The organism is Pseudanabaena minima str. Chao 2107, assembly GCF_051131155.1.
Taxonomy (GTDB): Bacteria; Cyanobacteriota; Cyanobacteriia; order Pseudanabaenales; family Pseudanabaenaceae; genus Pseudanabaena; species Pseudanabaena minima.
The window spans coordinates 4613529-4728871 of sequence record NZ_CP159508.1; the positions used below are offsets into that span (position 1 = coordinate 4613529).

Below are 115343 nucleotides of genomic sequence, written 5' to 3' on the forward strand. Positions count from 1 at the left end.
TGGGGAGTTCCCAGACAAACGAGTTTGGCAACCTTAGAACGCGCATTCCAGACCTTGTCGTAATAGGGGCGATCGCCTAGATAAATCCGTGAGAGCCAGCCCCCTGCGGAATGAGCAATGATATTTACTTTCGATGCACCTGATTTTTCTAATTCTTGATTTACGGTTTGGTCAAGTTTTTTTAAAATTGGCGCGATCGATCTCCCGCCCACCGTTGGAACCCAGTCCCACCATTTCAAAGGGACGACTGTTGCCGATAAGTTTTTACTTTGTAATTTTTGGGCGATCGGAATGTAATCGGTAGCTCCCGCAAGATATCCCGCCAGAATAATATTGGGATTGCTTACAGCTTGAGTTACAGTTGGCATAGATACCTATTAGGTTGGATATACAATTAACTTCTCACAATATGATTTAAGGTACATTATGATCGCTACAGTGCCTATCTCTTCTCGATCAGATATCTCTCATAGTCCTTGGAATATTAGTTGGGAACTACTGCCAGATGATTATGTCTTACCTGATGACCCTGTGGAAAATTTAATTCAACCCGCTTTGGCTGCTTTTTTAAATGAAATTTTAGGGTTGCATGGTTTTATTACTGCCGATGCGATCGCGACTACGGATTTTGGTATTTGTGCAAATGTCAATGGGAAGACGGTAGTCAAAGCTCCCGATTGGGTTTGGATTCCCCATGTTGAGCCACTAGCAGATAAACATATTCGCCGCAGTTATACGCCCTACAAAGAGGGAGATTTACCTGCGATCGTGATGGAATTTTTATCAGCTAGCGATTGTGGCGAATATTCCATGAATCCCAATTATCCCTATGGGAAATGGTGGTTCTATGAGCGAATTTTGCAGATACCTATATACGTTATCTTTCATCCTGAATCGGGAGATCTAGAGGTTTATTTCCTCAAAGATGGACGCTATGAGCGATCAGCAGTTCCTGAAAATGGTTTGTATTGGCTAGATGCTCTTGGCTTACATCTCAGTGTTTGGGAAGGTTCAAGGTTTAATAGTCATGCTTTTTGGTTACGTTGGTGGAATCGTGAAGGTGAGTTATTACCCTGTGGTAATGAGTTGGTTGAGCAGGAACGTCAGCGCGTTGAGCAGGAGCGTCAGCGTAATGAACGTTTAATTGTTCAATTGCGATCGCTAGGTGTTGAACCTGATCCTTAAAGTTGCAGTGCTTTGCACTCAGTTCAAATATTCAACCAGTAACATTAAAACCCAAGAATTAGTGGCGCAACGCTAAGCACTGCTAATTTTGGGGTGGGAAGGCAGACTATGGCAATTCATCATCAGGGCGTTGACTAAGGCAACTACCACCGCGTGCAGCATTACGAAAAGTTTGCACAGCTTCTACGGTATTAATGTGACCGCAATAGGGGCAGTAAACCTGCTCACCAATTTGTGGCTCAATGTCCGCGCGGCTCCACCATTTACGACAGCGATCGCAATGAAAATGGTAGAGAAATTCTAAGGAAACTTTCATAGACTTTGCCGAAAAGCCTGTCTAAAAGTTTTTAGGGCTTCAAGTGGTGATGTAAATAAAATACAACGTTGCAATGTTGCCATGTCGAGGTTTGGTAAAAATTTGCTAGTAGATGATTTGCAATATTGGCGATCGCTTTGAGTATCTAGGTGATAAATATCAAGTACTCCATCCTCCCATAACCAAACTTCAGGGACTCCAAGCAAATAATATTTCTTTAATTTCTCAGTATTGCCGCTAGTCAAAATTACTTCAATGGCGAGATCGGGAATCTTTTTGGGGCTACCAAAGCTATAGGATTCATCGGGTTGTAAAGAGACTTGTTCTACTTTTTCTTGGGTAGCTTGCCCCATTGGGAAAAACTCAATTTCCATTTCTAAAAAGTACATTTCCAACAATGCGCCAATAATCGTTTTAATTAGCTCATGATCGACTGACGTAGACACAATCTCTAAAATCCCATCGTAATAAGCCAAGCGAATACCCCGTGCATCCGCAAAGCCACGCTGAATTAGCTTGAACTGTTCCCACGTGATTAAGGGCTGCTCAATTCTAATTTCAGGTTGGGGTTTAGGTTTGGTTTGTAGCATTTTGATATCTCAGCTAGTTAATTAAAAAAGATACAAAGTATCTTTTTTAATTAATGGATTCGCGATAAGCGGCGTATACGCCCTTGACGTTGTACCAATTTAAGAAAATTCTAGCGATTTCTAGGGCTAATTGGGGTTTACCTTGATCAATTAGCCATTTTAAAAGCGGACGTAGCGATCGCTCGTTTAGCAAGCCACCCAAAGACAATGTTCCCCACAAAAGTACATGCAGCCATGTCATCTGGATCATCAATTTGACTTCCCATGTCGGATGCTTTTGATAAAAGACAACACCCATGCGTCCACGTTGAGCTTCAACATCAACAAGGCGTGGTAATTGCTCAATCGTAAAGGCAGGATGCCAATGATAACCAACGGCTTCAGGACATTTGATCAGTTTTAATCCTAAATTTTTGAGGCGCACACCTAGCTCTAGATCTTCCCAGCCATACTGACGGAAACTCGTATCAAACTTCCCTGCCTCAATTAACCAATGCTTAGCGATCGCCACATTACCCGTTGCAAAAAAAGCAGTGGAAATATCTTGAATTTTAATTTTTTCAGAGGTTGGATCGTCAAAGTTACTGGTATTAATTACTAGCCCGTAAGTAAAGGCACGATCGCCATTTTTAGAAGCTTTTGCCAGAGCTTTAGCATGGGCTGACAAAAATATTGGTGTAACTACGAGATCGCTATCAATAAATACAATGGTTTCGCCCTGCGCTACATCTATTCCTGTATTTCTCGCGATCGCCGCCCCTTCATGATTTTGGAGAACCAACCGAACATGAGGAAATTCATGGGCATGGCTTTGCAAAAATTCTACTGTGCCATCGGTGGAGCCATCATCAACCACCACAATCTCATAGGGTTGGGGAAAATTTTGTGCCTCCATAGCTTGCAAACATTTTTGCAAGATCGGTAAGCGGTTATAAGTTGGGATAACAATTGACCACATAGTGACCATTATAAAAGTAGAGGACGCTAAGCGTCCTCTACTTTTTAATTACTAGCCAATTTTATTGTTTCCAGAGCCTTCGGCTCTGGAAACAATAAAATTGTTTTTTGTATAGCTGTATTGTGTTATGACACCAAAAAGAGAATGGCGACGCAAAGCGCCGCCATTCTCTTTGTCCTAATAAACTTGGCAACAAGCTATAAAAATAAAAGGGTGCAAAAGCACCCTTTTATTTTAGTGACGGGATTGTTGCCAAGATTGCCAGAGGGTAAGACCACCGACATAGCCATAGCTCACGGCATACAAAACCATGAATGGCAAAGTGATATATAAGCCTTTGCTAAGTGCCAAGATTGCGGCGATCGCACTATAAACACATAAGCCAATCTCGATCGCAGCGGTAGCATCTAGGGGAATCTTATAAGCCTTATTGTCCCAGCGATCGCTCTTATGTTTGATATCAAACTTGGGTGTACGGCGAAAATTTGCCCCTGTATTGGATAAGCCAGCAAATACAGCACGGCTATTGCTCCAAGAAATACCCGTACCGAGAACGGCTAATAGGAAAATACGACCAAAGCGGCGATGCCAAGATTTAGGATACAACTCACGCTGGGCATGGAAATACAAAAATGGGGGACCAAAGGTGGCAGGTAGCATGAAAACTGACCAAATGCTCTCAAAGGAAATCCGCATGGCGACCGCCTGCTCAGGCATAAGCAACATTAAGGGAATCGAGAGCAAAACCAAAATTAGCATCAAAGGATGTGCCGAATAGCCTGTCAAATGCATGGTTGCTTGAAATTTCACAGGCAGAGTCAGATCGGCTTGCCAAATTTGACCAATTAATTTCTTGGCACATTGAATGCTGCCCTTAGCCCAGCGAAATTGTTGCAATTTAAAAGCAAGCATGGCAACAGGCAACTCCGCAGGCGCGACAATATTATTGTCATAAACAACCTGCCAGCCCTTGAGTTGAGCGCGATAACTTAAATCCATATCTTCGGCTAAAGTATCAGCGTGCCAACCACCAGCGTCAATAATCGCCTGACGATTCCAAATACCAGCAGTCCCATTGAAATTTAGAAAATAGCCATTATTGGAGCGAGCCTGCTGCTCGATCGCGAAATGTCCATCAATTCCTGTTGATTGCAACTTGGTTAGTAGCGAATATTCAGAATTGATATGTCCCCAACGGGTTTGGACAACGGCAACATTAGCATCAGGATTCTCTACATAATGTCGAATAGTATCCTTGAGCCAGTTTGCTGAAGGAATGAAATCAGCATCAAAAATAGCAATGTAATTGCCCTGTACTAACGGCATCGCATCTTGCAAAGCGCCTGCTTTGAAGCCAGTCCGATTGATGCGATGAACATATTCAATCCAAAAGCCCTGATTTTGGTACTCTTGGACAGTTTCGCTGAGAATAGCTTGCGTGTCGTCAATGGAGTCATCAAGTACCTGAATCTGCATTCGATCGCGTGGATAGTCCATCTGACAAACTGCATCTACCAATCGGCGCGAAACATAACGCTCATTAAAAATTGGTAACTGGATGGTGACAACTGGCAAATCTTCTAAAGCGATCGGATGATGCTCAAGTGGTTCAACTGCCAAAACATAACTAGAGAAGCTATTAGTAAGTGTCTTGTCGAGGCGAAAATTCTCAAAGTTATCGAAATTATTGACAGCGATCATACCTGAACTAGGTGACGGGGACGTTGCGGCTTGGGCAACTTGGTATTCTCGCGCAGGATTAAGTTGCGGAAAAACAAGTTTTTTCCGTAAAGAAAGCTTAGGCTTATGGACAGCAGTGAGCCAATAAGCATTTAGCCCATAAAGTAATAGCCACATTGCTGCCACAGCATTTAGGGCGGCTAGGATCGATATTAGTATCAGAATGACTCTTGACTCCTTCTTACCACACGAAGCACTAATCTTGAAAATTGATCAGACGAGCGAAATTAGCACACTAAGAAATATTACGACGCTTGTCCTGTATTTGTAGAAAAATTTACGATTTGACGCTAAGTATTTATACACCTATCCGTAAATCTTAATAAATATCGAAAGAGGGAAATTCAAGAAATTAAAAAGAATGGGGTGACAAGGGACGTACAGTAACCTAAAGAAGCGATTTTTTGTGGTGCGGCTTTGCTGCACCACAAAAAATCGCTTCTTTATTAAGTCACAAGCCAAAAGAAGGCAGCGCGAAGCGCTGCTTTCTTTTGGCTAAAGTTGAGACATTTCTTTAAGGGCGATCGCCGCCGCCTCCTGTTGAGCTGCTTTAATGCTTTTGCCTTGCCCTTTGCCCCAGCAGCGATCGTCAAACCATACTTCTACGGAAAATAGGTTGCTTGGATTGTTGGCGGTTGTGTCAACATTGCGATATTCAGGCAAACGTTTCCAGCGTCCTTGAGTTAATTCTTGCAGCGCCACCTTGTAATTACCCAATGCAGGAATCGCCAACAAAGCCTCAGCAAAACGCTGCATATGTGGATCAAGCCATTTACGGATAAAAGCTAAATCTTGAGTATTAACATATAGGGCTGCCATTAATGCTTCGAGGGCATCGGCTAAAAGCGATCGCAGGGCTTGCGAGTCATTACGAGCCGCATTGGAAACCACAACATATTTTTGGAGATCGTAAATTCCTGCGATTTCGGCAAGGGTTTTGTCACTGACTAGATGCGATCGTAAAGCGGCTAAGTCACCCACCTTGCGATCGCCATATCTTTCTTGCAAGAACAAACTTACTGACAAGCGCAGCACACTATCGCCCACAAACTCCAACTGATCATTGTTATAGGTGTTGGAAAAACTGGGATGTACCAATGACTGATCGATCAATAGCCAATCAAAACCTTGAGGATTAATCCTCTCCAGTTTCGCTTGTTCTAGTCCCATCTGTTCTAACAAACGGGCTAACTCTCTTTGACGACGTGGATCAATGGTAGATGACATGAGACTTTTTACTGAGATTTAGTAACAAGGGGCTTAAGCCCCTTGTCTGTCTTAAAATTACAGTTACGGATACAATTACAGCAACTTTGTAAATATGATCGTAGTCCATCGTAACCATGACTAAAAGGTTTTTCTCTACACTCTGCCTAGCTTTACTGGCAACAGTGACAACGATTTGGATTGTGGCTTGTCAGCCTAGTACTACAGTTACAGACTCTAAACCCACCGCTAATACCACAGCGCCCGTAGCAGTTTCAGGCTCTGGCGGCGTTAAAGATACCCTCCGTTTAGGCGCAGTTCTCCCTGCTACAGGTGACCTATCGTCGATTGGAGCGCCGATGATCAAATCCATTGATTTTCTGGTGGAAACAGTTAATAAGTGTGGCGGTGTATTAGGCAAACCGATCGCTTTCTTTAAGGAAGATGATCGCACCGATCCACCCGCAGGTGCAGAAGCCATGACTAAACTGGTGAAAGTTGATAACGTCGGCGGTGTGGTTGGGGCATTTGCTAGCAGTGTTTCTACGGCGGCTCTAGCGATCGCTGTTCCTAATAAAGTCGTGATGATTTCCCCTGGTAGCACTAGCCCCGTCTTTACCGAACGTGCCAAAAAAGGTGAATTTAATGGCTACTGGTATCGCACTGCTCCTCCTGATACCTATCAAGCTTTAGCTCTAGCAAATCTTGCCTATAAAAAAGGCGCAAGAAAAGTTGCCACCCTCGTCATTAACAATGACTATGGCGTAGGTTTTGAGAAAGCCTTTGTGGAGGCCTTTGAAAAACTCGGCGGTACAATTGTCAACAAAAGTAAACCAACTCGCTACGATCCTAAGGCAACCACCTTTGAAGCTGAGGCTAAGGGCGCATTTGGTAGTAAACCCGATGCAGTTGCTGCAATTCTCTATCCTGATTCTGGCGGCGCAGTGATCAAGGCAGCTTTTGAACAAGGCTTAACCAAAGATGTGAAGATTTTGCTCACCGATGGTGTGAAGACCGAAGACTTTCCTAAGTTAATTGGCAATACCCCCGAAGGTAAATTGATCTTGGCAGGTGCGATCGGTACAGTTCCTGGTGCTGATGGCAAATCTCTTGACACATTTACCAAAAGCTTTAAAGAAAAGACTGGTCAAGAGTTGGGCGCATTTGTGCCTCATTCCTATGACGCAGCCGCTCTAATAGCGATCGCTGCTGAAGCAGCCAAGGATGGCACTGGTGATGGTATCAAGAGTAAAATCCGTGAAGTAGCCAACGCCCCTGGACAAGAAGTTAGCGATGTTTGTGAAGCAATCAAGCTAGTCAAAGCTGGCACAGACATTGACTATCAAGGTGCAAGTGGCAACGTTGATCTAGATGAATATGGCGATGTTAAAGGCAGCTATGACGTTTGGGAAGTCCAACCCGACGGCAAAATCACTGTAATTGATCGCGTTTCTCCTTAATACCAATTCATATTTAAAGTGTGACAACACTTTTGTGAATTAAAATCCAAACCCAGAAAGAGTTTTAAAAACACAAAATGGCTATGCCATTTTGTGTTTTGGTATAACTATCAACTAAATTAGAGAGGACGCTTTGCGCCCTCTCTAATTTAAGACAAAAAATCTGCTAATCTTTCTGTAAAAATCTCCGCCTTTACCTAAATATAGAGACGCAATATCTATGGCGATCGAACTTAAAGCTGCTGCTCCACAAGAAGTTTCCATCTACATGCCCTATTATCGAGAGCCAAACAAGCGTCAAGCTCTCCCCTATGCTATTTCTCTTTACAAACAAGGCGAAATCACGGGTGAACGTCATATCGAAGGAAGTCCAGCCGTTTCTTTTATGGCTGTATGGCGCGTAGCAAATTTACCATCGGATCTAGCTTTATGTCGCTTGACCTTTGAGGGTGATGCTGACATGAGCTATGAAATGACATTAGAAAATTCAGAATTTGTTGGCTATTTAATCGATGTCGTCTCAAATATTCGGGACAAGGGCTATGTCGATTTCCCCCAAATCTTTTACAGCAAGTTGTTTCGGATCAAATTAGCTAGTGCTGATGGCAATTAAATCTTTTACAAATTTTTGCTCAGATCGCAACCCAAAAAATATCAACTCATGTATAATCCTAAGCTCAAATCTTGCTAAAAAAAACAAAGTCAGCTAAAGTCCTGATGCAGCTTTTTATAAGGCAAAAGAATAGTCAAATTTAAGGGGTTTACATTGTGTCATATGCCGCCCAACGCCTCGAATATCCAGAGAGACAGTCAGAACCTGTAGTCAAAAAAGTCGATCCCATGATTATCAGAGCTGCGAAGCAGATTTATCGCTACTATGCTGATTCCTACGCAGCACAACTACCACGTCCGATGGGAATAGCGATCAATCGCATAGATATGACTGGCAAACTTATTTACTCCCAATTGATTTTGCTACCACAAGAGAGCTTTGTGCCAATGGAATTAATAGAGCTATCTGATTATCATTAAACTTGTTTGATGCCTGTTTAATGCATATTAAATTCAAGTGGCTTAAGTTACTTTGGCTCAAATTAATTTATAAGATATTTATGAAAATTGATTTATAAAATACTTTATTGTGAATAAAGTCTATTGTTAAGAGATTAAGATTTTAACTAGCTATTTGCCTTGGCTCAGAAATTATTCAAATTCTTATTAGGTATCAGTTATGACGTATGCAAGTTCTTCGGTATCAGTCACAGCTACAGCGTCAGTACGTTTTCAAAGTAAGCTCAAAGAAACCAAGAATTTCGGTGATGCTCTGGTTGAAATATTTTCTGACCTTGTACAGTTAGAAATTGTGACTTGGGTCGCGCATGAAGGTGATACTACCCATAGAGCAGGTAATCGCTTAAGAACCACGATTAATCTGATTGATGGGGATATTGAAAATGAGTTAGGCGCAGACTTTTTGCAGGGTTCTCCCTATGCAGAGCTACGTGGCTTTCATGAGATTCAAGTGGAGAAAGGTGCAGAGACGATCGCCAATAATCTCAAAACTCTAGTCGATATTGGACAAAAGGTAACAGGTTTGTTAAATGGTGAAAGTGAGCCAGAGACAGAAGAAGATGCGGTTGATTTTAGTAGCAGTGATCGCTTTCTTAGTCGAGTCTAGTCCTGTCTAATTTATTCGACCTGTCGTGAAGGGAATCTGTATGCAAGATCAGGCTACAAACACCAAAGTTAATGCCGAAAATGCGCCGACTCGGATTAAGTCGGATCGCGTAAACCTTGCTAACAATACTCAACCTTCAACACCAATCAAAAAAGATGGTGCTAGTGAGAGTACAACCCTTAATAAATTTCGAGAAACGATCAAAGATGTTTTAGAAGAAATCACGGTGCTGGAAGTCAACACCATGATTGTCAGCCACATTCCAATTAACAGATTTGATGCAAGACAGTTTTACTCTGATCTACTCGAAAACATCATGTACAAAACAGAGGAGGGGCTGCAAGACATCAGAAGATCTCTCCTTGACCGTAGTAAGGAACTGCAAAAGCAAGGATCGGCAGCTTCACAGACTGAACTTGATCGATATAACCGTGATTTAGAAATTTATAAACGAGCAGAGCGAGCTTTTAACAATCGTCAAAATTTGACTGATCCTCAACAAAAGGAGCAGTTTGAGATTGAACAAGCTTGTTATGAGGAACTAGCGGACAAGGTATTGCAATTAGATATTGCTAAGGATGCCGAAGGAAGAATAATTCCTGATGCGCCAATGATTCGTTATTTCCGCAAGTTATGGGAGCTTGAACAATCAATTTTAAATGGTGAACGTGTCTATGCTCAGACTAGGTTTCAACTCGATGGTGATTTGACCAATCGCTTTTTGGATGATTTGTTTGTACCAGCTAGAAGCAAGATTGATCCCAAGATGGCAAAGTTAGTTTTTGATTTGCATCATCAAGCGGTCGAAAATGCTGAGAAACAATGGTCAGGATTGATCCTCACTTGCGTAAATCTAGTCAAAGACTTGATGCAGTTCCGACCAAAATAACTATGAACGTAATTAATTGCGAACCTAAATTGGTAAAGTTGCGCCCTTGTGGAGCGCAACTTTACCAATTTAGGTTCGCAAGGTTACGTCTCGTAAAAATGAAAATTTACAATTTTGGGTTTCCAAGGTTGCGCCCCTTCGGGGCAAAACCTTGCAAATTTGGGTAACTTATAATTATGGTGGCTATGCCTGATTGGTTGGCTGTTATTGATGACGAAATTAGTTTGTGGCTCAATCCCACTGTTATTGACCAGATTTATCTGGATACAAAGGGTTTAGCTAATGCTAATGAGATTATTTATAGAGTTAATAGTCGGGATTTACTAAAAGTATTAGCCTCTAGTGTGGGCATGGCGGCAAAACGACAAGGGGCAATCGCCATTTGGACTTATTACACTGATAAAACTGGGGCGGAGCAAGATTTAACGAAACCAGATCTACCCATATTGCGGACTTTGATGAATATAGATGGAGATCTGAGTCAAAAAGTTTGTGAGGATATCTTGTATCATCCTCGCGCCGATCGCATTTTAACGACCCATAGTTTTGTGGTTAGTCAAATTTCGCGGCAATTTTTAACTGCGATCACTGATTATGTTGAGCAAAAATTACGCCCATTTGCGATCGCCACTGTATCTTTTACAACAACAATCACATGGTGTGATCCGTTGCAAAATCTGGGGAAAAGATTTAGTTTCTCAGCCGATTTAACTGCTTATTTATCTAATCAATGTTGGGCGATGGCGAGTGCTGCTCCAATTGTGGTCTTAATGATTTGGTGGATTTATTCCAAACTTAATCTGACCTTGCCATCGCTACCAAAATCTAGCCAGAAATTTTTCACAAATTTACTCGGTCTTCTAGAAAGTCAATTTTTTCGGCTGGTGGCGATCGCGGTAGTTATCATTTTAATTTTTTGTTGGATTACGATCAGAGTTGCCATACCTATCGAAGCAAGGGCAAATAGCTTCATCGTTACCCTTGAGTCCTTGGTGGAGCCATATTTGCCTGTAGCGATCATTAGTTTACGCCAATGGATTGTCAATGGATTAGGCAAAATCTTTTTCCGTTATCCTTTCTTCGTTAAATTGATTTTTGGGCGTTTCATAAGATGATGGTGTTACGCAAAGTGGAAATTACCCGATCAAGGCAATGAAACAAGTTGAGATTTGGCGATCGCAAGCAGCCGCAACCCTTGCTTTTCTAGTTCCCAAAATTGTCGGCAATACGATCAATGAAAAAGATGGACTGGTGGATGATCTCGTGCGCGTGTTAAATAACTTACCCGCACGTCCAGAGACTCGACAGCCCTATGCAGGTATTTTTCCTGCGGCCGATTTACCAACATGGCGTAGTCGGGCTGCATTAACTCTTCAATCTTCCGTGCCAAAGATTCCCGATGTTGAAGGGAGCATTTTTGATGGGGCGATCGATGACTTGATTCGTTTTTTACGTAATTTACCCGCACGTCCAACAGGGCGTTCGCCCTATGCAGGACTTTTTCCTGCGGCAGATTTGGCAACATGGCGCAAACAAGCGGCACAGACATTAGTAGCAGCGATCGGTCAGATCACCGATCCAAAACATAATAGTGCTGATGGTCGCATTGATGACTTAATCAGGGTGATGAGTGGCTTAACTTTGCGCCCCATCCTACGAAAACCCTATGAAGGACTTTACCAAGCACCGAATCTGACTGAGCATCGCAAATTAGCAGCGCGGCGCTTAGATCAATTGATTACTGGGCTTAAAGATGATTTCAACCCCAAGGATGTACTAGTTGATAGCACGATTCGGGTTCTCAATAATTTACCTCCCCGTCGTCTCGATCAAGAGCCATATGAGGGCTTATATCCCCGAACTACTGAAACCAATCTAACTACAACTTCTGGGTTGATTACTCAAGAACAACTGAGTGCGATCGCCCCCTATTCCCGACGCGATCGCCTTGAAAAACTGCTGCCCCACTTGAATAACACAATGCAGCGTTACGCAATCACGACACCTCTGCGTAAAGCGCATTTCCTCGCTCAATTGGGACATGAAAGCGATGGATTTAACACTAACGAGGAATATGCTTCTGGTGCAGACTATGAAGGAAGAAGGGATCTTGGTAATACTCAGGCTGGCGATGGTGTGAGGTTTAAAGGGCGGGGGTTGATCCAAGTTACAGGTAGAGCCAACTATATTGATTGTGGTCGTGCATTGGGTGTGGACTTGATTAGTAATCCTCAACGTTTAGCAGATTTTGATCTAGCCTGTCTCAGTGCTGGTTGGTATTGGGATACTCGCAAACTTAATAACCATGCTGATCGCGATGATGTCCTTACTATTACCCGTATCATCAACGGTGGCACAAATGGCTTAGCTGATCGTCAGTCCTATTTAGCCAGAGCTAAGCGGGTATTGGGTGCTTAATGCTAAATATGAAAGGCGACAAAACATCGTCTTTCATGTTTAGCGATTATGTTTTAATGGATAAATCATGCACAGGTTTCGGTGAGGGTAAATCCATGACTCTGCAACCTCTAACAACTGAAGAAGCGATTCCAGAGATCGATTATCCTGACAGTGACGGCAATCCTATGGCTGACAATACCGAACAATATCGCTGGATTGTAATCATCAAAGAAAATCTAGAGATCATGTATGCCGATGATCCTAATGTATTTGTAGCTGGGGATTTGCTTTGGTATCCAGTGCGTCGCACTCAAAAACGAGTTGCCCCTGATGTGATGGTGGCTCTCGGTCGTCCCAAAGGTCGCAGGGGATCGTATAAACAATGGTTAGAGGATAATATTGCGCCACAGGTCGTTTTTGAGATCCTGTCACCCAGTAATAAAGATCGGCGTGGACAAGATTCCCTTGAAGATAAGTTTGACTTTTATCAAACCTACGGGGTTCAGGAATATTACATTTACGATCCCGATGATTTGATCTTAGAAGGCTGGCAGCGAGTTGGCGATCGCCTCGTCCAAATTCCATCAATGCTGAATTGGGTTAGTCCATTGTTAGGGATCAGATTTGATTGGGCAATGGGACAGGATTTAATTATTTCGCGTCCTGATGGACAGAGATTTTTGTCACCTGTAGAACTGAGCCAGCGTTTACAGCAATCAGAAATCCAAGTTTGGCAAGAACAGCAACGCACCGCCCAAGAGCGTAGACGTGCTGAGACACAACAACAACGTGCTGAGCAAGAAAGCCGACGCGCTGAGCAAGAAAGCCGACGTGCTGAGCAGGAAAGCCTACGTGCTAATCGTCTTGCTGAGCGTTTACGAGCTTTAGGTATCGATCCAGACGATGTTTAAACTTGAAGGCAATCTGGGACTCTGTGGCGCACATCGTACTGGCAAAACAACACTAGCGATCGCTATCTCTTCACAGCTAAATATTCCCTTTGTTCGCACCACGACCAGTCAAGTTTTTGCCCAACTTGGTTTAGACCCTGCGGAACCAATGGACTTTAAGACAAGGCTATTTGTGCAGAATCATGTTTTAGATGCTGCCGAGCGAATTTGGCAAGAATCTGTTAGCCCTTTTATAAGCGATCGCACTCCAATTGACATGATTGCTTACACCCTTGGCGATATTCAAGGCAAAACTGAGGTGGATTTCGACCTGCTAAGTCAATACATAGATCGTTGTTTTGCTAGTACCAATCAATTTTTTCAAAATCTTGCCATCATTCAGCCAGGTATCCCGCTTGTTTATGAGGAGGGGAAGGCGGCTCTGAATGCTGCATATATTGAACATATTAATGTTTTAGTGATTGGGGTATGTAACGATCATCGTCTTAAGGCTAATATGTTTTGTAATGCACGCGATGTGATTAATCTAAAAACGAGAATCTTTAATATTTTGGAATATTTTGGAGAGGTTTAAATCTCGCAAAAATGGGTAACTTGATCTATAGGACAAGGGGTAAAAGTTATCTGTAGGTGCGGGAAAGTGAACTTTAATAATTTGGAATTGGAATATATCATCAGCTTATGGCTACGCGATCGCCATTTTAGTACCGTAAACCAGAAAGAACAAGGTTTTACACTCATTGAGTTATTGGTGGTAATCATTATTATTGGTTTGCTTGCCGCGATCGCGCTCCCCTCATTTTTAAGTCAAGCTGACAAAGCAAGATTTGCCGAAGCAAAGGCATATATTGGTACTATGAGCCGCTTGCAGCAAGCATACTACCTAGAAAGAAGGACATTTACTAGTAATATTGGTGACTTAGGACTTGGGGTAGATACTGCTTCCTCTTCCTATACTTACAGTGCTTTGGCAGGTAGTGTGGATGGAAACTTTACGCCTCAGCAACCCAAGCAGCTAATTACAAACGTGGCTGTGCCTAACTCTCCTTACCTCAGGTCACTTGTTGGTGTGGTAGGTATTCCGGGAATAGTGCGGATTGACACTATTTTTTGCCTTGGGAATACACCAAATATTAGTCCTATACCTCCTGGGGCGTTGAATCCCATAGCTCAGACAATGGTTTGTCCTACGGGTTTTTCGTTGCAGTAATAGCGAGTTTGCTTCAACAGATGTTACGCAGCCAAAAATATTTTTAGCCAGAGTGATAGCATCCTGTTTTTTTATGGGTAAGTTACTTTCACAACAACCCAACAAGTTAACTTTCTTGACATACACGGGAATAAAGAATTATGAAATCTGAATTCAAGACCAAGCTCATCCAACACATGCTCAACAAGAAGGATGGCGAAAAGGGCTTCACCCTGATCGAACTTCTCGTTGTTATCATCATCATCGGTATTCTTGCTGCGATCGCACTTCCTTCTTTCCTTAACCAAGCTGCAAAAGCTCGTCAGTCTGAAGCTAAAACCTACGTTGGTTCTGCTAACCGCGCTCAACAAGCTTACTATCTAGAAAAGCAACGCTTTGCTGATAGCTTAACCAACTTGTCAATCGGTGTTGCCGCAACAACTGAAAACTACGACTATACAACAACAGGTGCTTCCAGAGGAACAACTGGTACAAACGCTAATTCTTACAGTGGTGCTGTTCCCCGCGAACCTAGCATCAAGGCTTATGTAGGTGCTGTTAATTTGGCAACTCCTGCTGGATCTGGCGAAGCAACGACCTTGGCTGCTCTTTGTGAAGCAAAACTTCCTCCAGTTAATAACGGCGCTTCTAGCATCGCTGGCGCTGCTGCGGCTGCCAACGTAACCTACGGCTTTGTACTGAATACAAGCTTGGCTCCAGTATGTGCAAACCAAGCTGCCAATAGTGGCTTTGTTCCTGTTAACTAGTTTTTAGACTGGTCTACACTAAATATATTGAGATGGGTAGTTGATTTATATCTTCTACCCATCTTTATTCTATGTATATGTATATAGAGTTTTACAAGCAAGCGAGGTACAAAGGTTTGTTTCCCCGCCGAAGGCGGGGAAACAAACCCGTACTTCACTAGACTGATAAACGCTATATAACAATTTTCAAGTAAGCGCGGTAAGCGACAAGTTATGAACTCTAAATTAAATAAACAACTGCAAGACTTAGCATATTCACACATTGAAAAACAGGAATATGAGGATGCACAAATAATTTTTCAGGAAATTATTAATTCAGGTAATGGGAATACTTCTGATTATTGCTATTTAGGCTTATGTTTGTTTCTGGCAGGAGAAATTGCAGAAGCAGAAATAAATTGGCTCAAAGCATTAGGCAAAAGTGATATCGATAGTCTTGAGAGTGGCGATCAACAATTTATCAACTTTTTAGATGCAGAAGCCGAAAAACAAAAAGAACTGAAAAAATATGATCTTGCTCTTCCAATTCGTAATGTTTTGCGTGAACTCAATCCCCATGATTTTTATAACTTAATTTCCATTGTCAATCTGTTCATTAAAAAAGAAGCATATATTTCTAGTTGTCTAGTTGATTTAAATGTTGTTAATCTTTTGGAAAATGCAGAATTTTCTCCACTTGAAGAAAGTTTTTTCGTTGATTTTTTGGAAAGAATCTTAATCTTTACAGACTGCGACGAAGCCACCTTAAATTTTGTAGAAAAGTTGTGTAGCTTCCATAGTCAATATCTGAAAATAATTATAGAAAAGCTACCTATAATTAGTATTTATCTAAACAATCAAGATAAAAAAGATCGGGCTGTGCGGATTATTGAAATGGGGTTAAGACTAGAACCACGCAATAAATCTTTTTTAAGGAATCTGATCGATTTTTGTTTAACTACAGACAATCCTAAAGCTATTCAAACTGCCAAGAGACTGTATGAAATATCTAAAGATAGTCATGTGATCGATAGGGTCATTTCTTGTGAATCTATGACTAGAACTCTGATTGTTAATTGCTTATATTGGGAAGATTCAAAGCAATTTTATCAGGAATATATAATAAGTTTAAAGGAGATGTTAAATTGTGATTATTCAAATTTAATCAAATATGATGAGGTCAGCTATCTAATTACGACAGGATTTTACTATCCTTACTTTACCGATCAACCGCGTGAAAGACATCTTTTGATGAAAGAGGTTCGCAAAATAGCGAATCAGAAAATTTATCAGGATTATCAAGATAAAAGCCTAGAGTACAAAAAAAGACTGACCTTGAGAAAGACTCTCGGCAAACTTGATCGTCCTCTCAGAATTGGATATCTATCTAGCTGCATGAGAAGACATTCAGTTGGATACCTAGCGAGATGGCTGGTGCAAAATCATAATCATGATGATTATGAAATCTATGGATATGTGGGAGATGCAAAGGAAGATCCTCTAAGGAAATGGTATATAAGTCAATTTCATAAATCCTACACAGACCCAATACCTAATCACCCATCTTTTGCTAATCAAATTCAAAAAGATGGAATTGATATTTTGATAGATTTGGATAGCGTCACCTATGGATGTGCTGCTATTATTTCTGTTCTTAAGCCTGCTCCCGTTCAGGTGACATGGTTAGGTTGGGATTCCTTGAGTCAAAATGCTATTGATTATTTTATTGCCGATCCCTACGTCTTGCCTGAAGATGCAGACGAATATTATCCAGAAAAAATTTGGCGATTACCCCAGACCTATATTGCTGTTGATGGGTTTGAGTCGGCTACTCCCACGGTGCGTCGAGATACTTTGGATATTCCCGATGATGCTGTCATCTATTTCAGCGCTCAAGCTAGCATGAAGCGTCATCCCGATACAATTCGGTTGCAAATGCAAGTGATTAAGTCAGTTCCTAATGCTTATTTAGTGCTTAAAAGCTATGGCGATCAGGATTCTCTTAAGGAATTCTTTTATAAAATTGCAGAAGCAGAAGGGGTTAATACAGATCGTTTACGCTTTCTGCCAATTACAAATAGCGAAGCCGAACATAGGGCGAATTTAATTATTGCCGATGTGATCCTCGATACCTATCCCTATAATGGTGCAACCCATACCCTCGAAACACTGTGGATGGGTATACCAATGGTGACGCGAGTTGGAGAGCAATTTTCGGCGCGAAATAGCTATACGATGATGATCAATGCGGGAATTACTGAAGGTATCGCATGGACAGATGCAGAATATGTGGAATGGGGAATTAGGCTCGGAACTGACCATGATTTGCGTAATCAAGTAATTCTCAAATTGCGGCAGGGTAGGCAAACTGCTCCACTTTGGAACTCGCGCCAATTTACACGTGATATGGAAGCTGCTTATGAGCAGATGTGGCAAATTTGGCTAGATACTGAAGAGCCTGAAATTGAGATTGATCCTGTTGCCGATCGTGAGTTGTTCATTGCAGAAGCAGAGTTACGCAACCAAGATGCGATTCGTTTAGCGCAAAAGGGTAAACTGGAATCCGCGATCGCCTGTTGGCAAGCATCTATTTCCTTGCATCCTGAATACATTGATGCCTATTACAATATGGGGATCTCTCAAGTGGAAGCGGGAAATCTCGAAGATGCGATCGCTTCTTTCCAAACCACGATTGAACTAGATCCAAGTCATGCTAATGCTCTGTATAATTTGGGCTTAGCGCTCTCTAGGCAAGATAAACTAGATGAAGCGATTGCTGCCTATGATAGAGCTTTTGAGCTTAATTCTGAAGACATTGATATTCCCTTAGCTTTGGGAAGTGCTTTCTTTAAACAAGGCGAATGGGAATGGGCTATTAATGCCTATCAATCTGCTCTCGAGATTAATCCTGAGTCTGCACTTGCTTTAGGTGGGTTAGGTGTGACATTAACAGAATTTGGAGAAATAGAAGAAGCGATCGCCTGTTTACAATCCGCAATAGCTATTGCCCCTAATGATGCTCATTTTTACGGTGATTTAGCTCATGCTTTTGCTAGAGCAAAACAAACAGAAGATGCTTCTTTCTGCTATCAAAGAGCAATCAAGCTAGATCCTGCTTTTGGTCAAGCCTACTGGAACTATAACAACGATATCTTAGCTAATATCGAAAATTCTGTAAATCGCAACTATAAATTTAGGATGCAAATAGCCGATCAATTTCTTGAATATTGCTATCAAACAGACAAAATCCTTTCATTAGTTAATTTCTTAACTAACTATGCTAATTCAGGACATGGAGATATTGCAAAAGAGAGAATTCTAGAAGTTGAGAATTTAGTTCTAGAAAATCATACAATATTCTCTAAAACAGAAATTCAAGTTCTATATAATCACCTCCTATTTATCCTTCCCAACTTACGAGATCATCGTCAGAATATTAGTGTTTATAAGCTGATTGGGGAAATGTACCGACAAAGAATAATTCAGCCTAAGATTAGTTCGGAAGTTTTATCTTGTTTGCGAGCTCCCAAAGAAAATCTCAAAATTGGATTTATATCTCCGCACTTTGCCCGTCATCCTGTTGGTTGGTGTAGTCTTGATGTAATTCGAGAATTATCAAACATCACACCACACATATATCTGTATGCAACAAGTGAGATCAAAGTAGATGAACGAACTAGAGAATTTGCCCAATTAGCCGAGAAATCTTACTGGTATGATGGTGATGAATTTGAAGGTAAAGTTAATAGCTTTGATAGTCGTCTAAATCAGGTAATCGCAGATATTACTCAAGATCAGCTTGATGTCATTATCGATTTAGATTCGGTCACGATTCCGATCAATACGCATATTCTGTGTCGCAATCTTGCACCTGTATGTCTATCTTGGCTTGGGTTTGATGCTCCCTTTGTGTCATCAGAAAACTATTGGCTTGGCGATCGCTTTACCCATCCTGAAAGTGTTGATAAATATTATTTAGAAAAGATATTGCGTCTGCCAGATGCTCACATGGCAGTTTCAGGGTTTGATGCTATCTCCATTGATCGCGATGCCTATAGACAAAATTTGGGCATCAATGAAGATCAGGTAGCTTATCTCTATGCAGCTCCAGCACGTAAATTCAATCGCGATAGTGCAAGAGCCTGTATTAACATTTTGCAGCAAGTTCCTAATTCGGTATTGTTACATAAAGGCAATGGCGATCGCGAAGTGATTAGGAATATCTATAACGAAATCTGTGACGAGATTGGTGTAACTGATGAACGAGTTATCTTTTTGCCCAGTTACAAGACCGAAGAAGAACATCGGGGTATCTATGCGATCGCGGATGTTTTCCTAGATTCCTACCCCTACAATGGAGGCAGTCACAATCTCGAAGTCCTGTGGTTCAATTTGCCAGTAGTAACACTGGTGGGCGAACAATCCTTTGCTAGGATGGGCTATTCGTTCTTGCAAGCATTAAGTATTGATGCAGGGATTGCTCATAATTGGGAAGAATATATCGCATGGGGGGTTAGGTATGGTTTAGAGTCAGAGTTCAGAAATTCGATTAAGCAAAAACTGATTGACTCTAAAAATCCTACTAATCTTGCGCCGTTGTGGAATCCTCAAAAACTGGCTATGGATATGTATGTTATTTTACAAACCTTACTGAACAAATGAGAAGAAAGATTCAGGAAAAACTTTCTTGAATCTTTCTTTGATAGCAAATGGAACTAGAAACCAAAATCTTTTGTGGCAAATTGTCTAACACTTTGAACAATTGGTAGTGAAGATAGACCACGTTCTACTAAATCAGGAAAGTTTGTAAGACATTCAATAATGCTATCGGCACAATTATAATTAGGATTAGTTCCGTATTGTAAGGTTAGGTACTCCAAAACTTCGAGACTATAGTCTGGGAAGCCTAGAATATCAGCAATACAGGCTAGCTTGAGTAAGTTGTCAGGTGATTTGTACTGTTCGCTGATATCATCACGAATGAGATCACGCAAATAAAATGCTTCTCCCCAAAGTAATTGCCCCCTTCTTGCTTCTGAACAAATTGGAGATCGAACCCTAGGACGATAAGATGGAATTACATCAAACAGAGTAAAATCACTTTTTCTTAGAAAACTATCAACATCAGCAAACAGTGGTTGTCCAATGTATAAGTGCGAAAATTCAACTTCGATTTGTATCCCTAACACACTGCGATTAAGAATGTTCGTAGCTCCCCTTAGCACATCAAGATCGGCTCCTTGTACATCAATTTGTAAGTAATCAATCTCATTTATATCCTCTTCTTGACAGAATTGATCTAAAGTAATTGTATCAATTTCAAAGCTAAAGTCTAAACTAACTACCTCTTTAAGCCCTGCAATACGAGACAGGTAAGGCTCATTAGGAGGATAAAGAGAGCTACACATAGAGGCTTTAGTAACATAAAGAGTCCTCTCTTCAGCAGCCTTACCTAATGCAATCGGAAAATGTCTCTCAGTCCACTCAATTTGTCTTTTTTCAAGATCAGCATTTGCTACATCACAAGCATCGGCATCAGCATCAAATCCATAGATGGTCATATTGGGCGAAAACAACTCCCAACCTCGAGTTGAATAATCATCATTTTGATCTATTTTACGAGAGCCGATAATACCAACTGTGACATGAATATGCTCTAGCAAACCATTCTTCTTTAAAATTGGCATAAGTAATAGCATATTTGACTCTCACAAAACTAATTAATAGAACTATTCATCGATTAATGAGGAACAGCGATAATATTTAAACTACCCTGAAAATCATGACCAATTTCAATTGGTACTAAATTCTTCAAGTATGGCTGATAGCGAAATAATTTATAGTTATGCTCTCTAAGATAATCCGCTACAGGTAAGTTACTTCCCTGTGCGCCAGCAATATTTTCATACAAGATGATTGGAGCGAATTCTTGTAACAGGCGATCACTACCCTTCAAGACCTGTAACTCATGACCTTCTGCATCAATTTTGAGCATATCAACCCGCTTCACATCATACTTGTCCAGCAGACTGTCTAATGTGAAGCAATCTACCTCCTCAAAACTACCTGATGCTAGACTGTCATCAGCGACAACTTCATTTAACTCACTAGCCGAACCCACTGATAATTTGGCTTTGCCAATGCGATCGCTAGCAGCTCCTGCACAAACATTAACCCAGTCAAACTGATTAACTCGACAGGTTTCATTTAAATAATTTACACATGCCGAAAAAGGTTCTATTGCTAAGACTCTGCCAGTCGCACCAACCCTCTTAGCTGCACTAAATGCATATACTCCAGCATTAGCTCCCACATCAATAATGGTCATTCCTTCCTGAATATTGTCTCGCCAAAACTCAATCTCTCGTTCAAACCAATCTCCTTGAGCAATCAAGACGCTAGTGACAATACTCTTAAAATTCGGCTCAACCGCCATGACCACATCTTCATCAAAACTAACATAAGTCATAGCCTCATCCACTAACAGACTAGTCCATTGCCAGCTTGCATTTTCACGACCTAACTTTAGACGCAAGTCATTTGCTTGATCCATCCAATATTTAGCTTTACCTAGATCGCCAAAACCACGATAAGCCAAATATAACCCTTGTAAAATTGCTGGATTTTCGGGTGTAAGCTTGCGTCCATGCTGCAAATAAGCAACTCCTTCAGCTTGATTTGCCATTAGATGGGTCACTCCTAACATTAAGCAAATAGCAGAACTATCGTGGAAAATCTGATTTGCTAATTTTAGAAACCTTGTGCCAAAAGAATTATAAAAAATAAATTGCGATCGCCTAATTACTTCTGCTAAGAACATATTTGCTTGCTGATAGCCACTTTCAGCTTTTAACATTAGTTCAAGTTCTTGAGTCCCCCTAGACAATGCAGGTAAATAGATTAGACTAACAACTGTATTTTTCTCGTATTCGGCAGTCTGCGGCATATTAACCACTGTATGCAATGCAAGACTATTCGCGCCTGCATCTTCCCCTAAGATGCTTTGAATCAAAATATAATGAGCAGCGCAATGTAAGTTTTGATCAAGCGCAAATCCCCTCTCTAACTTTGCCTTAGCTTCTGCAACTATGCTCGTTTTTATCTGTAAATCTTCTTCTTGAGATGCTTTAATTAAGTCGCTTACAGCCAAGTTATTCCAGTCAAGGGAACTAATAGGGTTATCCCAATTAGTATTCTCAATTACTTCTTCTAATCTAGATAAAATACTCGCATCAGTATCAGGATAATTATCAAATAGATATTCTAGATAGCGATCTCCGAATTGATAATTAGTAGACATAGTATTAACTTACTGGGGACTTTAGGCTTTATCTATCATCAAGTAACCGAGGCTTTCTAAATCGCAAATAGTATTTTGCACCAACGGTAATACCTCGGCTACACCTTGCGATCGCAAAGTGAGCGGATTAACTGGTCTGATCTTTGCATAATATTCGCTCAAAGTGGCAATAGTTTGCGGAGAATCGAGTAAAGGCAATAGACAAGCCGCCATAGAGCTATCAACAGTTACAACTGACTTAACCAAAGATAAATGTTGACTCAAATTCACTGTACGACATTGCATCACACAATTTTGCAAATCTACGCTAAATCGCTGAGTCTGTAACTGTGGATGTAGATATACTTTTGCGGAATACCAGTCATATTCATTCCAAAAGGATGTCATTTGAGGTGGTTGGCTGAAATGACCACACCAAAAATCTAATAGACGATGGACTGGATTAATTAGCTCATACATCCGTAACTGATCTTCAATACTTGCATCTGGCAAACTCATTTCCCAAACCAACGGCAAGTTATCCGACTCTTTAAAAAGCTCTCTGAGATTCCAGTCTCGCCAGTTAACCATACTCACAAACTCTAGTTCAGCCGTTCTCAGTGCTGAGAACATATCTGCGATCTCAAAGCCCTTATCGCCTTGTAATAACTGATTCGTTAAGATCTTCTCTTTACCAGATTCTCCTAAAAAACTAGCATCCCAAGTCTGTACTTTAAGATTGACGTTATCTTTCAGGGCTTGCATTGTTTCAATTACTGTCTCTATTTCAAGATCTCCAATGTCCCGATCCATCACCCCCATCAATGTAAACATTTGCTGCGCTCGGAAGAAACTCAATCTCTGTAAAGCACTATGTAAATTTGCGCGAATAATGCCATCAGGTTTTAGAACAGATTTCATTGCTGCTAGGGCGATCGTAGGATCAGGCATCAGATACAAAGTCTCATCGCAGTTGATGTAGTCAAACTGATAGCCCAGATCACGCAGATCCTCAATTGATAAGCAGTGAAACTCAGCATTATCAAAACCATGATATTTCAGCCTCTGTTCGGCTAGTTTCACTGACTCTGACGATATATCCACACCAATAATTTTTGCATTGGGATTAGCTTCAGCCAAAATCAAAGACTTATATCCAGAGCCGCATCCCGCATCTAAGATCAATCTATCTGTTGTGTCAATGACTTGGAGATCGCGTCGATAAAAAGCTGTAACTAAATTATGGATATATAGCTGATAAGCGTTATCCTTGGGCGACTGTTCCAAAGGGATACGAGGATAGGGGCTACTATCAAACTGTTGCCGAATTTTTTCTAGTATTGGCGATTGATCAGGATTCACTCAAATTCTGCCTAAATTGAAGTTTGTCTATTGTAGACCTAATCAAATTCTAAAAACTATCACCTGACCGACAATTTAACAAGAAATACAGAGGTTTATTTCCCCGCCGAAGGCGGGGAAATAAACCTCTGTATTTAGCTTGGTTGAAAGTTGCTGCTTTGACTTCTCACGATCTATAAAGAGAAGAGGCATAAAGTGCCTCTTCTCTTTATAGGTTTATTGTTGCGATTGTAGTTTGCAATAAAGCGATCGCTTGGGCTCCCGAAATGTGAGCAATTGGCAAACTATCAACCCCCATCGCCACACAAAGTAAACCCAGATAGAGAATCGAATATTTGAAAACAGAACGGGCGACAGTGCGATCGCTCGGTTCCTTTAATAACTGAGTTGCCTTATAAATAAACGCACCACCTAGTCCAACGGCTGACACGGCGTAGACTACTCCCATGACATTACAAGGATAAACCAACAATAACGACACGGGAATTATTAATAGGGTATAGAGCAAGATCTGATGCGCCGTTACCTCTGCACCCTTGACAACAGGTAGCATTGGCACGCCCACTTTGGCATATTCATCGCGAATCATTAATGCTAAAGCCCAAAAGTGCGGAGGAGTCCACACAAAAATAATTGCAAATAAAACCCATGCCGCCCAGCTTAATTCTCCAGTTACAGATGCCCAACCAACCAAAGGCGGGATCGCTCCTGCTGCACCACCAATGACAATATTTTGAGTGCTAGAACGCTTCAGCCAAATCGTATAAACCCCGACGTAGGTGGCAATCCCCGACATAGCCAGACAGGCGGCTAGGAGATTGGCATAAACAGCCAACAGCGTGAAGGAAATGACTGCTAAGGCGATCGCAAAGATTAGGGCATGAAGAGGCTGAATTCGCCCCGATGGAATTGGTCGCCAACTGGTCCGTTCCATTTTGGCATCAATATCGCGATCGTATAAACAGTTAATCGCATTTGCCGAAGCTGCGGCGATCGCCCCTCCTAAAACTGTAATGAACATCAAAAATCCATCTACTTGTCCTTCCGAAGCAATCCACATTGCTCCTGCGGTGGTAATTAGTAACAGGACGATAATGCGTGGCTTGGTTAATTCTGTATAATCCTGAATCACATCGCGCCAGTTGCGAGTTACTTGAGTTGTCTGATTTGCTTCAACAAATATACTTTCTGGGATCGCTGTTTCTTGCATTACGCTTAACTCCTAAAATATTTCGCAGTTATTACAATTAGCGAATCGCAGGTTGCACTTGATTCTGTTCTTGAGTTAAAGATTGGTCTTGCCTAGTGGCTCTAAATGCTAACACAGCGAAGCAAACAAGGATTCCGAGCAATGCTGAACCTGTAGCTTGGTGAGCAATGGTGAGAGGTTCGACCTGTAGGTGCAATTTATAAGTGGCATAGCCGATCGCCACTTGAGCAATTACTAATAAACCTGCGATCATTGCCACAAGTTTTAATACAGAGGCAATCGCTTTTGATAGCCAGACCGTAACCACTAAAACGATGGTAGCAAGGGTAGCTGGGATCACTCCAAGCAGGTGTGCATTCAAAACAATACACATATCCTGTGTGGCAAAGCACTGATGTAACGCCCATTGAGAAGCAACTAATGCACCGAGAATACTTTGTAAATAAACTAAAACTGCTGCCGATAAACCAAACCAAGCAAGCTTTTTTGATGGGCTTCGCATGTTAGCAAAACTGGCTTGATTAGTTAAAGCTGTCGCGATCGCTAGCAAGCTAGAGAAAAATAATAATCCAGTGCCTAAATGGGCAGTGACAATATCAAATCGCAGTAATTGTGTTACCGTCAGCCCACCCAAAATCCCCTGAAAAACTACTAGAGATAATGATCCTGAAGTCGCCCAAGGCAACCATGTTGGCAAAGATTTACGGAAATACCAGCTTGCCCCAAATAAAACAATTGTGGCAAAACCCACAGAGGAAGCAACAAGGCGATGAAACCATTCTAAAAATACTTGAAGGTTCATCTGCTGAGCAGGTAATACCGATCCATAGCACAGAGGCCAGTCGGGACAAGCCAAGCCTGCATTCATCACACGAGTAGCACTACCGATCGCCATCACCATCCAAGTTGCGATCGCTATTCCAAAGGCGATGCGACGAATTAAAACAATTGGCTCTATCAATCGGTTTGTGACTTCAGACTTACTATTGGTAGAGTTTTCAGCCATTGGCAGTGATTGGGTTTCTGGTTTGTAAGAAGATAAAGAGTCAGTCATGCAAGTTTATGAGGTTCAGGCTTTCTTTGTGAATCTTTATAAAACTCAACAGAAGTATTAGTAACAGTTAGAAATTATCTTAAGAGCAGTTCTAGATTTGGTAAGGGGATTTAACAATTTCTTCGCGTTAGGTATTTACACTGACATCCCAAAAGCATAGCTTTGCAATACTTTTTGGATGTCAGTGTTATGGGAGTTATGCCAAAAACTGTGTCGCACGCGCATCGTGCGCCACAGTTTTTGGGATTTTGTAATTAATTGCACTCAGCGACTTAAGTAGCTAGGTGCAATTAATTACAGAGTAAAGCCTGTAAAGTCGCGCCCCTTTTGGGCGCAACTTTACGGGTTTGGGTAATTTATAGGGTTGACCGTTCATCTGTATCATCAAATCGCTTTTGTATGCGGCTTTTGAATTGATCGCGCATACCTTCTTTCATACGGGCTGGGCGATTTTTTTGTAAGATGTCGTGGAGCTGCGATCGCTGCTGTGGTGTCAAGATTTCACGCATAGCTAACATTCGCTCAAAATGTTGCTTTTGTAATTCTTGTTGAAGATTTAGTACTTGATCATGTTTAGAACGAATCGTATCGCTACTGGCTGTACCAGCTAGTAAATCTCGTAACTCTTTATTAGCCTGACGTGATTGCTGTGCTAGCTCTCGGATACGCACAAGATCCCGCTCGCGAATGGTCTTAAGTTTTTGTAACTGCTCAGTCGATAAATTTAATTGCTTTAGCATCCTACCTGAAGGCATATTCACATTTTCATCACGATCTGGACGATTTGGAGCTTGGGCTAATATGTCAGGTTCTAATTCTGGTTTGTTTTCAGAGCTAGGCTGAGAATTTATCTGTGACTGAGTTTGAGATTGGGCTGGAGATTGTGACTTTAAATTAGCGTTACTAGCCCAGATTGCACCACTAGTAGCAATTACGGCTACAGAGATCGCACTATATTGAAAGACTTTTGACTTAAACATAATATTTATCGATATTTAACTGACAAACTAGGAATTTAGGGGGAAGGTTATTCATACTCAAGGGGAGACAACTCCATCAAAAGCTGTGTGTCCGATGTCGTTGTTGATGTATTTGCAGCTTGTAGCCCTGTAATATCAGTAGCATTCCAACTATTGATCAATGACTGCTCGATCGCCACTTGATCATCCTCACTAATTAATTTTCCTTGGCTGATATTGGGGATATTTGCAACTTGATACTGTGAACGGTTAGTTGCCCAATTAAATGTTATCCCTGTGGCGATCGCTGCGGGAATTAACAAAGTCCAAGGTAACCAACGGCGTAAAGGGGCTTTAGAGGATTTTGCTGATCGTTGCGGATGTTTATGGATTTCAGCAAATAGCTGCCGCTCAAAATTTGGCGCAGGTGGTGGGGCGATGGGCTTGTTTTGCTTGAGAAAAGACACTAAGGAGTCATGCGAACCATCGCTAGAGTCTTCCCCAAAATTTTCTGGAAATCCTTGAGAATATTTGTTTTTCATAACTCGACTCCTTGCGCTTCTAAAAACTTTTTGATGGCACTACGGGCATGAAACAATCGTGATTTCACCGTGCCAACAGGAATAGATAAAATTTCGGCGATGTCTTTTTGAGGCAACTCCTCAAGATCATGCAGAACTAGGACAGCACGATGCTCTTCGCTTAGTTTTGCCAAACCACGTTGCATGAGGTCTTGATAATGCATGTGGGTTAGACTCGGTTGTCCATCACTTTCACGGATGATCGCATCATCAGCAAGATTTTCCAGTTGGTCATCTTCGACAGAGATATTACGCGATCGCATTTTAGCTAGAGCTTTGCGGCGATCGCTTGCCACGTTGAAAGCAATACGATAGAGCCATGTCGAAAACTGTGCGGACTGTCGAAATTTGGCTAGTCCTTTCCATGCTCGCAAAAACACATCTTGCACCAAATCATCAAGACCATCGGAACCACATAGCTGATAGAGCGTTGAGCGCACCTTGTGATGATGACGTTGATACAGTTTTTTAAAACCATGGGGATCACCCTGCAAGCAAGCTTGCACAATCGCGAGATCGGGATCGTTATGAGGTGATTCTCTGATATCTATATTTACCGCTCTGAACATCTATAGCGAACATCCATATGAGCATCTATACTTATTTAGGCAATATTGGCAGGTTTAACTTATTTCTAAGCTATTAGTTTTGACTGCCAAAACCTTAAATAGGTTCAACTCATGTCTGTGGTTAGTTCTGTATTAATTCCTATTATTAAACTATGGTTGCGATCGCAGGTCGAGCATATCGAAGCGCTCGAAATTGCGATCGCTGGCAAAAGTCGTCAGATCTTAAGCGGTGATATTCCTAAAGCCACAGTCATTGGTGTGGGGGCAAAATATCAGGGCTTAGCGATTACTAATATCGATTTGTGCGCTGAAGCTATTCACCTAAATATTTCTCAAATCCTTAAAGGCGAAGCATTACGATTACTTGATCCTATCCGCGTGACCATGGATGTCGAGCTTTCAGCCGCAGATTTGCAAAGTTGCCTCAAGTCTCCAATTTTCTTAGAGGCGATCGCTTCTGATACGGCTCCTCTAGTAAATACGGATGGTGAGATTCGAGATTTACTAGAAACACTAGTGCATAAACTAGGTGATGAATTTACCCTCCATGAACTAGCGATCGCAGATGGTGGCGCAAAGTGTCGTGGTGAATTTGCGATCGCTGCTACCTAAAAAACGTCAGTTCAACAAAAGCTGAAAATGGTAAGAATCGCGAAGTGATTCTTACCATTTTCCGTCATTTGAGGCGTGCAAAGCACATTACAAATAGCTATATCAAACTCAAATTAAAAAATCTCATTCAGATTATTGCAAATCAAATTGGTATATTTGACCTGACCCAATTTCTGATCTTTGGTTGAACTTTAATATCCATAAGATAAGATAGGGAAAAAGTAAGTACTATCCATACGATCAAACGTAGTAAATAACTCCATACATTGCCTGAAAATGGGAAATAATATCCAACAATACCTATTATTGGTCCATGAAAGATATAAATTCCATAAGAAATACTACCAAAAAAAGCTAAATATTTGAGGATAGAAGGACTTAATTTAATTCCATAAAATGCTATTGCTAAAAATATCTCAACTGCCGCAATAGTGTAGTTATCAGATCCAAATCCTCCTTTTTTTAAAAAGCTGTAAACAATAATAGATAAAGGCATTATTAGAGAGATTGTATATAAACTTCTATATACATTACTAGCCTTATTTAAAATTATCCTATTTGAAACTATAGCTATAAGTAAAATAGAAATTGGGAGTATTGTAATATCCCCAAAAGTAACTATTTCTCCAGGATTATTGAAGTGTAATATATCAAGAATATTAGCACCTAAACGTAGTTCTTTATTTGCATAAAATAATAAAAAAATACTTATAAGTGGAACTTTAATATTTTGTACTCTAGATGGAACTCTCCATGCAAGAAATAGCCCAAGTAGCCAAAAAATCCACCCAGCTAGATATCCTGACAAAATATTGGGCAAAGGATTAAAAATCCATACTAAGATAATTATTGTAGCTAAGCCAATGAACAGTGGTAATAGCTTCGGTCTAAATTTCCAAATAAGTAAAAAGACTAGATAATAAACAACTTCATAGTTTAATGACCATAAAGCCCCATTTGAAGAAGTAACAGGAACAAATAAGTTTTGTAAAAAAAAGATATTGCCAAGGATAATTTGCCAATTATCTATCGATTTATGTCCAATAAAGTAATCAATACCATACGAAATAACGATTGCTATTAAATACATTGGATATAGACGAACTATCCGTTTTAACAAATAAGAATAAGCATTATTCTTTGAAAATTTATTTATGCAGGTAAGTCCTATAACATATCCTGATAAAACAAAGAAAATCAGTACAGCTTCTCTACCAACGGTAAAATGGTGAAATATACTAGGAGGCTGAAATTTTGGGTCAAAATTACCTCCAAGAGTATGGTGAAAAGCAACCCATAAAGCAGCTATACCTCTTAGTCCTTCAAGTGCATTGTCAAAATTTGACTTTTGACGATTTTCACTGATTGGTTCAAATCGAGTGTTAAAGTCAAGCTTAGATAACAGCATTTAATATTAGAGTAGTTTCTCTAAGTTTATAAATTTACCTTAAATGTCATTCGCCTATTTTTTTGTTAATAGAGCACAGCAATTGATTTTGATCTTCATGATTAATATATGTTGTTTTGCGATCGCTACTCAACCTGTATGGGCTGCATCATTTGCAGTTAGAGTTTTTGATGGCGATAACATAACTCTGGTAGATCGCGGCATCAAAACTAAAGTCCATCTCGCCTGTATTGATGCACCTGAGTTACTCCAAGATGAAGGAGGACATGCGCGACAAGTTCTGCAAAATATTCTTGACGATGAAGAAATTTTTGTCAGAGTTTTTAAAAAAGATAAATTTGGGCGTTACAACGGTGAAGTTTTAGCAGGTGGACAAAATGCTAATAAAGTAATGGTTTCACTAGGACTGGCGCATTATGATCGCCTGCAAGAAAAAGATTGCCAAGGATATGAAGAAATTGAGTTAAAAGCACAAAACGATCGCCTAGGGGTCTGGGCAAATGGTACTGATGTGATGCTACCTAGTCAATTTCGGCGCGAAAATAAATTATTAGGTGTTGGCTATTAACCCAAAAAAGAGGAGCGCATTGCGCTCCTCTTTTTTATTTTTATTAACTATCGCGACGGCGAAAACGACCTCTACGCTTAGCATTTTCAGCCTTACGCTTACGTTTTTCGCCTGCGGTCTCGTGATACTGACAGCGACGAATATCTGCTAGTAAGCCAGCTTTCTGGATTTTTTTCTTAAATCGACGTAGAGCCGATTCAATCCCTTCATTTTCACCAACGATTATTTGAGTCATGCTTATTTTGGTAGCAAAGTATTGTTCTTTATTATGCTGTAGTTTGGCGCATTTTAATTTAGGCGACGGGTATCTAGTTTAGCAAATTTAATCCAAATTTGTAAAGTCTATTTTTTTAAAGTGCTTTGCGCTCAAACCTAGATCAAAGAAATTGTTAAAAGCATTGCGCAGCAATGCTTTTAACAATTTCTTTGATCTAGTGGGAATCCACAAAAATAGCTTTTAACATCCCTTGCTCAGCATCTTGGTGTAATTGAAAGCCTAGTTTGCGACAGAGGCTTTGCATTTTGTCATTGCTATTGAGGATGTAACCAATGATCGCCTCAAGTTTTTCTTCCTTACCAACCTCCAACAGTTGGCGTAATAACTCCGTACCTAACCCTTGATGCTGATAGCGATCGCTAACGATGAGTGCAAATTCCGCTTCGTTTGTACCATGTAACTTACTGAGCCTTGCTACTCCCAAAATCTCATGCTCTGATGTTTGGGGATTTTTATAATCAGCAGCTAAGACGATTTCGCGATCGTAATCAATGAAGCAAATCCGAGTGAGTCGCTCATGGGCAATCCGTTGCTTAAGTTTGACCATGTGGGCATAGCGCAAATAGACGCTCTCTTCTGAGAGACTTTGGTGAAACTGCACCATGAGTGGCTCATCTTCAGGACGGATCGGGCGAATTTTAAGGAGATCTCCTTTTCTTGATTCCCATAGCTGCACATACTTAGTGGGATAGGGGCGAATCGCAGGAACGGGGCGATTGTCAATATCAGCGGTTGTATGAAGAACTACTCGCGCATCTAGAGCAATCATGCCCTCAGGAGAAACCGTCAGAGGATTAATATCAATTTCCCGAATTTGAGGCTGCTCAACGATTAACTGGCTAAAGTTAACCAATAACTGTTCAAGTTTGGCAAGATCGATCGCCTTTCTTCCTCTGACTCCCTGCAAAGCTTGATAGATGCGTGTTTGCTCCATCATTCGTCGCGCAAGGGTAGTATTTAATGGCGGTAGCCCTAAAGCACGATCTTGAAAGATTTCTACTAATTGTCCTCCCATCCCAAAAAGCATTACCGAACCAAACTGAGGATCGAGACTACTTCCTAAAATCAGTTCGTAGCCTTCCATCTTTACCATAGGCTGTACAGTTACGCCCAAGAAAGCTTGAGGATCAATAGCACGCACTTTAGAAGCGATCGCCATAAAAGCACGAGTAACGGCTGCGGCATCAGATAGATTTAAGCGCACACCACCCACATCAGTTTTGTGCGTAATCGTTTCAGAATGGAGCTTCAGAACGACAGGATAACCAAAGCGATCGGCGATTTCGACAGCTTCAATATCGCTAGTAGCAATTTCAGTCGGTACGGTGGGGATACCATAGGCAGCAAGTAATTTCTTAGACTCATATTCAGTTAATAGATTGCGATCGCTGCCGAGGGCTGGCGCTAAGATTTTTTCAGCAAGCAGGCGATCAGGCGCATGTTGATCCGAGTCCGCAGGTAAGGAAGGTGTTTCATAGATCCCTCGTAAATTGTAGGTATACCGCCACATATAGTTAAACAATCTAACGGCAGTATCGGGATAGGGATAGGTGGGAATATTCGCTTGATTGAGGATTTGGGTTGCTGCGGCAATTTCTGCGCCGCCCATCCAACTTGTGAGGACGGGCTTGCCTAATTGACTATAAGCCTTGAGTTTTTCCGCCGTCTGTGTAGGATTGGTCATCGCTTGGGGAGTCAAGATTACGAGTAATCCATCACTATTGGGGTCATTCGCCACAACTTCTAAAGTCTTGGCATAGCGATCGCTACTGGCATCCCCCAAAATATCAACGGGATTGTGATGGCTCCATTGAGGCGGTAAAAATTGGTCGAGTTGTTGCAATGTTTCAGGGGCTAGTTCTGACAATGCACCACCACCACTGATCAGAGCATCGGTAGCGATCGCGCCAGGACCTCCCGCATTGGTGACAATCGAGAGGCGATTTCCCTTGGGTCTAGGTTGTTTGGCGAGAATTTCTGCCATATCAAATAGGTCAGAAATCGTATGTACCCGCAAAACCCCACAACGGCGGAATGCGGCATTCAGCACTTCATCACTGCCTGTCAACGCACCTGTATGCGAAGCTGCTGCTTTTGCGGCTGCTTCTGTATGACCAACTTTCAGAACAATAATCGGTTTGTCCATGGCAACTTCACGGGCTGCTGATAGAAAAGCATGGGCATCTCCAATTGATTCCATATACAACACAATGCTGTGAGTATGGGGATCATCACCCAGATATTCAATCAAATCCCCCCAACCAACATCCAACATCGAGCCAATAGAGACGAAGGCACTAAACCCCACATTTTCGCCGAGGCTCCAGTCTAAAATCGAAGTACAGAGCGCTCCACTTTGACTAATGAAAGCAACATTGCCTGCACGAGCGATCGTTCCTGCAAAAGTGGCATTTAAACCTGCAAGAGGATTCATCAACCCTAAACAATTTGGTCCAATAATTCGCATCCCACCCCGTCTTGCTTCGGCGAGAACTTGTTGTTCTAAAGCTTCTCCTGCTTCACCAATCTCTTTAAACCCTGCCGAAACAATAATTGCACCCTTCACCCCCACTGCTACACATTCCCGAATCACCTGTGGCACTGTTGCCGCAGGTGTGGCAATTACAGCTAAATCAACTACTTCAGGGACACTCGCGATATCAGGATAGGACTTAATTCCTAATACACTATGACGCTGAGGATTAACGGGAAAAACAGTTCCTCCAAAAGGACTACGAATTAAGTTCCATAATAATGTCCTTCCAACACTTCCTTCTCTTTCACTTGCACCAATCACAGCAACAGAGCGAGGATGAAAAATACAATCAAGGGGATGACGTTGTCCTTTCCAAATATCATGGGCAGGATCACCTAAACATATCTGATTTACTAAAACTTTTTCCATGCCATTATCCTAAGCGTAGATATCAAGGTGAGAAACTCACCAATTAGAAAATAACAAAGTCTCTCTTCTATCTTTCCAACTATAGAGAATTGCAAATGAGTAAGTACTTGTACAAAATAAATTACTAAACCCCGTAAATTTGTGACCTGCAGGTCGCGAATTTACGGGGTTATATCTGTAATCAATTATGTCCATGTTCATCTAATTACATCTCATTGGAAATCCCCAAAACATACTCCAGTTGCTTTTGATTTTACAGAATGCTATTGACAAACTAAAAGTCACTATGAGAGAGGGAGTAGGGTAGGGAATAGTGTGAAGCATCTAAGGGATGTAAGAATTAACTTACAAGTAGAGCGATGAAGATTGCTATTGCTGTGACTAAGACGGCAAACATAATTTTATACTTCGAGTGAATTCGCTCTTTATCAGTTAGAAGAGCAGGATCTTCGACATACATTGGAGTCAGAATTGCATAGTTATTGAGCAGTCCTCGATCATCTACGGTATAACCACTTGAGATGGACATACTTGACTCAGGACTGGTTTCAAAAGTGGTTTCTTTAACTGCTTCTGGAACTTCTACAGAGGGTAGCTCATTGCTATCACTACGACTATCTGCTACCTTCATTTCATTGCGATCGATGGTATACATATCGGTGATTCCTCAATGAATAGTTTTATCTCTTCATTACTACAATTATACCATTTTCTATGGTAGCAGGATCAAAAATCAGCGATCGCTAGTTTCACATAAACACCAAAACCAACCTTCAAGAAGGTCATCATGCTGTATCGCTCAATCCTATCCACTTTGTTGATTTTGAATGCTTCGACTTTTTTAGCAAATTCAGCAAATGCCGAAATGCTTTCGCAGCCTTTAACTTCTCAACATAAACTGGCTCAAAGTCAACTACCCAAACCTGAACAAAACAATCTAGAGCGAGGTTTTCAGTTAGTGATTGATGGTCGCGCTCGGTTGCGGCGTGGTGAGTCTCAAGAAGCAATTCAACTATTTCAGCAGGCGATCGCCATTTTCCAAAAAGAAGGGGATCGCTTTTCGGAAGCAAGAACTCAGAATTTTATTGGTAATGTTTATCTGAATTTACAGCAACTAGATCAAGCGATCGCCTCCTATCAGGGAGCATTGAAGATTATTAGTGGCATTCAGTTACAAGATGTTAAGGAAAATTTGCAGGTCAGATTAGATGAAGTCCAAATTTTACAAAATCTAGGCTTTACTCTAAATCGAGCTAATAATTGGCGACGAGCGATCGCCTCCTACGAACAAGCCCTAGAGAAAGCGCGAGCCATTAAAGCCCAAGATCAAGAATTAACAATTCTCAATAATATTGGCAATATCTATGTGGAGATTGGTCAATTTAGTCAGGGACTAGAACGATTGCAGCAAGCTCTGGCTATTTATGAATCCACGAATAATCAAAAAAGTTCGGCAGGAATCTTACTAAATATTGGTTTTGCCTATCGCCGACTAGGACAATTTGAGAAAGCTTTAGACTTCTATCAACAATCCTTAAAGTTAGTGCGTGTCACAGGTGAACGCAAAATCGAAACTAGCATTCTCAATAACATGGCAGGGGTATACCGCAGTCAAGGAAAATATTTACAAGCTTTAGAAGCATACAAAGCTTCACTGGAAGTATCTCAACAGCTTGATTTAACCAATCAGGCAGCAACTACTCTCAGCAATATTGGAGTTGTCTATAAGGAATTAGGACAACTAGATAATGCTTTGCGGTTTCAAGAATTAGCATTACAAAAAATTCAAAAACTGGGTGATCGTCAAGCAGAAAGTATCTTTTTAAGTAATATTGGTTCTATTTACGATGACCAAGGGAATCTCAAACAAGCATTAAGTTATTATGAAAAAGCCCTCGCTATCCATAAAGAACTGAATGATATTCCTGCACAGGGCATCACATACAACAATATTGGTGAAATATATCGACTTTCAAAGCAGAATGACCTAGCAATTAGTAATTATCAGAAGTCCTTGGGGATTTTGCGGGAGATCGGCGATCGCTCTGCGGAAGCAACATCTTTAAGTAATTTGGGACTAGTATATGCTGATCTCAAACGCTATCCCGAAGCTCTGGATGTTTATCAACAGGCTGCCGCGATCCATCGCCAGCTAGGAGAGCGCCGAGGTGAAAGCATAGATCTTAGTAATTTAGGAAATTTATTTGCTAATTGGCAGCAACCAGATTTAGCAATTCTCTTTTACAAACAATCGGTCAATATTCGCGAATCCATTCGCAAAGAACTGCGATCGCTATCTATTGCAGAGCAGAAAACCTTTACTGGGACGGTCGAAAAAACCTATCGTGATCTGGCAAACTTACTTCTTAAGCAAAATCGTATTTTAGAAGCTCAACAGGTTCTTGATCTATTGAAGGTACAAGAACTAGACGACTATCTTAAAGATGTGCGCGGTACTTTAGAAACAGCCAAGGGGATCGAACTTCTAGCACCTGAACAGAGATTTTTAACTGATTACAGTGCGATTCAAAATCGCGCTATTCAAGCGGGGAAGGAGCAACTAGATATTTTAAAAGTTACTCAAGCAAATCGATCGCCCCAGCAAATTCAGCGACTACGAGAGTTGCTCGATGTCCAAGCACAATCATCCCAACAACTCAATACCTACGTGCAGAGTCCTGCTGTGGCAACAATTTTAAACCAAATCAGTCAAGGCGGCGATCGATCAAATGCGGTAAATCTTGAGCAATTCACGGCTTTACAAAAGACTCTCCAGCAACTATCACAAAAAACTGCCATTTTCTATCCTCTTATATTAGAAGACCGATTAGAACTAATTCTTGTGACGGCTAATGGTGATCCGATTCGGCGCACTGTGGCGATCAAACGAGAGGATCTCAATAGTGCGATCGTGGATTTCCGTTCTGATGTTCGTGATCCAAGTTCCCTTGATATCTTGGATTCATCGCAACGGTTATATACTTGGCTGATCGCACCGATCGCGGCTGACTTACAAAAAGCTGGTATACAAACGATCATCTATGCCCCTGACGGACAGTTACGCTATCTGCCGATCGCTGCACTCTATGATGGCAAGCAATGGTTAGTGGAACGCTATGCGATTAATACGATTACTGCTGCTAGCCTCACGAATTTAAGCGATCGCCGCCGCAATAGTCAGCCCCTTGTGCTTGCAGGTGCTTTTACATCTGGCAAATATATCTTTGATGTGAATGGGCAAACTTTTAACTTTTCGGGATTACCTTTTGCGGGTAAAGAAGTTAATAACCTGATTGCTAAACTGCCTAATTCCGCTAAATTTATTGATCGGGATTTTAGCGTTAAGTCTACTGTTGCTAAATTTAATCAATACAACATTATCCATCTGGCAACCCATGCTGCTTTTGTGATTGGGAAACCCGAAGATTCCTTCGTGCTATTTGGTGATGGCAGTCGGGCAACCTTACGGGATGTATCTACATGGTCGTTAAAAAATGTTGATCTTGTCATTCTCAGTGCTTGTGAGACAGGGCTAGGTGGCACACTTGGTAATGGTACAGAAATAATGGGCTTTGGCTATCAAATGGAATATGCAGGAGCAAAGGCAGCGATCGCATCTCTTTGGCAAGTTTCCGATGGTGGTACACAAGCTTTAATGGATGCTTTTTATGGCATACTCCAAGATACAAAGCTAACCAAAGCTGAAGTATTAGCCAAATCCCAACGAGTGCTGATTAATACTGGTAAAGATAGTAACTTTAGTCATCCTTACTACTGGTCACCATTTATCATTATTGGTAATGGCTTATAAGGGACTTGACGAGAAAAAATATACCACCGAGTTTGTATGGCTTCGACTTCGCTCAGCCAACGTTGGCTGAGCGAAGTCGAAGCCGTAGGTACTTTAATTAATCGCAAGTCCCTAAGCATTTTTGTCCGCCTCTAAAGCTTGTCCTATGCCCATAATTAGTGATATCTCTCCGATCGCCACCCTCACGCTCCAGATTAGTGCTGTGGCTATTTGGCTTGGGCTTGTATTTTTAGCTTCTGCAATCCTACGTCGCTTCAAACATGATCCAGAACTTGTGCGGAAGGTTGTACATATTGGCACTGGCAATGTCTTATTGATTGCATGGTGGTTGCAGATCCCGACATGGCTATGTGTGACCGCAGGCGTGACCTTTACGGCGATCGCTTTAGCCTCACACTATACGAATATTTTGCCGATGATCCATGATGTGGGACGCAAAACCTACGGAGTGTTTTACTATGCGCTCAGCATCACGATTTTAGTAGCTCTTTTTTGGGAGCAGCATCCCCAATATGCGGTTATTGGTGTGATGGTGATGTCTTGGGGCGATGGCATGGCGGCGCTAATTGGCAAACGCTTTGGTCAGCATACCTTTGTACATCTAGGCAATAAGCGAAGTTTTGAAGGTTCTTTTGCCATGTTTGCTACCAGCTTGATCGTAATGCTTGGTATTTTTGGAATTACTCACGGTATTCAGCCCCGTGACCTTGGAGTTGCAATACCTGTTGCCGCGATCGCCGCCCTACTTGAAGCCTATTCCCCTGGGGGAACCGATAATCTCTCGGTTCCCCTATCTAGTGCGGCTTTAAGCTATGTACTCCAATCATTTCTGTGACACAGTGACAAAGATCGCATCTTCGAGCCAATAGTCTTTCATCTCATCAAATCTTTTCTCTTGGATTCCAGATAAAGGATTTGCTACAGTTATTTTTTCCTTTACAGGACGTGATGTGCAACTAAGAAAGTGCAAAAAAACTCACAGCCGAAAGTGTTAGAAAATAGGACTAACCCCATTAGCGGTGAGCATCATGTTTTCTATAGAATATTTTATCATTGCCGTCTTTTGCAAAATTGATGAGTTACTCAAAGAAATAACGGTAGAGCATGGAGTCAGAGCAAAAGGATTTGCCCCAGCCCTAAGTGACAGCGAAGTGATGACGATGGAAATCGTTGCTGAGTATCGAGGAATAGAGACCGATATAGGAATCTGGCAATATTTTCGCGAGCATTGGCAAGCATGGTTTCCCGCCTTAAAAAGTCGCACCACCTTTGTCCGACAGGCAGCTAATCTGTGGCAGTACAAAGCGATACTCCAACAAAAACTAGCTGAACAGTTAGGTGCTTTAGATGATGATGTACATCTGATTGATGGAGTACCCATACCTCTGTGTTACCTCTGTCGTTCATCCCGTTGTCGTAGCTTTGAAGATATTGCTGACTATGGTTACTGTGCAGCTAAAGACATGCATTACTATGGCTTTCATGGGCATGTTCTCATTAGTGGTAGTGGTGTAATTACGCAGTTTGCACTTACTCCTGCTAATGGCAATGAACGAGAAACTCTCTGGGATTTAGTCTCCAACATTCATGGTTTCCTGATTGGGGACAAAGGATATCTTATACCAAAACACAAAGAAGAGGCAACAGATGATATAAGAGAAAAAGGAGAAAGAGGATAACAAAATGGCAGGGGTATATAGATTAGAAATAAGTGAAAGCGAAGAAGAGCTAAAAGAGATGCTAGGGCGGCAGAAAACAGGCTCAGATAAAGAACGAGTGCAAGTATTGTACTTACTGAAAAGCAAGCAAGCTGGCACAGTGCAAGCCGCCGCTCAACTAATCGGGAGAAACCGTAGCACAGTGCAAGAGTGGATCAGAGGATATCGAGAGGGAGGAATAGCAGGAATACTAAGCCATAAACCAAGAGTAGGCAGAATACCCAAAATCCCAGATTGGGCGCAAAAAGCACTGGACAAACAACTGCAACAGGAAAAAGGATTTAATAGCTACGGAGAGATACGACAATGGCTACAGGAAAAACTAGGAATCGAAAGTACCTATAAAAATGTGCATGACTTGGTGCATTACCGAATGAAGGCAAAACCAAAGGTAGCCCGTCCCTATAGCGCCAGTCAAAACCAAGGGCAACGCGAGGAATATAAAAAAAACTCTCGGATAACCTAGCCATGGTGGCATGGTATGCCGTGACCGTGTTGGGATTAACGGGAAAAGTCCGATTCTTTTGTCAAGACGAAACAAGGATTGGTTTGAAAACCATCAGTGGTCGTAAAATAACGGCTCGTGGGGTCAAACCCAAGGCAAAAGTCCAGTGGCAGTTTCAGGCTACATGGTTATACGGCATCGTCGAACCTGCGACGGGGAGAAAGCTTTTTCTATGAATTTAGTCATCTCAACACTGACTGTTTTCAAATATTTCTAGACCTTGTATCAGAGAAATTTGCAGACAGCATAATTATCTTGCAAGTTGATCAGGCTGGTTGTCATCGGGCTAAGCGTTTACGATTACCTCACAATATCATTTTGATATTTCAGCCTGCTCATTCTCCAGAATTAAACCCAATTGAGCGGGTTTGGCTACATTTGAAGCAAGGGTTGAGATTTTCTTTACCCAAAAATATGGATGAGTTGCGGCTTTTGGTCAAGAATCGTCTCTCCGAAATGACTAAATCTGTAATTGCTTCTCTTGTCGGTAGAGATTCCATACTGGATGCTCTATCTGTTGCCTCTCTTTTGTGATTTGGTATTAGTCAACCACTCAAGCAGGATTTACAGACATTTGCCGTTGATTTACAAACGTCTCTGCGCTCGAATATGCATGATTCCCGTCCTCGTTGGTGGGTAAGATTGATTGTCAAGGTACGGCGTTTGATTGAGACGGTTATTGCTCAATTGGTTGCTCGTTTTCATCTTGATAAGGTTTGGGCTAGGGACATCTGGCATCTTTCTAGTCGCCTTAATCGTAAAATCCTTGCTCATACTCTTTGTTTTTGGCTCAACCGTCACTCCCTTCATCCTTTACAGTTTGAATCCTTGGTTGTTTCTTAATTCTTAGTTGCACATCGCGTTTTACAGGATCGATGGCTAATAAAGCGATCGCATGTTGAATTCTTGTGCCTGATACTGGCTCCATCACGTGCAAAACTGCCATTTGTCTGCGCTTCACCAAATCTGAGATCGTGAGATTTCGTTCATACTGAGGAGCAAGTCCTAATTGCTCCATTGCTTGTATTTCTGAGAGAATACTTGTCCCTTGCCGACTCGTGCCTGCGAGCTTAACGACATCTAACTCTGTAGTCTGTGCTGCTGGATTGACCCGACGTGAGAGTGTAGCAATTGTGGCGGCGGCACAACTGTAGGGAGTTGTCTGTAAGACGATTCCTTTGAGGATTCGATGAGATTCAAGTAAATCTGTTATTGGCAAATTTTGATAAACCAACAAAAACACTGATGAAATGCTGATGAGTAGGAAAAGAATTAGTTGCTGTAGGCGTTGCCAATCTTTCCAAGCTGATATTTCTAATAAAAGCATTAGTCCTATACAAAAGCTACAAATGAGCAAAATACCTTGCCATGCGTAAGCTCCTACATAAAGTAAAATCCAATCAGGAACCCAAGGACTATTTTTGCCATAACTCATCAGGATAATGATTAATACAATGATTCCGAATGTAATGGAACCAATCAAGTAAACTTGCTTTTGATAATGGCGTAATGCATTGTCAGCAGTTAGCCCCTTTTGAGCGAAATATCTGCCAAAATATGAACCGATCAAGAAAAATATACAAATTGCGATCGCTAAAAACATCAGTTCATTGGTTTTATGATTTCCAAAATGTTTTATCTATAAGGCGCTTTGCGCTGGTTTAAAAACCAGAAAGATTTTTGAAAGCGCCGCTTTCAAAAATCTTTCTCTACTACTCAAAGCCTTAATAGGCTATGGGAGCTATCCTACTCCCTTCCCACCCAATAATTAGACATTGCGGCGCTTCGCGCCGCAATGTCTAATTATTGGGTTTAATGTATATTATTTGAGTGGGAAGGGAGTAAATATAAATTTTGAATAACTTACCAACGGAGCAAGTTAAATTGCTCCATGTCCACTGTGTCACGACTGCGATAAATCGATAGCACGATCGCTAAACCAACGGCGGCTTCAGCAGCAGCGATCGAAATGACAAAAATGGTAAATACTTGACCACGAATGCTCGCTGAATCCAAGAAGTTAGAAAAAGCCATCAGATTCAAATTAACGGCGTTTAACATTAGCTCCACCGACATTAATACGCGCACAGCATTACGACTGGTAATTAATCCATAGATGCCAATACAAAAAAGTGCAGCCGCAATAATCAAAAAAGGTTCTAAAGACATATCTGTTTACTATTAATTGCAATGTATTAATAGATAATTACCGCCTTCGGCGGTAATTATCTATTTAGAAGCAACAAGTTGCTCTTTGGGCTTTTCTAATAACTCCAGTGAGTCTTCATCAACTTGACCGACTTTCACAGCATCAGGCACAAGCTCACGACGAGCCAACACGATCGCCCCAATGAGAGCGACCAACAGCAAAACTGATGCCAATTCAAAGGGCAGTAAGTAATCACTAAAGAAGTGCTGACCAATCACCACCATCGTTGAAGGCAACTTTGCGATCGTTGGAGTAACAGCCCAGTCTGTCGAAATAACTGTGGCTCCTAGCAACCCAAATAGACCTAAACAAACAACACCCGTAACAACACTGCGTAAAGCTCCATATTTGACATCTTGGTAGTCTTGGCGCTTGTTGACCAACATGATCGCAAATAGGATCAAAATATTGACAGCCCCAACATAAATTAGGACTTGAGCTGCCGCCACAAAATCAGCATTGAGCAACAGATATAGTCCTGCAACACTGATAAAAGTTGCGCCGAGCAGAAAAGCTGCATAGACGACATTTTGTAACAGCACCACACCCATTGCCGAAGCCGTTAGCATTGCAGCTAAAACAACCAAAGATACGGTTTGTGAACCATCACCTAGACCGATATTACTCATTAAAATCTCCTTCAGTAATCTTGTCTGTTATACCAATTTCCGAAATTGTGGCTACACTTTTGGAAATTAAAAGCCAAACCCAGCAAGGGTTTTAAAAACACAAAATGGCTTAGCCATTTTGTGTTTTGGTATTATTTCTCGGAAGTAGCTTCGGCAATTTCTTCAGGACGTAGCCCCGCACGCTTAGCAGTATGAGGTGTTTCATGCCCCTCAATTACACCCTTCGGCAAATAAGCAAGCTCACGAATTGGCGTAACAAATGGATCTTCAGTAACCTTGGTGGGCATCCGTCCGAGGGCAACGCTATCAAAGTTCAACTCATGGCGATCGAAGGTTGAGAGATCGTATTCCTCAGTCATAGACAAGGCATTAGTGGGGCAGTATTCTACACAGTTACCACAAAAAATACATACCCCAAAGTCAATGCTATAACTCTTGAGTTCCTTTTTCTTCATTTCTGTGTTGAATTTCCAATCCACTACAGGCAAGTTAATTGGACATACCCGCACACAGACTTCACAGGAAATACACTTATCGAACTCAAAGTGAATGCGTCCACGAAAACGCTCAGAAGGGATCAGCTTTTCGTAAGGGTACTGCACCGTAATCGGACGACGACGCATATGGTCAAAGGTTACCGACATGCCTTGTCCGATATACTTAGCTGCTTGGACAGCGTCTTTGGTGTATTCACCAACTTTATTAAGAAATTTCAGCATGGTGTTTTGATTGTTGTAGAAAATTTTGAATTAGGGCAATTAGCTTTTAGCTATTAGCTATTGGCTTTTAGCTTTTGGGATTAGGTTTAGAGCAGTCAACAACCTAAATCTACAAAGTCAACTGGTCGCGAAAGCTAAACGCTAAGCGCTAATAGCTAGCCGCCAAAGGCAAATGGGAAAGCTAGTTTCAAAGCTGCGGTAATCAGCAGATTGGCAAGTCCAATTGGTAATAGAAATTTCCAGCCAAGGTCAAGTAATTGATCAATACGAACGCGGGGAACTGTCCAACGTAAGAGGATCGCAAAGAAAATAAAGGCATAGGTTTTGACTAGGGTTGCCGTTAGCCCAATGAAAGCAGCAATAACTTGCCACCAAGCTGTATTCGCTTCAATACCAATAGCTTCGCTAACTTTGTCGATGGGGAATGGTAACTCCCAACCGCCGAGATACAAAATGGAGGCTAGTAGACCAGCTAGCAAAAGGTTGGCGTAAGAACCACCATAGAAGAAGGCAAACCTAATCCCTGAATATTCAGTTTGATAACCAGCAACCAGTTCTTCTTCTGCTTCTGGCAAGTCAAAGGGTAAGCGCTCGCATTCGGCAAGGGCCGCGATGATGAAAATGACAAAGCCAATCGGTTGCCGCCAAACATTCCATGACAGAATCCCATATTCAGCTTGCTGATTGACAATATCAATGGTGCTAAGTCCATTGGTCATTAAAGCGATCGCTAATACAGCCAGTGCTAGAGGAATTTCATAACTGATCGACTGCGCGGCAGCCCGTAAACCACCAAGCAGCGAGTATTTGTTATTTGAAGAGTAACCTGCCATCAGTAAACCAATGGGGGCAACGCTGGAAATGGCAATGATGAAGAATACGCCTGTGCCAATGTCAGAAATAATTAAGTTCTGACCAAAGGGGATGACTAAATAACATAAAAAGACGGAGGTAAATACCAACGCAGGTCCGATCGTGTAGAGCAAAGGATCGGCTTTTGCAGGAATTGTACCTTGTTTGATTAAGAGTTTGCCTACATCCGCAAGGGGAATCAGTAAACCAAAGGGACCTGCATATTCAGGTCCAATCCGTTGTTGAGCCGCAGCAGAAATTTTCCGCTCTAACCATGTGCAGACCAGTGCGCCCACGGTTACGCCTAAAACCATTACTGCCATGGGCAGTAACATCCAAATTACTTTGGCGACATCGGCGGGTAAGCCCAGCCCTGTCAGGATTTCAATTAAAGATCTTTGTAAATCAATTCCACCGTACATTAGCGATCGACCTCACCCATAATAATGTCCACACTTCCTAAAATTGCCATGATGTCAGCAAGCTTCATGCCGCGTACTAGATCTGGCAAGATCTGTAAATTAATAAATCCTGGTGGACGAATCTTGAAACGCCAAGGGAAGACACTATCTTCACCAATGATATAGACACCCAGTTCACCCTTTGGTGCTTCGACACGGACATAATGTTCGCCTGAAGCAACTTTGAATGTGGGTGATGGTTTTTTGCTAATAAACTGATAGTCCATCGAGTTCCATTCGCTCTTAGGACCAGCGAGGACTCTCTGGGCTTCGAGGTTCTCGTAGGAGCCTCCAGGAATTTGCTTGAGGGCTTGCAGGATCATTTTGGTGGATTCGCGCATTTCACGGACGCGCACCAAGTAACGGGCTAAACAGTCGCCGCCATTGTCCCACTGTACATCCCAGTCAAGTTCGTCGTAGAGTTCATAGTGATCGACTTTACGCAGATCGAGTTTTACTCCTGAACCACGCAACATTGGACCTGATAAACCCCAGTTAATTGCCTCATCGCGGGTAATTGTGCCAAGTCCTTCAATCCGCTTACGGAAGATTGGGTTATTGGTGATTAATTTTTCGTATTCGTCAATGACGGGAGTGAAGTAGTTGCAAAAGTCTTCACATTTCTCGATCCAGCCATAGGGTAGGTCGGCGGCAACTCCCCCGATCCGAAAATAGTTATGCATCATCCGCATCCCTGTAGCTGCCTCGAACAGGTCATAGATCATTTCCCGTTCGCGGAAGACATAGAAAAATGGGGTTTGTGCGCCGATGTCTGCGACGAATGTGCCGAGCCACAGTAGGTGAGAGGCGATGCGGCTGAGTTCTAGCATGATCATCCGAATGTAACTGGCGCGACGAGGCACTGGTACATTAGCTAGTTTTTCGGGTGCATTGACGGTGATTGCCTCGGTGAACATGGTTGCGAGGTAATCCCATCGGGTCACGTAGGGCAAATATTGGATAATCGTGCGATTTTCGGCGATTTTTTCCATGGAGCGATGTAAATAGCCCAAAACAGGCTCACAATCAACTACATTTTCGCCGTCTAGCGTGACGATAAGTCTAAGAACGCCGTGCATGGATGGGTGGTGAGGTCCCATATTTATGACCATGCGTTCGGCTTTGGTTTCAATCATCACCATGATTTGCGATCGCCTCTTTACTCTGTAAACTGTTGCTCTGGTTAAGTAGTGCTAGTTTTTGCTAGTGATCTAGGATATGCAGCACATCCTAAACGTTTGTTATTTTAAGTCACGGCTTGGGCTATTGCTTTAGCAATTGACTCTATTAGTTATGTTATTTAAGTAGATATACCTTGATGGTTATCAGTATATCGTCATGTTGGAGCGGGAATATGAGTTAAAAAGTAGCTGAATGATGATTTATGCCATAATTTATCCTGTTAATTCGATAGATAAAAATCTATGCTTTAATAAAAAATTATTACTTAATGATTATATAAAATCCATATAAAACTTGAGACTTTTATTGAGGGATAAATTGCCTTGAAGATGATTATGAACGTGTCAAGGGTAAGTTTTTGGCTGAAGAAATTATGTGAGGCTAGGCGATCGCCTAGCTGTTGATTTTTTATAAAGCTTATTTTCTGAAAATAGATCTAGGTTATAAAAAAACAAAATGGCTACGCCATTTTGTTTTTTTATAAGTAGCTAAGAAAACCCGTAAAGTTTTGCCCCGCGGGGCAAAACTTTACGGGTTTTGCTTTGTAATTAATTATGTATAAGTACTTCCCTATAGTGAAATTAGGGCGACTGTGACAGATCAGTATTAAGACAATTGCTCTATTTTTTTTTGGTCTTGATATTGGTATAAATGACTTTGATTAAGTAGATATCCATAAAATATTGAACCCCCAATCCTTGAAAACACGAACAAAATGCATCCAAGAATTGGTTTTTGATGTTATCTATATCGAGCTACTTAAGATTCAGAATCGCTACCATTATTTAAATCATGGGCAAAGCAAGAAAACATGAATCAGCCCAAGCAGACTAAGCTTCAGTTTATTCGCTTTGATCGAGGTATTAGTCAGTACAATCATGACTACTACGCTGCTTTGGGTTTACCAATCATTAGCAATTCTACTTACATTCGCAATGTATATTTGCGGATTGCCCGCATCTTGCATCCTGATGTATATGGCTTTTCGGCAGAAGAAAAAGAAATTGCCACCCAATATCTCGCAAAACTGGTCAACCCAGCCTATAACGGGCTAATGAGAGAACAGGATCGCATAGCCTATCAAGGGATATTTAAGTTGCTTTCCAAACGTTTAATGCAAAGATCTCGGAATATCCAGATTCATTCGGAGAGTGCCTGTGAGTTAGTAATGAATCCTAGTGATGAGGTTTACGAGCGCTTAGTTACAGAAATCGCCAAAGTACAATACCAATCACTCACCCAAATTCTGGAGCATACGGCAGAAATCAGTGAGTTAAATCTGGTTTACATCCTTTATAAAGAGGGTTATCGGCATGGGGCAGTTAATATGCCACCAGTACTTGCGCCAAAGTTGACACCCAAAAGTACTAAATCGCTTACCACAAACTTTCTTCCACCACCCTCCAAACCTAGCTATACCTACAACCTCCAGTATGCTACTGATCAACAGGCTAGTAATCTGCCAGCCAACCCCGATGAGACGATCATTCAGCCTAGAGTAACAGACTACTACGATATCCAGAATGCTAGTCATCTACGAGCTAAATCTGATGAGACAATCCTTCAGACTAACTTTGCGAGCAATGACATGCAGATGATTAACAATCGCATCAAGGTTTGTGAAATCTATATATTGCAGAATAATTGGAAAGCGGCTCTCCAAGACCTGCGAGACATCTTGAGAACTGATGAAAACAATAGCAAATGTCTTGCTTTGTTAGGTGTGGTTTACACCAATATGAATCAACCCCAAATGGCAAAAGCGAGCTTCAAGCGATCGCTTTATCTTAATCCTCAAGAAGCTTTAGCTCTCAAGCATCTTCTAGAATTAACTGATTCTTCTAATGTGGATCAAAAAAGCGCGAACAATGCAAACAGTAGTAAAGGCGATCGCCCACTAAAGTCCTCAACTATTAAGAAACCAACTCAACCACAAAAGCATAGTTGGCTATCCCACCTGCTCCAATGGGCTTTTTCCCGACGCTCCTAAAACAACGTGAGACTTTACCTATTTTTTCCTTTGCTATACATAGAGGATTTTCTGGGGTGACTTGGAGAGAAAAAGCAGCATAAAAGCCTAAAGTAAATTTTAGTAGTCATGCTATCAGCTCCAATTAATGCCAATTAATTTGTTAGAAGCCTTTGTTCTTGCGACGATACTTTGTGGTTTTTTGGGGATTATTCTCAAAAAAAATCTAATCATGAAAATCCTTTCGATGGATGTGATGAGTACTGGTGTAATCGCTTATTTTGTGGTGATTGCGTCTCGCAGAGGCGTATTCACACCGATTCTTGGCAATATGCTAAGAACTGATTATGCTGACCCAGTACCACAGGCGGTGATTCTGACGGCGATTGTGATTGGCTTTTCGATTCAGGCTTTGATGCTAGTCGGTGTGATCAAACTAGCGAGGAATAATCCCACCTTGGAAATTAAGGAGATCGAGAAGGGCGACCTGTCATGACCGTTTTAACTTTGATCTGGATTGCCTTGCCATTTTTGGTGGGATTCATTATTTATCTACTGCCAAAGGGCGATCGCTATTTGGCGTTAATGGGGGCAGTTGCCTCAGCGTTGTATGTAATTCCGTTGTTTGTTCAGCAAACGCCGGTCAACTTACAGTTGCTCGATAATTTTGGTGTGACCTTGGTTCTTGATCCCTTGGCAGGATTTTTTATCTTGACCAATGCTCTGGTCACGGCAGCCGTGATTATTTACTGTTGGCATAGCGATCGCACTGCCTTTTTTTATGCTCAAGTCATATTGCTGCATGGCAGTATCAATGCGGCTTTTGCTTGCTCCGACTTCATCAGTTTATATGTGGCTCTAGAAGTAATTAGCATTGCCAGCTTTTTATTGATTGCCTACCCCCGTAGCGATCGCTCCATTTGGATTGGTTTGCGCTATTTATTTGTCAGCAATGTTGCCATGTTGTTTTATTTAATTGGTGCAGTGTTGGTGTATAAAGCCACCCATTCCTTTACTTTTAGCGGACTGCGAGTTTCACCCCCCGAAGCGATCGCCTTGATCTTTTTAGGACTGTTAGCTAAAGGTGGCATCTTCGTTTCAGGGTTATGGCTGCCCTTGACCCATGCCGAATCTGAGTCGCCAGTGTCGGCGCTAATGTCGGGAGTTGTCGTAAAAGCGGGAGTTTTGCCATTACTGAGATGCGCCCTATTGATTGAAGAAATTGATCCAATTGTGCGAATCTTTGGAGTCAGTACGGCTCTGCTAGGTGTTAGCTTTGCCGTATTTGAACAAGATACTAAGAGGCTATTAGCATTTTCTACGGTTTCTCAGATGGGTTTTATCTTGGCTGCACCCGCCGTCGGAGGTTTTTATGCGCTTACTCATGGCTTAGTGAAGTCATCTTTGTTTTTGACAGTAAGTAAATTACCTAGCCGCAACTTTAAGGAACTGCAACAGCAATCAATTCCCAGAAATATCTGGATCGCCCTTTTAATTGCGGGATTTTCGATTTCAGGATTTCCTTTGCTAGCGGGATTTGGCGCAAAAATATTGACCCTCAAAAATGTTTTGTCTTGGCAAGATATTGGTATGAATGTGGCGGCTATTGGAACTGCGATCGCCTTTGCAAAATTTATTTTTCTGCCCCATCAGCCAGCAGTTGAGACGCAACCTGCTACTAAGAGCAAAACTGATTTTTGGGTAGCGATCGCCATTTTATTGGGTGGCTTGTTTGTGGCAAATGCTGTTTATTATGAAGCCTATACTTTGGAAAATGCCGTCAAACCTCTTGCAACAATCGCGATCGGTTGGATAGCATATTGGCTAATTTTTAAACGTGCTGCGGTCAAATTGTCCCCTTTGTTAGAGGATTTTGAGAATCTAATTGGTGTTATGAGCCTGATGTTAATTCTACTGTTCTGGATGGTTCTGGCATGATTGGACAATTTATTTTACGAATCGTGATCTGGTTTTTGCTAACCGCCAATTTCAGTATTACAAATATCATCATTGGCGTGAGTATCTGCCTGCTAATGCCCTATTACCGATCAGAAAACGTGCGCTTTAAAGATGTTTTGCAAGGCATCGGCAGAATTATTCAGGCAGTTCCGCAAGCCTATATCGAATCATTCGAGATGATCTGGCAACCCCATACACACGAAGAAGTATTGATGGAAAAAGCCAAATATCAGCGATCGGCGGCGCTGGTGTTTTTAGATATTTTCTTGATCACTTTCACACCTAAAACCATTGTGTTAAAGCATCATGAGGACGGCTGGTATAGCATCCATCGGGTTGTAAGACGAATCTCGAAGAGGAAAAATCCATGAATATTGATCTATCTCCCAGTTCTGTATTGAACTTTGTCGTGGGCGCGATGGTGATATCTTTGCTGATTCCCCTTTATCAAGCTTGGAAATTCAATAATGATATTTGGGAAATCATGCTTGCTTTTTCTAGCTTTGCCGCCAAGTCCGCAGTGATGATTTTGGTAATTGCGGTGTTGCGCGATGATTGGATGATTGGTGTAGTTGGCGTAATTATTTTGAGCGTGGGTAATGCAGGATTTATGCTCTTAGCTCACATCCTTAGACGCATAGGCGAGTTATAGATTATGACTAATTTAATAAATATCCTCAGTTACCTTTGTATATTGCTCGGTCTATGGTTCTGGTTTTGGGGAACCGCAGCACTAGTGACTAGGCGATCGGTACTTTTCAAACTCCATAGCCTCTCCGTATCCGATACCCTTGGCTCGATCGCGATTGTTTTCGGCTTAGTATTACTCCGCCCCAAGGAGTTACCGTTACTCATTCTGGCGATTATTTCCTTGGCTCTATGGAATACGATGCTGTGCTATGTGCTGGCTTACTGCTCTAGCAGTACAAGAAAAAAACAGTGATTAGTAACGCTAAGCTTGCCAATCACTATTGATAAATAGAAGAGGTTAACCTGTAAATGATTGGTAATTATGATGGTTATGTTTATGCGATCGCCGTGCTGTTACCCATATCAGCATCAATGTTAATATTCCAATCTAATCCTTACAATGCCTTAGTTTTGCGCGGCATCTTAGGCGCAGTATCAGCGCTAGTCTATACGATTTTGGGTGCAGCCGATGTTGCGCTCACTGAAGCTCTGGTTGGCGCTTTCTTAGCGACTATGCTCTACGCTGTGGCGGTGCGCTCCTCTTTAGTTTTGCGTTTAGGTGTAGTTGGAGAAGTGGCGATCGCACATGATTTAGAAGAGGAATTAGATAAGCTTAATCTTCCCTCTAAACAGCTAGAGCAACCATTAAATGAGCAAGATGAAGAATTAGAGCAATCTAAGCAGCATAATGCTCCTGTCTCTATATCTGATTTTGAGAAACTGATCGACGCTCTCAAAAGCACTTTCAGTAAGTACTATATGCGGGTTGAGTTAGTTCCCTACGAAAACGAAGCAGAATTAGAACAAGCATTAATTGATAAAATTGTCCATGCAACCCTACATAATTCGGAACATCAAGATTTGGAACATCAAGAAAATGCTGATTCCAAATTTTATCAAATCAAAATCCGTCTGCTTCGTCTCTATGAGATTATGCAAGCCGAGCCAGTTTTGGCTAATGTCCAATTAATTCATACAAGATAATGATGAGAGAAACTGCTCTCCTGTTGTTAAGGGAGCAAAGATCTCTTACAACATCACTCTAAAAACACTTTTTAAAAAATAGATTATGAAATGGATTTATGTACTTGCAGGTATAGCTTTTGTTGTGAAAATGCTGTTTTTGCCGAACCCTGCCCCTAGTTTGCCTTTCTCGATTGTCGAGGCGATCGCCCAAGACAGTGGGGTTAGTAATGTGGTATCAGGCATCATTTTCCGCAATCGCTTGTATGACACTATTTTTGAAGTGATTGTTTTTACGATCGCCATCATGGGTGCAAATTTCTTGCTTGCTAATGAGAAACCATTTACGAGAATTTACCAATTTACTGATCAAACTTCGATTGTCCTTGCCCAACTAGGAGCCACTGTTGCCGCTTTAGTTGCGATCGAGTTAGCAATTCGTGGACATCTTAGTCCAGGGGGAGGTTTTGCGGCGGGTGTAGCAGGTGGAACTGCGATCGGTTTGATTGCGATAACTTCACCTCCAGAGCGACTGCAAAAGCTCTATAAACGCTGGCACGCTGCAACTTGGGAAAAGATATCAGTACTGATTTTTATTGTTTTATCGGTGATCACCCTCTCAGGAATAGAATTGCCCCACGGTCAGTTAGGGGAACTAATTAGTGGCGGCATAATCCCGATTCTGAATATTCTAGTTGCGATTAAGGTGGCGCTAGGATCGTGGGCTGTCGTATTAGTTTTTATCCGCTATCGCGGTTTATTGTAGGAATGGTAGCGCTATGATTATCATTAAGATTTATGGTTGTGATCTATGCAGAAAATATTTGCAGGGTTTCTCTTTTCCATAGGATTTATCTTTTTGACTGTGACCGTTTCATCGCTAGCCATCAAAAATCCCACTCCAAAGGATCGTAGTGCGGCGGCTGGAGGAATTATGATTGGTGTTCCTGCCATAGCGGCTGGAACTTGGCTCGTCTGGAAAGAGAAAAAGAAACAGGATGACTTGCTCGAAGTGCGCCAGCGTCAACTTGAATTTAACTTTTTAACAACTTTACAAGCCAATAATGGCAGCATTACACCGATTAGTTTTGCGATCGCTAATCAGCTATCTCTAGAAGAGTCAAAGCAATATTTAGACAAAAAAGCTACCGAATTAAATGCCGATTTTGAAGTTACAGAAGATGGCGGAGTTAGCTATAAGTTTTATCTCTCTTAAACCCTATACAGTGCTTTTTTTAATCTGAAATGATCGCTACAAAATCTGTGACAGAAACTTCTTCGTACGTTCTTCTTTTGGATTTTGGAAGAACTCTTCAGGATCTGCCTCCTCGACAATTACGCCACCATCCATAAACACAATGCGATCAGCAACTTCACGGGCAAAGCCGACCTCATGCGTCACTACCACCATCGTCATTCCTGAATCCGCTAGCGATCGCATGACATCTAATACTTCGCGCACCATCTCAGGATCAAGAGATGAAGTCGGCTCATCAAAGAGCATCACTTTCGGTTGCATTGCTAAAGCCCTAGCGATCGCTACCCGTTGCTGCTGACCACCTGATAGCTGTAATGGATACTTATGGGCTTGTTGAGAAATACCAACCCGTTCTAATAATTGGGTAGCCACTTCTGAAGCCTTAGTCTTTGACCATTTGCGAACCCATGACGGTGCGAGGGTAATATTTTGGAAAACCGTTAGATGAGGAAAGAGATTGAATTGCTGAAATACCATACCCACTTCGCGACGGATGGCATCAATATTCCGATGATTTTCAGGTGAAAGCTCAAACCCATCAATGACGATTTTGCCCTGTTGATATTCTTCTAAGGCATTAAAAGTTCTGGCAAAAGTCGATTTTCCTGAGCCAGATGGTCCCATAATTACTACAACTTCACCACGGTTTACGGTCAAGCTCACACCTTTGAGCACATGAAAGCTGCCATACCACTTATGCACGTCTTGGGCGACAATCATCGGCTCAGTCATAGATGGATTTGAGGCTATTTGTTCTTGCATGATGATTGGGTAGTTTTGCTAATTATGAAGAATGAGAACAGCATTTGCAAAGCAAATTTTGTTCTCTATAAACTATTTTGATGTATTACACGAGCATCAAGCCCTATTGCCGATCGCATAATTACTTTTAAGACTTCAGCGCGATCGCGATCGGGATAGCCTTGTACCAAAATAATATTGCCAAATCGCGAAGGAATAACTTTACCACTGGGGACAACGCTACGGACTCGATTGAGAGCTTCAGCATCTGAAGATGGAATCACAACTAAATAAGGAGTCGTATCCCTTGCTGGCGGCGGCACTAGCGCTGCAATTTGAGGATTGTAAGGAATAGGAGTAGTCTGCGCTGGTGGCGTTGTAACTGTTGGTGGGACGGAAGTTGTTGGAGGAGTAGTTGTTTTTGGAGGAGGAGTAGTTACTGGAGGAGTAGTTGTTGCTGGTGGAGTACTAGGGACAAATATTGATCGTGGTGGGTTAACTTGCCTTGGCGGGACGACAGGAACGGGATCACGATCAATGAGAACTTCGTTAGGACTTTGAGCAAGATTAGCAGATGGAGTCACTGGTTTAGATGCAGCTACTGGAGTCGTAGTCGGAGAATTTAGATTAGTGCTTGGTTTAGCTGGTGTAACTGGTTGGGGGACATCTGGCAATGGCTCAATCAAGATACTGTTCTTAGAAGGTGCTAAAGCCGTTGGCGATGCGGTGGGAGGGATAAAACTGGTTTGAGGTCGCGTAATTTCGACCGTATCAACGTTGCTGCTGGTATTTGTAGTTGGAAGAGATAATTTGGTTGTGCTAGATATTGGAGTAATAGGAGTTTGCGGTGCAGGAGGAGTTGGAGATTCTCCGACAAAGGCTATATTACCTGCAATCTTTTTAGGGTCAAGTTGGTTGCCAACAGCAACTTGGGTAACACCAGAATTATTATTGAGATCTTTTCCAAGATTGTTACGGAAGATATTTTTGCCAAGACTAGTAGAAGTACCTAAATCAGGCGTGGGATAACCTTTACGGTCTTTAAGAATCACAATTCCATTACGTTGATTATCAGAAATCAAATTATTTCGCAAAGTCGGAGCCGAAAGATTAGAAATGATAATGCCATCGGTATTATTAAGAATACTGTTATTGCTGACAGTCACTCGCGATTTTTGCCCGATCGCTAATCCAAACCCTGTACTTTCAAAAGTATTGTTACGAATTTCCCCTGTACTGCTACCTACCGCTGAGAGTCCATTTGCACCATTCTTTTTAAAGACATTATCACTAACGATCGCGTCAGCAGTACCCGTCAGAAATAATCCTTCGCGATCGCTATTGATAAAAGTATTATTGGTGATCGCTACACGCTTACCTGACTCAACCCACACCGCAGTGCCTCTGGTGTTGGGATTAATCACTGTGACTCCTTCAATCCGCACATCATTGTCGGCAAGCATCGTAATATTTTGGCTAGCAAAGCTGGGACTGATAAATTTACCGCCACCACGAATCACTGTATTCAACCCTCTCGCTGTGGGTGCGCCGCGCAATGTCACACCTGTAGGAAGTTTAATCGGAAAAGACTCACCTGTCTCACTACTGTAGAGCCCTTCCTGTAGTTGAATCACTGTTCCTGCCACAGGTTTTGTGGCAAGCGCCGCCGCGATCGACGGATAAGGATTATTGGGTGAACCATTACCGTTAGGATTAGCACGCGGAGCAACATAAATCAGTGAGGCTGTCTGCGGTAATTGGCTAGTTTTCCATGTTTGCGCCTGTGTTATTGATAGGGCAGGATGCGCTAACATTTGTGGGGCGATCGCCAAAACCGTGATGCTTGTGGCGATCGCGCTGAAGAAACTAGGCTTGCACCGCATACAGGAAATCCTCTTAACCAACGGACAAAAAATTACATAAACACACAATTAATTGTGCGTTTGTGCCAATCAAAATACACGAAAATTCCCCCACTTGCAAAAAATCCTGATGCAGCAAATTTTTTATAGCAATGCAAGTTTTGCAAACCCAAATAAACAAAGGCGGCGCAACGCGCCGCCTTTGTTTATTTGGGTTTTAAATAGAACTGATCTGCCGATAAACGAGTACAAAGCAACGTGGCAGCTTCTACCGCTATAATATCGGGTATAGCCTTAGATAAAGAAATCATCCAAAGACTACTAAGGAGTGAAATCATGAAAGAATCAGTGATTTATCAAGATATTTTGCTAGAAGGCAAGGCTGAAGGCAAGGCTGAAACTACTCGTCAAATAGCTCTAAACATGCTGCGCTCCAACGTCTCTACAGATTTAGTTGCCCAATTTACAGGACTAACTCTCAAGCAAGTCCAAAAACTACAAAAGCTTTCCGCTAAACAATCTCCAATGCCAAAGTCATCAAAATCTAAGCGATCGCCTAAATCTTAAATTAAGGAAATAAACCGCGATCGCTATTTTTGAGTTGTATATGCGATCGCCTAAGTCATAATTTTAAAAGCAAGGTGCGATCACTATTTTTGAAATGTATATGCGATCGTGCAAATCAAATTAAAAGGCACAAATTGGTAAATCATTAACTGGTTTTGGAACTGGACAGATTTTATTGATAATTGGATTTCCTCTAAATGTGGCAATATTCAACCTGTTCAATAGCTGCAACGACGTAACATCTTGAATTTTGTTGTCATTGAGAGCAAGATAATGTAATTTCGTAAGAGTTTGTAAAGGGCTGACATCAGAAATTTGATTGCGATTAGCACGTAGTGAAGTTAAGTCTTTCATATTTCTAAGAGGACTTATATCAGAAATATGATTACCTGAAATGCCTAGAGAAGTTAGTTTTGTTAGTTTTTCTAATGGCTTGATATCGACAATTTTATTGTTCGTTAAATTTAATCGAGTTAAGTTAGTGAAAGAACTAAGTGGTAATAAATTACTTACTCCTCTTTTATCAAGAGACAAAGATGTATAGGTTGATAATTCTTTGCTTGCAAATTTACAATCTGATGTTTTTACTTTTAGTAGCAATAGTTCAATGGTATGTCTGATGTCTTCATTGAGATTATCTTTGTTCTCACACCAATCTTCAAAACTATTGAATGTATCAGTATTTACTTGCTTCGATTCAGACTCTCTGACGTACACAATACAGCTACAAGTTAAGTAAAATGCAGCTAGAAATATTTTTCTTTTTAAGTAAGTTTTTTTCATTTTTTCTATTACCAAGGATTTCCAACCAATGAAAATGCAGCCCAGTTATAAGGGTGCTTCAGTTTATCAAGATTAGGATCATCTTTATTTAATAAATTCGCCTTAATATCTTTTTGTCCATATTCTGAAGATACTACTTTATTTCCATCAATAGACAATTCGGCTTTGTCTGTTGTTCCCGCCACATCTATAGCTTTCACCTTACCTAAAATCATTGATTTTTGTGCTTCTTGCAATGCTTTTGTTTTAGATAAGCCTTTACCTAGTAATTGCTGATAAAAACCTGTCATTGCAACCATTGTACCTGAGTCACTTACAATCCAACCGCAACCAATTACTGATTTTACCCCAGCAACCAATGCTGCACCAGCCGTACCATAGTCAAACCCAGTAAAAGATTCGCAGGTGCTGAATACTAGCAAATCTTTATTACTCAGGTCTTTTAGCTGTCGAATATCAGAAGCACTTAGTATATTAGACTGCCCACTAGAATTATTGTTTCCCAGCAGAATATAACTTTCCGAGTTAAAGGCAGCTACTCCGTGAGTTGAAATATGAACTATTGGAGCATCATTTTTAGCAATCAATGTTTTTAAATTACTACCTGAAAACTGATCGTTCAAATAAATGGGGCTATGTCTGATGCTTGGAGAATTCTGCAACTCAATTTGAGCAATATTCTCTAGCTCTGTTCTGACACTTGGTAAAGGGGTAGAGGAGCCAAATACTGTAGCACCCATTTTGAGAACATTAGCACCTTGTAAAGATCTATACCTGTCTTTTTCTATAACTTGAAAACTAGGAGTAACAGAACTGCTAAAGTCCTCCACTAAAAACTTGCTGCTCTGACCGTCGTATAAAGCAGCTAGAGGAATAGTACGAAATAGGCTGTCAGTCGAGAAGATTAAATTGTTGACTTGAGATAGAGATAAAGCGTCTTTAAGAGGTCTGAAGATCAAATCATATAAACGAGAGTCTGCATATCCATAAAACTGACGCTCATCTGCATAATCCCCATCACGGGTTCGTAAAAGAGCTCTAAAGTCAAGAACAGCCTTATCTATTTTAAGACCCTGATATTGACCATTGATTAATGGAATAGTTTTGTAAATAATATCGCTTGCTGAAGTAACTGCAAATAGATTTAGACTTGTCCCCGACGGATTATCTTGGGTTGTGCCAGACAAAAAGGTGTAAATCATCGCTGACCTTGTACCTGCGGCAATATCACCAGCATTTAAGAAACTCTTGATTTGATTTACAGAATTTAGCTGTGGCACTGTCGGACTAGTATTGCCTTGACTCTGATAGAACTCAATTGTTCTCAAGTTGTCCAGAGCGACGATCGCCTTTGCATATTGTCTGGTATCAATAAATCCTTGGACATTGAGAGAACTAACAGGAGCAAAACTGGAAGTCGTAGTTGGAGTTTCAGCAGGAATGGTTCTAGGTTTTGAGAGACTCAACGCAGGAATATCTGGAGTCAAAATTCTGATATTGCCATCAACATAGGTTCCCGTGACGATAGTTGTAGTGAGCAGACTATTCTCAACACCATTAGCATCCTTCCCAGCACCGATCGCACCCTTAGTCCCATTGTAAGTAGCATCACCCACTGCAAAGAAAGTACCAGTCGATCCAGACTTGCGGTTAATCGTAATTCTGCCATTTTTAGTTGCGCCAGCAGAATAGATACTATATTCAGTACCATTCTGTGAAAGCGAATTAACAATTTTGATTGACTCACCACCAGCCTCAATCGTGACATTACCAGCCGCACCATTTTGGGATGAAGTAGTGATGCTAACAGACTCAATGTCACCAAAAGCTTTCAGAGTTACAGTTCCAGCATTTCCTCCATTTCCCGCCGCATAGATAAATCTAGCAGTTGTATCAGGAGAATCATTTGTGGTCTTGATATTACCATTAGAGCTTACTAGTCTGATATTGCCACTTTTACCATTGCCATTAGAATGAGTAACAATAGAAGAGGTCAAGATATCCTCATCCGTTAGCAAATTTACATTGCCACCATTCCCATTACCATCCGCACCAGAGTCAATTAAACCTGTCGTGATTAATTGCTTGGCAGTGAGATTGATATTCGCACCATTGCCCTGCTTAGAATTTGCACTCACTAATCCTTGTCCAATATTAATACTTCCTTCAGTACTGATGATTTGGATAGTTCCTGCATTTTTCTCCACAGAATTTGATACGATAGATCTAACATCACTTGGTGAGCCTAATTTAATATCTTGATTTGCCTTTAGACTTACTTTGCCGCCATTACCATTGTCAGAAGACGTACTGATTTGATACATGGAGATATCCTTAAATATATCTAGGGTTACTGCACCTCCATTTCCATTGCCAAACGCAATAATAGAACCAAGCGTACTACTTCCATTACTGCTCAACAAGTTTACATTACCACCTTTTCCACTGCCAGTGGAATAAGTAAAAATATCTGAAGTTGAAATATCGCCGTTAGCTGATAAGCGGACATTGCCGCCATTATTGCCACTAGTGGACTGTTTCATCTAAAATAGTGCAATAGATATTGGTTTGGAGAGCCCTAATCATGGGAAGAGGAAGGCGAGATAAAGTCTATTTAACAGTAGAGGATAGAGAAAACTTAGAACAAATTAGTCGAAATGGCTATGCACCTGCAAAAAAGATCTTGCACGCCAGAATTTTACTGATGTGTGATGAAGGAAAATACAGCAAGAGAACATGGACTGATGAAGAAATAGCAGAAGCATTGCAGGTGCATAGAAACACCGTAGGTCGAATTCGCCAAAGATTTCTGCAAAAAGGTGAAAAACCTGCACTAGAGAGACAATTAAGGAAAACGCCCCCCACACCGCCCAAGGTCGATGGCTCTAGCGAAGCCCACATAATTGCTCTGTGTTGTGCAGACCCACCAGAAGGACGTGCTGAGTGGACAATCAGACTATTAACGTCAGAACTCAAGCAAAGACAAGTTATTACCGAAATTTCCGCATCAACGGTGTGGCGTACTCTAAAAAAAACGAATTACGACCTTGGAAAACCCAGAGATTTTGTATTCCCGAAAGAGATTTAGCAAGATTTGTGGCAGAAATGGAAGTCGTCCTTGACTTGTATAGCACGGAGCCATGCGAAGAAGAACCGTTGATTGCAATGGATGAAGCATCAAAGCAACTACTCGGAGAGGTTTATCCACCAATAGCGATGCAACCTGGACAAGATAAAAAAGAAGACTACCACTATGAGCGTGAAGGTGTTCAAGCCCTATTCATGTTTGTTGACCCTCATCGAGGATGGAGACGGGTGAGTAGCCGAGATAGTCGAACAAGGATAGATTGGGCTGAGGAAATACGTCAATTGTTGGATGAGGACTATCCGAATGCACGAAAAGTAAAGCTACTCAGTGATAATCTGAATACCCATAATATAGCTTCGCTGTATGAAGCATTTCCTGCACCAGAAGCTCATCGTTTAGCAAGAAGACTAGAAATTTATCATACGCCGCGTAATGGTAGTTGGTTGAATGTAGCCGAAACCGAATTGAGTGTCTTATCAAAACAATGTTTAGATAGACGGATTCCTAGCAAGGACAAACTCAAAGAGGAGATAGACGCTTGGCAAAAGTCTCGAAATCAGAATGCATCCAAAGTAATATGGAGGTTTTCGACAAGCGATGCCAGAGTCAAACTGAAACATCTTTATCCAGTATTTGAGCAAGAAGAATAACCGTATCTATTGCACTATTTTAGATGAAACAGTCCACTAGTATTAATTAGTCCAACAGCAATAGAATTAGGCTTAGATGAATCACTACGGCCCAGAATATTTACATTTCCACTTACTCCACTACCAGTGGAGTAAGTGGAAATATCTGATGAAGAAATATCTCCATTTGCTGATAAGCGCACATTGCCACTATTACCGTTACTGCTAGTAGTAAGTAATCCTGCGCTAATAAATGTGCTTGCCTCAAGCGTTATGTTCCCAGCATTCCCTACATCAAGGTCGGAAGTAGCAACATCATTTATCTCAATTCCACCTCGGCTAGTTAATCTAATATTTCCAGATTTCCCAATAGCTGAGCCACTTTTCGCATACGAACTTATACGACCCATCGCATTGATAAATGCTCCAGAAATATTGAGATTGCGACCACCCGTCTCAAAATCTTGTGTAAGAATTACAGAATTTCCTGCTTCTAGAGTAATTGTTCCTGTAGGTATAAAAAAGTAGCCTTCTGTATTGAATACGATGTTATTGGTGGCAGAGAGAGTCACATTTCCTCTCATGTTCTGAAGATTAGAAATATCAAAGGTTGAATCATCGTCATCGTCAGCATTAACGATAATGTTAGTTGGATCGAGCAGAATACTACCATTCTTTCCATTCTTTGCACCAACATCAACTTTGCCTACAAAATTCAAATTCTGTCTTCCTGAGACCTCGACAAAGCCGCCATCTCCAGTCTCTATGCCACCACGAGCATTGATGTTGCCACGAAAATCAGTATCCGCATCTGCCCAAATAATAACTTTGCCACCATCTCCACTGGTAAGTGCATTAGCATTAATGATGGAATACTTATCAACAAAAGCGAATTGAGCATTTACCAGAATCCCTAAACCCGTAGGATCTGCCCCTCTATAGTCACCACCAACCAGAATCGTGCCACCACCATTCTCCCCTGAAGCATCAAGATTTGCCCCTCTCAAGCTTACTGTTTTTCCTCTAACATCGATCTTCCCGCCTGTAGCACCTGTTGCAAAAAACTTACCAGTTATCTCTAGATCTCCAGTTTCGCCCCCATTTAATAAAATGCTCCCGCCATTAATGGTTGTAATTTTGGCTTCGGCCTCATCAGTATAACTATTACTAAATTCAGCCGTAACATTACCCGCAGTAATTTCGCCTTGATTGATAATATCTTTGGCTTTTAAGAATACTGATTCGCTTTGTACTGCTCCTTGGATTTGAATCGTGTCGTCAGCAATCACACCAAAGCCCTGATTGTATTCTTGGCTACCAACGATGAGGGTATCATCGCCTAGCCCACCATCAAAGTTAATGCCAACTACACTTGTACTGGTCGCTCCATCTAGACTTTGCCAAAAAGCTGATGAGCTGCGATTGCTACTAAATATGGTTCCATCAATATCAAACTGGTAATAGCCGTTACCAGTTATCGTTTGTTTGACGATGTTGTTATTTGCATTGCCTGCGATCGCTAGCCAACCTGTATCCGCATCAAACTGAATAGATGCTATCTGACTATTCAAGTTAGATTGAATTAGTAATCCATAGGAATTTGGGGTGATATTGGTTGATAAAGATGTTGTCGATAAAAGCGATGATTGAGTCGATTCCCCAGACAAATCACTATTCAACCCCAATAATTACATATTTTTGAGCTTCTATTTCATCGATTAATGGTTTTTAATTTAGAATATTGAGCTTAATTTTGTCAACATGATCTCTATACGAATATGCGCGATAGACTTTGAAATGATAAAATTTCGCGATGTATGACAATACTTGCAAGTTCCTAGCCGAGAACTTCCCCGAAGACTTTGCCAGTTGGCTCTTGGGGAAATCAATTCCCCTAACAAAACTTGAACCTTCGGAACTCTCCGCCGAGCCTATTCGCGCAGATTCGGTCATCTTTCTAGAGTCATCTGAAATAGTAGTCCATTTAGAATTTCAGACCAAAATCGATGACAGTATGGCATATCGGATGGCGAACTATTGGTTGAGACTTTATGGTAAATACCCCACCAAAGAAATTCATCAAACTGTCATCTATTTAAAGCCCACAAAATCACCACTCGTCTACCAAAACAGCTTTAAATCTCAGCAACTAAACCATGAATTTAATGTCATTCGTCTCTGGGAACAACCTACTGATATCTTTCAGCAATATCTTGGGCTGTTGCCTTTGGCTGTCTTAACCAAAACAAGTAATCCTGAAGAAACTCTAAGAGACGTGGCTAGACAAATTGATAGTATTGCCGATAAACGAGTACAAAGTAACGTGGCAGCTTCTACCGCTATAATATCGGGTATAGCCTTAGATAAAGAAATCATCCAAAGACTACTAAGGAGTGAAATCATGAAAGAATCAGTGATTTATCAAGATATTTTGCTAGAAGGTGAGGCTAAGGGCAAAGCTGAAGGCAAAGCTGAAGGCAAGGCTGAAACTACTCGTCAAATAGCTCTAAACATGTTGCGTTCCAACGTCTCTACAGATCTAGTTGCCCAATTTACAGGATTAACTCTCAAACAAGTCCAAAAACTACAAAAGCTTTCCGCTAAACAATCTCAAATACCAAAGTCATCAAAACCTAAGCGATCGCCTAAATCTTAAATCATTGAGGTTTTCATTTTGCCTACGGCAAAATGAAAACCTCAATGATAAACATAATATAAACATAATAAAGATGTTTCTATAGTTTCGACTTGAGTACCTCTTCACTCAACGCAACCCACTGAGCAACATCAAGATCCTCGGCTCTCACCTGTCCATTAATTCCCATTGATTCCAAAATCAAAACTAAGCGATCGCGATCTATTTCCGAAATTAAATTGTTCCGGAGCATTTTGCGTTTAGCCGCAAAACCAAGTGTGAGTAAGCGATCTAAGAATTTAGGATCACTTGCAGATGTAACTGGTGGACGCGGAATAATGCGGACAACTGCCGAGTTAACTTTGGGGGGTGGATAGAAAGCGGTTGCAGGAACATCACAGATAAACTGACATTCTGCCAGATATTGAATCTTAACGCTGAGGGCGTTGTAGGCTTTATGTCCTGCCTTTGCTGCTAAGCGATCGCCGATTTCCTTTTGGACTAATAAAACAATTTGTTCAAACTGCTGCACTGGTTCCGCGAGAGTTCCCAACAGTTTTTTGAGAATTTCGCCTGTAATGTTGTAAGGAATATTCGCAATTACTTTGTTAGTATGCTCGGGAAGTGGAATCTCCAGAATGCTCCCTTCAATTAATTGAAAATTCTTTTGTGTCATGGTCTTGCGAAGCTTTTCGCAAAGATCCCAATCAATTTCCACAGCAGTCAAGGATTCAACCAACGGCAACAGTAACCGAGTGAGATTACCAGTTCCAGGACCAATTTCTAAAATGCGATCGCTTGGTTTCAATTGCCCCGCCCGCAAAATTTTATTCAGCACATCATCGCTTCGTAACCAATGCTGTCCAAATTGTTTGCGAGGGCGAATAGTTTTGCTAGGGACATAGATAGGTTTGTCGGGATTGGTCATTGCGATCGCACAAGTAGATCCAAATTTGCAAGGTTGCGCCCCGAAGGGGCGCAACCTTGCAAATTTGGGGTAATTTATTAGTGATAATAACTGAGAATCATCAAATTATTTTCGCTAAGCCGTTAGCGCTGAATGTGCCAAGCCCATCTCCTTCGTTTACAATTCGTCACGCTAGTTCTAGAGATGTTGGGCATGTATCCGATATCTTGACGGAGAGCTTTTATCGGAATACCGATCACCCAGTTAACTTTTTACAGCGATGCTTTACAGACTTGGTATATCCGCTTTTGCGCTACGGCATCATGCTTGATCTCAGTAGTCGTTTTGGTGATAAAACACCTTGCTACGCTTGTCTTGTGGCTACCCATCCTGTTAATAAATTTCAAGCGATCGCATCTTTAGAAATTTGTATGCGTTACGTACCTGTCAAAAACTATCGAGAATTTTGGTTAGGTCGTGAAATGCAGCAATATCCCTATGTGTTTAACCTAGCAGTACATCCACAATGGCGGCGGCGTGGCGTAGCCAAACAACTCTTGCTAGCAGCAGAGCAAACCGTAAAACAATGGGGATTTTCGCGGTTGTATATGCATGTACTTGAGGACAATCAACCTGCGCGTAGTCTATATGATCACATCGGTTATCAACTACATAGCCAAGAAGCTACTATAAATTATTGGCTACTAGGAAGACCCAGAAAATTTTTACTACAAAAACGATTCTAAATTTTTTTCTAAACATTTTAAAAATACGTGAGTTCGATATAGCCATTTGCGTCGTGCGAAGCACGACGCAAATGGCTATATCGAACTCACATTAAAAATACTCATCTCGGCTTCGCGCAACTAATCCCTTCCCAGTCAAGAAATAGCGTTGCGGGGCAAAGCACCGCAACGCTATTTCTTGGTTTTATATGTCTATTGCTTCACTGGGAAGGGAGTAGCACAGTAATTGTCGATCAAACAAACCACAAAATTTTTTGAAAGTGTTGCTTTGCAAAGGCTTTCAAAAAATTTTGTGGTTGGAGTGTAAAAGCAACGCGCTGTAGTGCTGCCATAGTGATGTCTTTCAATGTTTAGACAAAATGTTTAGACAATGCCAAACTGCCAAACTTGGAGATCAAGTTACAATGTTGTTGTGCTGAAATAATTTATCAGGAGTACATCTGCCAACTATGACCATCGTAACCGATATCGCTACCCCTACGGATCTCAATCCTAGTGAGAGAGAGCAAGACCAAAGCTATCAAATAGCGCAAGCAGCCGCGATCGCTGCGGATGATCGCAAGGGAGAAAATATCGTTTTGCTAGCGATCGGTGAAGTGTCGAGTTTGGCGGAGTATTTTGTCATTGCATCGGGATTTTCTAAGGCGCAAGTACGAGCGATCGCGGATATGGCTGAAGAATCAATCTTTGAAAAATTTGGACGTAAGCCTAGAAATATTGCAGGAGAGCAAGATGGCACATGGATTTTGCTAGATTACGGTGATGTGATCGTCCATGCAATGATGGATCGCGAACGTGAATACTATGACCTAGAAGCATTTTGGGGTCATGCACCGAAGCTAGAAGTGTTTTTACCAGAGCCTGAACTAGAGCAATCAGCTTAATTTGAAAACCCTTACGGGGTTTGTTTTTTGATTCACCAAAGTCTTTCACACTTTCGTGAATTGGTGTAAACCTATCAAAAACAAAAAGTAGAGTCACGCCAAGCGTGACTCTACTTTTTGTTTTTGATGTTAATTAACACATCAGACAAGCGATAATTGATAAATCTCGTTTACATTTGGACATATTAGAATTTTATGAAGGTTGGCGATCGCGTTCGTGTCAAAACAGCATTAAATGTTTTCCATCATCCTGAACACAAAGGTAAATCCTTCGATATAGCAGGAATGGAAGGCGAAATTGTCCGTGTGCATACGGAGTGGAATGGTCGCCCGATCAGTCCCAACTATCCCTATGAGGTGAGATTTACACCAAAATTTGTAACCCATTTAGGCGATCACGAAATAGAATCAATTAGTTAAGGTTGCAAGAATTTACAAAAGACTGGCTTAGCCAGTCTTTTGTAAATTCTTGCAATCTGAATAAATCGCTACCATTGGTTTGTATATATGGAAGCAACAATTTTCAGCATTGTCTTTGCGCTCTTGAGTGGTACTTATATCTATCGTTCCTTTCGGATCATCGAAGAAGGTCAGATCGCACTGGTTGAGAGATTTGGGAAGTATCAAAAGACAATGGAACCGGGGATCAACATTGTTCTGCCGTTTATAGATCGTGTCTCCTTGACTAAAAGCTCTCGTGAGCAGGTATTAGAGCTTCCCCCACAGCCTTGCATGACCTCTGATAATGTTAGTGTCAATGTTAGTGGTGCAATGTATTGGCAAATTGCTGACCTGCAAAAAGCTCGCTACAACATTGAAAATGTCGATCAGTCTTTACAAATCTCTCTTTCAACCCAAATCCAAACTCAAATTGGTCGCTGTGAACTAGACAATATTATCGGTGGACAGGAGCGGATTAACGCTGAAATTTTAACTGGCATTTCTGGTGATACCCAAGACTGGGGAATCAATGTCCTGCGCGTCAGACTAGGCGAAATCACGATTCCAAATTCTGTACTTCAGTCAATGGAAAAACAAAAGGCAGCCGAGATCGAGAAAAAGGCTATGATTTCGCTATCTGAAGGTGTGAAGACTTCAGAAATTACCAAGGCTGAAGCCGAAGCTCGCTCTAATCGCGTATTAGCCGAATCAGAGCGTCAAGTGCAGCTAGAACAAACTGAGGCGATGGCTCTGTCAATTGAGCGGATTGCTAATGCGATCGCCAAGCATCCCAATGGCAAGGAAGCAGTACAGTATTTGTTAGCCCAAAAATATCTAGAAATGGGACAGGCGATTGGTGAAAGTCCCAGCAGCAAAGTTTTATTTATGGACCCAGATTCCATCCCTGCGGCGCTTCAATCGTTATTGGCGATGACTGATCGCAAAATCCCTGAAAAAATAAATGATCAGATCACTAAAAAACCTTTTGGTGAAAGTTCAAATATTTCACCCACATTACGCAATTTACCTGAGCTTAAGCCATTTAACTCACAACTAGATAGTGAAAAGGGTGATCCCAGTACTAATTAAAGAACCAGATTTTTTGTGGTGCGGCTCCGCTGCGCCACAAAAAATCTGGTTCTTTAATTAAATCGCAGAATCCTTACGGAGAAATTTTTTAAAAACTTAAAGTGCTGTAAGCAAGTAATCGTTACAAAAAGTGCAACAGACGACAATCCTAAAATTTGGGCAGTTATACTGATCCAAACTTTAGGTTAATCAGAAAGCTATGCAGTCCTTGAAGTTACCTTTTGCGATGCCGCGATCGCTTGCCAGATTGTTCACTTTTGGCATTGCTCCTTTCAGAGATGCCCGTGATTATCAGATTCTATTTCTATCAGTTTTTTTGTTATTAGGGGTTAGCACCCGTGATTGGTCACTGAAACCGCTCGCGATTGCTCTTACTTTTGTGACTTGTTGGTTAACCCAAATATGCATGATATCGATATTTTCTCCAGCAACGCCACAAAAAAACGAACAAAAAAACGAACGTTGGTTGTCACTTAAAAGCGCCACAATTACCGCATTGGGCTTAAGTTTATTATTACGTTCTGATAGTTACATGGCGATCGCCTGTGCATCATTTTTAGCGATCGCTAGCAAATTTATCTTCCGCACCAACGGCAAACATTGGTTCAATCCTGCTAACTTCGGAATCGTCGTTGTTTTACTGCTCGATAGTTTTGTTTGGAATAATCATGCATGGGTTTCTAATGGACAATGGGGTGAAGATAGCTTATATGCCTTGGTATTTCTTGGTTTAGGCGGCATCGTTCTCAAAAAGGTAGGACGTTGGGATACGAGCGTCATGTTTTTAGTTGCCTATTCTCTGTTAGAAGGACTACGAAATCTTTGGCTAGGTTGGACTTGGGATGTCTTAGCCCATCGCCTTACTAGTGGCTCTCTGTTGCTGTTTGCCTTATTTATGATTACTGATCCACGTTCTATTCCCAATGCGAAAGTGGCGCGATTAATCTGGGCTGTAGCGATCGCCGTTTTAGCTTTCATTTTCCGCAATGTTTTCTTTAACTCTGACGCAATGTTTTATGCGTTATTTCTAATTTCACCACTCACCGTTTTATGCGATCGGCTCTGGAATGCACCACGATTCCAATGGCTACCAAAACGCTACAGTGCTTTGCTTTCTAACTAAACCCAATATTAGTGGCAGCACGAAGTGCCAATACTAATGTTGGGTTTAGTTATCTATTTAATTTTTAAGGATAGATACATGAAAAAATTTCTAATTTGGATGCGTGTACTTATGAGTACCGCCCTTGCTTGTTTAGTTGTCTTTACCTATTCACCTGCTGTCTTTGCCTTCTGTGGTTTCTATGTGTCCCAAGCTGATGCCAGTCTATTTAACAAGGCTTCGCAGGTGGTGATTGCCCGTGATGGTAAACGCACTGTTTTAACAATGGCAAATGACTATCAAGGCGATGTAAAAGATTTTGCGCTGGTTGTGCCAGTACCAGTATTGCTGAAAGAAAAGCAAGTTCGGATTGGTGAGCAGAAGATCATCGATCGCCTTGATTCCTTTAGCGCTCCTCGCTTAGTCGAGTACTTTGACTCCGATCCCTGTGCTAGATATGAGGCCTATGATCGGGTTAATCTTGGCGGTATAACTAGAGCAAGTGCAGCCCCAATTTCAGAAGCAAAGGCTCCTCGTGATAATTACCAAGTTACCATCGAAGCTAAGTTTTCAGTTGGAGAATACGATATTCTCATTCTCAGTGCCAAAGAATCCGATGGTTTGGAAGCTTGGTTGATTGACAATGATTACAAAATTCCTCAAGGTGCAAAAGAGCTACTTCAGCCATATATTCGCCAAAATATGAAGTTCTTTGTGGCTAAGGTGAATATTGCTGAACTAAGTAAAACAGGTTCTCAATCACTCCGTCCTCTAATGATGGCTTACGAATCGCCAAAATTCATGTTGCCGATCCGTTTAGGAATGCTCAATGCTAATGGCGATCAGGATTTGCTTGTTTATATTCTCTCGCCGAAGGGACAAGCAGAGGTTGCCAACTATCGTACTATCAAAGTACCTTCTGATGCTGATATTCCCGTTTATGTGAAGAATGAATTTGGTAATTTCTACAAGTCAATGTTCCAGACTTCCTATAACAAGGAAGGTCGTAAAGTTGCCTTCTTGGAATATGCATGGGATATGTCAAGTTGTGATCCTTGTTCTGCTGAACCTCTTTCGCAAGAAGAACTTCGCAAGGCGGGTGTATTCTGGATCGGAGCCGCAGATTCTAGTCAACCTTCAAATCGACGCATTTTGCCTAGACCAATGCCGCCTAGCAATAGTCGAGTCTTTATCACGCGCTTACATATTCGTTATAACCGTGACAAATTTCCTGAAGACTTAATGTTTAAGGAAACCTCAAATCAGGAGCAGTTTCAAGGACGTTATGTTTTGCGACATGCCTTTAAAGGTGAGATGAATTGTGACGCAGGCAAAGAATATCAACGATCGCTACGTCCTCGCTTTGAGAAGGAAGCACAAACTTTGGCAAGTCTAACAGGCTGGAACATCGCCGATATTCGCCGCAAGATGAATATCTCTAGTCTGCCTAATCCTGTAGAAACTCCCTTCTGGGAAAATATCTGGAAATAATATATCGATCCTAAATGAGTTGTAAGATTTGGAGGATTGTGAGAGTGCGCCCCTTCGCGGCGCACTCTCACAATCTATTTAGGATAGCTATAGCTAGCTATAGTTGGTTATGATCGGTACTAATCTTAAACCCACATAGTATGAGAATCAGCACAAAGCGCTGATTCTCATACTATGTGGGTTTAACTTCACTTCAGTTTAACTAATTCTTCTTGTATCTTTCTTGATCCAGTAATACCAATTCACAAAAGTATAACAACACTTTTGTGAATCAAACATCAAACCTAGTAAGGGGTTTTCAATTAAGAAATTGCTACGCTATTTTTTAATTTGGTATAAGGATTTTATTCCAAAACACAAATGGCTACGTTATTTTGTGTTTTGTGCAGATGTTGCCAAGTGTATCAAGACATAAAACTCCAAAGAGAGTTATGCCACTTCGTGCCGCAACTTCATGCCGTAACTCTCTTTGGAGTTTTGATTTTGCCCTAAGATTTTTAGTAGAATTTAGTAGAATTAGATACTCTACTACAAATCCTGAAGGTCATTATTTTGTATAACTATGCAAAATAACAAATATCTATGAAAGTCCCAGACTACCCAGAGAATGAAGATGTTCGTGTGGCAACACTGCGATCGCTAAGCATTCTCGATACAGAACCAGAAGAACGCTTTGATCGCCTAGCTAGAATCGCCAAGAGACTATTTGGAGTGCCGATCGCCTTAGTCAGCTTAGTTGATATGAATCGCCAATGGTTTAAATCCTGTCAAGGTTTAGCAGTAACAGAGATGTCACGCGATATATCATTTTGTGGTCATGCCATTTTAGGTAATGATATTTTTATGATCGCTGACACCTTAGAAGATGAGCGTTTTTACGATAATCCTCTAGTTCTGAATGAGCCAAGAATTCGCTTTTATGCAGGAGTTCCACTAGTTGTACCTAATGGCATAAAGGTCGGTACACTCTGTTTAATTGACCGAGAACCTCGAATTCTCAGTGATGAAGACCGAGAGTTACTGCGTGATCTTGGTCAAATGGCGGCTCAAGAACTATCATCCGTACAGTTAGCCACAATTGATGAATTAACTCAAATATCTAATCGACGTGGCTTTAGTGCATTAGCACACCATGCGCTAAACCTATGTAAAAGAATGAATAAGCCTGCTTCTCTATTCTTTTTTGATCTAGACTTTTTTAAAGAAATCAACGATCGCTACGGACATGCTGAAGGCGATAATGCGTTGGTAAATTTCAGTAAAATCTTAAAAGAATCTTTTCGGGAATCAGATGTAGTCGGTAGATTGGGCGGAGATGAATTTGTAGCTTTATTGACCAATGCTAATCAGACTGAAACACAGCTAATTTTAAATCGCTTAGAACAAGTATTAAAAGACTTTAATAGCAAACAAACAGATCGTGGTTACGATATTGTTTACAGCGTTGGCATGGTCGAGTTTGATCCCAGCCGTCATCATTCAATTAATGATCTGTTAGTAGAAGGCGATCGCTTGATGTACGCACAAAAACGTGAGAAGCGCTCAAAGGAAGTCATTTCATCGTAGGAGCAATTCATGAATTGCTCCTACCTTTCGTTCTTCTTCGTCAGTCCTAACTTTTAATTACTTTTAATTCTTTTTGCGACCTTCTTGATCATAATAATCAGGTTTAATAATCTGCTTAGCTCTTGCAATTGCTAAAGCGTCAGATTCCACATTTTCCACAATTATAGAACCTGCGGCAATATTAACATTCTCACCAATTTGAATCGGTGCAACTAGAACCGAGTTAGAACCTGTCTTACTGCGATCGCCGATTATAGTCTGATGCTTTTTAAAGCCATCATAATTAGCCGTAATCGTACCTGCGCCGATGTTTACCTGTTTACCGAGAGTAGCATCGCCGAGATAGCTAAGATGTGCAGCATTAGTGCGATCGCCTACTTTGGCATTTTTGAGTTCCACAAAGTTCCCAATCCGACATTTTTCACCCACCATTGATTCTCCCCGAATTCGGGCAAAGGGACCAATCCGACAGTTATCAGAAATTTGACTATCTTCGATCACTGAGAATTGTACAGAGCAGTTTTCCCCAATGATACTATTCTCTACAAGACTTGAAGGACCGATCGTTGTACCTGAACCAACTTTAGTATTACCTCGCAAATGGGAATGTGGTTCGATAATCACATTAGGCGCAAGTTCCACTGAGTCATCAATGGTAATCGTCTCAGGTAGTAGCATCGTAACACCTGCACGCATCCATTTTTCTCTTGCTCTTTTTTGCAAGACATCATAGGCATGGGCTAACTGAATGCGATCGTTAATTCCTAAACTCTCGTCAGGGTCTTCTAAATCACTAGCATAAACTGAATTGAGATAATCAAAAACCTCAGTCAGATAATATTCCTTTTGAGCATTATTGGTAGTCAGTTTCGGTAGAGCCTGAGCTAATTCTTGCCAATCAAAACAATAAACACCCGTACTAACACGCTGATTGAGAAGTTGTTCAGGATTACAATCGCGGTGCTCAATGATGCGTTCGATCTTCATATCGTGATCGCAGAATACGCGACCATAGCCCGTTGGATTTGGTAAAAGCGCTGTAAGCACTGTTGCCGAAGCTTTGTGTTGGCGATGACTATCGATTAAAGCTTGGATAGTTTCAGTTCGCATCAAAGGTGAGTCACCAGTAAGTACAACTAGTTCACCTGCAAAATCTTTTAAAGGTTCCAATAATTGCTGAATTGCATGACCTGTTCCCAATTGTTCCGTTTGTTCGGCAAATTCTAACTGTGGATAATCGGCGAGAGCAGCCCGAACTTGATCGCTACAATAACCAATGATCGCAATACGGCGATCGGCTTTCAAGGCATCTGTAGCATTGAGAACACGCTCAACTAATGATTTACCTCCCAGTGGTTGTAATACTTTGGGTAACGCGGACTTCATGCGCGTTCCTTTACCCGCCGCTAATACTGCTACTGCTAACATGTTTTTCTATTTCTCCATTGATAGTAATTTGTGAATAAGGAAATTTCTAAATTTCATTAATAACCCCTCCCTAGCCCTACCTTTGCAAAGGGGAGGGAACTAAATTTCTAGTTTTTCCCCTTTGCAAGGGTTAGTTAAAGGGGGGGATGGGGGATGAGGGTTATCCATTTGGACGGCTCATTTGCTCAAGATCAAGAACTTCGGCTAGCTTCTCCTCTGTCATCAATCCCTTATCCAAAACCACTTGACGTAGAGATTTTCCTGTTGCTAGGGATTCCTTAGCGACATCAGCAGCATTGAGATAACCGATATGAGTATTCAAAGCTGTCACTAACGACAGACTGCCCTCAGCGTATGCTAAACAGCGATCCTCAACCGCCACGATTCCTCTAATACATTTAGTCGCGAGAGTATCAATCGCATTACCCAAAATCTCAATACTCTGGATCAAATCATAGGCAATCAAAGGCATCATCACATTCAGTTCCAATTGACCAGCTTGAGCCGCAAAGGCGATCGCCGTGTCATAGCCGATAACTTGATAACAAACCATATTTGTCATCTCGGCAATCACAGGATTATATTTGCCTGGCATGATGGACGAACCTGGTTGCACTGGTGGTAATTGAATTTCGCGCAAACCTGTCTTTGGTCCTGAATCCATTAAGCGCAAATCATTGGCAATTTTGCAAGTATCTTGGGCAAGGTTGCGGATTGCACCCGATACATTCACAAAGGGAGCCATACTTTGCATCGCAGCCATCAAGTTACTAGCAGGCTTCAGTTCAAATCCTGTAATTTCGCTGAGCTTTTCAGCAACGCGATCGCAATACTGCGGATGCGTATTTAGTCCTGTACCTGACGCACTCCCACCTAAACCTAAAGTTTTTAAATCATTAGCTGCTAGGTGAATGCGTTTAATATGATCGCTAATAATTTGAGCATAGGCTTGAAATTCATCACCAAGCCTGACGGGGACAGCATCCTGTAAATGGGTACGTCCAGATTTGACGATTCCTGCAAAGGCGATCGCCTTAATCCGTAACTGTTCACTGAGATTTGCTAAGGCAGGAAATAGGACGTGATCCAGTGCTAATAATGCTCCAATCCGAATCGCTGTGGGAATTACATCATTAGTAGACTGTCCATAATTCACATGATCGTTGGGATTCACATTTTTGTAATTACCCTTAATGTCACCCAAAATCTCAAGGGCGCGATTGGCTAATACTTCATTGATATTCATATGATGCGATGTACCAGCACCCGCTTGATAGACATCAACGACAAACTGATCGCGTAAATGACCATCTAATATTTCATCTGCCGCCGCCGCGATCGCCATGCCCATTCCGACAGGAATACAACCGAGTTCGGCATTAACTAAGGCTGTAGCTTTTTTGATTAGTAAACAAGCATTCACAAAGGTCGGCAAGGGCTTAAGTCCACTAATCTTAAAGTTATCGATCGCCCTTACAGTTTGAATACCATAGTAAACATCATCGGGCAGGGACATTTCCCCCATGGAGTCGCGTTCGGTTCTAGTCATAGGAATCTTGTGATCGGCTGTTTTTTTAGATATGCGTTATAGCTTAATGTTAACTTGGCAAGTCGAGATTAAATTCATTTATTTGCCCTCAAGAATGGCGATCACTTTTTGTTGAACTGACGTTAATTGAACTTGATTTAAAATCTCGATAAACAACCATGGAGATATTGATTCAGATAGACAATCCATCAATATCTCCATGATCAATATATTTAGAAAATTTTGAGCGTCCTCAAACAGATAAAACTTCGGTGAGAGTAGCAGTTTTGTATCGATAATTAAACTCATAGAACTGTTGAGTGATAATCAATAGTTCATTTAACTTGTTTTCCGCTTGCATAGCTTTAGTTCTTTTGCCTAGTGATAAAGGCTTTATCCTCAACTGAATTTCTGATGAATCATCTCAATTACTTTTGCTTCTTCAGGAGTCATAATGCCGTCTAACATCGCAAACTTCTGACATTGGGCAAACAAAGCTAAAGCATACTCTGGCTTGATGTCCTTTATTAACATCTCAAGCGGAAGTGGTGAATCCATATACTCAGCGATCGCATCTATCGACGCTGGTCTAAGATTAGCCGCTTTTAGGTCAGCCAAAACACTTTCCTTACTTCTACCTTGATTTCCTGCCCAAATCACATGAACCAGAATTTGATCAATAATTTGTTCCTGCGGAATCGCACTTTTTAAACGCTCTTCGCTATCTTTTTGAATGTCTACTAATTTTTCTTCAAAATCAACAGGGTTTAGTTTTGCCTCATAAAAAGCACAACTTGCCTGCCCAAGCGTGTAAAGCATAACGGCTTCAGAGCTTGCAGCAATCACAGCTCCTGCAACTGGAATATTTCTTAATAGTCCTAATCCTGCTTTAATTGCTGTTTTGCCACCAAAAGCTAACCCGAATACGGCGACGACTTCTCCTTTTCTAGCTGGATCTTTAAGATCCATGCCATAGGCACAAGCAATTTGATAAACCATCTCAGCTTGGAGAGAAGTTGTCGCAGCTAGATCAACTGCAAACAATGCTGCGGCAGAACCAGGGACAATCGAGGTAGCAAATCCAGACGCACCCGCAAACACCGCTTTTTGCCCAATAATTCTTTGCGCGATTTGATAAGCTGACTCATTGGGGTGTTTTTGTTTTAATCGCTTTACTTCAGCCTCTGATGCAGTAACATCTACCTGATCTAATATTTTCAGAAACCAATCAGCATTAAAGATCCCAGCAGCCTTCCGAATTAAAGAATTATTCCCAACAGCCTCGATCGCTTGTCCTGCGCTACTAGTTGTCGAAGAAATTCCACCAATGACAGCACCACCAACTGTTTGCGTAAATGCACCAACAGCCCCACCAACTGCTCCTACGGTTGCCACTGCCGCACCACCGACTGCATTTCCAACCGATCCAGCTACCCCACCAACTGCACTTCCCGCACTAGCGATCGCACCGCCAACATTTCCCGCCGCACCCACAACCGTGCCGCCAACTGCACTAGCTGCTCCACCTACAGCACCGCCAACATTTCCCGCCGCACCTGCAACTGTGCCTCCAACCGCACTAGCTGCGTTACCAACTGCCCCTGCTGCTCCTGCAACTGCACCAAATGCGCCATCCCACCAATTACCTGTTTGTGGCTTGTCAGTAGTTACAGCAAGTGCAGAATCTTTTGTAGAAGTTTCATCTCTTGATTGAGAGTCAGCAACAGGTTCAACGGATTCAGAGAGATTAGTCATATCAACAATTTCCCCACTAGCAGGAGCAGTTCCCTTTACAATCTCCTCACCTGCTTGCTCGTCACCTTTAGCAATCTTTTTCAAAAAATTTTTATTGAACATATCTTTTTTCTCTACTAAGCTAATTGCTTGTGTTTCAGGTTTAATATCAAACTCAGGCTTAGTAAAAAGCGATTGAGGTAAAGTTTTTTCGATATCTAAAGCTTGAATGTATCTTAAAGTATCATGTTCAATAAGTAGTATCTCAGCAATCTTTCCGAGATAACCTCCAATACTTTCAGTTATCAAAGACTGAATATTCCCTTGAAATTGTAAGATTTTAACAAGATTAGTGGTGATTTCGCCAAAAGCAGAACCGTGATCTGGCTTCTCTAACAAGATTTTCAAAAATTCAGATTGCTGTTTCTGAATATTCATTTGGGAGGCATCAAGTTTATAAACTTTACCTGTGGTATGCAGTAAATACTCTGGCTCAGGATGGCTATACTCAGTCAGTGTTTTACTCATCTCCGCTAATGGCTGTTGAACTTGGGGAAGCCAAGCCAAGTTATTGCTAGTCATCTCCACAATACAGCCCCCCAATAGCGGCAAATGCGGAACCAGATCCCCAGGGGTACGAAACCTATAGAGTGGTGTTTCTAATTTCACGCTCTCAGTTCCCAAGGGCGGCGCACCAAAAGTATAGGTTTCGAGACTAGAGTAACTTGGCTTTAAGTCAGATTTATTGAGTTTATGGGCGAGTAAAGTTGCCGAAGCTCCGCCCAGACTATGCCCTGTAGTAATGATTTTGGGTTTGTCTTTGAGCAAATCGGGCAGAATATTTTGCAGTTGTTTCCAAATTGGCTCAGTGTAAAGTTGAAAACCAAAATGAAATTCATCGACAATACGCGGTGTCAGTAAGCTATACATCCAGTCCTTGACGCTGACTGTCCCCCGAATCGCAATCACTATTTATTGTTCACCGTTTATTGCCACAAAGCCATAGTGTTCTGTCCCTTCTTTAAGTAGGGCTTACTGAAAAAGTACAAAAGCTTGCTACATAAGGACTTTAAGCTTTTTTGTCATAAAAAGTGCAAGATTATAGCGTCTAGAAGATCAAAACCCTTGCACTTCCGTGGAAAATTGCTGGGTAAATTTGGGAAATATGCGACAAAATACTATTTTGAAAGCTGTATTGCCTTTAAATTCACTCTGTAGACTTTTTCAGCAAGCCCTACTTACCGTCCCCGATATTGGCAGCATTTGTAGTCAATACAAACCATAACTAGGGAATAAAAATACGCCCAGACCCTAAATAATTTTCTATATCAAGACCAATTTCTATCAAACTAGCTACACATTTTTCTCGATACACTTTCTCATCAAGTCGATCCACATTACTAATAGTTACTACTGGAAGACTGAGATCTGTATTTTTTTCACGAATTGTCTGTTCCAAAGAAGTTTTGCCCTTCATATTTCTATTGGCAGTAATCAAAATCATTTGATTTTGTTGAGCAAAATTCCAAACAAACAGATCACTACTATCACGAGGCAACCCCACATCCTCAAATTGAAGAAATTTAATTTCTATTAGCTCTAGCCAACCTTCAGAAGCCACAACTCCCCAAAGAATTAAAGATTTACCTTTGAGATTGTAATCAATCAAAAACTTCATGCTTCAGCCGCTAGCCTCGTTTTCCAAACTTGCAGCTTTTCCCATGCTTTTTTATTTTCAGGTTTAGGATTACGATTAGCTACTTTAGCAAATCTTTCTTTATTGATTTCTTGCCAATAATGACGGTTTATATCAGATTCTTGCAAAACCTGTTGATACTCTGACTCAACCTGTTCACGATTATTTTCAATGTAGGCGATCGCTGCATTGAACTGCTGCTCAGTAATATAAAAAAAATAATTACGAATTAGCTTTACAGGATAACCAGCATGAATATAATCCATCAAATCATACAGAGTAATCCGAGTACCATTGATAGTAAGTCCTCTTTCTGTACGGATAATATCTGACTTGTCTTGAATAGCTGTCATATTTGCCACTCTTATAAACATTTTAGATATTATATCTTTACAAAAAAATCCCCCACATTGCTGTGAGGGATTTTTTTAATTAACTAGCAAGCTAGATTAACCGAAAGCCGTTGTCGTTGAGGCAATCAGGAAGGCTGCATATGTGACGATGTAACCAACCGTGAAGTGAGCCAAGCCAACCAAACGAGCTTGAACGATGGAGAGAGCCACAGGCTTGTCTTTCCACTGAACTAAACTTGCAAGAGGTGTGCGTTGGTGTGCCCATACTAGGGTTTCGATCAACTCTTGCCAGTAACCACGCCAAGAGATCAAGAACATAAATCCAGTTGCCCAAACGAGGTGTCCGAATAGGAACATCCAAGCCCAAACAGAGATATTGTTCATGCCATAGGGGTTGTAGCCATTGATCAACTGAGCGGAGTTGAGCCATAGGTAGTCACGGAGCCAACCCATGATGGTGACAGAGGATTCGTTGAACTGAGCAACGTTACCTTGCCATACACCGAGGTGTTTCCAGTGCCAGTAGAAGGTGGTCCAACCGATGGTGTTCAACATCCAGAACATAGCGAGGTAGAAGGAATCCCATGCAGAGATATCGCAAGTACCGCCACGACCAGGACCGTCGCAAGGGAAGCTGTAGCCAAAGTCTTTCTTGTCTGGCATGAGCTTAGATCCACGAGCATCCAAAGCACCCTTAACCAAGATCAAGGTAGTGGTGTGTAGACCTAGAGCGATCGCATGGTGAACTAGGAAGTCTCCAGGTCCGACAGTGAGGAACAAAGAGTTGTCACCAGAGTTGATACCAGCCAACCAACCAGACAACCAAACGTTACCGCTATTTGGCCAAGCTGTTGCAGCGATGCTATCAGGGTTAGAAAGTAGGACATCAAATCCATACAATGCCTTACCGTGAGCAGCTTGAATCCATTGTGCAAATACAGGTTCGATCAAGATTTGCTTTTCAGGAGTACCGAAAGCTTGCATTACGTCGTTGTGAACGTAAATGCCGAGGGTGTGGAAACCTAAGAAGAGGGATACCCAGCTTAAGTGAGAGATGATCGCTTCTTTGTGATCAAGGACACGAGCAAGAACGTTGTTCTTGTTAGCTTCAGGATCGTAGTCACGAACGAAGAAGATCGCACCGTGAGCAAATGCACCAACCATCAAGAAACCAGCAATGTATTGGTGATGAGTATACAGAGCAGCTTGTGTAGTGAAGTCCTTAGCAATAAATGCATAAGAAGGCATCGAGTACATGTGCTGAGCAACTAATGATGTAACTACACCGAGAGTAGCTAGGTGCCAGCCAAGTTGGAAGTGGAGAGAGTTGTTGTAGGTGTCATAGATACCTTTGTGTCCTTCTCCCAATAGACCACCAAAGGGAGTTCCTTTGGGTGGGTTGTGAGCTTCCATGATTGTCTTCATGCTGTGACCGATACCAAAGTTGGTGCGGTACATGTGACCAGCGACGATGAATAGCACTGCGATCGCCAAGTGGTGATGGGCAATGTCAGTCAACCAGAGAGCTTCGGTTTGAGGATGGAAGCCACCCAAGAAGGTCAAGATTGCTGTACCTGCACCTTGAGCTGTTCCAAACACATGACCTGCGGTATCAGGATTCTGAGCATATACACCCCAGTTACCAGTGAAGAAAGGCGCAAGCCCTGCTGGATGAGGAGGTACGCTCAAGAAGTTTTCCCAACCTACATGAACGCCACGAGCTTCAGGAATTGCTACGTGTACCAAGTGACCAGTCCAAGCTAAGGAGCTAACACCGAACAAACCAGCAAGGTGGTGGTTTAGACGAGACTCAGCATTCTTAAACCAAGAGAGGCTAGGACGGAAGCTGGGCTGTAGGTGCAACCAACCTGCAAATAGCAGGAGAGCAGCAAAAATCAACATCCAGATTGCGCCACCAAATAATTCTTGGTTAGAGCGCATACCGATGGTGTACCACCAGTGGTAAACACCAGAAAGAGCGATATTTACAGGACCAGCAACATCAGTTTGTGTGAAAGCTTCAACTGCTGCCTTACCAAAGTGAGGGTCCCAAATCGCATGGGCGATTGGACGTGTAGTGAGAGGATTCTTAATCCATTGCTCAAAGTTACCCTGCCACGCTACGTGAAACAGGTTGCCAGATGTCCACAGGAAGATGATTGCCAAATGTCCGAAGTGTGAAGCAAAAATCTTTTGGTAAAGACTTTCTTCGGTAACACCATCGTGACTTTCAAAATCGTTCGCTGTGGCGATCGCATACCAGATCCGACGGGTTGTTGGATCCTGTGCGATAGCCTGGCTAAACTTAGGAAATTTCGTTGCCATAATTACTTCAATTTCTCCGTTTTATTAGCCAAGTGCACCGTAACGGGCTAGGAAGAATGCCCAAGTTGTGGCAATTCCACCTAAGAGGTAGTGAGCTAGACCTACTGCACGACCTTGAGTAATACTCAAAGCGCGAGGAGAGATAGCAGGAGCAACGTTGAGCTTGTTGTGTGCCCAAACGATTGACTCGATCAATTCTTGCCAGTAGCCACGACCACTGAACAGGAACATGAGGCTGAAAGCCCAGATGAAGTGAGCGCCCAAGAAAATCAAACCGTAAGCCGACAATGCCGAACCGTAGGATTGAATTACATTGGAAGCTTGTGCCCACAAGAAGTCACGCAACCAACCGTTAATGGTCAATGCACTCTGTGCAAAGTTACCGCCAGCCATGTTGGTTATTGTGCCGCTTGCATCAACAGTACCGAAAATATCGGACTGCATTTTCCAAGAGAAGTGGAAAATAACAACGGAAATACAGTTGTACATCCAGAACAAACCGAGGAATACGTGATCCCATGCCGAAACTTGACATGTGCCGCCACGACCAGGACCGTCGCAAGGGAAGCGGAAACCAAGTTCAGCCTTATCTGGAATCAAGCGAGAGCTACGAGCGTAAAGAACACCCTTCAAGAGGATCAGTACGGTGACGTGGATGGTAAACGCATGGATGTGGTGTACCAAGAAGTCAGCAGTACCAAGAGCCATGTGAGCAGCAGCAACCTTGCCACCAACAACTACAGTATCGCCACCAAAGATGGGGCTAACACTAGCGCCTGCATAAGGAGCAGTTACGCCTGCTGCGGCTGCATGGAAACCTTGAATCCAGTTAGCAAATACGGGCTTCAACTGAATTGCGGTGTCGGAAAACATATCTTGAGGACGACCCAATGCACGCATGGTGTCATTGTGGATGTAAAGACCAAAGCTATGGAAGCCAAGGAAAATACATACCCAGTTAAGATGAGAAATAATTGCATCACGATGACGTAATACACGATCAACTAAGTTATTAACATTCTTAGCAGGATCGTAATCACGAACAAAGAAAATACCAGCGTGAGCAGCACCACCACAGATCAAGAAACCACCAATCCACATGTGATGTGTAAATAGGGAAACTTGAGTTGCGTAGTCAGTAGCAATGTAGGGATAAGCAGGCATCGCATACATATGTTGTGCAACGATGATGCTTAGAGAACCCATCAGAGCCAAGTTCCAAGAAAGCTGAGCGTGCCAAGAGGTTGTGAAGATTTCATACAAGCCCTTGTGACCTTCACCAGTTAGAGGACCTTTGTGAGCTTCAAGCATTTCCTTCATGCTGTGACCGATGCCCCAGTTGGTGCGGTACATATGACCAGCAACAATGAAGAGTACAGCGATCGCAAGGTGATGGTGAGCTTGGTCAGTTAGCCACAAAGAACCAGTTTGAGGATTCAAACCACCCTTAAAGGTCAAGAAGTCAGCATAAGCGCCCCAGTTCAAGGTAAAGAACGGTGTCAAACCTTGTGCAAAGCTGGGGAAAATATCCGACATCAAGGAAGGATTAAGAATGAACTCATGGGGTGCAGGAATCTGACTAGCAGCTACGCCCTTATCAAGGTAATAGTTGACAGGAATCGAAACATGGATCTGATGTCCAGCCCAAGAGAGAGAACCCAAACCAAGTAAACCAGCCAAGTGGTGGTTCATCATCGATTCAGCATTCTTAAACCACTCAAGTTTAGGTGCTGCCTTGTGGTAGTGGAACCAACCAGCGAAGAACATCAAGCCAGCCATCACCAAACCGCCAATTGCGGTGCAGAGGAGTTGATACTCGGTGGTGATACCAGATGCTCTCCAAAGGTGGAACAAACCAGAAGTGATTTGAATACCTTGGAAACCGCCACCTACATCGCCATTCAAGATATCTTGACCGACAACGTTCCAGACCACTTGGGCGCTGGGCTTGATGCTGACAGGATCAGACAACCAAGCAGTGTAGTTAGAGAATTTGGCTCCGTGGTAATACATACCGCTTAGCCAGATAAAAATAATACCTAAATGCCCAAAGTGAGCAGAGAAGATCTTACGGGCAGTATCTTCTTCGGTTGTGAAACTGTCAAAGTCATGCACATTGGCATGAAGATCCCAAATCCATGTTGTGGTTTTTGGTCCCTTCTTAAGGGTGCGGTCAAAGTGACCAGGTTGTCCCCACTTCTCAAAGGAAGTTGGGACTACGTCACGATCAACCGATACCTTTACCTCTGTGTCTGGCTTTTGAGGAGTCATTGTCATGTAAATTTTCCTCTCTCAGACTGTTAAGACAAAGTAGATTAAACGATTAGGCTAGCTCTCTCATAGTGCTGAATCTATGAATGAGATAAGTACTGCTGTACAAGAGACGCTGAGCCACGATGTCGTAATTATAGATTTAGGGTTGTGTCGCTCTAGAATCTTTGTAACAATTGTTTAGAATGTCTCAAATTAGCTCAATCCTTCTCTCTGCAATAAATTTAGACAAACAAGCTAAGTTTCTTAAGTCAATGAGCCCTACATTTTTCTTAACAAAACTTCATTAGATTCGCAAATTTCTTGTTGTGTGGCTTATTTATATGGTGATCTTGTAATTACTCTAAAGGTTGCTTAAACCTCAAAATTGTTAAGGCTAAGATAGGCGTGCAAAGGTAGCTAGTTATGACTGTTGCTATGGAGGACGTTATGTCTAATGATTTGCCTAAAAGTTTTCTAGATCAGTTGCGTGAAATGACTGTAGTGGTTGCTGATACAGGGGATATACATGCAATTGAGATGGTGAAACCTCAAGATGCAACTACAAATCCTTCTTTGATTACGGCTGCGGCTCAAATGCCCCAATATCAGGAAATTGTGGATGAGACCCTAATAGAAGCCCGAAAAGATTTGGGTAAAGATGCCCCGCCAGCTCAAGTGGTTTCCTTAGCTTTCGATCGCTTGGCGATCGCCTTTGGTATGAGGATTTTGAAAATTATTCCTGGTCGTGTTTCTACTGAAGTGGATGCGCGTTTATCCTATAACACCGAAGCAACGATTGCTAAGGCACACTATTTAATTTCACAGTATGAGTCTCACGGTATTTCCCGCGATCGCATCTTGATCAAAATTGCGTCAACTTGGGAAGGGATTAAAGCTGCCGAATCTCTTGAGAAAGAAGGTATTCATTGCAATTTGACTTTGCTATTTGGGTTACATCAAGCGATTGCTTGTGCTGAGGCAGGCGTGAAATTAATTTCACCTTTTGTGGGACGTATTCTCGATTGGTATAAGAAAGATACAGGTAGAGATAGCTATCCTGCTGCCGAAGATCCAGGGGTATTATCGGTAGCCAGAATTTATAACTACTACAAAAAATTTGGTTATAAAACTGAAATTATGGGCGCAAGTTTTCGTAATATGGGCGAGATTGTGGAATTGGCTGGCTGTGATTTGTTGACAATTTCCCCTGCTTTACTGGATGAATTACACCACACCCAAGGTGAGCTAGTACGCAAACTTGATCCCGAAACTGCATCTCAGTCAGATATTGCCAAAATTCCTATGGATAAGGCGACTTTTGAGGCAATGCACGCTAGCGATCGCATGGCTTCGGAAAAGCTTGATGAAGGGATCAAAGGCTTCTCTAAAGCACTCGTCACCTTAGAGGAGCTACTCACTGACAGACTAGCCAAACTCGAAGAGCAAGTACTCGCCGCAGCCTAATTATGTTTCCAGCGCCGAAGGCGCTGGAAACATTGATTTTTATTCCAGAAGTAGGGTGGGCACTGCCCACCCTACTTTGCTTATTGCTATACTTGCCCATATGTCGCCACAATCGCCAAAAGCTTCACTATCTCCGATCAAAAGCAGAGTCTATCAATCTCTGATAGAGCAGTTTGATCTCTTACTTCGTGCCAAATATCCCCTCATATACATAGTTACTGCCGAAGAAGAACCAGTCGAAGATATTTTGACAGAGGTTGCCTTGCAATCTAGCCCTAGCCGCAGAATTTTGTTTTGGGACATCGCCAGAGGCTGGAGTGACAATAATGCGGATAAAGGCTCGGTAATGGCAGCTTTGTCACGAATTGCTCAACGGGATAAGGCAACTAAGGATGGCGATAACGTTTTATATATATTGCGTGATTTGCATCCGATTCTCAAATATCCGCACCACGAGCGCCACATTCCGATTATTCGTGAGTTAAAAAACTTGGCTCGCGATCTTAAACTTGATCGCCGCACTATAGCTCTAACTAGTCATGTCTTAGAAATACCACCTGAATTGACCGAAGAAATTACAGCGCTCGATTTTCCATTGCCAGCGATCGCCGAAATCGAATATTTAATCAATCAAAAAATCTCACCCAATAGACTGAATTTATCCAAATTAGCCTTGGAGCAATTAGTCAAGGCTTGTCAGGGTTTGAGCCGTACCCGTATTCAAAGAGTGTTAGCCAAAGCGATCGCCGAAAAAGAGCAAGTTAACGATGCTGATATTGATGCTGTACTCGCCGAAAAGCAACAAGCGATTAGACAGACGGGGATTTTAGAATTTTTTACTGTTAACGAATCGCTAAAAAATGTGGGGGGATTGGATAACCTCAAGCAATGGGTAAGGATTCGGCGTGATGCTTTTACGGAAGAGGCAAAGCGCTACGGCATTCCTACGCCCAAGGGGGTTTTATTAGTCGGTATTCAAGGCACTGGCAAGTCTTTATCTGCAAAAACGATCGCTAACGAATGGCGATTACCCCTATTACGTCTTGATATTGGACGACTGTTTGGGAGTTTTGTGGGCGAGAGTGAGAGTCGAATGCGGCAGATGATTCAGCTTGCGGAGGCAACTGCCCCCTGTGTTTTGTGGATTGATGAAATTGATAAAGCCTTTGGTAATGCCAATATTTCCATTGATGGAGACTCTGGTGCTAGTCGTCGTGTCTTTGGTTCATTGATCACATGGATGCAAGAAAAAACTGCCCCTGTTTTTATTGTTGCCACAGCTAATAATGTCCGAATTTTACCAGCCGAACTTTTGCGAAAAGGTAGATTTGATGAAATATTCTTTTTGAATTTACCGACCGAATCTGAACGGCAAGAAATTTTTAAAGTGCATCTACAAAAACTACGCCCCAGTCGGTTACGTGAATTTGACCTGATGCTCCTATCTCGACATACTAAAAACTTTAGTGGGGCAGAAATAGAACAAGTAATAATTGACGGTATTCATCGCGCCTTTGGTCGTGGCAGTAGTGGTAACCGTGAAGATTTCACCACTGAAGATATTATTAGTGCGATCGAGGAAACTGTCCCACTAGCCGCGATTGCATCTCAGCAAATCGAATCCCTCAAACAATGGGCTGCTGAGTCTGGTGCAAGAACTGCATCTAATGATGAGCAATTGCTTCAAGAATTACGAAAATTTGCAATTAACTTAGAATAAAGGCAGTGCAAAGCACTCCCTTTATTCTAAATTTTATGTCCCACTTCACTACGATCGCCATCGAAATTAAAAATGGTGACTTGCTTGAGCAAGCCCTACAAAAGCTTGGCTATCCTGTTCAGAAAAACAACTTAGTGCGTGGCTACTTAGGAGATACCACCACTGCGGAATACGTGATCCCTATGCCCAATGCCTATGACCTTGGCTTCCGAAAAATTGGTGATTGCTATGAACTCATCGCTGACATGTGGGGAGTAGCGATGAATGTCGAGGAATTTCTAGGAGAACTAAACCAACAATATGCGGCTCAAATGGTTTTAGAGAGTGCTAACCAACAAGGATTTGCGATCGAGCAGCAGGAAGTATTAGAAGATGGAACTGTGCGGATTGTGATTGGTCGCTGGGCTTAACCACAAAAAAGTGTAGTAAGTGGACTTTTTGTTGATTTTTTGTGGACTTTTTTACAAAGATTTAATCAGAATTGCGAAATAGTGTCAAAACTGGCACACAGGCTCCAATGCATGAGGCGATCGCTCCAATTCCTGAAAAAATATGAGGAGCCTGAACATACTTAACTATTTCGTCTGTAGCAAGAGGCAGGGTTGCGAGTAGCACACACGACACACCTAAGCGAACTGCTAATTGATGAATCATGTTTATTACTTGAATTCTACATTTTTTGATCTGTCAACATCTCACACTAGGTTGACTGATGGGGATCGTCATCTATAAATAGAGTGATATATCGATATTGCAACGTTATATAAATGTCAATAAATATCAATTTCTGTAAAGATGTAAAGCCAAAAAATCTACTAGGGAAAATCTATTGTTTTTCTATTATTTTGACTTATAGATTATTGAGGGGTGCTAAGCTTTGAAACCTCGGCTTAGCAAAATAGTAACCTTGGAATAGCTCAATACCGAAAGATTGGAGAATACTTAGCTCTTCGTAAGTTTCAACGCCTTCAGCTATTACCTTAATATCTAACTCACTGCATACTTGAATAATTCCTTTAACGATCGCTTGGCGACCCTTGTTTTGATCAATATGGCGAATTAGACCCATATCTAATTTGACTAAATCAGTTTGAAACTCAGCTAATAAGTTGAGTCCTGAGTATCCTGATCCAAAATCATCAATTGCCGTTAAAAAACCTTGCTGACGATAGTATTGGACAATTTCTCGAAGATGCCCATGATCCTTAATTTTCTCTCCCTCAGTAATCTCAAAGATAATCTGGTCAACAGGGAAACCGAAGGTTGCGGCTGCCTCAAGAGTTGTGCGAATACATAATTCAGGACGATAAACTGCATTTGGTAAGAAATTAATGCTGACAAAAGATTTAATATCTAGCTTTGCCCCCAATTGCACTGCTTTGACTCGGCAAGCTTGATCAAAGCGATAACGATTTTCATCATTGATCCGTCCTAAGATTTCGCCCGCAGGCTCCTCATTCATCCCCCTAACTAAAGCCTCTTGAGCAAAAACTTCTCTAGTAGTCGTGTTAACAATTGGCTGAAATGCCATCGTAAATTCAAATCCTAGCCCTGCTCCTTTAGCACATTCAGCGCAACCTATTGCGTTGTAGTCTTGGTTCTGTGTCATTTGTGTTACCTAAATATCTGGTTGCATAGTTTTAAAACTTAATTTTTTTGGGAGCCTGTAATTTACGTTCTTTAATATGGGAACCCTTAAATGATGGCAAAGTCAATAATTATCTGTATTTATTCACAAGTTGTGCAACTAAATTTATGAAATCAACTTTAGTCTGCTATAGCCTTTTGGTATTTGGGGGGGCAATGGCGATCGCACCTGATTTGGGTGCAACATCTTTTTTATCCAGCCCACAAAACCAAGTTGCCCAAATACAATCTATTCGTAAAATCAGCCAAAGTACTAGTCGGACTAGTTTTGAAACTGAGTTATTAAAGTTGACAAACCTAGAGCGCAAGAAGGTCGGCTTGTCTCCTCTAAAGCTATCTCCACAATTGACAAAAGCAGCCCAGTTCCATGCAGTTGACATGGCAAGGAATAATTATTTTAGTCATACAGGGCTGAATGGTTCAAGTATGGTAGACAGAGCTAAGGGGACTGGCTATAAATATTCTGCTTTAGGGGAAAATATTGCTGCGGGTAAATCTACACCTGAAGGGACAATTCGACAATGGATGAATAGTTCTGGGCATCGTGCCAATATTCTCAATGCTAAGTTTACAGAGATTGGATTTGGATATGAGAATGCTCCCAACTCCCGCTATAGACATTATTGGGTACAGGTATTTGGAACGCCTCAGCGCTAGATTAGAATAAAAAAGCTCGCATCGCGAGCTTTTTTATTCTTTAAAAAAATTTATGCGCGATCGTCGATATATTCCCCAATATATTATTTTCTATAAACCCTATGGTGTTCTTTGTCAGTTTACTGATGATAGTACGTCGCCACGCCCCACTTTGAAGGAATATATTGACATCCCTGAAGTTTATTCTGTAGGAAGATTGGATTTTGACAGTGAAGGATTATTGCTACTTACCAATGATGGACAGTTAAAGCATCGCCTCATCGATCCGCAGTTTGAACATCCACGGACTTATTGGGTACAAGTAGAGAAAACTCCTACAGAAGAATCTTTGCAGAAATTACGTAGTGGAGTCATAATCCAAGGCTATCGAACCAAACCTACGATCGCGAAGTTATTAGATACTGAGCCAGTTCTACCAGAGCGGAATCCGCCTATTCGGTTTCGTGCCAATATTCCTACAGCATGGATTGAGATGACATTAACCGAAGGGAAAAATCGACAAGTCAGGAAAATGACGGCAGCAGTTGGTTTTCCGACTTTGCGTCTAGTACGTGTAGCGATCGCCCATTTAAGTTTGGGAGATCTAGCTGTCGGACAATGGCGAAATTTGACTCCAACAGAACTACAAGAACTCCGTTTGAAAGTAATCCCGCGCCGACTGAGATAGAACATCGATAATTTCTACTGCTAAGTCTTTATGCGTATTCCACGCCAGTTCTTGGTAGCCAACAATCGGAACTTCTGCTTGAAATAGCTCTGTCAGTAACTTGTAATTAGGATTGATCGAGATTGAGCCGTGCTGCAAAACTGAATTATGACGATAAACTTGAGCGCTACCGATCAGTTTGCGTCCGTCTGCAATTACTAAATCTGCGTTGGTTGCTGTCGAGAAGCAACTGGGATTGTGAATATATCCCCGCCCTGCTTTTCCATAGCTTAGATTGATCCCCAAATTGGCAAAACCTCGAATTAGGAATTCGCTGATATATTCATAGATCTCACGATGCGATCGCTTTCTGCCAAAGGTATTGTCATCAAACTCACTCACTTTATCCCCACAAATATCAGCACTGGTAATTACTGCATAGGTCAGTTCGCCTTGATGCAGCACCGCACGCCCCCCACTCGGACGACGAACGATGTCGAGATTATGCTTTTGAGCGATCGCATTCCAGCGAACAGGATATTGCTTTTGGTGAAGCCCTAAAGAGATTGCGGGTGGAGTCCAGCGATAAAATCTTAAAATTGATGGTGATTGCGGATCTTGACTATGAAGATCGAGCAAAGAGTTATCAAGAGCCATTTGCAACTTTCCCGATATCTCGGAATAAGGAACAAGCTGCCATTGTTTGTTCATGAATTTATAAAAATGACAAGAAAGTACCATTTAGGTACTTTCTTATAAAACACAGTTCTAAGCGCCAAAATTTTCTTTTAATACTTCGTCATTTTCATCAGCGATCGCTGCCACAATCGTGATGATCCGAGAAATTTCCGCAGGTGAAAGATCCTCGACAGACCGAGAACATAGCACCAGTACTTGATCATTCTGGATAGCATACCTAGCTTCAAAGGTATCAGCAGCATTTTTTTCTAAAAGCCAGCGCGTCATTTTTGCTTCATCTTTAAATGGCGCAGCTAATACTGTCGAGAAAACAGTAAAGGTATCATTAGGCTCGGTTCCAGTAATGTTGACAACTACCTCTACAGTGCCATATTGAAATTTCCAAGTATCCTCGGTCTGGTTCTCAAGAGCCGAATTGTCAGCATCCATACTGGCGATGACAGTCTGGATCGTTTGCACAATGTGATTAGTCGGAGGTGCAAAACTAGATTCTGCTTCTACAGGAGTTATTGGCGATTCTGTTGTGAAGGTCATAGTTATATATCTAGTTACTATCTGCCAATAGTGTATAGCAAACGTCAATGTTTTTTATCAAACACCAACAGGGCGTTTGATCACAATGTAAGTTTTGCTTATGACATAAAACCCAAAAGATAAGTGGCGGCGCGAAGCGCCGCCACTTATCTTTTGGGTTTTGATTTGTCCTAGCTATTTAATAACGTGAATCGTAGAAGCTGAGCCTGCCATAACCAAGAAAGTGTGAATTTGGGCGATCGCCTTGAGGAAAGGCAGTTACTCCAAACAGATAAACGCCGTCATAACGCGGATTGCGGACAGGTCGCAGTCCTACAATTAGCTTACTGTTAAGCTGACTATTAGCAGGAATTGGAGGATCAAAAGTAATTGTCACTTTATCGCGATCTTGACTTGGCAAAATCTCAGTTTTACTTTTACTGGAAATAGCGATACGCTCTCCTGAAGACAATTGCAAATAGGTAATCGTTTCATTGCTCAGAAAATCAACCGCATCAAAACCTTCTGTCTGATAAAATTCTAGCTTTTGTAGAGGTTCTCCCATATTTTGAGGTAAGGCGATCGTAAAGTAATAGGTCGCACTCCGAGCATAAATCCGATTTACAGTGGTTTCCGCATCCAAAAGAAATGGCAATTGCACAAAATAGGTTTTACCATCACGTAACTTCACAGCCTCTGCTGAAGGATTTAAAAAATTACTAGAGGTGAGATTTTGATCGTTACCTACAAAAAATGGTGTAGCCAAAATTGACAGAGTAGAAATAGGTAGCAATGCGATCGCAGTCATAACTTTTTTACGCATTTTTTTCACCATAAAGACGTACCGTTTTGCTAGCATTGTAGGAATAGCTACTTTTTCGCAGCGATAGGCTTACCGAAAGCCTGACTATCTCATTAAATGCTATCTCATTAAGATAGAGGTATCTACTGTGGTTTCTTCCCCTCCAACATCGTCGAATGCAGTACTAAATCTTGAAGGTTCTCTTTCTTCTAGTGCTGATTCCCCTATCCCAGATTCTGATCGTACCACAGACAATATAACTAGTCGTTCAATGATTGCTATTCTCGATTTCGGCTCTCAGTACTCGGAGTTAATTGCTCGACGTATCCGTGAGACACAGGTTTATTCGGAAGTTTTAACCTATCATATATCAGCCGAAGCTCTGCTGAAGTTTAACCCTAAGGGGATCATCTTATCAGGTGGTCCTAATTCTGTTTATGATGCAGGCGCTCCTCAATGCGATCCTGAAATTTTCAATTTAGGCATACCTATTTTAGGTGTTTGCTATGGAATGCAATTGATGGCGAAGCAACTCGGCGGTAAGGTCGAGCAAGCTGATCGCGGGGAATATGGTAAAGCTGAGTTACAAATTGATGATCCCACAGATCTACTCACTAACGTAGATACAGGTATCACCATGTGGATGAGTCATGGCGACTCCGTAATTGAATTGCCTGAAGGATTTGAAGTATTAGCCCATACTTCTAATACTCCCTGTGCGGCGATCGCCGATCATGAAAAAAAGCTATATGGGGTACAGTTCCATCCTGAGGTTGTCCATTCCGCAGGTGGTATGGCAATGATTCGTAACTTTGTCTATCACATTTGTGGATGTGAGCCAAGTTGGACAACTGATGCTTTTATCGAAAATTCGATCCGTGAAATTCGCGCTCAAGTTGGTGATAAACGGGTATTACTAGCTCTTTCAGGTGGCGTAGATTCTTCTACTCTTGCCTTTTTATTGCATAAGGCGATCGGCGATAAACTCACCTGTATGTTTATCGATCAAGGCTTCATGCGAAAGCTAGAGCCAGAACGTCTTGTCAAACTCTTTGAAGAACAGTTCCATATTCATGTTGAGTATGTTAATGCTCGCGAAAGATTCCTTGAAAAAGTGAAAGGAGTTACCGATCCTGAGCAAAAGCGGAAGATTATTGGTGGCGAATTTATTAGTGTATTTGAAGAAGAATCTCAACGCTTAGGACCTTTTGACTTCCTTGCTCAAGGCACTCTCTATCCAGATGTCATTGAATCAGCAGACACCAATGCTGACCCTGTCACTGGTAAACGTGTTGCTGTCAAAATCAAGAGCCATCACAATGTAGGTGGGTTACCTGATAATCTGCGATTTACTCTCGTAGAGCCACTTCGCAAACTCTTTAAGGATGAAGTGCGTAAGGTTGGTACAGCGCTCGGACTTCCTGAAGAAATCGTCAAGCGCCAGCCTTTCCCCGGTCCTGGTTTAGCAATTCGGATTATTGGTGATATTACGAGCGATCGCTTAAACACTTTACGTGATGCTGACTTGATCGTGCGTCAAGAAATCAATCGCGCAGGTCAATACAATAACCTCTGGCAAGCGTTTGCGGTGCTGTTGCCGACAGTACGTAGTGTTGGTGTGATGGGAGATAAGCGGACTTATTCGCATCCTATCGTTTTGCGCCTTGTCACCAGTGAGGATGGCATGACTGCGGATTGGGCAAGGGTTCCCTACGATCTATTGGAAACTATTTCCAATCGGATTGTCAATGAAGTGGAAGGTGTCAATCGAGTGGTGTTAGATATCACATCCAAGCCACCTGGCACGATTGAATGGGAATAAAGAAGAATGGATGACAATCATCCTTAAGAAATCGGTATAACCGCCAACTGGCGGTTATACCGATTTCCCTTTATTGCTAGGATTAAGTAGCTGATGATCGCATTTAAAGCTACAGGTATGAGTATTCAAGACTTTCAAACCCAAAATACGAATTCTGAGAAATTTTATGCCGATCTACCCGTTCTTCTAAATTTTGCTGATATTACCCATAGCGAAAATTTCTACTCAGTTCCCAATGACTGGGCTGCCATTATTACTGATATTGCCGATTCTACTAAAGCGATCGAGGATGGTAAGTATAAAGATATCAATCTCTTAGGTGCTTGTTCCATTATTGTAATTTTAAATATAGTTGGAGAATTAGAGATCCCCTTTGTATTTGGTGGTGATGGTGCATCTATTCTTATTCCCTCAAAGTTTATCCCAGAAGCTGAGCAAGCATTATTGGCTGTACAGAAATTAGCTAGCGAAGAATTTAATCTTAAATTACGCATAGGTATTGTTCCACTTGCAGTTATTACGTCAAGCTACGACATTAAAGTTGCCAAGCTCCGTATCTCTGAGAACTACGTGCAAGCGATCCTCAGAGGCGGAGGGATCAGCTATGCGACACGTTTGGTTAAGGATCAAGCAACAATGGATTTGTATAGTCCTGTGCACAAAAACTCCTATCCGATCGCTGATTTCTCTGGCTTAGAATGCCGTTGGCAAGATATCCCTACCCGTCATGAGGAGATTCTTAGTTTAATCATTTTTGTGACGGCTCCTAGTCAAAGCCAAATTGATCTCCTCTATCGGGAAGTAATTACCCAAATTGAGCGAATCTATGGTCAGGGGATAGACTGTAACCCTGTTGTATCCGATAACTTGCAACTTGCTTTTAAGAACAATAACCTATCGTCAGAGACAAAGGTTTTTACTGCTTCTCAGGGGTGGCTAAAACAGAAGTTGTATTTGTGGAAATTACGCCTGATTAATCTACTGGGGTTGATCTTTATGACATTTAATATTCAAATTGGAGGATTTAATTGGGGGGAGTATAAGCAAATTGTTTCCGAAGCCACTGACTTCAAAAAATTTGATGATGTCCTCAGAATGGTGATTTCTGGTAAAGCCAGACAACGCCAAAAATTAACTGAGTATCTAGACAAAAAGTTTAAGGAAGGTCGGTTAGTTTATGGCTTTCATGTGTCAGATCGCGCCCTGATGACTTGCTTAGTGTTTGAGCGCGATGGTCGTCAGGTGCATTTTGTGGATGGAGCTGATGGGGGCTATGCCTTAGCAGCCAAAAACATGAAAGAACTGATGAAAAGTTAGTAAACTCTTTGTCTTAGGAATGAAAATTAATTAACTTGTGCAATTAAACCCAAAATTTGTTGTGGCGGGCGAAGCCCGCCACAACAAATTTTGGGTTTAATTAATTTTCATCCATTAGTAGAGATTCTTACTTGCTGTATGTCTTAAGGCATCTTTAAAGCGATCGCATTGCACGGTAGGCTAATAAGAGTGTCTATAGCAAAAGGAAACCTCCCGTGCTTTTATCCAAAGGCTTTGAAGTGGAAATCTATACCTCTACACCAACGGGGGATGTGGTGGGCTTTAGCGATCGCATTGTGGCTAATCTAAATGGGTTTGTGCGTGAGCCAGATAGTCGCAATGTCGAATACATCACACCACCATTTCACAAATATGAGCCATTGTTAATAGCTTTAGTGGAGCCGCGTCAGAAATTACGCAGCTATTTGCGATCGCTTGGTGATTACACTTTGATGCCAGGGAGTACGCTAGCTTTGGGTGGGGTCGATCATTTTTATCGCTCTGATCCTCAGAATCCTTATCACACTTATATTGAGCAGACCTATGGCACGAATGTGGTCACAGCTAGTATTCATATTAATGTTGGTATCCCCGATCTGGAATTATTAATAGCTGCCTGTCGTTTGGTGCGCCTCGAAGCACCACTTTATCTTGCCCTGAGCGCTGCATCACCATTTCTCGATGGTAAGGCAACAGGTTTCCATTCTTCACGTTGGCAAATGTTTCCCAAAACTCCAAAGCTAGTTCCTTTATTTAGCAGCCATCATCATTTTGTGGAATGGACAGAACAGCAATTGCAGCTAGGGACGATGCAAAATGTGCGTCATCTTTGGTCATCGGTGCGTCCCAATGGTGATAATCGTCCTTATAACCTTAACCGTTTAGAACTGCGAATCTCTGATCTAGTGATCGATCCCGTCGCTTTACTGGCAATTACTGCACTTCTGGAGATGCGCCTAAATCAATTTCTCGAAGCTGGAATTGGCTCATCGCTTGATCCCCTTGCACCCAATGCGACTAAGTTCACACCCGATGAACTCGCAACGATCGCCGATCAAAATGAAGTTGCCGCAGCAACTAGTAGCCTTGATGCCGTATTAACCCATTGGCAAACAGGTGAACAAATCACCGCAAGGGAATGGATTGCTAATCAATATGAAGAATTGCGATCGCGTGCGAAGGATAATGGCGTGTGGTGTTTCCTTTCCCCCTTGAAAAAAATTCTTGAACAAGGCAATGAAGCACAACATTGGTTGGCTGCTTATAACAATGGACTTAGTCCGCGCCAAATCATGACCGATGCGATCGCTTCTGCGGAACAAATGGATAAAGAACTGGCAGAAGCTTTATTGTTAACCTAGAGAATAGAGAGTGCTTTGCACTCTCTATTCTCTAGGTTCTGATTCAAAGTTAATGCGGTTATATAAAACTGATGTGGCGATCGCTACTTCAAAGGAAGCTAGGGAAATAGTCGCATCGTTTTCATAGGCAGTAAATATCCAGCGATCGCCTTCTTTATAAAAATGTTCGACATACTTGCGATCTTGAGAAATGAGCAAATATTCCTTGAATGAGGAAATAGTCCGATAGGATGCAAATTTGCCAGTCCGATCATAGCTGGCTGTGGATGGCGATAAAATTTCGGCAATCAAAATAGGATTGACTAAGGTATCTTTTCGTCCTTCTTGATATTCCAATGGCTCAGCCATGACCATTACATCAGGGTAAGTGGCAATACGGCGATCAGGAAGCCAGAGGCGTTGATCGTTGACAAAAACTCGATAGGGACTTGGTAAAGCTATATGTAGCAAAGATAGTAAGTTAACAACAAGAGTATTGTGTGTGGGTGTACCGCCAGTCATCGGATTGATTTCTCCATCAATGTATTCATTTCTTGTCTCTGAAAGAATTTCACGATCAAAGTACTCGGTAAGGGAATATTTTTGGGTGAGAGTTAGCATAATTACCTTCTTAAGTTGAGAGTATTTTGCAGAGATGCTTTGCGACCCTACAAAAGTAGGTTTTTAGGGAGATAAAACTAAAGCTTTGGGAATAGCGCTAATTAGTTTTTGAGTATAGGGCTGTTGGGGATTGGTGTAGATGGATTCGGCTGTGTTTAGTTCGACGATTTCGCCTTTGTTCATGACCATGATGCGATCGCTCATAAACTTGACTACGCCAAGATCATGGGAAATAAAAATGTAGGTTAAGCCAAATTCTGTTTGTAATTCTTTTAAGAGATTGAGAACTTGTGCCTGTACGGATACATCAAGGGCGGAAACAGGTTCATCAGCGATGATTAATTTGGGATTGAGCGCCAAGGCTCTGGCTATACAAATACGTTGACGTTGACCACCTGAGAACTCGTGAGGATAGCGGCGCATGGCACTTTTAGTCAAGCCCACACGTTCTAGCAAATATGCGACTCTTTCTCGTCTAGAGTCGGCTTTGCGATAACGTTCAAAGCGCTCTTGATGACTGTGAACGATCAATGGCTCAGCGATCGCATCACCGACACTCATGCGTGGATTGAGTGAACCGTAAGGATCTTGAAATACTACTTGTAGATCACAGCGTAATTTTTGTAATGCTTCTCCTTTGAGGCGAGAGATTTCGCGTCCTTCAAATTTAACAGAACCCATCACGCCATTAGTTAAGCCCAGAATTGCTCGACCTGTAGTGGTTTTGCCACAGCCAGATTCGCCAACTAGTCCAAGGGTTTCACCACGATAGACATCAAAGCTAATGTTGTTGACAGCAACGAGATAGCGTTTTTTGAGTCCTAAAATGCTGCGAATTGGGAACTCAATTCTGAGATTCTGCACGGAGAGAATTGGTTCTTGTTTTTGCAATTCTGCTAAACGTGCAACAGTTTCCTCAGGTGGAACTACTTCTAAATAACGAGGATCAGATGGCTCTTTTTCCACCATCTGCCCGTTCTGTATTTCCATAAAATCGCTTACCGTTGGCAATAGGCGCAACTGGCGATCAGGCTGTGGACGGCAAGCGATTAAACCCTTGGTATAGGGATGTTTTGGTGTTTGGAAGATGGCTTGTGTATCACCAGTTTCGACAACTTCCCCTTGATTCATGACGATCGCCTTATCCGCAATCTCTGCCAAGATACCTAAATCATGGGTAATAAAAATCATCGACATCTGACGCGATCGCTGAATTTCTTTGAGCAATTTCAGAATTGTCGCTTGTACGGTTACATCTAGTGCCGTTGTCGGCTCATCAGCAATAATTAACTGCGGATTGCAAGAAATCGCCATCGCAATCATCACCCGTTGCAATTGACCACCCGAAAGTTCATGGGGATAGCGTTCAATTAATTGCTCAGGATTGGGTAATTGCACTTCCTGAAATAGCTGAATCGTGCGTGCTTCTGCCTCCTGCTCCGATACTTTTTGATGCAACCGAATGGCTTCGATCACTTGATAGCCGCAAGTAAACAAGGGATTGAGCGATGTCATCGGCTCCTGAAATACCATCGAGATGCGATCGCCTCGGTATTTGAGCATTTTCTGTTGTGACACGTGCACTAGATCAATCGGAGATTCACCACTGGGGCGAAATATAACTTCCCCATTCGTGATTTTGCCAGATTCTCCCAACAATCCCATGATTGCTAAAGCTGTTGCCGATTTGCCAGAGCCAGATTCGCCAACGATGCCAAGGGTTTGTCCTTGAGCAAGGTCAAAGGAAATATTTTTGACAGCATGGACGAACCCTTCATCGCCCCTAAAGCTAACCTGTAAATTACGCACAGAAAGCAAGAAATCTTCAGTCTGGGCTGGAGTTTGGGCTAAATCGAGGGGTTGTGACATAGGTTATTGGCTGGCATATTGTTTATTATTATAAGAGCCTGCTAAGCACGCTCCTACAATAATAAACAATATGCATCTTCCCTATTCGCAACTTCCTACTCCTGATCGCGATCGTGCTGCTTTTATTGCTAGTGATGCAGTGGTAATCGGTGATGTACATCTCGGCGATCACGTGAATATTTGGTACAAGGTGGTAATTAGGGCGGATGTCAATCGCATGGAGATTGGTTACTGCACGAATATTCAGGATGGGGCGATCTTGCATGGCGATCCTGACCAGCCTTTGGTAATTGGTGAATATGTGACAATTGGTCATCGGGCGGTGATTCACTGTGCGGAAATTGGGCGCGGTTGCTTGATCGGGATGGGGGCAATTCTGTTGGAAGGGGTGAAAATTGGGGCAGGAAGTATTGTGGGTGCGGGGGCGGTGGTGACTAAGGATGTGCCTGCGGGTGTGGTGGTTGCAGGTGTGCCTGCGAAAGTGATGCGCGAGCTTTCGGAAGAGGAGCAACAACAGGCGATCGCCCATGCGGAAAATTATTATCAGTTATCGCTGTTGCATATGCAATAAAGGCGATCGCTTATTAGCATCTCGTACAGAATTGATGTTGTATTTATTTTTCCTCTAAAATTCCAATTAAGCTTGTTACTAAATCAGCAAGATCTTCAGGCACTCGATACAAACTGACATCTTGAGTCATCTGCTTAGATTTACGATCTAATTTTGCAAATTGCCAGATTTTGCCAATTGAGACAATCCCATAAAGTGTGGAGCAATCACTGACTTCTGCTTTATCCACTGCAATTAGTTCTACTGCTAGCTGCTTGAATCCCCGTTCAAGGTTTTCATCCTTTGCTTCGATAATCAATAATTGTTGAGATGCTTCTAGGTAGTAGTCTAGAGAGCCTTTTAACTGTTCAGTAACCATTAATGGATAGGACACAAATAGCTGTGTATCAATGTAATCCATAACTTCCATGAGGACTGGAGCGATCAAAAACGCGCGTCTAGCTAGTTCACTATCAAAGGCAATTCTCAGTAAGTTACGTTCTATCCGATGTTGCAAATCAGTTAGAGAAGTAATTATTTGTGAGGTTTTAGGTAAGGTGAGCTTAGCTACCTGCCATTTATAACCAAAGTATGCCAAAAGGTCTTTGGGGTAATAGTTAAGTTTGAAATAATCTGAGAAGTCACAGGATGCTGGTAATTCGATCGCTTTGTGACTCATTGCTATGTTTCCAAGAAGCTAGACGGATATGAGCTTATGATAGTCTAAACTCCAATGAAATAGAGCGATCGCTTTGTGAGGGGATTAGGGTTACACAACCTGAAAAGCAGAGATTAAGATCCCCGACTTTTTTTGTGAACTTGAAAATCACTTTTGATAGCAAAGAAAAAGTCGGGGATCTGGGCAGTTACAGGTTACTTTTGATTGCTGAATTAACTATTAAGAATCTATATCTCTTTTCACTTGCTGTCGCCATTCTTCTAACTTTGTCTCTGTAAATGGATTTTTGCCTTGCTTCAGATCTTCTAGCCATCCTTGTTGATCTGCATAGCTATATTTAACTACATAGTTTCTATTTCGGAGCGAGAGCATTACTTCAATGTTCTCTTGGTAAATCTTGGCGAGAGAAATTTCAAATTCTGAAATTGCTCCATTGCTATCTCCTATAAGCGCTTTGGCAATGCTCCTATTTTGGCGAATATCAAGATTGTCGGGTTCAAGATTAACGGCATTATTGCAAGCGAAAATAACTTCACTTGCTGAGTTGTATATACTGCCCTTCCAGCAAAGCGTGTTCCATGAAGTGCCAGAAATTTTAATATTTGGATTTCTCTTGACTGCTTCATTATAGGTAACTATAGCTCCTTTGATATCGCCTTCTTTAGCTAGTTGTTCTCCTTTAGGAATGAAGTATGGATTGAGTTCTGTTTGCGGATCGAGGGAAATGCTAATATCTAATTTCTTTGCTTCTTGAAATAGGAATAGAGCCGCTTCAGGTTTACCACGCATCCCTTTAGTTCTTGCTTCAGCGACTAGGGCGGGAGCCGCCGCTTTAAGTGTTTGAGGAGAGCGGCAAGTAGCAAGGTTTTGCTGCAAATCTGGTTGTGTTGTCATGTAGTCTTGCAGCCAATAGCAAGCTAGTCCCATTTGACGATCTAAGTCCAGGCTCCACAATTTGATAGTTGTGTCCAAACTGCCAGTGGCAATAGTCTTGCCATCGGAACTAAAGACGACGCTAATGACTCCTTCGCTATGCCCTTTGAAGGTTTGGATTTCTTTGCCTTCCAGATTCCACAATTTGACCGTTTTGTCCCAACTACCAGTAGCAATGATCTTGCCATCGGGACTAAAGGCAACACCACTAACCCCTTCGCTATGTCCTTTGAAGGTATGAAGTTCTTTTCCATCCAGACTCCATAACTTGACGGTTCTGTCCAAACTCCCAGTGGCAATGGTCTTGCTGTCGGAACTAAAGACAACGTTACTGATCCCTTCGCTATGTCCTTTGAAGGTTTGGAGTTCTTTGCCTTCCAGATTCCACAATTTGACCGTTTTGTCCCCACTGCCAGTGGCAATGGTCTTGCCATCGGGACTAAAGGCAACGCTAATGACCGCTTCGTTATGCCCTTTGAAGGTTTGGAGTTCTTTGCCTTCCAGATTCCACAATTTGACCGTTTTGTCCCCACTGCCAGTGGCAATGGTCTTGCCATCAGGACTAAAGGCAACATTAATAACCCTTTCACTATGTCCTTTGAAGGTTTGAAGTTCTTTGCCTTCCAGATTCCACAATTTGACCGTTTTGTCCCCACTGCCAGTAGCAACGGTCTTGCCATCGGGACTAAAGGCAACGCTAATGACCCTTTCACTATGTCCTTTGAAGGTTTGAAGTTCTTTGCCTTCCAGATTCCACAATTTGACCGTTTTGTCCCCACTGCCAGTAGCAACGGTCTTGCCATCGGGACTAAAGGCAACGCTCCAAACAGCATCGCTATGCCTTGTAAAGGTTTGGAGTTCCTTCCCTTCCAGACTCCACAATTTGACCGTTTTGTCCCCACTGCCAGTAGCAATGGTCTTGCCATCGGGACTAAAGGCAACGCTAATGACCCTTTCGCTATGTCCTTTGAAGGTTTGGATTTCTTTGCCTTCCAGATTCCACAATTTGACTGTTTTGTCCCCACTGCCAGTGGCAATGGTCTTGCCATCGGGACTAAAGGCAACGCTAATGGTCACTTCACTATGTCCTGTAAGGGTTTGAAGTTCTTTGCCTTCCAGATTCCACAATTTGACCGTTTTGTCCCAACTGCCAGTAGCAATGGTCTTGCCATCGGGACTAAAGGCAATGCTATTGACCGCTTCACTATGTCCTGTAAGGGTTTGAAGTTCTTTGCCTTCCAGATTCCACAATTTTACGGTTTTATCGTTACTGCCAGTAGCTAGGGTCTTGCCGTCGGGACTAAAGGCAACGCTATAGACCCATTCGCTATGCCCTTTGAAGGTTAGAAGTTCTTTGCCTTCCAGATTCCACAATTTGACCGTTTTGTCCCCACTGCCAGTGGCAATGGTCTTACCATCGGGACTAAAGGCAACGCTATAAACCTCTTCGCTATGCCCTTTGAAGGTTTGGAGTTCTTTGCCTTCCAGATTCCACAATTTGACCGTTTTGTCCCCACTGCCAGTGGCAATAGTCTTACCATCGGGACTAAAGGCAATGCTATTGACCGATTCATTATGTCCTGTAAGGGTTTGGATTTCTTTGCCTTCCAGATTCCACAATTTGACCGTTTTGTCCCCACTGCCAGTGGCAATAGTCTTACCATCGGGACTAAAGACAATGCTGTTGACCGATTCATTATGCCCAAGAAAACGATTTTTTTCTTTCATGGCATAGACTACTTCTTGAATGGAGGTAATTACACGGATCTTGATATCAGAAGAGGCGAGCTGATTTTTTTGTAATCTCTCGCCAGTCTCTACAGCCTCAACTAGCGCCTCAAGCTGGAGATTACCATTCAGCAGCGATCGCATTTTGTAACTATCAGAAACAAATTGCGCGTCAACGCTAGTTTTCAGAGCCATAAACCCCGCAATCCCTGCCCCAAATGCCATCACACTCGCCATAATCCCCACCCCAAATGCCAACCGACTACGCTTTCTCGCCTCTAACTTTGCCTTCTCCTCTTCCTTAAGCGAACTCCGCAACATTTCCACCGTTTCGCCCAATTTCCCCTTAGTTTCTACCAACTCCCTTTGCAACTTCGCCATCTCAGGTGATTGCGACGCACGGATAAACTCCGCTAGATAATCATGCACCAACTGATATCTATCTAAAGGCGACTCAGGAATCAACACCACCAGTCCCGATCGCACAAAAATCTCCAATACCAAATCCAACGCTGACACATCCCCCTGCATCTCAGCCAGCAAATCATGCAAATCCTTTTCTAACTCTTCACGAGTCTTTAACGGACGAGTCCCCCGCTCATCTGTCAACATAAACAACAAAAACTTAGCTAATCGATTATTCTCCTCACCACAATCCACGATCACATCATTCAAGTAGCGTTCCACCAATATCGCCTTCGGATTGTTCCCCAACAGGCGATATTGCTCCAAAGTCTTAATTCCCTGCTGCTGCAACTGTGCCCCCACCACCTGAAGCTCAATCGGACGCACCTCGCCTAGCTCATCCTTGAGGTCATCTGCGATCGCCTCAATCAACTCAGGCTCCAAATAAAACCGTGACTTTGCTGTAAGGGTTTGAATCAGCGACTTAGCCGCATCCACCTTGAGATTCCCCACCCGATACAACACATTCTTACTGAGAATATCTTGATCGATCGCTGCCATGCTCTCGATCTGGTTACATTCCAGCAAATAATGCAGATAGTCCTCCCGCAATGACAATACCACCTTCAACGAAGATAGATTTTGTGAATCATTGAGCAAAGAGCCAATAAACTCAAAAAAGCGCCGACGCTCAGTTGGTTGATTGTAATAAACAAAAAAGAACTCCTCAAACTGATCGAAAATCAAAACTAAACGCAAGTTTTGCGATTCTTTTTCCCTAAGTTTAGAGATGATGCCATTAAGTTTTAACTCTTTGCCTTGAGCAGATATTCCATCTACAAGCATAGGCTCGATCCCCCTGCCTTCGGCATCCCCCTTAGAAAGGGGGACTGGATTATTGGAGTCATCCAAAGCCCCCATTTCTAAGGGGGGGAGGGGGGATCTACCCTGCGCCGAAGCCAGAGATTTCTCCAACTCCTCTTCCCAATTTGTATAAACCCGCAAGGCGATCGCGCAAACATCCCTACCCTCAAAAGAAGTATGCTCCAACTGCGGAATTAATCCCGCATTCACCAGCGAACTCTTACCCACGCCAGACTTGCCATACAGCACGATCAACTTATAGCTAGGCTTAGCAATGCGCGTAATCAACTCATCAAGATCTTGCTTGCGTCCCGAAGCCTCAATTTCCGTCGCTACATCAGTTTGCGACTTGCCGACCGACTTCTTACCCTGTAACCTGCCAGCACCGATAAACGCCCGATAGCCATATTGCTGCTCGATCGCATACTGTTCTTGCTTTGTGACATAGGCTTCGAGATATTGCTTTTGCTTAGTGTAAAGCGATCGCAGTTCTGTTAAAAGTTTGATATAAATCTGTGGATGTCCTGTATCTCCTAACTCCTTTGCTTCAAGAAGTAGTTTTAATCCCTCTTGATAGTTTTTGAGTTTGATTTCTGCTTGAGCAATGATAAATAGATATAAATTGCGCCATTTTTGATAATCCTGAGGAGATCGATCCAAAAAAGAAAGCGCCATTTTCCCGTAGTTTCTGGCAGTTTCCCATTCTTGTTTCTGGAGTTCGACCTCCGCTAGATATCCATAGTCTAATGAGAGGTGATAAGGTTCGTGAAACTCCTGATGTAAAGGCAATGCTTTTTGGACAAATGCTTCAACCGCGTCCCAATCAGACATGCGATAGGCAGTAACAAAAAGACGAATAATTATATTTGCTACGAAATCGGAACGGTTTACCTTTTCAAAAAAATCGATAGCAGATTGAAAACCCGATCGCGCTAATTCCCAATTAGGCACACGATATTTTTCAGCATCCGCAATTGTGTAATTGACTTGTCCAATTTGATTGATTAATAGACCACAACGTTCAAAATCTTGAATTTCTTGCCAATAGTTAAAACTCGCTTGCAAATATTCCAGAGCTTTAGTAGGTGAATTATTGGGTGGTAGTGTGTCTAAACCGCGAATAAAGTTAAGATTAGCTTGCAGTTTTGGTTCAATATTTAAACCGCGATCGCCTAAGTCCTTGAGTGCTATTTCTAGTTCAGAACATTGAATTGAACCTAAACGATGAATCTCCCCCAACTTTTTGAAAAAAGGAATCTCGCTAGGTGCAAGTACATGACCGAATAAAGCTTCACTGCCATCATGCAAAGAAGTGATTAACTCATCAGTAGCGATCTCAAAGTCAAGAGTCGTCGTCCAACTCTCAAAATCTGGAGCAACCCGAATAATCCGCTTATGCACCGCATCGGAAATCCACCACACAATCGGATAGGGGCAGTGATTGCGAAACATTTCGCGATTGATATTCAGATCCAATAGCGCTGCCTGTAGATTATCCAGTTCATCCAATCCCACGATGGACAATGCTGCGGGAGTCTCTGACGGTACTTGCGAAATGATGTAGTTATATAAGTCTTTTTGCGATCGCGGCAACCTAATCTCATGGAGCGGCTGGGGATGAATTTCCTTAAGGCGAGTAATTAGGCGATCGCGCAAATCCTGATAGTTGCATCGTACCAAGAGCAGCTTAAACTCACCCTCATACAGATCCAGCGTCATCGAAAGCTCTTGCAATAAATCCTCATTCTCAGGAGAAATATTGGCAGATGTCAGAGTAGATTCATCACTCATTGCTTTGTGACCCAGATTTAGGACTGCTACATTATTAACCAATTAAACGAAAAAGGCTTGCTTAGCAAGCCTTTTTCGTTTAATTGATAATTAAATTCACCAAAGTTCGCACTGCAAAACCAGTACCACCAGCATTGTTATAACCAGACTCACGCTCAGTCCAGACCGGTCCTGCCACATCAAGGTGAGCCCATGCCTTAGTCTTTTCCACAAATTGCTTCAAGAATAAAGCCCCTGTAATCGCACCGCCAGCCCGTGAGCCTGTATTTTTAAAATCAGCAACCACTGACTTTAATTGATCGAAATAGGGATCTTCGAGGGGCATCCGCCAGAATTTCTCACCAGCATCTTTTGCCGCTTTAGCGATTGCCTCGGCAAAGTCATCATCAATTGACCACATCCCTCCGATATCCTCGCCCAAGGCAACCACACAAGCGCCAGTTAGCGTCGCCAGATCAACGATCGCATCCACACCTAACTTATCGGCATAGACCAGAGCATCGGCAAGGGTTAAGCGACCTTCAGCATCAGTGTTATTCACCTCAATGGTTTTGCCATTGGAAGCAGTGAGAATATCCCCTGGACGCATGGCACTGCCATTGACCATATTTTCGCAAGTAGCGACGATGAAATGAACTTCGATATTGGTAGGTTGTAGATGGGCGATGACTTTCGCTGCACCTAATGCGGCAGCAGAACCTCCCATATCGGTTTTCATGAGTTCAATGCTGCTACCGATACCCGTTTTTAGATTCAAGCCGCCAGAGTCAAAGGTCAAACCTTTGCCGACGATCGCTAATTTGCGCTTCGGTGAGCCATTGCTGTAAGTAAGGTGAATAAACTTTGGTGGAATGTCTGAAGCTTTAGCCACACCGAGAAATGCGCCCATGCCCAAAGCTTCGCAATCAGCTTGTTCAAGAATTTTGACAGTGAAATAATCTGATTCATTAGCGATCGCTACCGCAGTTTCTGCCAATGTAATTGGGGTCACGATATTGGCTGGCGCAGATACTAGCTCTCTAGCCAAAATTACACCATCGACAATCTGCTGTGCCTTAGCGATCGCAGGATTTGCCAATTCAGGATCAGTTTCTAAAATTTCAACTTGATCGAGGAACTGAGGATTGGCATTTTTGGATTTAAAGCGCTTGTCTTGATGCGCCGCTAGTAATACGCCCTCTGCAATCGCTTGAGTTGTCAAATTCACATCTTGGTTATAGGTAGGAAAAGAAAGCGCCAGCTTTTTCACCTTTTCCTTGTTTGCCCATTTCACGGCAGTTGCAGCAGCTTTGCGCCAGACATCCGCAGTGGCTTTAGCAGGATCTCCTAATCCAATTAAAATCACCTTACGGATTGCATAGTCAATACCCACACGTCCACTGACCGCAGCCCCTGTTTCCCCCGTAAACTCTGACTCAGTAATCAAATCCGTTAAAGTGCAAGCCAAAACCTGAATATCCAAGTTTTTTAATGGTTCAGATAGTTCTAGAGTTTTCTTTGCTGAGTTTTCAGATTGCTCATTACTAGCCTGTGGACTAGCAAAAACCGCGATCGCAAGGGCATCACCATGCCAAGCCTGCGGACTAGTTAATGATGGGAGAATATTCATTTTAGATACAGTCTGTAAATTTTGTCACGACGTTATACCTATTATTAAAGCTTAGAAAGCAGAAGGGGCGTGAAGTGTGAATTACTGTTTTCCGATCAAAGCAGTTTTAGCATGTGCAGCTTCTACCCCTCATACCAAAGCACAAAATCGCGTAGCGATTTTGTGCTTTTAAAACTCTTATGGGGTTTGGTTTTCAATTTATAAAAGTGTTGTCACACTTTTGTGAATTGGTATCAAAACCAAAAAGATGAGTGGCGGTGCTTCGCGCCGCCACTCATCTTTTTGGTTTTATGTCCTTCAAATTTTGTGATCAAAATCTAGAGACTTTTATGTGTAATATCTCTAAATTTCTAGGTTTATACTACAATCTGTTATGCCAACATGCTGATGTAAGCATCTTTACCCGATAGCATGATGATTGTGATGTAGGAGCTATCAGAAGATGCTTTGAGTAAGGTATGTTGGTTGCTATTTAAATGCGAGGAGTGACGGACTGAATTATGCGAATTTCTTCCAGTTGGTTGACGCTTGGTGCGAGTTTATCGCTTCTGATTCCAGCTTGGACAGCCAATGCTCAAGAATTTACCATGCCCCTAAGACCCTATACAAAGGTCGTCCTAGAGCCTGACTTTACAATTAAATACACTTCGTTGATTGCTTCAGAAGTGAATACCCCTGCAAAAGTGGATAACCTTAAACTTAATAGTGCAAATAGTGCATTAGTTAGTAATCAACAACCTATCCTCCAAGATATTCAGTTAACGATCGCATCTTTACCCAAAGCCGTCCCTCCAGATACTTCAAAGTTACCTGCATTAGAGTCAACTATCCTCCAAGATAGTCTGCGATCGCAACCTGAAAAAGTCAGTTCTTCGACAGAACCTGCTAGAGTAATCCCTAGCTCAGCCGCCTCTAATTCAGGGCAACTCGATCCTGCTCAGACACTAGTTGTTCCTACTACGCCCAGTCAAGTCAAGCTAGACATTACCAAACCAGTCTCTTTAGCAGAACTTCTGGACTTAGTTGAAAAGACTAATTCCGATGCAATTCGCGCCAGAATTGCGATCGAACGTGCTCGTGCTGTATTACAAGAAGCTGAAACATTGCGATCACCAACGGTTACAGGAACAGTACAGTACAATTACAGTGAATCAGCCCAAGTGCGTCTAAATAGTATTAATAACAATACGCCTCTAGGCAAAACTAACAGTAATCCACTTACTGGCACTATAGGAGTTGAGTACAACATTTTTGATTCAGGTGCTAAGGATGCGGCTATTCGGATTGCGGAAAACAACTTACGCATTGCTGAAGCAGATCTCAGTCGGATCAGACAAAATATTCGCCTCAGTATCGTCACCGCCTATTACAACTTGCAAAATACTGATGAGACCATCCGTATTCAACGCAAAGCTGTTGAAAATGCTGAAAAAAGCTTAAAAGATACGAAAGCTAGAGAAAGAGCAGGTGTCGGTACAAAATTTGACGTATTGCAATCTGAAGTTCAACTGGCTAATGCTAAGCAAGATTTACTCAATGCCGAAGCGTCTCAGTTGGTAGCCCGACGGGAGTTATCTCGTCAGCTAAATTATCCTGCGATCGTCGAGATTACGGCTGCTGATAAAGTTGCACCTGTCCCTGAATGGAAGTTACCAATAGAAGAGACAATTTTACTAGCAGTAAGGAATCGTGCTGAGCTAGATATTCGCAAATTAGAGCGTGAAGTTGCTCGCGATCGCGCCAGCAGCTCCCTAGCTCAATTAGGTCCTCAAGTTAATTTATTTGGTAACTTTAATACTGCTTCTGAATTTACCAGTGGCAGTGGCATTGGTGTTGGCTACCAAGTTGGGGCAAGCCTAAACTGGAATCTCTATGATGGAGGCAAAGCCGCCGCGCAAGTAAATCAATTTAAAGCTGATCAAGCAATTGCCGAAACTCGTTTTGAGCAAGATGCACGTCAAGCTCGTTATGACGTAGAAGAGTCATACATCAATCAGCGATCGCGCCTTCAGCAAATTGAAACTGCAACTAAAGCAGTTGAACAAGCTCAAGAAGCCTTGCGCCTAGCCCGTCTTCGTCTTGATGCAGGAGTTGGCACACAACTTGAGGTAATTAATGCTGAAGTTGCACTCACCACTGCTGATGTTAACCGCGTACAAGCAATTATCGGTTATAACCAATCCCGCGCTAACCTTGAACGAGCTATAAGTGGTTTATAACTAATCAAAAAATAAGGGACGCTTTGCGTCCCTTATTTTTGATATATTCACAATCAAAACCTAGAGACTACTTATGGTGACGATAACGGATGGGTTTATTTACGCTTGTCTATTCTCTATTGCGTTGATTACCTTGTTTAGCATTGACGCTAGTATAAAGAGACTTGAGCGAAAGATGAAACGCATCGATCTTTCGTTGAGCTTGCTCCTAAATCGTATGGAACTTGAAGTTCCATCTCAAATTTCGGATCGAGTCAAGCAGATGGCACTTGATCCCTATAGAAAGTTAGAAGCCACCAAGCTCTATCGAGCAGAAACGGGAGTAGGGCTTAAAGAAGCCAAAGAGGCAATAGAAGAGTTTATTGAACATAATCATAATCTTCAAAACAAAAGATAAGAAAAGACGCTATACGTTTTTTCTTATCTAACTAACGTGATTTAGAACCTATTTAAGAATTGCTTTAGATCCCCCCAGCCCCCCTTAAAAAGGAGGGAGAATCAAATTCTTCCCCCTTTTTAAGGGGGATTGAGGGGGATCTCTTGGAGTTTTTGACCGCAGCAAGTAATTCTTAAATGGTTTCTTAGAGATAAGCTCCCATATCTTAAAACCCCAAATCTTAAGAGGCTCGCTTCGCGAGCCTCTTAAGATTTGGGCGTATAGACAGGGTTCGCGTCGCGAACCCTGTCTATACGCCCGTTTGAAATTACCCCGAACTGAGGTTAACTACGCATAGTGATGCTCGAATCAAAGCTCCAAAGGGAATAGCGCCCCTATTCCCTTTGGAGCTTTAGCACTTATAGATAGCAGTCCTGTATGATTTGTAGATTTTGGGCTGTGGGAAGCACACTCCATTTAGGGTGTGCCTCTACAAGCCATCTAGGATGGCGATATCACGATCTTTTTTAAGCATGTTAAAAAAATAGATGCGTTTGGGTAACATCCTGCTTGTTACAAACAGGGCAGCCATATACTCAAAAAGTTGCCAAAGACGATGAGACCTAGTTAGGGTCTAAGATGAGGATAAATCATGAAAGCAGTGCGATTAAATCTTGAAGATAGACAAGCTTGGCAGAAATTGCAGCATGTTCTGACGAGTCTTGCTTCCGATTATATGGATCTAGTGGCTGCTGAGCAAACAGAATTTAAGTTTGAGCAGCAAGTTCTATCCATTGCTTTTACCCTGATTGCTTCTGATGCCGATCGCGATCGCCTAAACGAATTTACACAAAATATTGATCGATATTTCAATCGCCTACAATTAATTGGGGTGCGGCGGATTGAATGGGAATTTTATGTGATTGGGGAAGCAGTACCATTTTTAACACAGGGGCGAGACATTCGCTTGATTGCAGCGCCAGCACCGCTACCACAAAATGCTCTCGTGCGTAATGATGCTAAGAGACTGCCTGTGCGGAATGGGCAATCAAGCTCTCTAGTTAAGGGCAAATCGAAAATTGGCAACATTGTCCGCCGTTTTCGTGGCTGGCTAGCTGATCCCAAAACGCTCCAAGCAGCTCGTACAGTTAGCCGCATTACAATTCGCGATCCCAGAGGTGCATTGGATGCAGTGCGAATCAATGCGATCGCTAAGTTTAATGACACGATCCAATGGGTTGACACCTTTCCTTGGGAAACTTGGACAAAGGAAAAAGCTCAGCAAATCAAACGTCGCCATCAACGAAATTTGGTGCGCTCTGTAATTGAGGATTTACTAATTGTTGGGGTGATGGTCATAGCCGCCTTGTGGCTGATTGAGGCTTTGTCTGGCCCATCATTTAACTTGGCACTTTTGCCTAAGCAACATCACGACAGCAACATGACCAGTGCCCAATATCGTTGTGGTAATCCTGCGGTCAATCTCAAAAACTATGTCTGTTTGAGTCGGGGAATGCGTTACGACCAAGTGGCAAGTATTTTGGGGACTGAAGGAAAGCCTTTGGGGATTGATCGCAAGTTTGGCGATCGCGCAGTGGTGATTAGTTGGTCAAGCCCCGATTTAAGCATGAATGCTACTTTTGTTAACGATCAACTGGTTTCAAGGGCATATAGACAAATTAATGCAAGCAAATAATGCAAAAGGCTCGCTTTGCGAGCCTTTTGCATCAAGAGAGAGGCAGCGCTTTGCGCCGCCTCTCTCTTTTTGGCTTAACTTAAGTCATAACAAAATCAGTTTCATAACTGATTTTAAGTGGGAGTTTCTAAGACCCTCACCCCTAGCCCCTCTCCCAAAAGGGGAGAGGGGAACAAGAAATTATTCTTCCTCCCCCTCTCCCTTAATGGGAGAGGGGGCTGGGGGGTGAGGGTTCCACGTAACATCAGTCATAATTAGAATTGCCACTTTTTTGTATAACCAACAGGAAATTTGTCTTGAAACGATCGCCAAAACTCTTGGTCTGTTTGAATTTGTGTGTAGTACTCACAAGTATCATGTCAGTATTACCTGCGATCGCGGTTAATACTAAAGCTAATTTATCGCAGACTATCAAAACTACCCCAGCCAATAAACGTGCTGCTGATGAATATCGGCAAATGGGGCTTGCCTATCGTCAGCAAGAACGTTTTGATGAAGCGATCGCCGCTTTGCAAAAATCAGTCACCCTCGATCCTCAAAATCTGGATGGGCGTATTATCTTAGGCTGGACACAGCACCTCGCTAAAAAACATGATGATGCTGCTACTTCGCTTTGGGAAGCAATTTATTTATCACCAACATCACTGCAAGCATTTAATGCGATCGGCATTGTTTATCTGGTGCGTGGTGATTTACCGCAATCTGTAATCCTACATAGCTGGGCAGCAATGCTTAAAACTGACAATGAAATTGCCCACTACAATCTCAGCTTGGCTTATCAACGTTTACAACAATATGATCTGGCGATCGCTTATGCTCAAAAAGCAATTGAACTAGAACCAAATAATCCCCATCCCTTTGTAGCTAGTGCGATCGCCCAATGGACATCTGGTGATCAAACTAGGGCAAAAAAAACTTTTCGAGAGGCGATCAGTGTTGATTCTCGATATCGGAGTCTTGAATTTTTAAACTTTCTTAACGAAGCAGGTTTTAGCAATGAGCAAATTCAAACTGCAAAACAAGTTTTAGCCAGCTTATAGTTTGCTTTATCCAAAAGGTTAGAAGCAAATCAACCTTGTGGACTTTAATCTATAGAAAATATGTGATTATTTCGATAGCACCTGTATTACTAATGGGTAAGCTATTATTACTTATCTAGTTTAGAATCTTTTAAAATCTGAAAGATCTTGTTTGGGTAGAGCAACGCAGAGGATAGATAGTGGAAACCCCAAGAACATTTCGTATAGATCGCGGCATCGGTCAATATGACTTTAATGATTACTATGCTGTGTTGGGCTTACCATTAACAGCAGAGTCATCCCTTGTGCGTAGACGATACCTTCTAATTGCCAAATGTCTACATCCTGATATTCATGGGCGATCTCATTCTGAAAAGCAAGTAGCTACGCAATATCTATCTAAATTAGTTAATCCTGCCTACAATGTACTGTCTCAAGAACGAGAGCGGACAGAATATTCGGCAATTCTCAAGTTGCTGGGCAAACGCTTAATGAAGCGTAATCAAAAATTTTTACCACAGTCTGACATTGCCCAAAAATACTTAGTTTCCTCGAAAGAGGTTAATTATGAACAAACAATCCATGAAATAGCCAAAGTTCAGTATCAAGATCTAGGCAAAGCCTTAGATCACATTGGCTTACTAAGTGAACTAAATTTAGTACATATCCTGCTACAAGAGGGGTACAAACATGCACCAAGTACACCAACTGTAAGTTCTAGTCCTGTTTCTAGTCCTGTTTATACGTCGCCAGCAAAGCCTGCTAGTACTGATGACACCCGTATTCAAAACACTGGTATCAATACCTCCGTTAATAGAGCAAGTTCCGCAAGTTCCACTAGCAACGCGGGCGTTAACAACACAGGAACTAATAGAGCAAGTTCTGCCTATCCAAATAGTGCAGGTAGTAGCTATCAAATGCGGAGCGAGTCTCAAACGCCATTGCGTAACAATAGCAACACATCGAATACTGCGGCTAATGCAGCAAAAAATACTAATCAAACTGCTAATAACAACCAAGCTAGCAATCAAAATAATGCTGCTGATGGCTCACTTAATCAATATATTCGTCAAGCGGAAAACTTTATCAATCAAAAGTTATGGGCTTCAGCTTTAAAGGAACTGCGTAGTGCTATTCAGCTTGATTGTAACAATAGCAAATGTCATGCTTTGTTGGGATTTGTCTATATGAACCAAAAGTTATCAGGCATGGCTAAAGTGAGCTTTCAGCAAGCATTGAAACTAAATCCTGATGAACCAATAGCTAGGCAATATATTGACCAAGTAAGTGGTACTAATGCCAGTAGTAATAATGCTGGTGGTAATAATAACCAGACAAAAACAGATCCTAAAGCCAAGAATGACAAAAAAGGTGGTTTTTTTGGTTGGTTAGGTGGTGGTTAACAATATAGATAGTGCTTTGCACTGCCTATATTATTGGCATTATGAAAAAATTATCGCAAGCAGAACTTAAATTGGCGATCCAACAACAAGCGATCTCTCTCGGTTTTAGTAAGGTTGGCATAGCTAAAGCTGAATCTGGCATCGAGGCAGAACGTTTGCAGTCATGGTTAGCATTAGGATATCAAGCGGATATGGACTGGATGACCAATCCTAAGCGGCAAGATATCTCACAGGTAATGGAAGGAGTAAAGTCAGTAATTTGCGTGGCTTTAAATTACTACACACCTCATCAGCATTCCAGCGATCGCCAAGTTGGTAAAATTTCTCGCTACGGTTGGGGGCGTGACTATCACAAAGTTTTGACCAAAAAGCTGAAAGCTTTGGCAAATTGGTTAAATACTCAAGGGGAGAATATTCAAACTCGTTATTATGTGGATACTGGACCAATTGCAGAAAAAGCTTTTGCTCAGAGGGCGGGGATCGGTTGGATTGGCAAGCATAGCAATGTAATTACGCGGGACTATGGTTCTTGGTTGTTTTTGGGAGAAGTGTTAACTAATTTAGAATTAGAACCCGATCGCCCACACACAGATCATTGTGGGACTTGCACGCGCTGCATTGATGATTGCCCAACGGGGGCGATCGCGCAACCCTTCGTGGTTGATGCCAATCGCTGTATTGCTTTTCATACCATTGAAAATAAGTCTGCACAAATCCCTGATGCGATCGCCAGTAATTTACAAAACTGGGTGGCAGGTTGTGATATTTGCCAAGACGTTTGCCCTTGGAATCAGCGCTTTGCTCAAGAAACTTTAGAGACTGATTTTCAGCCTTTCCCACACAATATTGATCCTCCGCTAGAAGCGTTGGTAAACATGACTGATCAGGAATGGGATCAGCATTTTACAGGCTCGGCTTTGAGAAGAATTAAACGCGATCGCTGGCAACGCAATGCTAAAACTGCGATCGACTCAGCCATTTAGCTTGTATAGATTTATTCGATGAAAAAGCTTAAATTAGAATCATCTCTAAACATCAATTTGAGTAACTAAATCATCTTGGCTGATCTAAAGATTGTTCGACATATTAAAGATGGTGCTGAGCGTTGGAATGCTTGGCGCGAAAAAACTCAGTCTGAAGAGATTGATTTGCAAAAAGCTGACTTATCAGGTTTGAAGTTAGGTGGTGCAAATCTGTCTAAAGTAAACTTGAGTAAAGCTAACTTGAGTAAAACAGATTTGACCCAAGCTAATCTATCGGGAGCAAATTTAACTGAGGCAGCCTTTGTAAATGCCAATCTGAAGGGAGCTAATTTGAGTGGTGCAACTCTCAAGCAAGTTAACTTTAGCCAAGCAAATATCCAAGATGTCAATCTCTCTAACACAGATCTGCGATCGCTAGAACTGAGAGGTATAAATCTTGGCATCGCGAATCTTAGTGGTGCAGATTTACGTGGTGTGAATCTGAGTGATGAGAGTTTTAAAAAGGCAAATCTCAGTGGCGCAAATCTTAGTGGTGCAAATCTTCAAAACACTGACTTTAGTGGCGCAAACTTAAGCAATGTGAACTTAAGTAAGGCTAAACTAAATCGAGCCAAATTAAGAGGCACATTGTTAACTCGTGCCAATTTATGCGGAGCATCCCTTGATTTCGCTGATATTAGTATGGCGGGATGTCTAATGGCAAATTTTAGTGAGGCAATTTTAAACAATGCAATTTTAAACAATGCGAATTTAGGTGGTGCGATTTTAAGTGGAGCGCAACTGGTCAGAGCCGAGCTAAATAACACATTTTTGAATGATGCTTCTCTAAGTATGGCTAACTTTACGAAAGCTAATCTCAGCGATGCTGATTTCAGTCAAACCTATATGTACAGAGCTATTTTGTCACAGACAACTTGTATCGAAACGAAATTTCGTCATGCGGAAATGCAGGAAGTAGATCTGAGTATGGCAATTCTTAAAAAAGCAAATTTTGCGATCGCAGACTTACAAAATGCTTATTTAGGGGGTGCTGATTTGAGTGGTGCGATCTTAATTGGAACTAACTTAGAAAAGGCAAATCTGGCTAATGCTAATTTAACTGATGTAGTTATTGAAAGTACTATTTGGACAGGCGCAAATCTTCAG

At 41.9% G+C, this 115343-nt stretch carries 103 protein-coding genes and 2 pseudogenes (2 of these 105 cut by a window edge); 57 read left to right on the forward strand and 48 right to left on the reverse strand.

What is annotated here, in order from left to right; translation table 11 throughout:
* Positions 1 to 368: the 5' portion of an esterase/lipase family protein gene (locus ABM313_RS20895; protein ID WP_434685069.1), read on the reverse strand. It extends 328 nt beyond the left edge of the window; 368 of the gene's 696 nt are visible here — the first part of the coding sequence; its start codon is at positions 366 to 368; its stop codon lies off the left edge, out of view.
* A 58-nt stretch (positions 369 to 426) separates the two neighbouring features.
* Between ABM313_RS20895 and ABM313_RS20900 the strand changes: the two genes are divergently transcribed.
* On the forward strand, positions 427 to 1185 hold the full coding sequence (locus ABM313_RS20900) for a Uma2 family endonuclease (protein ID WP_434685070.1): 759 nt from the start codon (positions 427 to 429) through the stop codon (positions 1183 to 1185).
* Positions 1186 to 1291: 106 nt separating this feature from the next.
* Here the strand turns inward: ABM313_RS20900 and ABM313_RS20905 are convergent, their stop codons facing one another.
* The 5 genes from ABM313_RS20905 to rnc form a co-directional block, all read right to left on the reverse strand.
* A complete protein-coding gene (locus ABM313_RS20905; protein ID WP_434685071.1) occupies positions 1292 to 1501 on the reverse strand; it encodes a hypothetical protein in 210 nt (69 codons plus the stop codon).
* The gene (locus tag ABM313_RS20910) at positions 1498 to 2091 is read right to left on the reverse strand and encodes a Uma2 family endonuclease (protein WP_434685072.1); all 594 of its coding nucleotides are present in this window, start codon (positions 2089 to 2091) and stop codon (positions 1498 to 1500) included. Before ABM313_RS20910 ends, ABM313_RS20905 begins: the two co-directional genes overlap by 4 nt.
* Positions 2092 to 2137: 46 nt before the next feature.
* On the reverse strand, positions 2138 to 3058 hold the full coding sequence (locus ABM313_RS20915) for a glycosyltransferase family 2 protein (protein ID WP_434685073.1): 921 nt from the start codon (positions 3056 to 3058) through the stop codon (positions 2138 to 2140).
* A 225-nt stretch (positions 3059 to 3283) separates the two neighbouring features.
* Entirely contained in the window at positions 3284 to 4906 is a 1623-nt protein-coding gene (locus ABM313_RS20920; protein ID WP_434685074.1) for a glycosyltransferase, read from the reverse strand.
* A gap of 378 nt (positions 4907 to 5284) precedes the next feature.
* Positions 5285 to 6016 (reverse strand): ribonuclease III, encoded by a 732-nt coding sequence (rnc, locus tag ABM313_RS20925; protein WP_434685075.1) that lies wholly within the window; start codon positions 6014 to 6016, stop codon positions 5285 to 5287.
* A gap of 116 nt (positions 6017 to 6132) precedes the next feature.
* Between rnc and ABM313_RS20930 the strand changes: the two genes are divergently transcribed.
* From ABM313_RS20930 to ABM313_RS20985, 12 genes are all read left to right on the forward strand, one after another.
* Positions 6133 to 7455: an ABC transporter substrate-binding protein gene (locus tag ABM313_RS20930; RefSeq protein ID WP_434685076.1), complete on the forward strand. Its 1323-nt coding sequence runs from the start codon at positions 6133 to 6135 to the stop codon at positions 7453 to 7455.
* 220 nt (positions 7456 to 7675) lie between these two features.
* Positions 7676 to 8068, forward strand: coding sequence for a type IV pilus biogenesis protein EbsA (gene ebsA, locus ABM313_RS20935; protein WP_323261940.1), 393 nt, complete (start codon positions 7676 to 7678; stop codon positions 8066 to 8068).
* A gap of 155 nt (positions 8069 to 8223) precedes the next feature.
* Positions 8224 to 8487: a hypothetical protein gene (locus ABM313_RS20940; RefSeq protein ID WP_434685077.1), complete on the forward strand. Its 264-nt coding sequence runs from the start codon at positions 8224 to 8226 to the stop codon at positions 8485 to 8487.
* Between the two features lie 199 nt (positions 8488 to 8686).
* On the forward strand, positions 8687 to 9133 hold the full coding sequence (locus ABM313_RS20945) for a hypothetical protein (RefSeq protein WP_434685078.1): 447 nt from the start codon (positions 8687 to 8689) through the stop codon (positions 9131 to 9133).
* Positions 9134 to 9173: 40 nt separating this feature from the next.
* A complete protein-coding gene (locus ABM313_RS20950; RefSeq protein ID WP_434685079.1) occupies positions 9174 to 10022 on the forward strand; it encodes a hypothetical protein in 849 nt (282 codons plus the stop codon).
* Positions 10023 to 10207: 185 nt separating this feature from the next.
* Complete coding sequence (locus tag ABM313_RS20955) at positions 10208 to 11137, forward strand: hypothetical protein (RefSeq protein ID WP_434685080.1); 930 nt, start codon at positions 10208 to 10210, stop codon at positions 11135 to 11137.
* Between the two features lie 37 nt (positions 11138 to 11174).
* Positions 11175 to 12440 (forward strand): glycoside hydrolase family 19 protein, encoded by a 1266-nt coding sequence (locus ABM313_RS20960; RefSeq protein WP_434685081.1) that lies wholly within the window; start codon positions 11175 to 11177, stop codon positions 12438 to 12440.
* A gap of 95 nt (positions 12441 to 12535) precedes the next feature.
* Positions 12536 to 13333 (forward strand): Uma2 family endonuclease, encoded by a 798-nt coding sequence (locus tag ABM313_RS20965; protein WP_434688542.1) that lies wholly within the window; start codon positions 12536 to 12538, stop codon positions 13331 to 13333.
* On the forward strand, positions 13326 to 13907 hold the full coding sequence (locus ABM313_RS20970; protein WP_434685082.1) for an AAA family ATPase: 582 nt from the start codon (positions 13326 to 13328) through the stop codon (positions 13905 to 13907). The genes ABM313_RS20965 and ABM313_RS20970 overlap by 8 nt, the downstream gene beginning before the upstream one ends.
* Positions 13908 to 13973: 66 nt before the next feature.
* Complete coding sequence (locus tag ABM313_RS20975; RefSeq protein ID WP_434685083.1) at positions 13974 to 14543, forward strand: type IV pilin-like G/H family protein; 570 nt, start codon at positions 13974 to 13976, stop codon at positions 14541 to 14543.
* 140 nt (positions 14544 to 14683) lie between these two features.
* Positions 14684 to 15289, forward strand: a complete 606-nt coding sequence (locus ABM313_RS20980; RefSeq protein WP_434685084.1) for a type IV pilin-like G/H family protein — start codon at positions 14684 to 14686, stop codon at positions 15287 to 15289.
* A gap of 213 nt (positions 15290 to 15502) precedes the next feature.
* Entirely contained in the window at positions 15503 to 19930 is a 4428-nt protein-coding gene (locus ABM313_RS20985) for a tetratricopeptide repeat protein (RefSeq protein WP_434685085.1), read from the forward strand.
* Positions 19931 to 19983: 53 nt separating this feature from the next.
* Here ABM313_RS20985 and ABM313_RS20990 read toward each other — a convergent pair whose 3' ends face one another.
* The 8 genes from ABM313_RS20990 to ABM313_RS21025 form a co-directional block, all read right to left on the reverse strand.
* Positions 19984 to 20967 carry an FkbM family methyltransferase gene (locus tag ABM313_RS20990; RefSeq protein ID WP_434685086.1) on the reverse strand — a complete coding sequence of 328 codons (984 nt, stop codon included), beginning with the start codon at positions 20965 to 20967 and terminating at the stop codon, positions 19984 to 19986.
* A gap of 41 nt (positions 20968 to 21008) precedes the next feature.
* Positions 21009 to 22568 carry an FkbM family methyltransferase gene (locus tag ABM313_RS20995; RefSeq protein WP_434685087.1) on the reverse strand — a complete coding sequence of 520 codons (1560 nt, stop codon included), beginning with the start codon at positions 22566 to 22568 and terminating at the stop codon, positions 21009 to 21011.
* Between the two features lie 21 nt (positions 22569 to 22589).
* Positions 22590 to 23909 (reverse strand): class I SAM-dependent methyltransferase, encoded by a 1320-nt coding sequence (locus tag ABM313_RS21000; RefSeq protein ID WP_434685088.1) that lies wholly within the window; start codon positions 23907 to 23909, stop codon positions 22590 to 22592.
* A 208-nt stretch (positions 23910 to 24117) separates the two neighbouring features.
* A complete protein-coding gene (locus tag ABM313_RS21005) occupies positions 24118 to 25119 on the reverse strand; it encodes a heme o synthase (RefSeq protein ID WP_434685089.1) in 1002 nt (333 codons plus the stop codon).
* 37 nt (positions 25120 to 25156) lie between these two features.
* Positions 25157 to 26173 carry a COX15/CtaA family protein gene (locus tag ABM313_RS21010; protein WP_434685090.1) on the reverse strand — a complete coding sequence of 339 codons (1017 nt, stop codon included), beginning with the start codon at positions 26171 to 26173 and terminating at the stop codon, positions 25157 to 25159.
* Positions 26174 to 26529: 356 nt separating this feature from the next.
* Complete coding sequence (locus ABM313_RS21015) at positions 26530 to 27153, reverse strand: Spy/CpxP family protein refolding chaperone (protein ID WP_434685091.1); 624 nt, start codon at positions 27151 to 27153, stop codon at positions 26530 to 26532.
* 47 nt (positions 27154 to 27200) lie between these two features.
* Complete coding sequence (locus ABM313_RS21020) at positions 27201 to 27674, reverse strand: hypothetical protein (protein ID WP_434685092.1); 474 nt, start codon at positions 27672 to 27674, stop codon at positions 27201 to 27203.
* Positions 27671 to 28282 carry a sigma-70 family RNA polymerase sigma factor gene (locus ABM313_RS21025; RefSeq protein ID WP_434685093.1) on the reverse strand — a complete coding sequence of 204 codons (612 nt, stop codon included), beginning with the start codon at positions 28280 to 28282 and terminating at the stop codon, positions 27671 to 27673. The genes ABM313_RS21020 and ABM313_RS21025 overlap by 4 nt, the downstream gene beginning before the upstream one ends.
* A gap of 111 nt (positions 28283 to 28393) precedes the next feature.
* On the opposite strand from ABM313_RS21025, the gene ABM313_RS21030 reads away from it, so the two are divergent.
* Complete coding sequence (locus tag ABM313_RS21030; protein ID WP_434685094.1) at positions 28394 to 28894, forward strand: LmeA family phospholipid-binding protein; 501 nt, start codon at positions 28394 to 28396, stop codon at positions 28892 to 28894.
* Positions 28895 to 29036: 142 nt separating this feature from the next.
* Here ABM313_RS21030 and ABM313_RS21035 read toward each other — a convergent pair whose 3' ends face one another.
* Positions 29037 to 30302: an acyltransferase family protein gene (locus tag ABM313_RS21035; RefSeq protein WP_434685095.1), complete on the reverse strand. Its 1266-nt coding sequence runs from the start codon at positions 30300 to 30302 to the stop codon at positions 29037 to 29039.
* A gap of 97 nt (positions 30303 to 30399) precedes the next feature.
* Between ABM313_RS21035 and ABM313_RS21040 the strand changes: the two genes are divergently transcribed.
* Positions 30400 to 30870 carry a thermonuclease family protein gene (locus ABM313_RS21040; protein WP_434685096.1) on the forward strand — a complete coding sequence of 157 codons (471 nt, stop codon included), beginning with the start codon at positions 30400 to 30402 and terminating at the stop codon, positions 30868 to 30870.
* Between the two features lie 43 nt (positions 30871 to 30913).
* On the opposite strand, the gene rpsU is transcribed toward ABM313_RS21040, so the two are convergent.
* The 3 genes from rpsU to ABM313_RS21055 all read right to left on the reverse strand — a co-directional run bounded on the left by rpsU (position 30914) and on the right by ABM313_RS21055 (position 34707).
* Positions 30914 to 31105: a 30S ribosomal protein S21 gene (gene rpsU / locus ABM313_RS21045; RefSeq protein ID WP_094532977.1), complete on the reverse strand. Its 192-nt coding sequence runs from the start codon at positions 31103 to 31105 to the stop codon at positions 30914 to 30916.
* 196 nt (positions 31106 to 31301) lie between these two features.
* Positions 31302 to 34052 (reverse strand): bifunctional acetate--CoA ligase family protein/GNAT family N-acetyltransferase, encoded by a 2751-nt coding sequence (locus ABM313_RS21050; RefSeq protein WP_434685097.1) that lies wholly within the window; start codon positions 34050 to 34052, stop codon positions 31302 to 31304.
* 340 nt (positions 34053 to 34392) lie between these two features.
* Positions 34393 to 34707: a hypothetical protein gene (locus ABM313_RS21055; RefSeq protein WP_434685098.1), complete on the reverse strand. Its 315-nt coding sequence runs from the start codon at positions 34705 to 34707 to the stop codon at positions 34393 to 34395.
* A gap of 132 nt (positions 34708 to 34839) precedes the next feature.
* On the opposite strand from ABM313_RS21055, the gene ABM313_RS21060 reads away from it, so the two are divergent.
* From ABM313_RS21060 to ABM313_RS21090, 7 genes and pseudogenes are all read left to right on the forward strand, one after another.
* Complete coding sequence (locus tag ABM313_RS21060; RefSeq protein ID WP_434685099.1) at positions 34840 to 37863, forward strand: CHAT domain-containing protein; 3024 nt, start codon at positions 34840 to 34842, stop codon at positions 37861 to 37863.
* 145 nt (positions 37864 to 38008) lie between these two features.
* Positions 38009 to 38698 carry a diacylglycerol/polyprenol kinase family protein gene (locus ABM313_RS21065; RefSeq protein WP_434685100.1) on the forward strand — a complete coding sequence of 230 codons (690 nt, stop codon included), beginning with the start codon at positions 38009 to 38011 and terminating at the stop codon, positions 38696 to 38698.
* Positions 38699 to 38891: 193 nt separating this feature from the next.
* Positions 38892 to 39503, forward strand: a pseudogene (locus tag ABM313_RS21070) (IS982 family transposase); the annotation flags it as partial.
* 43 nt (positions 39504 to 39546) lie between these two features.
* Positions 39547 to 40047, forward strand: coding sequence for a helix-turn-helix domain-containing protein (locus tag ABM313_RS21075; RefSeq protein WP_434683803.1), 501 nt, complete (start codon positions 39547 to 39549; stop codon positions 40045 to 40047).
* A gap of 2 nt (positions 40048 to 40049) precedes the next feature.
* Positions 40050 to 40262, forward strand: coding sequence for a hypothetical protein (locus ABM313_RS21080; RefSeq protein ID WP_434685101.1), 213 nt, complete (start codon positions 40050 to 40052; stop codon positions 40260 to 40262).
* Entirely contained in the window at positions 40165 to 40620 is a 456-nt protein-coding gene (locus tag ABM313_RS21085; protein WP_434685102.1) for a transposase, read from the forward strand. The genes ABM313_RS21080 and ABM313_RS21085 overlap by 98 nt, the downstream gene beginning before the upstream one ends.
* 6 nt (positions 40621 to 40626) lie before the next feature.
* Positions 40627 to 40929, forward strand: a pseudogene (locus ABM313_RS21090) (IS982 family transposase); the annotation flags it as partial.
* Here the strand turns inward: ABM313_RS21090 and ABM313_RS21095 are convergent.
* The 6 genes from ABM313_RS21095 to ABM313_RS21120 form a co-directional block, all read right to left on the reverse strand.
* On the reverse strand, positions 40877 to 41689 hold the full coding sequence (locus ABM313_RS21095; protein WP_434685103.1) for a hypothetical protein: 813 nt from the start codon (positions 41687 to 41689) through the stop codon (positions 40877 to 40879). The pseudogene ABM313_RS21090 and the gene ABM313_RS21095 sit on opposite strands and share 53 nt — an antisense overlap.
* Before the next feature lie 260 nt (positions 41690 to 41949).
* Positions 41950 to 42255, reverse strand: a complete 306-nt coding sequence (nuoK, locus tag ABM313_RS21100; RefSeq protein WP_009627748.1) for an NADH-quinone oxidoreductase subunit NuoK — start codon at positions 42253 to 42255, stop codon at positions 41950 to 41952.
* A gap of 60 nt (positions 42256 to 42315) precedes the next feature.
* Positions 42316 to 42924, reverse strand: coding sequence for an NADH-quinone oxidoreductase subunit J (locus ABM313_RS21105; RefSeq protein WP_434685104.1), 609 nt, complete (start codon positions 42922 to 42924; stop codon positions 42316 to 42318).
* A gap of 131 nt (positions 42925 to 43055) precedes the next feature.
* Positions 43056 to 43640, reverse strand: a complete 585-nt coding sequence (gene ndhI, locus ABM313_RS21110; RefSeq protein WP_434688543.1) for an NAD(P)H-quinone oxidoreductase subunit I — start codon at positions 43638 to 43640, stop codon at positions 43056 to 43058.
* Positions 43641 to 43798: 158 nt separating this feature from the next.
* Positions 43799 to 44917 carry an NADH-quinone oxidoreductase subunit NuoH gene (nuoH, locus tag ABM313_RS21115; RefSeq protein ID WP_434685105.1) on the reverse strand — a complete coding sequence of 373 codons (1119 nt, stop codon included), beginning with the start codon at positions 44915 to 44917 and terminating at the stop codon, positions 43799 to 43801.
* The gene (locus ABM313_RS21120) at positions 44917 to 46098 is read right to left on the reverse strand and encodes an NAD(P)H-quinone oxidoreductase subunit H (RefSeq protein WP_190580035.1); all 1182 of its coding nucleotides are present in this window, start codon (positions 46096 to 46098) and stop codon (positions 44917 to 44919) included. Before ABM313_RS21120 ends, nuoH begins: the two co-directional genes overlap by 1 nt.
* An 851-nt stretch (positions 46099 to 46949) precedes the next feature.
* Here ABM313_RS21120 and ABM313_RS21125 point away from each other — a divergent pair.
* The 9 genes from ABM313_RS21125 to ABM313_RS21165 all read left to right on the forward strand — a co-directional run bounded on the left by ABM313_RS21125 (position 46950) and on the right by ABM313_RS21165 (position 52935).
* Entirely contained in the window at positions 46950 to 48128 is a 1179-nt protein-coding gene (locus ABM313_RS21125) for a molecular chaperone DnaJ (RefSeq protein ID WP_434685106.1), read from the forward strand.
* Between the two features lie 139 nt (positions 48129 to 48267).
* Positions 48268 to 48603 carry a cation:proton antiporter subunit C gene (locus ABM313_RS21130; protein ID WP_434688544.1) on the forward strand — a complete coding sequence of 112 codons (336 nt, stop codon included), beginning with the start codon at positions 48268 to 48270 and terminating at the stop codon, positions 48601 to 48603.
* Entirely contained in the window at positions 48600 to 50045 is a 1446-nt protein-coding gene (locus ABM313_RS21135; protein ID WP_434685107.1) for a cation:proton antiporter, read from the forward strand. The genes ABM313_RS21130 and ABM313_RS21135 overlap by 4 nt, the downstream gene beginning before the upstream one ends.
* Positions 50042 to 50437 carry a cation:proton antiporter gene (locus ABM313_RS21140; protein ID WP_434685108.1) on the forward strand — a complete coding sequence of 132 codons (396 nt, stop codon included), beginning with the start codon at positions 50042 to 50044 and terminating at the stop codon, positions 50435 to 50437. The genes ABM313_RS21135 and ABM313_RS21140 overlap by 4 nt, the downstream gene beginning before the upstream one ends.
* The gene (locus ABM313_RS21145; protein ID WP_434685109.1) at positions 50434 to 50718 is read left to right on the forward strand and encodes a hypothetical protein; all 285 of its coding nucleotides are present in this window, start codon (positions 50434 to 50436) and stop codon (positions 50716 to 50718) included. The genes ABM313_RS21140 and ABM313_RS21145 overlap by 4 nt, the downstream gene beginning before the upstream one ends.
* 3 nt (positions 50719 to 50721) lie before the next feature.
* Positions 50722 to 51009: a monovalent cation/H(+) antiporter subunit G gene (locus ABM313_RS21150; protein WP_434685110.1), complete on the forward strand. Its 288-nt coding sequence runs from the start codon at positions 50722 to 50724 to the stop codon at positions 51007 to 51009.
* A 56-nt stretch (positions 51010 to 51065) separates the two neighbouring features.
* Entirely contained in the window at positions 51066 to 51740 is a 675-nt protein-coding gene (locus ABM313_RS21155; protein WP_434685111.1) for a DUF4040 domain-containing protein, read from the forward strand.
* An 85-nt stretch (positions 51741 to 51825) separates the two neighbouring features.
* A complete protein-coding gene (locus tag ABM313_RS21160; protein ID WP_434685112.1) occupies positions 51826 to 52485 on the forward strand; it encodes a Na(+)/H(+) antiporter subunit B in 660 nt (219 codons plus the stop codon).
* Positions 52486 to 52530: 45 nt separating this feature from the next.
* Positions 52531 to 52935: a hypothetical protein gene (locus ABM313_RS21165; RefSeq protein ID WP_434685113.1), complete on the forward strand. Its 405-nt coding sequence runs from the start codon at positions 52531 to 52533 to the stop codon at positions 52933 to 52935.
* Between the two features lie 36 nt (positions 52936 to 52971).
* Here the strand turns inward: ABM313_RS21165 and ABM313_RS21170 are convergent, their stop codons facing one another.
* Positions 52972 to 53739: an amino acid ABC transporter ATP-binding protein gene (locus ABM313_RS21170; RefSeq protein WP_434685114.1), complete on the reverse strand. Its 768-nt coding sequence runs from the start codon at positions 53737 to 53739 to the stop codon at positions 52972 to 52974.
* A 65-nt stretch (positions 53740 to 53804) separates the two neighbouring features.
* The gene (locus tag ABM313_RS21175) at positions 53805 to 55601 is read right to left on the reverse strand and encodes a DUF1565 domain-containing protein (protein WP_434685115.1); all 1797 of its coding nucleotides are present in this window, start codon (positions 55599 to 55601) and stop codon (positions 53805 to 53807) included.
* A gap of 237 nt (positions 55602 to 55838) precedes the next feature.
* Here ABM313_RS21175 and ABM313_RS21180 point away from each other — a divergent pair, with 237 nt between their 5' ends.
* Positions 55839 to 56147 carry a hypothetical protein gene (locus ABM313_RS21180; protein ID WP_434685116.1) on the forward strand — a complete coding sequence of 103 codons (309 nt, stop codon included), beginning with the start codon at positions 55839 to 55841 and terminating at the stop codon, positions 56145 to 56147.
* A gap of 120 nt (positions 56148 to 56267) precedes the next feature.
* On the opposite strand, the gene ABM313_RS21185 is transcribed toward ABM313_RS21180, so the two are convergent.
* Complete coding sequence (locus ABM313_RS21185) at positions 56268 to 56930, reverse strand: leucine-rich repeat domain-containing protein (protein ID WP_434685117.1); 663 nt, start codon at positions 56928 to 56930, stop codon at positions 56268 to 56270.
* 8 nt (positions 56931 to 56938) lie between these two features.
* A complete protein-coding gene (locus ABM313_RS21190) occupies positions 56939 to 59473 on the reverse strand; it encodes a CHAT domain-containing protein (RefSeq protein WP_434685118.1) in 2535 nt (844 codons plus the stop codon).
* 41 nt (positions 59474 to 59514) lie between these two features.
* Here ABM313_RS21190 and ABM313_RS21195 point away from each other — a divergent pair.
* A protein-coding gene (locus ABM313_RS21195) for an IS630 family transposase (protein ID WP_434683792.1) occupies positions 59515 to 60668 on the forward strand; the annotation gives its coding sequence in 2 pieces (ribosomal slippage) (positions 59515 to 59956 and positions 59956 to 60668; 1155 coding nt in all).
* Between the two features lie 14 nt (positions 60669 to 60682).
* On the opposite strand, the gene ABM313_RS21200 is transcribed toward ABM313_RS21195, so the two are convergent.
* Complete coding sequence (locus tag ABM313_RS21200) at positions 60683 to 62314, reverse strand: hypothetical protein (RefSeq protein ID WP_434685119.1); 1632 nt, start codon at positions 62312 to 62314, stop codon at positions 60683 to 60685.
* Positions 62315 to 62460: 146 nt separating this feature from the next.
* On the opposite strand from ABM313_RS21200, the gene ABM313_RS21205 reads away from it, so the two are divergent.
* Positions 62461 to 63303 (forward strand): Rpn family recombination-promoting nuclease/putative transposase, encoded by an 843-nt coding sequence (locus ABM313_RS21205; protein WP_434685120.1) that lies wholly within the window; start codon positions 62461 to 62463, stop codon positions 63301 to 63303.
* A gap of 79 nt (positions 63304 to 63382) precedes the next feature.
* Here the strand turns inward: ABM313_RS21205 and rsmA are convergent, their stop codons facing one another.
* On the reverse strand, positions 63383 to 64210 hold the full coding sequence (gene rsmA, locus ABM313_RS21210) for a 16S rRNA (adenine(1518)-N(6)/adenine(1519)-N(6))-dimethyltransferase RsmA (RefSeq protein ID WP_434685121.1): 828 nt from the start codon (positions 64208 to 64210) through the stop codon (positions 63383 to 63385).
* An 80-nt stretch (positions 64211 to 64290) separates the two neighbouring features.
* Between rsmA and ABM313_RS21215 the strand changes: the two genes are divergently transcribed.
* The 7 genes from ABM313_RS21215 (at position 64291) to ABM313_RS21245 (ending at position 71508) form a co-directional block, all read left to right on the forward strand.
* Positions 64291 to 64935 carry a GNAT family N-acetyltransferase gene (locus tag ABM313_RS21215; RefSeq protein WP_434685122.1) on the forward strand — a complete coding sequence of 215 codons (645 nt, stop codon included), beginning with the start codon at positions 64291 to 64293 and terminating at the stop codon, positions 64933 to 64935.
* A 449-nt stretch (positions 64936 to 65384) separates the two neighbouring features.
* On the forward strand, positions 65385 to 65819 hold the full coding sequence (rsfS, locus tag ABM313_RS21220; RefSeq protein ID WP_434685123.1) for a ribosome silencing factor: 435 nt from the start codon (positions 65385 to 65387) through the stop codon (positions 65817 to 65819).
* A gap of 195 nt (positions 65820 to 66014) precedes the next feature.
* Entirely contained in the window at positions 66015 to 66239 is a 225-nt protein-coding gene (locus tag ABM313_RS21225; RefSeq protein WP_434685124.1) for a ferredoxin-thioredoxin reductase variable chain, read from the forward strand.
* Between the two features lie 87 nt (positions 66240 to 66326).
* The gene (locus ABM313_RS21230; RefSeq protein ID WP_434685125.1) at positions 66327 to 67349 is read left to right on the forward strand and encodes an SPFH domain-containing protein; all 1023 of its coding nucleotides are present in this window, start codon (positions 66327 to 66329) and stop codon (positions 67347 to 67349) included.
* A gap of 226 nt (positions 67350 to 67575) precedes the next feature.
* Positions 67576 to 68472, forward strand: a complete 897-nt coding sequence (locus tag ABM313_RS21235) for an RnfABCDGE type electron transport complex subunit D (RefSeq protein ID WP_434688545.1) — start codon at positions 67576 to 67578, stop codon at positions 68470 to 68472.
* A 78-nt stretch (positions 68473 to 68550) separates the two neighbouring features.
* Positions 68551 to 69942, forward strand: a complete 1392-nt coding sequence (locus ABM313_RS21240; protein ID WP_434685126.1) for a DUF2330 domain-containing protein — start codon at positions 68551 to 68553, stop codon at positions 69940 to 69942.
* Positions 69943 to 70524: 582 nt separating this feature from the next.
* Positions 70525 to 71508 carry a GGDEF domain-containing protein gene (locus ABM313_RS21245; RefSeq protein ID WP_434685127.1) on the forward strand — a complete coding sequence of 328 codons (984 nt, stop codon included), beginning with the start codon at positions 70525 to 70527 and terminating at the stop codon, positions 71506 to 71508.
* Positions 71509 to 71571: 63 nt separating this feature from the next.
* On the opposite strand, the gene glmU is transcribed toward ABM313_RS21245, so the two are convergent.
* From glmU to psaA, 8 genes are all read right to left on the reverse strand, one after another.
* Positions 71572 to 72936, reverse strand: a complete 1365-nt coding sequence (gene glmU, locus ABM313_RS21250) for a bifunctional UDP-N-acetylglucosamine diphosphorylase/glucosamine-1-phosphate N-acetyltransferase GlmU (protein WP_434685128.1) — start codon at positions 72934 to 72936, stop codon at positions 71572 to 71574.
* A 160-nt stretch (positions 72937 to 73096) separates the two neighbouring features.
* Positions 73097 to 74485 (reverse strand): aspartate ammonia-lyase, encoded by a 1389-nt coding sequence (locus ABM313_RS21255; protein WP_434685129.1) that lies wholly within the window; start codon positions 74483 to 74485, stop codon positions 73097 to 73099.
* A gap of 78 nt (positions 74486 to 74563) precedes the next feature.
* Positions 74564 to 74773 carry a hypothetical protein gene (locus tag ABM313_RS21260; RefSeq protein ID WP_434685130.1) on the reverse strand — a complete coding sequence of 70 codons (210 nt, stop codon included), beginning with the start codon at positions 74771 to 74773 and terminating at the stop codon, positions 74564 to 74566.
* 90 nt (positions 74774 to 74863) lie between these two features.
* Positions 74864 to 77167 carry a lipase family protein gene (locus tag ABM313_RS21265; protein WP_434685131.1) on the reverse strand — a complete coding sequence of 768 codons (2304 nt, stop codon included), beginning with the start codon at positions 77165 to 77167 and terminating at the stop codon, positions 74864 to 74866.
* A 316-nt stretch (positions 77168 to 77483) separates the two neighbouring features.
* On the reverse strand, positions 77484 to 77876 hold the full coding sequence (locus ABM313_RS21270; protein ID WP_434685132.1) for a DUF5615 family PIN-like protein: 393 nt from the start codon (positions 77874 to 77876) through the stop codon (positions 77484 to 77486).
* The gene (locus tag ABM313_RS21275; RefSeq protein ID WP_434685133.1) at positions 77873 to 78247 is read right to left on the reverse strand and encodes a DUF433 domain-containing protein; all 375 of its coding nucleotides are present in this window, start codon (positions 78245 to 78247) and stop codon (positions 77873 to 77875) included. The genes ABM313_RS21270 and ABM313_RS21275 overlap by 4 nt, the downstream gene beginning before the upstream one ends.
* A 96-nt stretch (positions 78248 to 78343) precedes the next feature.
* Positions 78344 to 80572 (reverse strand): photosystem I core protein PsaB, encoded by a 2229-nt coding sequence (gene psaB, locus ABM313_RS21280; protein WP_434685134.1) that lies wholly within the window; start codon positions 80570 to 80572, stop codon positions 78344 to 78346.
* A gap of 24 nt (positions 80573 to 80596) precedes the next feature.
* On the reverse strand, positions 80597 to 82849 hold the full coding sequence (gene psaA, locus ABM313_RS21285) for a photosystem I core protein PsaA (RefSeq protein ID WP_434685135.1): 2253 nt from the start codon (positions 82847 to 82849) through the stop codon (positions 80597 to 80599).
* Between the two features lie 423 nt (positions 82850 to 83272).
* On the opposite strand from psaA, the gene ABM313_RS21290 reads away from it, so the two are divergent.
* From ABM313_RS21290 to ABM313_RS21300, 3 genes are all read left to right on the forward strand, one after another.
* Complete coding sequence (locus ABM313_RS21290; RefSeq protein ID WP_434688547.1) at positions 83273 to 84289, forward strand: transaldolase; 1017 nt, start codon at positions 83273 to 83275, stop codon at positions 84287 to 84289.
* A 100-nt stretch (positions 84290 to 84389) separates the two neighbouring features.
* Positions 84390 to 86009, forward strand: coding sequence for an AAA family ATPase (locus ABM313_RS21295; RefSeq protein WP_434685136.1), 1620 nt, complete (start codon positions 84390 to 84392; stop codon positions 86007 to 86009).
* A 35-nt stretch (positions 86010 to 86044) separates the two neighbouring features.
* Positions 86045 to 86419 carry a DUF1257 domain-containing protein gene (locus ABM313_RS21300; RefSeq protein ID WP_434685137.1) on the forward strand — a complete coding sequence of 125 codons (375 nt, stop codon included), beginning with the start codon at positions 86045 to 86047 and terminating at the stop codon, positions 86417 to 86419.
* Between the two features lie 61 nt (positions 86420 to 86480).
* Here the strand turns inward: ABM313_RS21300 and ABM313_RS21305 are convergent, their stop codons facing one another.
* Positions 86481 to 86663 carry a hypothetical protein gene (locus ABM313_RS21305; protein WP_094530558.1) on the reverse strand — a complete coding sequence of 61 codons (183 nt, stop codon included), beginning with the start codon at positions 86661 to 86663 and terminating at the stop codon, positions 86481 to 86483.
* A 196-nt stretch (positions 86664 to 86859) separates the two neighbouring features.
* The gene (locus ABM313_RS21310; protein WP_434685138.1) at positions 86860 to 87618 is read right to left on the reverse strand and encodes an EAL domain-containing protein; all 759 of its coding nucleotides are present in this window, start codon (positions 87616 to 87618) and stop codon (positions 86860 to 86862) included.
* Between the two features lie 146 nt (positions 87619 to 87764).
* Here ABM313_RS21310 and ABM313_RS21315 point away from each other — a divergent pair, with 146 nt between their 5' ends.
* Positions 87765 to 88313 carry a CAP domain-containing protein gene (locus ABM313_RS21315; protein ID WP_434685139.1) on the forward strand — a complete coding sequence of 183 codons (549 nt, stop codon included), beginning with the start codon at positions 87765 to 87767 and terminating at the stop codon, positions 88311 to 88313.
* Positions 88314 to 88365: 52 nt separating this feature from the next.
* Positions 88366 to 88980, forward strand: coding sequence for a pseudouridine synthase (locus ABM313_RS21320; RefSeq protein WP_434685140.1), 615 nt, complete (start codon positions 88366 to 88368; stop codon positions 88978 to 88980).
* On the opposite strand, the gene ABM313_RS21325 is transcribed toward ABM313_RS21320, so the two are convergent.
* The 3 genes from ABM313_RS21325 to ABM313_RS21335 all read right to left on the reverse strand — a co-directional run bounded on the left by ABM313_RS21325 (position 88936) and on the right by ABM313_RS21335 (position 90994).
* A complete protein-coding gene (locus tag ABM313_RS21325; RefSeq protein ID WP_434685141.1) occupies positions 88936 to 89670 on the reverse strand; it encodes a lipoate--protein ligase family protein in 735 nt (244 codons plus the stop codon). The two genes, ABM313_RS21320 and ABM313_RS21325, sit on opposite strands and share 45 nt — an antisense overlap.
* Positions 89671 to 89727: 57 nt before the next feature.
* Entirely contained in the window at positions 89728 to 90192 is a 465-nt protein-coding gene (locus ABM313_RS21330) for a YbjN domain-containing protein (protein WP_434685142.1), read from the reverse strand.
* Positions 90193 to 90370: 178 nt separating this feature from the next.
* A complete protein-coding gene (locus ABM313_RS21335) occupies positions 90371 to 90994 on the reverse strand; it encodes a DUF2808 domain-containing protein (RefSeq protein WP_434685143.1) in 624 nt (207 codons plus the stop codon).
* Between the two features lie 250 nt (positions 90995 to 91244).
* Here ABM313_RS21335 and guaA point away from each other — a divergent pair, with 250 nt between their 5' ends.
* The 3 genes from guaA (at position 91245) to gshA (ending at position 95473) form a co-directional block, all read left to right on the forward strand.
* The gene (gene guaA, locus ABM313_RS21340) at positions 91245 to 92795 is read left to right on the forward strand and encodes a glutamine-hydrolyzing GMP synthase (RefSeq protein ID WP_434688549.1); all 1551 of its coding nucleotides are present in this window, start codon (positions 91245 to 91247) and stop codon (positions 92793 to 92795) included.
* A 93-nt stretch (positions 92796 to 92888) separates the two neighbouring features.
* On the forward strand, positions 92889 to 94112 hold the full coding sequence (locus ABM313_RS21345) for a DUF3095 domain-containing protein (protein WP_434685144.1): 1224 nt from the start codon (positions 92889 to 92891) through the stop codon (positions 94110 to 94112).
* A 215-nt stretch (positions 94113 to 94327) separates the two neighbouring features.
* Entirely contained in the window at positions 94328 to 95473 is a 1146-nt protein-coding gene (gene gshA, locus ABM313_RS21350) for a glutamate--cysteine ligase (RefSeq protein WP_434685145.1), read from the forward strand.
* A 24-nt stretch (positions 95474 to 95497) separates the two neighbouring features.
* Here gshA and ABM313_RS21355 read toward each other — a convergent pair whose 3' ends face one another.
* Together ABM313_RS21355 and ABM313_RS21360 are read right to left on the reverse strand one after the other, a co-directional pair.
* On the reverse strand, positions 95498 to 96073 hold the full coding sequence (locus ABM313_RS21355) for a Uma2 family endonuclease (RefSeq protein ID WP_434685146.1): 576 nt from the start codon (positions 96071 to 96073) through the stop codon (positions 95498 to 95500).
* A 63-nt stretch (positions 96074 to 96136) separates the two neighbouring features.
* Positions 96137 to 97942 carry an ABC transporter ATP-binding protein gene (locus ABM313_RS21360; protein ID WP_434685147.1) on the reverse strand — a complete coding sequence of 602 codons (1806 nt, stop codon included), beginning with the start codon at positions 97940 to 97942 and terminating at the stop codon, positions 96137 to 96139.
* 70 nt (positions 97943 to 98012) lie between these two features.
* On the opposite strand from ABM313_RS21360, the gene ABM313_RS21365 reads away from it, so the two are divergent.
* Positions 98013 to 98513, forward strand: coding sequence for a gamma carbonic anhydrase family protein (locus ABM313_RS21365; protein ID WP_434685148.1), 501 nt, complete (start codon positions 98013 to 98015; stop codon positions 98511 to 98513).
* Between the two features lie 43 nt (positions 98514 to 98556).
* Here the strand turns inward: ABM313_RS21365 and ABM313_RS21370 are convergent, their stop codons facing one another.
* The 3 genes from ABM313_RS21370 to ABM313_RS21380 all read right to left on the reverse strand — a co-directional run bounded on the left by ABM313_RS21370 (position 98557) and on the right by ABM313_RS21380 (position 106501).
* Positions 98557 to 99171 (reverse strand): hypothetical protein, encoded by a 615-nt coding sequence (locus ABM313_RS21370; protein WP_434685149.1) that lies wholly within the window; start codon positions 99169 to 99171, stop codon positions 98557 to 98559.
* A gap of 219 nt (positions 99172 to 99390) precedes the next feature.
* Positions 99391 to 104892 carry an nSTAND1 domain-containing NTPase gene (locus ABM313_RS21375; protein ID WP_434685150.1) on the reverse strand — a complete coding sequence of 1834 codons (5502 nt, stop codon included), beginning with the start codon at positions 104890 to 104892 and terminating at the stop codon, positions 99391 to 99393.
* Between the two features lie 79 nt (positions 104893 to 104971).
* Complete coding sequence (locus tag ABM313_RS21380) at positions 104972 to 106501, reverse strand: leucyl aminopeptidase (RefSeq protein ID WP_434685151.1); 1530 nt, start codon at positions 106499 to 106501, stop codon at positions 104972 to 104974.
* Positions 106502 to 107001: 500 nt separating this feature from the next.
* Here ABM313_RS21380 and ABM313_RS21385 point away from each other — a divergent pair, with 500 nt between their 5' ends.
* The 7 genes from ABM313_RS21385 to ABM313_RS21415 form a co-directional block, all read left to right on the forward strand.
* Complete coding sequence (locus ABM313_RS21385) at positions 107002 to 108720, forward strand: TolC family protein (RefSeq protein ID WP_434685152.1); 1719 nt, start codon at positions 107002 to 107004, stop codon at positions 108718 to 108720.
* A 175-nt stretch (positions 108721 to 108895) separates the two neighbouring features.
* The gene (locus ABM313_RS21390; RefSeq protein WP_434685153.1) at positions 108896 to 109117 is read left to right on the forward strand and encodes a hypothetical protein; all 222 of its coding nucleotides are present in this window, start codon (positions 108896 to 108898) and stop codon (positions 109115 to 109117) included.
* Positions 109118 to 109748: 631 nt separating this feature from the next.
* A complete protein-coding gene (locus ABM313_RS21395; RefSeq protein ID WP_434685154.1) occupies positions 109749 to 110792 on the forward strand; it encodes a hypothetical protein in 1044 nt (347 codons plus the stop codon).
* A 356-nt stretch (positions 110793 to 111148) separates the two neighbouring features.
* The gene (locus ABM313_RS21400; protein ID WP_434685155.1) at positions 111149 to 111832 is read left to right on the forward strand and encodes a tetratricopeptide repeat protein; all 684 of its coding nucleotides are present in this window, start codon (positions 111149 to 111151) and stop codon (positions 111830 to 111832) included.
* Between the two features lie 179 nt (positions 111833 to 112011).
* A complete protein-coding gene (locus ABM313_RS21405) occupies positions 112012 to 113214 on the forward strand; it encodes a J domain-containing protein (protein WP_434685156.1) in 1203 nt (400 codons plus the stop codon).
* 41 nt (positions 113215 to 113255) lie between these two features.
* Complete coding sequence (gene queG / locus ABM313_RS21410; protein ID WP_434685157.1) at positions 113256 to 114197, forward strand: tRNA epoxyqueuosine(34) reductase QueG; 942 nt, start codon at positions 113256 to 113258, stop codon at positions 114195 to 114197.
* A gap of 75 nt (positions 114198 to 114272) precedes the next feature.
* Positions 114273 to 115343: the 5' portion of a pentapeptide repeat-containing protein gene (locus tag ABM313_RS21415; protein WP_434685158.1), read on the forward strand. Its footprint extends 27 nt past the window's final position; the window shows 1071 of its 1098 coding nt (coding positions 1–1071); the start codon lies at positions 114273 to 114275; its stop codon lies off the right edge, out of view.

Excerpts from the sequence above, each read along its gene's own strand:
- ABM313_RS20900 (WP_434685070.1), top strand. The coding sequence starts at position 427 with ATGATCGCTACAGTGCCTATCTCTTCTCGATCAGATATCTCTCATAGT.
- ABM313_RS20905 (WP_434685071.1), bottom strand. The coding sequence starts at position 1,501 with ATGAAAGTTTCCTTAGAATTTCTCTACCATTTTCATTGCGATCGCTGT.
- ABM313_RS20910 (WP_434685072.1), bottom strand. The coding sequence starts at position 2,091 with ATGCTACAAACCAAACCTAAACCCCAACCTGAAATTAGAATTGAGCAG.
- ABM313_RS20915 (WP_434685073.1), bottom strand. The coding sequence starts at position 3,058 with ATGGTCACTATGTGGTCAATTGTTATCCCAACTTATAACCGCTTACCG.
- ABM313_RS20920 (WP_434685074.1), bottom strand. The coding sequence starts at position 4,906 with ATGTGGCTATTACTTTATGGGCTAAATGCTTATTGGCTCACTGCTGTC.
- rnc (WP_434685075.1), bottom strand. The coding sequence starts at position 6,016 with ATGTCATCTACCATTGATCCACGTCGTCAAAGAGAGTTAGCCCGTTTG.
- ABM313_RS20930 (WP_434685076.1), top strand. The coding sequence starts at position 6,133 with ATGACTAAAAGGTTTTTCTCTACACTCTGCCTAGCTTTACTGGCAACA.
- ebsA (WP_323261940.1), top strand. The coding sequence starts at position 7,676 with ATGGCGATCGAACTTAAAGCTGCTGCTCCACAAGAAGTTTCCATCTAC.
- ABM313_RS20945 (WP_434685078.1), top strand. The coding sequence starts at position 8,687 with ATGACGTATGCAAGTTCTTCGGTATCAGTCACAGCTACAGCGTCAGTA.
- ABM313_RS20950 (WP_434685079.1), top strand. The coding sequence starts at position 9,174 with ATGCAAGATCAGGCTACAAACACCAAAGTTAATGCCGAAAATGCGCCG.
- ABM313_RS20955 (WP_434685080.1), top strand. The coding sequence starts at position 10,208 with ATGCCTGATTGGTTGGCTGTTATTGATGACGAAATTAGTTTGTGGCTC.
- ABM313_RS20960 (WP_434685081.1), top strand. The coding sequence starts at position 11,175 with ATGAAACAAGTTGAGATTTGGCGATCGCAAGCAGCCGCAACCCTTGCT.
- ABM313_RS20965 (WP_434688542.1), top strand. The coding sequence starts at position 12,536 with ATGACTCTGCAACCTCTAACAACTGAAGAAGCGATTCCAGAGATCGAT.
- ABM313_RS20970 (WP_434685082.1), top strand. The coding sequence starts at position 13,326 with ATGTTTAAACTTGAAGGCAATCTGGGACTCTGTGGCGCACATCGTACT.
- ABM313_RS20980 (WP_434685084.1), top strand. The coding sequence starts at position 14,684 with ATGAAATCTGAATTCAAGACCAAGCTCATCCAACACATGCTCAACAAG.
- ABM313_RS20985 (WP_434685085.1), top strand. The coding sequence starts at position 15,503 with ATGAACTCTAAATTAAATAAACAACTGCAAGACTTAGCATATTCACAC.
- ABM313_RS20990 (WP_434685086.1), bottom strand. The coding sequence starts at position 20,967 with ATGCTATTACTTATGCCAATTTTAAAGAAGAATGGTTTGCTAGAGCAT.
- ABM313_RS20995 (WP_434685087.1), bottom strand. The coding sequence starts at position 22,568 with ATGTCTACTAATTATCAATTCGGAGATCGCTATCTAGAATATCTATTT.
- ABM313_RS21005 (WP_434685089.1), bottom strand. The coding sequence starts at position 25,119 with ATGCAAGAAACAGCGATCCCAGAAAGTATATTTGTTGAAGCAAATCAG.
- ABM313_RS21010 (WP_434685090.1), bottom strand. The coding sequence starts at position 26,173 with ATGACTGACTCTTTATCTTCTTACAAACCAGAAACCCAATCACTGCCA.
- ABM313_RS21015 (WP_434685091.1), bottom strand. The coding sequence starts at position 27,153 with ATGTTTAAGTCAAAAGTCTTTCAATATAGTGCGATCTCTGTAGCCGTA.
- ABM313_RS21020 (WP_434685092.1), bottom strand. The coding sequence starts at position 27,674 with ATGAAAAACAAATATTCTCAAGGATTTCCAGAAAATTTTGGGGAAGAC.
- ABM313_RS21025 (WP_434685093.1), bottom strand. The coding sequence starts at position 28,282 with ATGTTCAGAGCGGTAAATATAGATATCAGAGAATCACCTCATAACGAT.
- ABM313_RS21030 (WP_434685094.1), top strand. The coding sequence starts at position 28,394 with ATGTCTGTGGTTAGTTCTGTATTAATTCCTATTATTAAACTATGGTTG.
- ABM313_RS21035 (WP_434685095.1), bottom strand. The coding sequence starts at position 30,302 with ATGCTGTTATCTAAGCTTGACTTTAACACTCGATTTGAACCAATCAGT.
- ABM313_RS21040 (WP_434685096.1), top strand. The coding sequence starts at position 30,400 with ATGATTAATATATGTTGTTTTGCGATCGCTACTCAACCTGTATGGGCT.
- rpsU (WP_094532977.1), bottom strand. The coding sequence starts at position 31,105 with ATGACTCAAATAATCGTTGGTGAAAATGAAGGGATTGAATCGGCTCTA.
- ABM313_RS21050 (WP_434685097.1), bottom strand. The coding sequence starts at position 34,052 with ATGGAAAAAGTTTTAGTAAATCAGATATGTTTAGGTGATCCTGCCCAT.
- ABM313_RS21055 (WP_434685098.1), bottom strand. The coding sequence starts at position 34,707 with ATGTATACCATCGATCGCAATGAAATGAAGGTAGCAGATAGTCGTAGT.
- ABM313_RS21060 (WP_434685099.1), top strand. The coding sequence starts at position 34,840 with ATGCTGTATCGCTCAATCCTATCCACTTTGTTGATTTTGAATGCTTCG.
- ABM313_RS21065 (WP_434685100.1), top strand. The coding sequence starts at position 38,009 with ATGCCCATAATTAGTGATATCTCTCCGATCGCCACCCTCACGCTCCAG.
- ABM313_RS21075 (WP_434683803.1), top strand. The coding sequence starts at position 39,547 with ATGGCAGGGGTATATAGATTAGAAATAAGTGAAAGCGAAGAAGAGCTA.
- ABM313_RS21080 (WP_434685101.1), top strand. The coding sequence starts at position 40,050 with ATGGTGGCATGGTATGCCGTGACCGTGTTGGGATTAACGGGAAAAGTC.
- ABM313_RS21095 (WP_434685103.1), bottom strand. The coding sequence starts at position 41,689 with ATGTTTTTAGCGATCGCAATTTGTATATTTTTCTTGATCGGTTCATAT.
- nuoK (WP_009627748.1), bottom strand. The coding sequence starts at position 42,255 with ATGTCTTTAGAACCTTTTTTGATTATTGCGGCTGCACTTTTTTGTATT.
- ABM313_RS21105 (WP_434685104.1), bottom strand. The coding sequence starts at position 42,924 with ATGAGTAATATCGGTCTAGGTGATGGTTCACAAACCGTATCTTTGGTT.
- nuoH (WP_434685105.1), bottom strand. The coding sequence starts at position 44,917 with ATGTACGGTGGAATTGATTTACAAAGATCTTTAATTGAAATCCTGACA.
- ABM313_RS21120 (WP_190580035.1), bottom strand. The coding sequence starts at position 46,098 with ATGGTGATGATTGAAACCAAAGCCGAACGCATGGTCATAAATATGGGA.
- ABM313_RS21125 (WP_434685106.1), top strand. The coding sequence starts at position 46,950 with ATGAATCAGCCCAAGCAGACTAAGCTTCAGTTTATTCGCTTTGATCGA.
- ABM313_RS21135 (WP_434685107.1), top strand. The coding sequence starts at position 48,600 with ATGACCGTTTTAACTTTGATCTGGATTGCCTTGCCATTTTTGGTGGGA.
- ABM313_RS21140 (WP_434685108.1), top strand. The coding sequence starts at position 50,042 with ATGATTGGACAATTTATTTTACGAATCGTGATCTGGTTTTTGCTAACC.
- ABM313_RS21145 (WP_434685109.1), top strand. The coding sequence starts at position 50,434 with ATGAATATTGATCTATCTCCCAGTTCTGTATTGAACTTTGTCGTGGGC.
- ABM313_RS21150 (WP_434685110.1), top strand. The coding sequence starts at position 50,722 with ATGACTAATTTAATAAATATCCTCAGTTACCTTTGTATATTGCTCGGT.
- ABM313_RS21155 (WP_434685111.1), top strand. The coding sequence starts at position 51,066 with ATGATTGGTAATTATGATGGTTATGTTTATGCGATCGCCGTGCTGTTA.
- ABM313_RS21160 (WP_434685112.1), top strand. The coding sequence starts at position 51,826 with ATGAAATGGATTTATGTACTTGCAGGTATAGCTTTTGTTGTGAAAATG.
- ABM313_RS21165 (WP_434685113.1), top strand. The coding sequence starts at position 52,531 with ATGCAGAAAATATTTGCAGGGTTTCTCTTTTCCATAGGATTTATCTTT.
- ABM313_RS21170 (WP_434685114.1), bottom strand. The coding sequence starts at position 53,739 with ATGCAAGAACAAATAGCCTCAAATCCATCTATGACTGAGCCGATGATT.
- ABM313_RS21175 (WP_434685115.1), bottom strand. The coding sequence starts at position 55,601 with ATGCGGTGCAAGCCTAGTTTCTTCAGCGCGATCGCCACAAGCATCACG.
- ABM313_RS21185 (WP_434685117.1), bottom strand. The coding sequence starts at position 56,930 with ATGAAAAAAACTTACTTAAAAAGAAAAATATTTCTAGCTGCATTTTAC.
- ABM313_RS21190 (WP_434685118.1), bottom strand. The coding sequence starts at position 59,473 with ATGAAACAGTCCACTAGTGGCAATAATGGCGGCAATGTCCGCTTATCA.
- ABM313_RS21205 (WP_434685120.1), top strand. The coding sequence starts at position 62,461 with ATGTATGACAATACTTGCAAGTTCCTAGCCGAGAACTTCCCCGAAGAC.
- rsmA (WP_434685121.1), bottom strand. The coding sequence starts at position 64,210 with ATGACCAATCCCGACAAACCTATCTATGTCCCTAGCAAAACTATTCGC.
- rsfS (WP_434685123.1), top strand. The coding sequence starts at position 65,385 with ATGACCATCGTAACCGATATCGCTACCCCTACGGATCTCAATCCTAGT.
- ABM313_RS21225 (WP_434685124.1), top strand. The coding sequence starts at position 66,015 with ATGAAGGTTGGCGATCGCGTTCGTGTCAAAACAGCATTAAATGTTTTC.
- ABM313_RS21230 (WP_434685125.1), top strand. The coding sequence starts at position 66,327 with ATGGAAGCAACAATTTTCAGCATTGTCTTTGCGCTCTTGAGTGGTACT.
- ABM313_RS21235 (WP_434688545.1), top strand. The coding sequence starts at position 67,576 with ATGCCGCGATCGCTTGCCAGATTGTTCACTTTTGGCATTGCTCCTTTC.
- ABM313_RS21240 (WP_434685126.1), top strand. The coding sequence starts at position 68,551 with ATGAAAAAATTTCTAATTTGGATGCGTGTACTTATGAGTACCGCCCTT.
- ABM313_RS21245 (WP_434685127.1), top strand. The coding sequence starts at position 70,525 with ATGAAAGTCCCAGACTACCCAGAGAATGAAGATGTTCGTGTGGCAACA.
- glmU (WP_434685128.1), bottom strand. The coding sequence starts at position 72,936 with ATGTTAGCAGTAGCAGTATTAGCGGCGGGTAAAGGAACGCGCATGAAG.
- ABM313_RS21255 (WP_434685129.1), bottom strand. The coding sequence starts at position 74,485 with ATGACTAGAACCGAACGCGACTCCATGGGGGAAATGTCCCTGCCCGAT.
- ABM313_RS21260 (WP_434685130.1), bottom strand. The coding sequence starts at position 74,773 with ATGAGTTTAATTATCGATACAAAACTGCTACTCTCACCGAAGTTTTAT.
- ABM313_RS21270 (WP_434685132.1), bottom strand. The coding sequence starts at position 77,876 with ATGAAGTTTTTGATTGATTACAATCTCAAAGGTAAATCTTTAATTCTT.
- ABM313_RS21275 (WP_434685133.1), bottom strand. The coding sequence starts at position 78,247 with ATGACAGCTATTCAAGACAAGTCAGATATTATCCGTACAGAAAGAGGA.
- psaB (WP_434685134.1), bottom strand. The coding sequence starts at position 80,572 with ATGGCAACGAAATTTCCTAAGTTTAGCCAGGCTATCGCACAGGATCCA.
- psaA (WP_434685135.1), bottom strand. The coding sequence starts at position 82,849 with ATGACAATGACTCCTCAAAAGCCAGACACAGAGGTAAAGGTATCGGTT.
- ABM313_RS21290 (WP_434688547.1), top strand. The coding sequence starts at position 83,273 with ATGTCTAATGATTTGCCTAAAAGTTTTCTAGATCAGTTGCGTGAAATG.
- ABM313_RS21295 (WP_434685136.1), top strand. The coding sequence starts at position 84,390 with ATGTCGCCACAATCGCCAAAAGCTTCACTATCTCCGATCAAAAGCAGA.
- ABM313_RS21300 (WP_434685137.1), top strand. The coding sequence starts at position 86,045 with ATGTCCCACTTCACTACGATCGCCATCGAAATTAAAAATGGTGACTTG.
- ABM313_RS21305 (WP_094530558.1), bottom strand. The coding sequence starts at position 86,663 with ATGATTCATCAATTAGCAGTTCGCTTAGGTGTGTCGTGTGTGCTACTC.
- ABM313_RS21310 (WP_434685138.1), bottom strand. The coding sequence starts at position 87,618 with ATGACACAGAACCAAGACTACAACGCAATAGGTTGCGCTGAATGTGCT.
- ABM313_RS21315 (WP_434685139.1), top strand. The coding sequence starts at position 87,765 with ATGAAATCAACTTTAGTCTGCTATAGCCTTTTGGTATTTGGGGGGGCA.
- ABM313_RS21320 (WP_434685140.1), top strand. The coding sequence starts at position 88,366 with ATGCGCGATCGTCGATATATTCCCCAATATATTATTTTCTATAAACCC.
- ABM313_RS21325 (WP_434685141.1), bottom strand. The coding sequence starts at position 89,670 with ATGAACAAACAATGGCAGCTTGTTCCTTATTCCGAGATATCGGGAAAG.
- ABM313_RS21330 (WP_434685142.1), bottom strand. The coding sequence starts at position 90,192 with ATGACCTTCACAACAGAATCGCCAATAACTCCTGTAGAAGCAGAATCT.
- ABM313_RS21335 (WP_434685143.1), bottom strand. The coding sequence starts at position 90,994 with ATGCGTAAAAAAGTTATGACTGCGATCGCATTGCTACCTATTTCTACT.
- guaA (WP_434688549.1), top strand. The coding sequence starts at position 91,245 with ATGATTGCTATTCTCGATTTCGGCTCTCAGTACTCGGAGTTAATTGCT.
- ABM313_RS21345 (WP_434685144.1), top strand. The coding sequence starts at position 92,889 with ATGATCGCATTTAAAGCTACAGGTATGAGTATTCAAGACTTTCAAACC.
- ABM313_RS21355 (WP_434685146.1), bottom strand. The coding sequence starts at position 96,073 with ATGCTAACTCTCACCCAAAAATATTCCCTTACCGAGTACTTTGATCGT.
- ABM313_RS21360 (WP_434685147.1), bottom strand. The coding sequence starts at position 97,942 with ATGTCACAACCCCTCGATTTAGCCCAAACTCCAGCCCAGACTGAAGAT.
- ABM313_RS21365 (WP_434685148.1), top strand. The coding sequence starts at position 98,013 with ATGCATCTTCCCTATTCGCAACTTCCTACTCCTGATCGCGATCGTGCT.
- ABM313_RS21370 (WP_434685149.1), bottom strand. The coding sequence starts at position 99,171 with ATGAGTCACAAAGCGATCGAATTACCAGCATCCTGTGACTTCTCAGAT.
- ABM313_RS21375 (WP_434685150.1), bottom strand. The coding sequence starts at position 104,892 with ATGAGTGATGAATCTACTCTGACATCTGCCAATATTTCTCCTGAGAAT.
- ABM313_RS21380 (WP_434685151.1), bottom strand. The coding sequence starts at position 106,501 with ATGAATATTCTCCCATCATTAACTAGTCCGCAGGCTTGGCATGGTGAT.
- ABM313_RS21385 (WP_434685152.1), top strand. The coding sequence starts at position 107,002 with ATGCGAATTTCTTCCAGTTGGTTGACGCTTGGTGCGAGTTTATCGCTT.
- ABM313_RS21390 (WP_434685153.1), top strand. The coding sequence starts at position 108,896 with ATGAAACGCATCGATCTTTCGTTGAGCTTGCTCCTAAATCGTATGGAA.
- ABM313_RS21395 (WP_434685154.1), top strand. The coding sequence starts at position 109,749 with ATGAAAGCAGTGCGATTAAATCTTGAAGATAGACAAGCTTGGCAGAAA.
- ABM313_RS21400 (WP_434685155.1), top strand. The coding sequence starts at position 111,149 with ATGTCAGTATTACCTGCGATCGCGGTTAATACTAAAGCTAATTTATCG.
- queG (WP_434685157.1), top strand. The coding sequence starts at position 113,256 with ATGAAAAAATTATCGCAAGCAGAACTTAAATTGGCGATCCAACAACAA.